Annotated in this window: 70 protein-coding genes and 3 pseudogenes (1 of these 73 running past the window's edge); 53 read left to right on the forward strand and 20 right to left on the reverse strand. The window is 63.3% G+C overall.

Going from position 1 to position 95,450, the window contains the following annotated elements:
- The 6 genes from tssK to VSR34_RS19515 all read left to right on the forward strand — a co-directional run.
- Positions 1–998, forward strand: the 3' portion of a protein-coding gene (gene tssK, locus VSR34_RS19490; protein WP_342963234.1) for a type VI secretion system baseplate subunit TssK. The gene continues 370 nt to the left of window position 1, outside the view; 998 of the gene's 1,368 nt are visible here — the last part of the coding sequence; its start codon lies beyond the left edge, outside the window; the stop codon is at positions 996–998.
- Positions 991–2,049: a DotU/TssL family secretion system protein gene (locus VSR34_RS19495; RefSeq protein WP_051381401.1), complete on the forward strand. Its 1,059-nt coding sequence runs from the start codon at positions 991–993 to the stop codon at positions 2,047–2,049. Before tssK ends, VSR34_RS19495 begins: the two co-directional genes overlap by 8 nt.
- Positions 2,046–6,095 carry a type VI secretion system protein gene (locus tag VSR34_RS19500; RefSeq protein ID WP_342963235.1) on the forward strand — a complete coding sequence of 1,350 codons (4,050 nt, stop codon included), beginning with the start codon at positions 2,046–2,048 and terminating at the stop codon, positions 6,093–6,095. The genes VSR34_RS19495 and VSR34_RS19500 overlap by 4 nt, the downstream gene beginning before the upstream one ends.
- Positions 6,092–7,210: a type VI secretion system protein TssA gene (gene tssA, locus VSR34_RS19505; RefSeq protein ID WP_342963236.1), complete on the forward strand. Its 1,119-nt coding sequence runs from the start codon at positions 6,092–6,094 to the stop codon at positions 7,208–7,210. The genes VSR34_RS19500 and tssA overlap by 4 nt, the downstream gene beginning before the upstream one ends.
- A gap of 119 nt (positions 7,211–7,329) precedes the next feature.
- The gene (locus tag VSR34_RS19510) at positions 7,330–7,614 is read left to right on the forward strand and encodes a hypothetical protein (protein WP_342963237.1); all 285 of its coding nucleotides are present in this window, start codon (positions 7,330–7,332) and stop codon (positions 7,612–7,614) included.
- Positions 7,615–8,363: 749 nt separating this feature from the next.
- Positions 8,364–8,816: a hypothetical protein gene (locus VSR34_RS19515; RefSeq protein ID WP_342963238.1), complete on the forward strand. Its 453-nt coding sequence runs from the start codon at positions 8,364–8,366 to the stop codon at positions 8,814–8,816.
- Between the two features lie 196 nt (positions 8,817–9,012).
- On the opposite strand, the gene VSR34_RS19520 is transcribed toward VSR34_RS19515, so the two are convergent.
- A complete protein-coding gene (locus tag VSR34_RS19520; protein WP_342963277.1) occupies positions 9,013–9,870 on the reverse strand; it encodes an oxidoreductase in 858 nt (285 codons plus the stop codon).
- Between the two features lie 116 nt (positions 9,871–9,986).
- Here VSR34_RS19520 and VSR34_RS19525 point away from each other — a divergent pair, with 116 nt between their 5' ends.
- The gene (locus VSR34_RS19525; RefSeq protein WP_342963239.1) at positions 9,987–10,955 is read left to right on the forward strand and encodes a LysR family transcriptional regulator; all 969 of its coding nucleotides are present in this window, start codon (positions 9,987–9,989) and stop codon (positions 10,953–10,955) included.
- A 681-nt stretch (positions 10,956–11,636) separates the two neighbouring features.
- On the opposite strand, the gene VSR34_RS19530 is transcribed toward VSR34_RS19525, so the two are convergent.
- Together VSR34_RS19530 and VSR34_RS19535 are read right to left on the reverse strand one after the other, a co-directional pair.
- A complete protein-coding gene (locus tag VSR34_RS19530; RefSeq protein WP_036019321.1) occupies positions 11,637–11,951 on the reverse strand; it encodes a hypothetical protein in 315 nt (104 codons plus the stop codon).
- A 220-nt stretch (positions 11,952–12,171) separates the two neighbouring features.
- Positions 12,172–14,712 (reverse strand): DUF3772 domain-containing protein, encoded by a 2,541-nt coding sequence (locus VSR34_RS19535; RefSeq protein ID WP_342963240.1) that lies wholly within the window; start codon positions 14,710–14,712, stop codon positions 12,172–12,174.
- Positions 14,713–15,262: 550 nt separating this feature from the next.
- On the opposite strand from VSR34_RS19535, the gene VSR34_RS19540 reads away from it, so the two are divergent.
- From VSR34_RS19540 to VSR34_RS19550, 3 genes are all read left to right on the forward strand, one after another.
- Positions 15,263–15,445, forward strand: coding sequence for a hypothetical protein (locus VSR34_RS19540; protein ID WP_028212606.1), 183 nt, complete (start codon positions 15,263–15,265; stop codon positions 15,443–15,445).
- 55 nt (positions 15,446–15,500) lie between these two features.
- Positions 15,501–15,701 carry a hypothetical protein gene (locus VSR34_RS19545; protein ID WP_036019322.1) on the forward strand — a complete coding sequence of 67 codons (201 nt, stop codon included), beginning with the start codon at positions 15,501–15,503 and terminating at the stop codon, positions 15,699–15,701.
- A gap of 392 nt (positions 15,702–16,093) precedes the next feature.
- The gene (locus VSR34_RS19550; protein WP_028212608.1) at positions 16,094–17,149 is read left to right on the forward strand and encodes an AI-2E family transporter; all 1,056 of its coding nucleotides are present in this window, start codon (positions 16,094–16,096) and stop codon (positions 17,147–17,149) included.
- Between the two features lie 78 nt (positions 17,150–17,227).
- Here the strand turns inward: VSR34_RS19550 and VSR34_RS19555 are convergent, their stop codons facing one another.
- On the reverse strand, positions 17,228–17,989 hold the full coding sequence (locus VSR34_RS19555) for a TetR/AcrR family transcriptional regulator (protein ID WP_342963241.1): 762 nt from the start codon (positions 17,987–17,989) through the stop codon (positions 17,228–17,230).
- Between the two features lie 337 nt (positions 17,990–18,326).
- Here VSR34_RS19555 and VSR34_RS19560 point away from each other — a divergent pair, with 337 nt between their 5' ends.
- From VSR34_RS19560 to VSR34_RS19585, 6 genes are all read left to right on the forward strand, one after another.
- A complete protein-coding gene (locus VSR34_RS19560) occupies positions 18,327–19,505 on the forward strand; it encodes an efflux RND transporter periplasmic adaptor subunit (protein ID WP_238327894.1) in 1,179 nt (392 codons plus the stop codon).
- Complete coding sequence (locus VSR34_RS19565; protein ID WP_342963242.1) at positions 19,502–22,675, forward strand: efflux RND transporter permease subunit; 3,174 nt, start codon at positions 19,502–19,504, stop codon at positions 22,673–22,675. The genes VSR34_RS19560 and VSR34_RS19565 overlap by 4 nt, the downstream gene beginning before the upstream one ends.
- Before the next feature lie 2 nt (positions 22,676–22,677).
- Positions 22,678–24,159, forward strand: coding sequence for an efflux transporter outer membrane subunit (locus VSR34_RS19570; protein ID WP_342963243.1), 1,482 nt, complete (start codon positions 22,678–22,680; stop codon positions 24,157–24,159).
- Positions 24,160–24,322: 163 nt separating this feature from the next.
- The gene (locus VSR34_RS19575) at positions 24,323–25,708 is read left to right on the forward strand and encodes a PqiA/YebS family transporter subunit (protein WP_342963244.1); all 1,386 of its coding nucleotides are present in this window, start codon (positions 24,323–24,325) and stop codon (positions 25,706–25,708) included.
- 8 nt (positions 25,709–25,716) lie between these two features.
- Positions 25,717–27,312: an MlaD family protein gene (locus tag VSR34_RS19580; RefSeq protein ID WP_342963245.1), complete on the forward strand. Its 1,596-nt coding sequence runs from the start codon at positions 25,717–25,719 to the stop codon at positions 27,310–27,312.
- Positions 27,309–28,049, forward strand: coding sequence for a PqiC family protein (locus VSR34_RS19585; protein WP_342963246.1), 741 nt, complete (start codon positions 27,309–27,311; stop codon positions 28,047–28,049). Before VSR34_RS19580 ends, VSR34_RS19585 begins: the two co-directional genes overlap by 4 nt.
- Positions 28,050–28,128: 79 nt before the next feature.
- On the opposite strand, the gene VSR34_RS19590 is transcribed toward VSR34_RS19585, so the two are convergent.
- Positions 28,129–28,887: a TetR/AcrR family transcriptional regulator gene (locus VSR34_RS19590; RefSeq protein ID WP_028212615.1), complete on the reverse strand. Its 759-nt coding sequence runs from the start codon at positions 28,885–28,887 to the stop codon at positions 28,129–28,131.
- Positions 28,888–29,208: 321 nt separating this feature from the next.
- Here VSR34_RS19590 and VSR34_RS19595 point away from each other — a divergent pair, with 321 nt between their 5' ends.
- The 10 genes from VSR34_RS19595 to VSR34_RS19640 all read left to right on the forward strand — a co-directional run bounded on the left by VSR34_RS19595 (position 29,209) and on the right by VSR34_RS19640 (position 44,458).
- A complete protein-coding gene (locus VSR34_RS19595) occupies positions 29,209–30,279 on the forward strand; it encodes a VOC family protein (RefSeq protein WP_342963247.1) in 1,071 nt (356 codons plus the stop codon).
- 37 nt (positions 30,280–30,316) lie between these two features.
- The gene (locus VSR34_RS19600) at positions 30,317–31,273 is read left to right on the forward strand and encodes a fumarylacetoacetate hydrolase family protein (RefSeq protein ID WP_028230819.1); all 957 of its coding nucleotides are present in this window, start codon (positions 30,317–30,319) and stop codon (positions 31,271–31,273) included.
- The gene (locus VSR34_RS19605; protein WP_342963248.1) at positions 31,270–33,276 is read left to right on the forward strand and encodes an acyl-CoA synthetase; all 2,007 of its coding nucleotides are present in this window, start codon (positions 31,270–31,272) and stop codon (positions 33,274–33,276) included. The genes VSR34_RS19600 and VSR34_RS19605 overlap by 4 nt, the downstream gene beginning before the upstream one ends.
- A 634-nt stretch (positions 33,277–33,910) precedes the next feature.
- The gene (locus VSR34_RS19610) at positions 33,911–34,615 is read left to right on the forward strand and encodes an OmpW family outer membrane protein (RefSeq protein WP_036020609.1); all 705 of its coding nucleotides are present in this window, start codon (positions 33,911–33,913) and stop codon (positions 34,613–34,615) included.
- 72 nt (positions 34,616–34,687) lie between these two features.
- A complete protein-coding gene (locus VSR34_RS19615; RefSeq protein ID WP_028214217.1) occupies positions 34,688–35,605 on the forward strand; it encodes a VOC family protein in 918 nt (305 codons plus the stop codon).
- Between the two features lie 109 nt (positions 35,606–35,714).
- On the forward strand, positions 35,715–38,693 hold the full coding sequence (locus tag VSR34_RS19620; RefSeq protein WP_342963249.1) for a molybdopterin-dependent oxidoreductase: 2,979 nt from the start codon (positions 35,715–35,717) through the stop codon (positions 38,691–38,693).
- Positions 38,694–38,703: 10 nt separating this feature from the next.
- Positions 38,704–39,567 carry a 4Fe-4S dicluster domain-containing protein gene (locus VSR34_RS19625; protein WP_028214219.1) on the forward strand — a complete coding sequence of 288 codons (864 nt, stop codon included), beginning with the start codon at positions 38,704–38,706 and terminating at the stop codon, positions 39,565–39,567.
- 239 nt (positions 39,568–39,806) lie between these two features.
- Complete coding sequence (locus VSR34_RS19630) at positions 39,807–40,469, forward strand: TetR/AcrR family transcriptional regulator (RefSeq protein ID WP_036020613.1); 663 nt, start codon at positions 39,807–39,809, stop codon at positions 40,467–40,469.
- Between the two features lie 64 nt (positions 40,470–40,533).
- Positions 40,534–41,538 carry a LysR substrate-binding domain-containing protein gene (locus VSR34_RS19635; protein ID WP_342963250.1) on the forward strand — a complete coding sequence of 335 codons (1,005 nt, stop codon included), beginning with the start codon at positions 40,534–40,536 and terminating at the stop codon, positions 41,536–41,538.
- Between the two features lie 601 nt (positions 41,539–42,139).
- On the forward strand, positions 42,140–44,458 hold the full coding sequence (locus VSR34_RS19640) for an EAL domain-containing protein (RefSeq protein ID WP_342963251.1): 2,319 nt from the start codon (positions 42,140–42,142) through the stop codon (positions 44,456–44,458).
- A gap of 35 nt (positions 44,459–44,493) precedes the next feature.
- Here VSR34_RS19640 and VSR34_RS19645 read toward each other — a convergent pair whose 3' ends face one another.
- Entirely contained in the window at positions 44,494–45,660 is a 1,167-nt protein-coding gene (locus VSR34_RS19645; protein WP_342963252.1) for a YncE family protein, read from the reverse strand.
- 92 nt (positions 45,661–45,752) lie between these two features.
- A complete protein-coding gene (locus VSR34_RS19650; RefSeq protein ID WP_028214221.1) occupies positions 45,753–46,568 on the reverse strand; it encodes a creatininase family protein in 816 nt (271 codons plus the stop codon).
- A gap of 424 nt (positions 46,569–46,992) precedes the next feature.
- Here VSR34_RS19650 and VSR34_RS19655 point away from each other — a divergent pair, with 424 nt between their 5' ends.
- The 7 genes from VSR34_RS19655 (at position 46,993) to VSR34_RS19685 (ending at position 57,685) form a co-directional block, all read left to right on the forward strand.
- A complete protein-coding gene (locus VSR34_RS19655) occupies positions 46,993–48,141 on the forward strand; it encodes a porin (RefSeq protein ID WP_342963278.1) in 1,149 nt (382 codons plus the stop codon).
- Positions 48,142–48,551: 410 nt separating this feature from the next.
- On the forward strand, positions 48,552–51,671 hold the full coding sequence (locus VSR34_RS19660) for a diguanylate cyclase (protein ID WP_342963253.1): 3,120 nt from the start codon (positions 48,552–48,554) through the stop codon (positions 51,669–51,671).
- 443 nt (positions 51,672–52,114) lie between these two features.
- Positions 52,115–54,457 carry a DUF3141 domain-containing protein gene (locus VSR34_RS19665; RefSeq protein ID WP_342963254.1) on the forward strand — a complete coding sequence of 781 codons (2,343 nt, stop codon included), beginning with the start codon at positions 52,115–52,117 and terminating at the stop codon, positions 54,455–54,457.
- A gap of 32 nt (positions 54,458–54,489) precedes the next feature.
- Positions 54,490–55,428, forward strand: coding sequence for a phosphate acetyltransferase (locus VSR34_RS19670; RefSeq protein ID WP_028214225.1), 939 nt, complete (start codon positions 54,490–54,492; stop codon positions 55,426–55,428).
- Between the two features lie 4 nt (positions 55,429–55,432).
- Positions 55,433–56,611 (forward strand): acetate/propionate family kinase, encoded by a 1,179-nt coding sequence (locus tag VSR34_RS19675; protein WP_342963255.1) that lies wholly within the window; start codon positions 55,433–55,435, stop codon positions 56,609–56,611.
- Positions 56,612–56,615: 4 nt separating this feature from the next.
- Complete coding sequence (gene fabI, locus VSR34_RS19680; RefSeq protein ID WP_342963256.1) at positions 56,616–57,407, forward strand: enoyl-ACP reductase FabI; 792 nt, start codon at positions 56,616–56,618, stop codon at positions 57,405–57,407.
- A gap of 23 nt (positions 57,408–57,430) precedes the next feature.
- Positions 57,431–57,685 (forward strand): hypothetical protein, encoded by a 255-nt coding sequence (locus tag VSR34_RS19685; RefSeq protein ID WP_028230831.1) that lies wholly within the window; start codon positions 57,431–57,433, stop codon positions 57,683–57,685.
- A 32-nt stretch (positions 57,686–57,717) separates the two neighbouring features.
- Here VSR34_RS19685 and VSR34_RS19690 read toward each other — a convergent pair whose 3' ends face one another.
- Both VSR34_RS19690 and VSR34_RS19695 read right to left on the reverse strand, forming a co-directional pair.
- Positions 57,718–58,380 (reverse strand): TetR/AcrR family transcriptional regulator, encoded by a 663-nt coding sequence (locus VSR34_RS19690; RefSeq protein ID WP_342963257.1) that lies wholly within the window; start codon positions 58,378–58,380, stop codon positions 57,718–57,720.
- Positions 58,381–58,629: 249 nt separating this feature from the next.
- The gene (locus VSR34_RS19695) at positions 58,630–59,313 is read right to left on the reverse strand and encodes a helix-turn-helix transcriptional regulator (RefSeq protein WP_342963258.1); all 684 of its coding nucleotides are present in this window, start codon (positions 59,311–59,313) and stop codon (positions 58,630–58,632) included.
- Between the two features lie 466 nt (positions 59,314–59,779).
- Between VSR34_RS19695 and VSR34_RS19700 the strand changes: the two genes are divergently transcribed.
- The 16 genes and pseudogenes from VSR34_RS19700 to VSR34_RS19775 form a co-directional block, all read left to right on the forward strand.
- Positions 59,780–61,324: a methyl-accepting chemotaxis protein gene (locus tag VSR34_RS19700; protein ID WP_342963279.1), complete on the forward strand. Its 1,545-nt coding sequence runs from the start codon at positions 59,780–59,782 to the stop codon at positions 61,322–61,324.
- A gap of 750 nt (positions 61,325–62,074) precedes the next feature.
- The gene (locus VSR34_RS19705) at positions 62,075–62,782 is read left to right on the forward strand and encodes an energy transducer TonB (protein ID WP_342963259.1); all 708 of its coding nucleotides are present in this window, start codon (positions 62,075–62,077) and stop codon (positions 62,780–62,782) included.
- Positions 62,783–62,857: 75 nt separating this feature from the next.
- A complete protein-coding gene (locus VSR34_RS19710; RefSeq protein WP_028230834.1) occupies positions 62,858–63,769 on the forward strand; it encodes a MotA/TolQ/ExbB proton channel family protein in 912 nt (303 codons plus the stop codon).
- 10 nt (positions 63,770–63,779) lie between these two features.
- Positions 63,780–64,202: a biopolymer transporter ExbD gene (locus tag VSR34_RS19715; protein ID WP_028214230.1), complete on the forward strand. Its 423-nt coding sequence runs from the start codon at positions 63,780–63,782 to the stop codon at positions 64,200–64,202.
- A 9-nt stretch (positions 64,203–64,211) separates the two neighbouring features.
- A complete protein-coding gene (locus tag VSR34_RS19720; RefSeq protein ID WP_028214231.1) occupies positions 64,212–64,643 on the forward strand; it encodes a biopolymer transporter ExbD in 432 nt (143 codons plus the stop codon).
- A gap of 14 nt (positions 64,644–64,657) precedes the next feature.
- Positions 64,658–65,863, forward strand: a complete 1,206-nt coding sequence (locus VSR34_RS19725; RefSeq protein WP_342963260.1) for a tetratricopeptide repeat protein — start codon at positions 64,658–64,660, stop codon at positions 65,861–65,863.
- Between the two features lie 284 nt (positions 65,864–66,147).
- A complete protein-coding gene (locus VSR34_RS19730) occupies positions 66,148–68,904 on the forward strand; it encodes a TonB-dependent receptor (protein ID WP_028230836.1) in 2,757 nt (918 codons plus the stop codon).
- 232 nt (positions 68,905–69,136) lie between these two features.
- The gene (locus tag VSR34_RS19735) at positions 69,137–70,966 is read left to right on the forward strand and encodes an extracellular solute-binding protein (RefSeq protein WP_342963261.1); all 1,830 of its coding nucleotides are present in this window, start codon (positions 69,137–69,139) and stop codon (positions 70,964–70,966) included.
- Positions 70,967–70,974: 8 nt separating this feature from the next.
- On the forward strand, positions 70,975–72,030 hold the full coding sequence (locus tag VSR34_RS19740) for an ABC transporter permease subunit (protein WP_028214235.1): 1,056 nt from the start codon (positions 70,975–70,977) through the stop codon (positions 72,028–72,030).
- Complete coding sequence (locus VSR34_RS19745) at positions 71,984–73,096, forward strand: ABC transporter permease (protein ID WP_342963262.1); 1,113 nt, start codon at positions 71,984–71,986, stop codon at positions 73,094–73,096. Before VSR34_RS19740 ends, VSR34_RS19745 begins: the two co-directional genes overlap by 47 nt.
- Positions 73,096–74,682: a dipeptide ABC transporter ATP-binding protein gene (locus VSR34_RS19750; RefSeq protein ID WP_342963263.1), complete on the forward strand. Its 1,587-nt coding sequence runs from the start codon at positions 73,096–73,098 to the stop codon at positions 74,680–74,682. The genes VSR34_RS19745 and VSR34_RS19750 overlap by 1 nt, the downstream gene beginning before the upstream one ends.
- Before the next feature lie 41 nt (positions 74,683–74,723).
- Positions 74,724–76,160, forward strand: coding sequence for a TldD/PmbA family protein (locus tag VSR34_RS19755; RefSeq protein ID WP_342963264.1), 1,437 nt, complete (start codon positions 74,724–74,726; stop codon positions 76,158–76,160).
- The gene (locus VSR34_RS19760) at positions 76,160–77,521 is read left to right on the forward strand and encodes a metallopeptidase TldD-related protein (RefSeq protein ID WP_342963265.1); all 1,362 of its coding nucleotides are present in this window, start codon (positions 76,160–76,162) and stop codon (positions 77,519–77,521) included. The genes VSR34_RS19755 and VSR34_RS19760 overlap by 1 nt, the downstream gene beginning before the upstream one ends.
- A gap of 44 nt (positions 77,522–77,565) precedes the next feature.
- A complete protein-coding gene (locus VSR34_RS19765; RefSeq protein ID WP_028230842.1) occupies positions 77,566–78,093 on the forward strand; it encodes a GNAT family N-acetyltransferase in 528 nt (175 codons plus the stop codon).
- A 5-nt stretch (positions 78,094–78,098) separates the two neighbouring features.
- Positions 78,099–78,656 carry a GNAT family N-acetyltransferase gene (locus VSR34_RS19770; RefSeq protein ID WP_042289382.1) on the forward strand — a complete coding sequence of 186 codons (558 nt, stop codon included), beginning with the start codon at positions 78,099–78,101 and terminating at the stop codon, positions 78,654–78,656.
- Positions 78,657–78,720: 64 nt separating this feature from the next.
- A pseudogene (locus VSR34_RS19775) lies at positions 78,721–79,809 on the forward strand (efflux RND transporter permease subunit); the annotation flags it as partial.
- A gap of 165 nt (positions 79,810–79,974) precedes the next feature.
- Here VSR34_RS19775 and VSR34_RS19780 read toward each other — a convergent pair.
- The 7 genes from VSR34_RS19780 to VSR34_RS19810 form a co-directional block, all read right to left on the reverse strand.
- The gene (locus tag VSR34_RS19780; RefSeq protein ID WP_028230844.1) at positions 79,975–80,547 is read right to left on the reverse strand and encodes a cupin domain-containing protein; all 573 of its coding nucleotides are present in this window, start codon (positions 80,545–80,547) and stop codon (positions 79,975–79,977) included.
- Positions 80,548–81,020: 473 nt separating this feature from the next.
- On the reverse strand, positions 81,021–81,668 hold the full coding sequence (locus VSR34_RS19785) for a PqiC family protein (RefSeq protein WP_342963266.1): 648 nt from the start codon (positions 81,666–81,668) through the stop codon (positions 81,021–81,023).
- Positions 81,665–82,963, reverse strand: coding sequence for an MlaD family protein (locus tag VSR34_RS19790; RefSeq protein WP_342963267.1), 1,299 nt, complete (start codon positions 82,961–82,963; stop codon positions 81,665–81,667). The genes VSR34_RS19785 and VSR34_RS19790 overlap by 4 nt, the downstream gene beginning before the upstream one ends.
- Positions 82,960–84,156 carry a paraquat-inducible protein A gene (locus tag VSR34_RS19795; RefSeq protein WP_342963268.1) on the reverse strand — a complete coding sequence of 399 codons (1,197 nt, stop codon included), beginning with the start codon at positions 84,154–84,156 and terminating at the stop codon, positions 82,960–82,962. Before VSR34_RS19795 ends, VSR34_RS19790 begins: the two co-directional genes overlap by 4 nt.
- A 224-nt stretch (positions 84,157–84,380) precedes the next feature.
- Entirely contained in the window at positions 84,381–85,022 is a 642-nt protein-coding gene (locus VSR34_RS19800; protein ID WP_342963269.1) for a response regulator, read from the reverse strand.
- Between the two features lie 125 nt (positions 85,023–85,147).
- Entirely contained in the window at positions 85,148–86,788 is a 1,641-nt protein-coding gene (locus VSR34_RS19805; protein WP_342963270.1) for a Na/Pi cotransporter family protein, read from the reverse strand.
- A gap of 57 nt (positions 86,789–86,845) precedes the next feature.
- Positions 86,846–87,244, reverse strand: coding sequence for an NUDIX domain-containing protein (locus VSR34_RS19810; RefSeq protein WP_342963271.1), 399 nt, complete (start codon positions 87,242–87,244; stop codon positions 86,846–86,848).
- A gap of 336 nt (positions 87,245–87,580) precedes the next feature.
- Here VSR34_RS19810 and VSR34_RS19815 point away from each other — a divergent pair, with 336 nt between their 5' ends.
- Positions 87,581–87,844, forward strand: a complete 264-nt coding sequence (locus tag VSR34_RS19815) for a hypothetical protein (RefSeq protein ID WP_028230849.1) — start codon at positions 87,581–87,583, stop codon at positions 87,842–87,844.
- A gap of 87 nt (positions 87,845–87,931) precedes the next feature.
- Here the strand turns inward: VSR34_RS19815 and VSR34_RS19820 are convergent, their stop codons facing one another.
- Positions 87,932–88,711 (reverse strand): hypothetical protein, encoded by a 780-nt coding sequence (locus VSR34_RS19820; protein WP_342963272.1) that lies wholly within the window; start codon positions 88,709–88,711, stop codon positions 87,932–87,934.
- A gap of 201 nt (positions 88,712–88,912) precedes the next feature.
- Positions 88,913–89,170, reverse strand: a pseudogene (locus VSR34_RS19825) (ABC transporter permease); the annotation flags it as partial.
- A gap of 83 nt (positions 89,171–89,253) precedes the next feature.
- Between VSR34_RS19825 and VSR34_RS19830 the strand changes: the two are divergent.
- Positions 89,254–89,544: a hypothetical protein gene (locus VSR34_RS19830; protein WP_342963273.1), complete on the forward strand. Its 291-nt coding sequence runs from the start codon at positions 89,254–89,256 to the stop codon at positions 89,542–89,544.
- Positions 89,545–89,707: 163 nt separating this feature from the next.
- Entirely contained in the window at positions 89,708–89,968 is a 261-nt protein-coding gene (locus tag VSR34_RS19835; protein WP_342963274.1) for a hypothetical protein, read from the forward strand.
- Positions 89,969–89,984: 16 nt separating this feature from the next.
- On the opposite strand, the gene VSR34_RS19840 is transcribed toward VSR34_RS19835, so the two are convergent.
- Positions 89,985–91,883 carry an AAA family ATPase gene (locus VSR34_RS19840; RefSeq protein ID WP_342963275.1) on the reverse strand — a complete coding sequence of 633 codons (1,899 nt, stop codon included), beginning with the start codon at positions 91,881–91,883 and terminating at the stop codon, positions 89,985–89,987.
- Between the two features lie 1,635 nt (positions 91,884–93,518).
- On the opposite strand from VSR34_RS19840, the gene VSR34_RS19845 reads away from it, so the two are divergent.
- A complete protein-coding gene (locus tag VSR34_RS19845) occupies positions 93,519–95,084 on the forward strand; it encodes a methyl-accepting chemotaxis protein (protein ID WP_342963276.1) in 1,566 nt (521 codons plus the stop codon).
- A 118-nt stretch (positions 95,085–95,202) separates the two neighbouring features.
- Here the strand turns inward: VSR34_RS19845 and VSR34_RS19850 are convergent.
- Positions 95,203–95,450 (reverse strand): annotated as a pseudogene (locus VSR34_RS19850) (hypothetical protein); the annotation flags it as partial.

Below are 95,450 nucleotides of genomic sequence, written 5' to 3' on the forward strand. Positions count from 1 at the left end.
CGCAGCGCGAAAGCCCGGACGTGCCCGATCTCGTCTCGGGCGGCGAGCCTGCCTCGATCACGACATGGTCGCCGCGCCTGCATCTGATGACCGATCTCGGACGCCACGAATTCGATCGCTTGCCGCTCCTGCGCGTGAGGCAACAAGGCGGCGGCGTGGCGATTGCGGACTATGCGCCGCCTTGTCCGTTCGTGCGCGCCGATTCGGTGCTCGGCCAGCGCGTGATGCGCCTCGTGATGCGCGTGCGCGAAAAGTGCGTTTTCCTGGCCGGGCGTCTGCAGGCGGCGCAGCGCGCCGAAGAGCGCGACGATGCCGCGCAGATCGAGCGCCAGCTTTGTGCGCTCTGGAGCCGCCTGCCGGAAGTGGAGGCGACGCTCGTCTCCGGCATCGCGCATCCTGCCGAGCTTTATCGCGTCGTCGCGGGCATGACGGGCGCGCTCGCGGCGCTGCGCCCGGCGCGCGGCGTGCCCGTATTCGCGACGTTCGATTACATGGCGCTGCTCGCGTCGTTCGATCCGCTTCTCGCGTGGGCGGACGAAGCGCTTTCGACGATACGTCAGGGCTATCGCGTGCGCGCCTTCACGGAGGAGGGCGGCAGCTTCTGGATCGCGCCGCTGTTCGAAAGCGGCGGCAGCGTGGCGCGTGAACTGGTGATCGGTTTGCGCATGCCCCCCGACGCCGGCGAGCACGACGCCAGCGTGTGGCTCGATCATGCCGTCGTCGCGTCGCGCCCCTACATGCCGACGCTCACGCGCCAGCGCATGCGCGGCCTCGCGCGCCGGCGCCTCGCGCGCGAGGAGCGCGCCGCCTACGCCACGGGCGACGACACGACGCTCTTCGCGGTGGCCGTGGAGGACGCGTGGTTCGATCGCGCGCAGCCGTTGTGCATCGAAGTCCGCACGACGGTGCCGGGGCGTGCGCCCTGGTCCGTGCAGCTTTTCACGCCGACCGGCGACGCGGCGGACGACCCTCGCAACGCGGGAGCCGACCATGCTTGACGCCGGCGACAACAGCGACGAGCGCCTGCCCCTCATGCGCGCGTTCGTCGTGGCATTCGCGTTTGCGGAGAACGCGCGCACGCGCGTGGTCGCGCAGGCCGCGAGCGCCGCGAATCCACAGACGCCCGCCGATGCGCAGCGCGAGGCCGATGCGCTCGCCACGCAGTTGCAGTCCGCCACGCGCAAGCTCGCGCGCGATGCGATGGCATGGACCGGCGCGGCCGGCGAAGCCGACGTCGCCGCGGCGCAGTACGCCTACGTCGCGCTGCTCGACGAGCTGTTGCTCTTTTCGGCGTGGACGGGCGCCAGCGCTTGGGAAACGTACCCGCTCGAAGCGCGCATCTTCAGCACGCGCGCGGCGGGCGAGCGCATTCCAGCCGCCATCGAAAGCCTGCTCGCGCGGCGCGATCCTTCGCAACGCGACCTCGCGAACGTCTACCTCGCCTGTCTCACGCTGGGGTTTCGCGGCCGCTTGCGCGGCGAGGCCGGGGCCTTGCGTCACGACCAGTTGCGTCACGCACTGTTTGCGTTCGCCATGCAGCGCGATCCCGAGCCCGACCGCCTTGGCGCTCCGCTCGAACTCGCCGCGCTCGCCCCGCGCGAGACGCGTCCGCTCACGCAGATGTTTCCGGACCGCGCGCGGCTGGCGCTGTTCGTCGGCATCGGCTTCGCCGCGCTGCTGGGGGTATCGCAACTGCTGTGGCTCTACGCGACGGCGCCCGTGCGGCCTTCGCTCACGCAGTTCGAAACGGTGTCGATGGCCGCGGGGCGTCCGGCGAACGTAGGCCATACGAGCACCTCGGGCGTCGTGCTGCCGCGCGCGCGAACGACGCGGCTGCTGCGGCCGCGGACCCCGGCCGCCGACACGCGGCCCGCAACGCAAACGTTGGATGCCGCTACGGCGCAGACCGTATCGGCAACGCCGGGCTCGAACCCGGGCGCCGCGCTCCCCGCCCGGCGCATCGTCATGGTGAGCGCGCAGGACGCCAACGAAGCCGACGCTGCCAACGAAGCCGGCGAGGCTCAGGCGCTACGCGGAGCGCGGCCATGACGACCACGCTCGTAGTTGTCCTTATCGTCCTCATCGCGCTGTTGATCGTGGGGATCGTGGCCGCGCTCGTCGTGCGCTGGGTGCGCGGGCGAGACGAACGCAGGCCGCTGCGCAATTTCACCGCCATGATCCGCACGGCGCACGCCACGATGGGCGTGCGCGATCCGTACTCGGTGCCGCGCGTGCTCGCCACGGGCACACCGGCGGCGCTCGACGCCCTGGCGAAGAGCTGGCGCCTCGCGCCCGTTGGCGAGCCCGGCTGGTTCGGCAGGATCTGGCATGACGCGGAAGGCATCCTGATTGCCGAGCCGGGCGACTCGCTCGGCGTGCGGGCCGCCGCGGAACGCCGCCGCGGCGCGACGGGCGGGCGCTTGTTGCGCGGGCTGCTGCGCAACCGGGCGGGGAGGCCGCTCGACGCACTCGTGTGGGTGATCGCGCTCGATACGCTCATCGATTATGGCGACGCTGGAGACAAGAGCGGCGGCATAAACGGCGACACAAGCGGCGGCATAAACGGCGACACAAGCGGCGGCATAAACGGCGACACAAGCGGCGACACAAGCGGTGACGTGAGCGGCGAGAAACTGCGCGCGGACATCGACACGGCGCTAGAAGCCTCGCGCACGGTGCTCGCGCTGCAACGCCAGCTGGGGCAGATGCTGCCGCTCTACATCGTGGTGACGGGCTGCGACGCGCTGCCGGGCTTCGATGCGCTCTCGGCGCGGTTGCGCCGCGAGCGCATCGAGACGCCGCTTGGCTGGGCTTCGCCGTATGCGCTGCGGCGCACGTTCGAGCCCGCATGGGTGGACGAGGCGTTCGCCGACATGAGCCGCGCGCTGGCCGCGACCGTCACCGAGATGGGCACGCTCGACGGTTCGCTGGACAGCGACGTGTTCCTGTTGCCGCGGCGCCTCGACGCCCTGCGCGAGCCGCTGCGCGAACATGTCGAGCCCACCTTGCGCGGCGGCGCCGACGGCACGGCGCCGCTCTTGCGCGGCATCTGGTGCGTGGGCGCGGTGCCGCAAGGCGGGGCGCGCGACGAGCCCGGCATGCCGCCCGCAAAAGAACCGCGCGGCGCGGCGCCGGCCTTCGCGTCGCGTCTTTGGCATGACGTGGTCATGCCGGGGCAGGGCCTTGCCATCGCGATTCCGCGCGTGCTCGCGTTGCGTATGCGGCGTTACCGCTTCGCGACCTATGCCGCCATCGCACTGGGCATTTTCTGGTGCGTGGGTCTCGGCGTGACCACCTGGCACGTGCGCAGCGATGCGCGGGTGCTCGCGGGCAGCTATGACGCGCTCGCGCTCGCGAGCGTCGCATGGCACGAAGCGGGCGCAAGCGACAACGAAGCGGCCGCGGCGCGCGCGCTGGGCAGCGCGGCCGACGCCTTCGTCCGGGTGCCGCGCTGGCAGCTCGCCACGCCGCTCATGCCGCTTTCGTATTTCGGCTTGCGGCGCAGGCTCGACGACGCGCAATACCACGTGCTGAGCGGGCTCGTGTTCACGCCGCTGCGCGCGCGCCTCGTCAGCCGTCTCGCCGATCTGAACTGCGACACGGGCCCGCAGGCATCCGCCGACGACGTCAGCCTCGCTGGGACCGCGCGGCGGCCCCAGGATCTGCCCGCGTACACGCAAGGCACGCAGCTCGTCGCGAACGCGGCGCAGACCGAGCGGCTGATCGCCAATTACAACGAGCTCGTGCTGCGCGACGCGGGCAACACCGTCATGCTGGCGCAGCTCATGCGCGGCGCGGTGGGCGTGAGCTTCTCGCCCGATCATGTGGCCGACCGCGCGGGGCTCGACGAAGCCGTGCGCGAGACGGGCGTGGAAGGCGGTCAGCTGCCGTTCGACGGCACCGAGGCACGCGCTGCGCACGCGCGCGCCAGCGTCTGCTTCGAGGAGACCTTCGACCGCTGGTTCGACGACATTTATCAGGATTCCTCGCTTACGACGAACGCTGCGCAGATCCAGGCGATGCTCGCCGATCTCAAGGCGCCCGGCGCCGTGCCGTCCACCGCGTCCCTCTCCGGGCTGGCCACGCGCATCGATACGCTCGCGACCCAGGTCGACACCGCCGACCACGGCTGGGCGGGCACCCACGGTCAGGAGCTCGTGCCCGGACTCACCGTGACTTTCGATACCGCAAAAAGCCTGCGTCTGATCGGCGCGACGCCGGTTGCCAGTGTGCTCGACCACGAGCAGAACGCGCAGAGCGCGTTCGCGGCGCGCTGGCTCGCGAGCGGCAATCTGCCGGGCGTGCTCGCATCCAGTCCCGCCACGGGGCTGCAACTCGCGCAGGATCTGCTGCCGCTGCGTGACGCGCTGCGCACGCTGCTCGGGCAGTCGTTCGTGGCGGGCGAAGGGGGCGGTAACGCGGAGATCCGCAGCGTGGACGCGGACGCGGTCCAACGCGCGCTCGCGGTTCTCCCCGCGTACAAGCAATACGCGGCCGGACCGCTCGCCCAGGCCCCCGAGGCGTGGCGTGGCGCGCTGCTGGCCGCGGCGGGCAATGCGACCGTGCACAGCATGGTGGCCGCGCTCTCGGTGCCGAATCGAGCCGCGACAACGGCGGATCCCGGCCGCGCGCGCGACATCGCGTACGCGCCGCAAACGCTGGCCGCGCCCTTCGACACGCTGCGCAAGAACGCGCTCGACCTGGTGGAAGCGTTCGATTCGCTCGGCCGGCCGGATCTCGCCCAGGCGGTCGCGCTGCGCGTGAGCGACGCCGCGCTCGACGTGCTGCGCTCGACCGATGTCCAGTTGCAATCGCTCGAACCGTTCCGGCCGATGCGCGGCGACTTCTCGGGCTGGAACGGCAGCCCGGGAGGATCGATGCGTGCGTTCGGGGCCGCAACGCCAGAGGCGCTGCAAACCTACCTCGCGGCGCAGGCGAGCGCGGTGGCGGACACCGCGGCAGGCGCGGCAAGCGCGATCGACTGGCTCACCACGCAGAACCCGCCGCTCTCGACTGCGGACGCGCGACTCGTGGCGCGCTGGAAAGCGCTCTTCGCGGATCTCGCGCAGTATCGCGCGCGCAGCCCGGCGAGCGCGCTGGTGGCCGTGCCTTCGATCATCTCCAACCAGCTCGACAAGATGGACCTCGACACGTGCAGCGCTTCGCTCGCGCAGGTAGAGGTGCCGGGATCGGGCGATATCGTCGCGAGCGCGGGTACGCGGCTCGTTTCGTCCGCGCGCGAGCGGTGCTACCGGCTCCAGATCGGCACCGGCGGCGAGGCGTACGAGCAATTGCGCAGCTATTTCGAGCGCTACCTCGCGGGGCGCTTTCCATTCTCCGCGGATGCGAACGCGCAGGCCGCCGACCTGCGGCAGACGGCGACCTTCGTCGCGCTGCTCGATGCGAAGCTTGCCGACGCGCAACGCGGCATGAGCGCCGCCGCGGCGAGCGGCGGCCCGCACGCCGGCGCGCAGCAGTTTCTCGCGAGACTCGCACGCGCGAAGCCGTGGCTCGATGCCCTGGTGGCGCGCGGCGCCGATGGTGCGCTCGTGGGCGTCGACGTGGCAGTGGACTGGCGCATCGATCGGGCCGACGAAGCCGGGGCGGACCAGGTGATCCAGTGGTCGCTCGCGAGCGGCAGCCAGACGCTTGCGTGGCCGGCGGCGGCCGGTGCGCCGCTGCGCTGGGCGCCGGGCCAGCCGGCCGCGCTGAGCTTGCGGTGGGCAAAGGACGGCCCCTGGCGGCCGATGCAGGACGCTTCGCAGCCCACGCTTTCGGTAGACGGCGAGGCGGCCACGTGGGCGGCCAACGACACATGGGCGCTGTTGCGGCTCGTGCGCTTGCATGCGGTGCCCGAAGACGGGGTGGACGGCAGCGCGGGCAACGCGCGCATGCTGCTGTCCGTGCCGGTTCGCGACCGCAATGGCGCCACGCAGACCGCGCGCATGTTCATGCGCCTCGGCATGACGGGCGCGTCTAAAACCGCGCTCTCATGGCCCGATCTGCCGTACTCGGCGCCGGGCGGCAGCCTGTATTCGCCGCCTGCAATGACCTACGGACCCTGGCCGTCGAACCCACAGGCGGGGCGCGGATGAAGCCGGCATTCGATATCGAAGCGCTCGTTCAACCGATTCCCGGTGGCGCACCGGCCGGTGTCTCGCTGCTGCACGACCCGGCATTCGACGCCATCAAGGCGGCGCGCCGCGAGGACGATCCGGCACTGCCAGCCGGCATCTGGCAAACCACGCTCAAGGTGGCCGACTGGCCCGCCGTGGAGGCAGGTTGCCGCGAACTCCTGATACGGCGCAGCAAGGATCTCACGCTGGCGGCGTGGCTGGGCGAAAGCTGGCTGCATCGATATGGATGTGCCGCGCTGCCTGCATGCTTCGAACTGCTAAGCGAGCTGTGCGAACGCTATTGGGACGACATCCACCCATTGCCTCGTGACGGCGACATGGGCTTTCGTGCCGCGCCGCTCGCATGGGTCGCGGAGCAGTTTCCCGTCCTGCTCCGCGGGCGTATCGCCTTGTGCGCGGGACCGGAAGGATCGGCGTTGACGCTCACGCGCTGGCAAGTCGCGCAGCGCGAAGCGATTGCCTTGAAGGACCGCAAGGATGTTCCGGCCGCGAAGCGGGAGGCGGCCGCGCGCGAGGAGAAGGAACTGGCGCAGGCCGCGCACGCTGCTGCGCCCGCCGAGCTGCGGGACGGGCTGCGCGCGATCGCGGCGGCCCGCGCGCCCATCGCGCAACTCGACGCCTGGTGCACGCCGCGGCTCGGCGCAGAGGCGCCGGGATTCGGCACGCTGATGGAGACGCTCGACCGGTTGGAGAGCGTGTTGCGCGAGTGGCTCACGGGGCACCCGAAGCAGGAGGAGGCGGTGATGGTTGATAGCGCAACGGTTGAGGAGCCAGCGATGATCGATCGCGCACCGCTCGAAGTGACGCCACCCGGCGACGCAGCCGAGCCGCCCGCCGCGAGGAAGCCGAACGTGCCGCAGTCGCGCGAGGAGGCGTATCGGCTGCTTGCGGTGGTCGCGGATTATCTGATGCGCTATGAACCGCACAGCCCCGTGCCGTACATGCTCAAGCGCGCGCTCGACTGGGGCGGCAAGCCGCTGCCGGAGTTGCTGGCCGAACTCATGGCGGGAGAACGCGGCAGGGCATTGGGAACGGCATTGGGTCTGCTGCCCGAGAGTGGGCCCACGCAGTAGGGGGGTGTTAAGGACCGCTGCTTCAGGCCCGCAACTTGCGCAGGCAATCCGTACTTTCCAATGGCATGTGCGAGTGGAGTCGTATGATGAATGACGAGCAGAGGACGAGGATCGGAACCGTGGCGGGCAACCTAGTCCAGGAAATCATGACAACGGGCCTCACCTGGGATGAGGCCGTTGCCGTGTTCGGCCTGGCCGCCAAGGCCACCGCACAGGCTGCCGCACGCATGGGAGCCGGCACGCCCGTACAGTGCGTCACGCTGGCGCGCGTGCGCTTTGAGGACGCCTTCGCACAGGACGTTCGGGTCGTCGTTGCGGTGACCGGCGCCCCGTCGGAAGACGACTCCGCAGACACGTCGCACCCTGCGAGCGCGAACGGACGCCACGCCGCGAACGCGCATTGATCGCCAGCGCGCTTCGATCACTGTTTGCCGGGCTGCGGATGCAGCCGACTCGCGTATCGCCGGCCCCGATAGCCTCGGCCCAGGTGGCTTGCGAGGCGACCATCGATACCGCCACGAGACAGGCCTCAACCGGTATGACGAAGCACCTGATATCTACGATTTTCTCCCTGGAAGATAAGGGGTGCTAAATGTTCTGCAACTTCGCTGCTCGTGGCGCACGCATCCGCTTTGAAGATAGGCAGGCCGAGTAGCCTTTGCAAGCCTTCACCAAAACTTGGGATCTGCTCCCGGGGCGCGAATCACCTGATCGATACCTGGCTGGCGTGATCGGAATCCGGCGTCTTTGCGACACGCTGCCGAGCACCGCGCTGGGGTGCAGAGCGACGCTGAAGGGTGCCGTTGCGCACCACAACCGTGCCGTGCCGCGCCGACGTGCAGCGATATCGACGTCGGCGGCAGGCAAAGCGCAGTGGCATGGCACTTGCGTTGTATTGCGCTAAGGCGAATCGATGGCGATTCGCTCTTCGTGCTGAGCGACCTGAATACCGAATCGCCCGGCAACGGGCCTGGGCAACGGCGCCCTGCGCAACCGGTTGAGACCGGACGCGCAGGGCGCCGTTCGAGTTTTCATGGACACCCCATGCCAATCAGGGCGACTCGCATCTTTCTCTTCGGTCGGCGCACCGCGCCAGCCGTGCGCTTGAGCGCCGATCACAACGTTCGCGAACCCGCGCGATGGAACGGACAACATGGGCAATAAGTTCACCACCTTCGACTTGAGCTGCATTTGCGCGCTAACCTTAGCTGCGCTTGCGATCGCCGCCCGGACCATGGTGCTCGTTCACCGGGAAAACGACGACGGCCCTCGCTTCCAGGAAATGCGACTTGCGCTGCACGTCGCTTTGAGCATGGTATTGGCGATGACTGTCGATGTCGGGATCGATCCGGCATTCGTGTGGCTCCAGCAAACACTCCCGCATGACGGTACGCTGGCAAATCGTGTGATTGCTGCGGTGCTTACTGGTTTGGGATGCGTTGTAGTCGTCATTGTCGTTCCATGGGGCATGGTTGCCTTCCAACGGTCGCGGCGCGATGTGTCGACAGCCCGCAGGGCCACCAGCGAATTGATCGATCGCCTCCGCGCCGGATGCAAGGAACCGGCCGTCGATGTGAGGTTCGATCGAACCTGGCATGCCGAATAGTCCGCAATAAGAAGCGGGTCGAGAATCACGGTAGCGTTGCGGTGGGCTGCCCAAAGGGCAACGTCTGCAGCGCAAGACCGAATGAGTCATAGAGCCGTCGAGGACCACACGCCGACGGGCACCGACGACGACTTCCGGGCGACAACGGCCATCGGGGGCGGCGGTCCAGCCAACGCCGGATCGCCGCCTTCTTCGCTCAGGCAGCGAAATCCGTCGACCTGGAAAGATCCTTCCACGCTTCCGTTTCCTGCGTCACATAGGCATTTTTCGCAGCGATGGCAGCCAGTGTGTCGGTACCAAGCGCAAGCCGCAACGGCGGGTTCGATGCGTCGACGAGCGTGATCAATGCGGCTGCAAGCTTCCTGGGGTCGCCGGGCTGGTTGTGGTTCATCTGCACGGCCTTGCGGCGCACTGCGCCCGAGGTCTCGTCATAATCGTCGATCGCTTCCGGCGCAACGGCCAGCGAAGACGCATCAAGAAAGTCGGTACGAAAATACCCCGGCTCGACAACGGTCGCTTGAATGCCCAGTGGTTTCAGTTCGGCATGCAACGCTTCGGTAATGCCTTCGACAGCGAACTTGGTCGACGAGTACACGCCAAATCCCGCCGCGGCCCGATATCCGCCGATCGATGAAATATTGATCACGTGGCCCGAGCGATTTGCGCGCATCGTCGGCAGTACGGCGCGCGTAACGTTTAGTAATCCGAATACATTGGTGTCGTACATCCGACGGACGTCCTTGTCGGAAGATTCTTCCACCGCACCCAGCAGACCGAAGCCCGCGTTGTTGACCAGCACGTCGATGCGTCCGAATTTTTCAACCGCCGCTTGCACCGCCGCCTTTGCCTCGGCTTCATTCGCCACGTCCAGCGCAACGGGGAGCAATGCGGATGACTCGCCGAGACGCTCGGCGATGGCGCGGACATTGCGTCCGGCGGCCACGACCGCGTTGCCGTCCGCGAGCGCTGCTTCTGCAATCAATGCGCCGATGCCTCTCGATGCGCCGGTGATGAACCATACGCGCGTGAAGCCGCCTTGTTGAATGTCAGCCATGATCTCTCTCCTGGGGTGATTAGGTGATGCCATGGTACGCATGACGATTGACGCAGAATAGCCGTATATTACTGGCGTGATAATCAACCTTTATTTGCGAATCAGGGGCCCGGAAAATGAACGGAGTTCGCGCGATCACCGTTTTCGTCCGTGCCGCGGCGCTGGGAAGCCTGCGAGCCGCGGCGGTCGATCAAGGCATCTCGCCGCAGGCCGCAAGCCATGCGGTGATGCAACTGGAAAAAGAACTAGGCGTGCGGCTTTTCCATCGGACAACCCGCAAACTGAGCCTCACCGAAGAGGGCCAACGACTGCTCGATAGCGTGGAGCCGGCGCTCGCCATGCTCTCGTCTGCGCTCGACGAGGCCCGGCGTTCGAAAGAAGACGTGGCCGGCATGCTGCGCGTCAGCGCCCCGCGCGCACTCGGGCTTCCGGTCTTGTGGCCGTACTTCGAGGAATTCCAGAAGCTTTATCAGAACGTGCAACTCGAAGTGCAATTCGACGATCAATTCACGGACCTCGTGACCGATCGCGCCGACGTCGGATTTCGCGGTGGACCGCCGCCTTCGGGCGGCTCGATCGCACGCCGGCTCGTGCCGATTCAGCTGATCGTTTGCGCATCGCCGGACTATATCGAGCGCAACGGCGCGCCGCGGACCATCGAAGATCTCGCTCGACATCGCTGCACCGGATACCGGCGGGCAAACACGGGCAAGCTCGCGCAGTGGCAGTTCCGTATCGGCGATGAGATCGTTTATCGCGACGTGCCGGCCGCCATCTGCGTGAACGATACGGAGCTGGAGACCCAAGCTGTGCTCTCGGGCCTTGGCATCGGCCAGTTGGGCAGCTTCAACGCCACGACTCATATCAGAAGCGGGCGGCTCGTTCCGCTGCTGTTGCAGCACGTCACCGAATACGGCACGATCTACATCTACTATAAGCACCGCACCGAACAATCGTTGCGCGTGAAGACGTTCATCGACTTCATGGTCGAGCGCATGGCCGGCAACCGACGCTTTTTTCTCGATCCGTCCGAGCTTCGCGCTGCACAGCACCCGCAACGCGGACGTACTTCGAGACGAGCCTGATTCTCCCGGTCTGCCCGGAAGCGAACTGCTGGACACTGCGGAATTGATCGAACGATTTGCCCGGGCCGGGCAGCGCCATCACTGTCGGGGCCATCGGCGTGGCAGCGCAACCGGCGAGCGCGACCATACAGGTTGGCATGTCATTTCGTCCCGGCCGGCTTCGCGGGCACCTCTACCCAACCGCTCGAACATCCCTTGATGTAGGGATAATATTTCTTCGTCGCCGGGCAGTACCACCACGAGCCTACCGGCGGACTCTCCTGTGCCTTTTCAACATAGGCCGTCGTCTGCGATGGCTGGATCGATTGGACGACGACGGGAGATGGCGCTGCGTAGAACATCGGCGCGGGCGCCATCATGACCGGGGGCGGTACCCCTACCAACACCCCGACGCTCGTATGCGCTCCTGCACTGCCGCACAAGCATGCGGCGATAGTTGCCGAAAAAAGGATCACTATCCTCAATCGCACAGCAGTTTTCTTTCAATGAAGCGGATATAGTCTTGATTCGGCGCAAAACGGCTAGTGCTTACACACAGGAACGCGAAGGATCCCTAACTTGATGACGTAATAGCGCCGCTGAAGTAAGCACAGCACATCGCCGATGTCCTGCACCCGCGTCGCGTTACGCAAGACGCACCAGGGCTGAAAAGTTTTCCCTATAGCGCACTTCGACGTCCAATCAACCTTCCTGATAAATCGAACGATACGAGGCGAGGCGCGACGCTTTCGTTGCGCCGGAAACCGATGAATCGAATTTCACTGCGTTCGAGCTGCTGAACGCCTGCTGTCGAGCCGCCAGGCTTGCCAAAGTCACGTGGATGTCCGCAGGACTGCGCGAATCGCCATCGATGCGTTCGTAGTCCGCCTGCTGCAGTTTCACGATGGCTTTGCGCGCCAGATCACGCACCAAAGGACCGTTGTCCTCTGCGAATTTGACAGTGGAAAGAGGGAGGACTGACACGACCGTGAAAACGGGCATGAACGCGTTCGCCATGATTAACTTCCAATTTTTGGCGTCGGAAACAATGACGCGGATTATCTGAAAACGACCTGGAGAAACTGTGAATCTCTCTGCCTATGGTCTTGAGGATCGCAATCTTCTTATCCGTGTATTTCAAACCGCTTACATGAATTCATTGTTTCCGGATACGCAACGTCCGTCGCCAGAAAGTGCAGGAGCCGACGTCGCTGTGCCCTGGCGGGAAAGACCTGCGCTACGCCTCGACGCCACCCGCGGTATCGCGGGCGTTCGCCGATACGCTCGTTGCGCCGGCTAACGAAAGACTGCGACGCGGCGGTCCGCCCGAAGCCGCGCCAAGCCCATTGGGGAGGCCACCCTGCGGTGCATGGACCAGAACCGTTCGTGGGGTCGACAAAGGGATGTCCGCGGCGCGTAGCCGCTTCAGGATGGCGAACAGGAGTTCACTTTTGGTGTCGGCGGCGATCCTGGGACTCCTCACATGCCCCGTGACCGTGAGCGTGATGCCTTCGGGCGTCAACTGACTGAACATGACGGACGGCGCCGGATGCGCGAGAACCGAGGGGTGATCCCTGTACGCATCGAGAAGAATGTCGCGGACCTGCTCCGGGTCGACGTCGAGAGCGAACGTGAGCACAAGCGAGGCGATACCCTGCGTGGTATTTCCCATCGTGACGTTGCGCACGTTCTGCGAGATGAGCTGTGAGTTCGGCACGATCACGGTCGACTTGTCTGCCAGCTGGATCTGGGTGGCACGCACACTAATGCGTCGGATGTCCCCCTCGATGCCGGCGATACTGATCATGTCGCCCACCTTCACCGGCCGCTCAGCGAGCAGGATGAGTCCGGAGATGAAGTTCTTCACGATCTCCTGCAGACCGAAACCGATTCCCACCGACAACGCACTGACTATCCATGCAAGGTTGTGCCATCTGACGCCTAGCACGGACAAGGACTGCAGCACGACGAGCACGTAACCGATGTTCGCAAACAACGTGAGCAATGACGCGCGCATGCCGGGGCTCATTTCCGTCTTGGGCAGCAACTCCCTGTCGAACCATTTGCGAACGGACCGCACCAGATAGATTCCGACGCCGGCTGTGAGCAGCGCGCTGAAGATGTGAGCGGGGACGATATTGAGCGCACGCAGCCGGTCGCCGCCCAGCACCTCGAGAATGCTGGAGATGAGGTCCGCGGGCGTGGTTCCGAGACCGCCCGTTAGCAGCGCAATGACTGCGGCGACGATGAGTGCGCTTCGGAATATCCCGGTAAGCATCGTCGAAATCTGTGCAAGATGAGCATTCTCGAGGCCAAACAGATGCTTGATCGTATTGCCGCCTGCATACGCCGGAGAAAAGAGGCTTTCGCATACATCGCGCGTAAGCATCACGAGAAAATAGAGGCTGCACAGGACGATGTCGAACCACACGAGTTCGTAGGTCAGGAAACGCGCGACGGAAATGTACCCTAAGACCAATGCCGCCAGGGCGCCCACTACGACCACGCAGACGGCCGCATGAATCAGGCCCGCAAGTGTCGACCGACCTTCAGGCGAATTTCCGGCCGCGGCCAGTGCGGTACGTACCCGGTTCGCATGAAGCAACGAAGCGCCGATGGCCAGCGCGACGATCAACGCGACGAGACCGCGAGTGAAAATCGTGAGCTGAAGGCTGGTGTCGACGGCTCGGTTGATTTGCTCTATCGCCCCCGAAAACAGCAGGAGCGCGGCCAACGTCCGTGGAAAAGACTTGAGCGCCTGCGCAACCGGATCGGCGATGGCAGGCAGGCGCCAGGTAGGATGTTCTGTACACAGGAACGCCCTGCCAAGCGCAAGGACCAACGCGCAATTGACGATGTGCTTGACAAGCTCGTCAGTGAAGGTCTGAAGGGCGGGCGACAAGCCGTGTTGACTGCCAGTGGCCACGCTGACGAGGTGTATCGCAACCATCGTGGTCGCAAGCGTCGCGAACACCGTCGATATTGCGAAGGCACTGCGCCGCAGCCGTCCTTCGGGCAGACGTCGAATGCAAACCCATCCTGTTGTTCGTTCGAGAAGGCTGGCACCAACCGTTGCGCAGGCCAGCGCGGCCAGCAGAAGGACCGTCGTGGCGAGGAAGCGTCCCGGTCGCCACATCGATTGCATCTGCTTTTCGACCTGCATCCCAAACGCTCGGAGGTTCTGATAGTCAGCCGCTTCCGGGTGAACCATGGGCGCCCAGAACGCAGCGCTCAGAATGCTGTCGGTGCGAAGCGCCAGTTGGTCTTTCAGATGTTCGTGGAGCAGTCGTCCGATCTGTGCGTCGACGTTGGCCAGATCGCCTTTGATGCCTTGCGCCTGCCTGACTTGCGCGTCAAGCCGCGTTTGCTGCGCGGTCAGGACGTCGCGTTGCTGGGCGACGGCGGGTGTTTCCGGCCTTGCGCCGGCGACGGGCGCCGCGCCGAGCACATCGAGCTGCGCGTGCGTCCTTTCGAGCTCGGGCTGCAGCGAGGTTGCGACCAGTCTGTCGACGTCGTCGACTATGCGCCGGCTCAGCGAATCCAGTTCGATCAGTTCGGCATCACCGGTTGCCGTTGACGCCCGCTGCCTGATCGCGTCTTCCCTGGCCTGAAGCGCATTGAGTGCTTCCCCGGCGTCGGAACCGACGCCGGCGATGCGCGAAGCGTAGCCACCGTCCACCCCTGCAGGCGGATTGCCCGCCGAGTATGCAACGGCCGGTACGAGGCCCCACAACGCAAGGACGATGAGGCGGAAAGTGACCAGAAGGACTTGTCGCATGGCTCGGGCAGGGGGGAGACGCGCAAAACGTCATCGCCATCCCTCATGGTGCAGCAGGCGCCATCCACCGATGTGCCTATGCGTGTAGCGGAAGAGACGTTCGCTTTCCGGTCTAGAAAAATGACGACTATATCATAAGTGATACTTAGACATAAATGTGGCAGACGCGCGACAGGTATGCGTCGACGCCGGGCGCAGTAACGGCTCGTCGGTTGATTGACGAGAGAGTCAACTGCAGGCCGCGAGTGTCGTGAGCATTCGCGCAGGACGTCGCGGCCGCGAGCAGCTTAGATCAGCTTCTATTGGGGGAGTTGCGCAAGCGGTGTCGAGGGACGTGTCGGCAGTTTAGGGAGCTGTGTCGGCAACTGTGATGGAAGCTGGGTCTGAGCTTGAGACCGTTGCGAACCTGCACGCAGCCCATCGTCTCGTTCGTTGGCAAGATGGAAACAAACAATTGCGAGCAGCCATTCAAGGTCTGCGGCGCATATACTTTCCGCCGTCACCTCATCCATCAGGTGCCGGATTCTTATTGTTCAGAGAAGGAGTACTTATGGAAAAGCAATTCATCGCGAGGATCGATAAAGCAAGACCAGAAAGCGCTCACCAGATCGTACAGGCCGCGCTTCGCAGTGCTGCTACGGCATCCACGCCCAATGGCGCCATCGACCTGCTTGGCGAGGCCCTGCTGGAACTGGAGCGCCTGCTTGCACTGAATAGCGAGCAGATGCACTGAACCTCATCGGCTGACGTGTCACCGGGAACAGATGCAACACTCCAGTGAGGGATCAATGAGGAAGTCACTTGCCGCGCTGCTCCTGCCGATCATGGTCCATGCCAATGCGGCTACCGATGCGTCAATCGAGACCATAGTCGTGGGCGCTCCGGCCACTGATTCGAACGGTGGTTTCATGGTGCTGGCGTCGGCGGATCAGAAATGTCGCTACTACGGCGACCTTTGGGAAAGGTCGCGGGAACCCCGCGGCCTTTGAGCAGATCAAGGCGATGCCGCGTGGCGGGAAGATTTACGAATGGGTGGCTGTCGTCAGGTATTCTGCATGCGTGCAGCCGGACGGTACGGAATTCAGCAAGCCCGTTTCACTGGTTTCACCGGCTGGCAAGCGCTTCCATATCGGGGATAGTGCCGTGCTGCGAGCGGCAACGCACGCCGCGGAAGCGAGTGGAACAGACCATAGTTGACGTTGTAAGCAATAGTGATGATAATATCACATATGCGGATTGCCGATGTATCGCCGCTGTCCCGATGCGGTGTCCGAAAATGCGGGGTGATGACGGCAGGATAAAGTCAGAGCATGCGAGTCAAGCCATTTTGCGGCGCCGCTCGCGTGCCAATCAGATCTTTAAACGCCGAAAGGTCATACCTATGACTGTCTACCATCGCCAATCATTGTTCTGGGGAGCCGTTGCGCTATCGGCTGGCGTCCTGCTATGGATCCTGCGTCCCGTCCTTACGCCGTTTCTGCTCGGTGCCATGATTGCGTACGTTTTGCAGCCAGGCGTCGAGTGGCTCGTACGTCATCGCGTACCCCGCGGTCTCGCGGCGTTCGTCATGATTTCCCTGTTCGCGTCGCTTGTTCTGCTGTTCATTTTGCTGGTATTCGTGGTCATCCAGAGAGAAGGGCCCGAGCTCGCAAGACAGGTACCTTCGTTGGCGACCAAACTAGACGCGACGCTGAAGCCCCGGCTGGCTTTCCTGGGAATCCACTATTCGCTCGATCTGGCGAGTGTCCGCGACGCATTGACGGCGCGACTGATCTCGGGCGAGCATGGCGCTGCCCTCGCTGTGTGGGAGTACTTGCGCACGAGCGGCAATATGATGATCAGCCTCGTGGGCAATGCGGTGCTGGTGCCGGTCGTTCTTTTCTATCTGCTGTACGACAGGCACGAGGCGCTCGAGCGCATGGAGAGCTTTGTGCCGCGGCGCTGGCTTGGAAAAACTCGCCACTTCGTTGCGGAGATCGACCAGATGCTGGCGCAATATCTCCGCGGGCAACTGCTCGTCGTCGTGATACTTGCGGTGTTTTACCCCATCGCGCTGACGATAGCCGGGCTGGACATCGCGCTGCCCGTCGGCCTTCTCACCGCACTTGCCGTGTTCGTGCCGTATATCGGATTCTCGACCGCGCTGGTTCTTGCGCTGCTCGCCGCGTTTCTGCAATTCGGGAACTGGTACGGCTTCGCAGCGGTGGCCGTCGTATATGGAATCGGACAGATACTCGAGAGTGTCGTTCTGACACCCAGGCTCGTTGGCGAGCGTATCGGCCTGCATCCGCTGGCGGTCATTTTCTCGTTGCTGGCGTTTGGGCAACTGTTCGGTTTCTTCGGCGTGCTGCTCGCGCTGCCTGTCAGCGCCATCGTTGTTTCTGCGTTGCGGGAACTACGGCGGGGCTATCTGGCAAGTGCGCTCTACCAGGACTGATCGTTTCCAGATCAGCGCGGATGAGGCCCGATTGCCTGAGCGGGCCCGTGGCGCCTGGCCCCAGGCCGCCGTATCCCTTCAGATGCGCGCCGTTTGAGCGGGCACAGGGAGTGGACGGCGCGCAATCTTTTCGGCTTCCGCGCGCTTGATGCCGAACGCCTGCAACACGATGGCCGCCGTGCTCTCGGCAAACTTTTCGTGCCTGGATCGCAGGGCCTTTCGTGCGTGAACCGCGCGCTTTGAAGAGCCGGAGAGGTGAAGCTCGGCGGCGACTCCCGCAGCGACAGTGCCGATCACGGAAAACACACACATCAGTTCGTCCGCGACGATGAAGCGTCGTTCCGAAATTCCTCTCTTCGTATCCCGCAGCAGCCGCTGCCCCAGCCCCCTGCTCAGTGCGCGCGTGGAAAGCCCTTCGCGTATCAGGAGTTGCCCCCAAACGGGCTCCCGATAGGCGCGTAAAAGCGTATGACGCACCGACACGGCAACCGCTTCGGCAGGGTCCGGCAACCCCGCGGCGAGGCGATCGAGCGTACTGGCGAATTCCTCGAACAGCCATTCGACAAGCGCGGTGAAGATCCCTTCCTTCGAGTCGAAGTAGTTGTAGAAGGACCCGAATCCCACGTCGGCGGCGTTCGTGATCTCGGTGATCGTGACGCCGTCCATTCCCTTCTGTGCCACCAGTTCGAACGCGGCATCGAGCAGCCGGAGCCGCGTTTCGAGCTTGCGTCTGGCCACGCGCGGCGATCGCGTTGCGACGGGTTCGCGGCCCGGACTCGATGGACTGGACCCCTTCAACGGTTGCCGACGGCTCGTGCGCGAACTCGGGACGTTGGGCATGTTAGCTCCTCCTTTGTATCCTCAGATTGTAGATTCAAATCTCATAGTTGACAATATCATCAGGAATGGGTCTAATGTCACCCGCGCGGCGATGGAAGCGGAAACGGGCGGGACCGAGGGGTAGAGAACGCGTCTCCGGGACGTTGTAGCTGCCCAGCGCCCAAGTCCGCAAACGTCGTGCAGATGTGCGCGCGTGCATCAGCGAATGCGCCTGTCAAATGGTGCGGATCCGCTTCGAGGCGCGTGTTGCTTACCCGATGCGATGGCCTTTCAAAGAAGCATGCGCCGCCGTTCCATCGGGTCATCCTTTTCCACCCGAATTCATCACCTGCCTTGTGTGAACATCGTGAAACATTCCGGTCTTGTCGCGCTGAAACGAGTGCGCTCCCTGTTACCTTCCTTCTTTCCATCCACACGCAAGGCGACCGTCGTCGTCGCCGCGTGCAGCGCCATCGTCCTTAGTGCATGCCACCACCGCGACGCAGCGGTCGCCGAGGTCAAGCCCGTCGTCGCGCTGGCGGTTCATCCGGATGGGCGCGTCGACAGCACCTCGCTGCCCGCGCAGGTGCAGGCGCGTTATTCCACGCCTCTGTCGTTCCGGGTGGGCGGCAAGGTCATCGAGCGGCGAGTGCGTATCGGCGATACGGTCAAGGCGGGACAGACGGTTGCGTTGCTCGACCCGACAGATCTGCAGAACAACCTCGTCAATGCGCGCGCGCAACTCGACGCCGCCGAGCATCGCCTCGTCTTCGCCAAGCAGCAGCTCGACCGCGATGAGGCGCAGGCGCGCGCAAACCTGATTGCGCCTGCGCAGCTGGAGCAAACTCAGGATGCCTACGCTTCCGCACTCGCGCAGCGCACTTCCGCGCTCGCCCAGATGGCGCTCGCGACGGATCACCTGCGCTACGCCACGCTTACCGCGGACCACGACGGCGTCATCACATCGGAGGATGCGGATACCGGCCAGAACGTTCAGGCAACCCAGGCCGTGTATCACCTCGACTGGACCGGCGACGTCGATATCGTTTGCGATGCGCCCGAAAGGACCGTGGCCTCGCTGGCCGTCGGCAGCAAGGCGCGCGTCACCTTGCCCGCGCTGCCAGGCAAGACGTTCGAAGCGCAGGTGCGCGAGGTGTCGGCCGCGGCCGACGCGCAAAGCCGCACGTGGCGTGTGAAGCTCACGCTCACTTCGCCGGGCGCCGACGTGCGTCTTGGCATGACCGCGAATGTCGCATTCAGCGCGGCCGACAATCTCGCTGCCGGCGGCCAGGTCTTTACGCTGCCGGTGACGGCGCTCTTTCACAAGGGTGAGAATCCGGCCGTGTGGGTCGTGCGTAAGGGCAGCGACACGCTCGAGTTGCGCCCCGTCACGATCGAGCGATACGACGAGCGCACGGTCTCGCTCAGTTCGGGACTGCGCGATGGCGACCGCGTGATCCTGCAGGGCGTGCATGCCGTGAGTTCCGGGCAGCAAGTGCAAGTGGTGCCTCCGCTGCATCCGGAGGGCTCGGTATGAACGCGCGCGACGAAGAAAACGCGCTCGAACGCGCGCCGGCGAACGCTTCTGGCGAGGAACGCGCGAGCGGTACGGGCTTCAACCTCTCCGCGTGGGCGCTGGCACACCAGCAGCTCGTGATTTTCCTGATCGGGCTGGCCACGCTTTTCGGCGTAATTGGCTATACGAAGCTTGCGCAGTCGGAAGACCCGCCGTTCACGTTCCGCACGATGGTCATCAAGACATACTGGCCGGGCGCGACCGCCCGCGAAGTGCAGGAACAGATCACGGACCGGATCGGCCGCCAGCTGCAGGCGGCGCCGTATGTCGACAACATCAAGAGCTACTCGCGTCCCGGCGAGTCGATGATCTTCTTCGCGATGAAGGACTCGGCGCCCGTCAAGGATGTGCCCGAGACCTGGTACCAGGTTCGCAAGAAGGTGGGCGATATCCGCGCGACGCTTCCCGTGGGCACGGCAGGACCGTTCTTCAACGATGAGTTCGGTGACGTCTACACGAACATCTACGCGCTAGAAGGCGACGGCTTCACGCCCGCGCAACTGCACGACTACGCGGACCAGCTGCGTACGGTTCTGCTGCGCGTGCCGGGCGTTGCCAAGGTCGATTACTTCGGCGACCCTGATCAGCATGTCTTCGTCGAGATTTCGAATGCGCAGCTCACGCGTCTTTCGATCACGCCTCAGCAGCTCGCCCAGGCAATCGACGCGCAGAACGCCGTCGCGCCCGTGGGCACCATCACGACGGCGGACGACCGCGTATTCGTGCGTCCGAGCGGCGCCTTCAAGGACGAGCGCGCGCTTGCGGACACGCTGATCACCGTGAACAAGCGCTCGTTCCGTCTTGGCGACATTGCCACCATCAAGCGCGGCTATGACGATCCGCCCGTGACGCAAGTGCGCGTTGGCGGCCAGGCGGTGCTTGGCATCGGCGTGACGATGCAAAAGGGCGGCGATGTCATCGATCTCGGCAAGGCGCTCGACGCGAAGACTGCCGAACTACAGGCAACGCTGCCCGCGGGTCTGAAGCTTGTCACCGTTTCGAGCATGCCGCACGCGGTCAAGCACTCGGTGGACGACTTCGTCGAGGCGGTTGGTGAAGCGGTGGCGATCGTGCTGGTCGTGAGCCTCGTTTCGCTCGGCCTGCGCACGGGCATGGTGGTTGTGATCACGATCCCGATGGTGCTCGCCGTGACCGCGCTGTGCATGCATATCTTCGGTATCGGGCTGGACAAGGTCTCCCTCGGTACGCTCGTGCTGGCGCTCGGCCTGCTCGTCGACGACGCGATCATTGCCGTCGAGATGATGGCGGTGAAGCTGGAGCAGGGTTGGAGCCGCATGCGCGCGGCGGCGTTTGCGTATTCGAGCACGGCATTTCCGATGCTGACCGGAACGCTCGTGACCGTCTCGGGCTTCCTGCCCATCGCGCTGGCGAAATCGAGCACGGGGGAGTACACGCGCTCGATCTTCGAGGTGTCGGCCATCGCGCTGATCGTCTCGTGGTTCGCGGCGGTCGTACTGGTGCCGCTGCTCGGCTTTCACCTGCTGCCCGAGCGGAAGGTTCACGCTGGAGCCGGACACGACCATGAGCATGCGGTGTACAACACGGGCTTCTACCGACGCCTGTCGGGCTGGGTCACGTGGTGCATCGAGCGGCGCTGGGTGGTGCTCGGCGTGACTTGCGGGCTGTTCGCGCTCGCCATGGTTGCGTTCACGCGCGTGCCGCAGCAGTTCTTCCCGAACTCCGAACGTCCCGAACTGCTGGTCGACATCAGGCTGCCGGAAGGCGCCTCGTTCGAGGCGACGCTGCGTGAATCGAAGCGGCTCGAGAAGGTCCTCGACGGCAAGGCCGGCATCGACCACTACGTCGACTTCGTCGGCACGGGTGCGCCGCGCTTCTATCTCCCGCTCGATCAGCAGCTCCAGCAGCCCAATTTCGCGCAGTTCGTGATCACGGCGAAAGACGTCGAAACGCGCGAGGAACTGATGCACTGGCTCGACGCGAAACTGGAGAAGGACTTTTCCGGGGCCCGCACACGGGTGGCGCGACTCGAAAACGGTCCGCCCGTGGGCTTTCCGATCAAGTTCCGCGTGAGCGGCGACGATATCGCGACGGTGCGATCGATCGCGGATACGGTCGCGGAGAAAGTGCGTGCCGATTCTCGCACGCGCAACGTCCAGTTCGACTGGGACGAGCCGGCCGAACGCTCGATCTCGTTCGAGATCGACCAGAACCGCGCGCGCCAGCTTGGCGTCACCTCAGCGGACGTGTCGAGCTTCCTCGCCATGACGCTGTCCGGCTACACCGTCACGCAGTACCGCGAGCGCGACAAGCTGATCAACGTCGATCTGCGTGCGCCGAAGAGCGAGCGCGTCGATCCCGCCAAGCTCACGAGCCTCGCGATGCCGACACCGAACGGCCCCGTTCCGCTCGGCTCGCTCGGACACGTGCGCGACACGCTCGAGTACGGCGTGATCTGGGAGCGCGATCGCCAGCCGACCATCACCGTGCAGGCCGACGTGCGCGGCGACGCGCAGGGCATCGACGTGACGCACGACATCGAGAACGCACTCACGGCGGTGCGCGCGAAGCTGCCTGTGGGCTACCGGATCGAGGTGGGCGGCGCGGTCGAGGAGAGCGTGAAGGGCCAGACGTCGATCAACGCCGAAATGCCGCTGATGATCATTGCGGTGCTGACGCTGCTGATGATCCAGCTGAAGAACTTCGCGCGCACCTTCATCGTGGTGCTCACCGCACCGCTGGGTCTGATCGGCGTGGTGACGGCGCTCCTGCTGTTCGGCAAGCCGTTTGGCTTCGTCGCGTTGCTTGGTGTGATCGCGATGTTCGGCATCATCATGCGCAATTCCGTGATCCTGGTGGACCAGATCGACCAGGACATCGCGGCGGGGCACGCGCGCTTCGACGCCATCATCGGCGCCACGGTGCGGCGCTTCAGGCCGATCATGCTGACGGCCGCCGCCGCCGTGCTCGCGCTGATTCCGCTGCTGCGCTCGGGCTTCTTCGGGCCGATGGCGACTGCGCTGATGGGCGGCATCACCGTCGCCACCTTGTTGACGGTGTTCTTCCTGCCGGCGCTCTACGCGACCTGCTTCAGGGTCCGCAGTGACGAGCGCGGCGAGCAACCGGTCATCGTCGAGCATACGGAGGGTTGATCATGAGTTTTCCTTACAAAATATCCATGCTTGCGGTGGCTGCGGCGCTCACCATGGCGGCGTGCTCGTTCGGGCCCAGCGGCGAGCCGCCTGCGATGCCGTCTCCCGAGCATTACGGTGCGCAGGCGCAGCCCGCGAAGACGGTGGCAGCGGGTGGCGTGGCGCAGACCTTCGATGTCGGCGCCACGGTGGGGCCGCAATGGTGGCAGCTCTACCACTGCGCCGCGCTGGACGCACTCGTCGACGAAGGACTGCGCAACAGCCCGACGCTCGCGGCTACCCAGCGTACGCTCGCCTCGGCGCAGGAGCAGTTGCGCGCGCAGATCGGCTCATCGACGCTGCCATCGATCGATGGCACCGCGCAGGTCCAGCGCGCCCGCTCACCGGTCGCGCCCCAGCTCGGTCTCCCCGAGCAGGTGCAATACAACTTCTTTGCCGGGCAGCTGCAAGCGCATTACACGTTCGACCTGTTCGGTCAGACGCGCTATGCGAACTCCGCGAGCGCGGCCCGTGTGAATGTGCAGGCGTTCGAGCTGGAAGCGTCGCGCCGTGCGCTCGCTGCAAACATCGTGGCCGCCACGATCAATGTGGCGGCCCTCGACCGGGAGATCGCGCTCACCGAGCGGCTCGTCGCCGTGTCGAACGATGCGGCGAACGAAGACGCGCAGCGCTACGCGCTCGGCGCGGTCTCGCGCGCCCAGGCGTTCGAGTCGAAACAGGACGCGGCTTCCATCGCGGCGACGTTGCCCGCGCTGCGTCAGCAACGCGCGACTGCGGTTCATGCACTCGCGGTGCTGATCGGCCGTACACCGGACAATGCCCCGAGCGTGCCGGATCTGGACAGCCTGTCGCTGCCCGAGCACGTGCCCGTCGCCGTGCCTTCGGACCTGTTGCGCTCGCGCCCGGACATCCAGGCAGCGGACGCCGCCGTCAAGGCCGCAGCCGCCGACGTGGGCGAGGCTACGGCGCAGCTCTTCCCGAGCCTGTCGCTGACGGGCGCGATGGGTCGCGGCGGCTTCAGCTGGCCGGCGCTGGTATCGGGTGCGGGCGGGCTGTGGGCCATCGGGGCCAGCCTCTCGCAGCCGATCTTCCATGGCGGCGCGCTGTTCGCGCAGCGCCGCGCGTCGATCGACGCGTACGACGCCGCCGTGCTGCACTACAAGGCGACCGTGCTGTCCGCGTTCCAGGACGTGGCGAATTCGCTCGCCGCGCTGGATAACGACGCACAGACTCTCGCGTCGAGCGAAGTCGCCGCCGATGCCGCGCGCACGGCTTTCGACGACACCGCGTCGCGCCATCGCCTGGGCTCGCTGCCTTCGGCGGCGACGCACGCCAGCGAGTCGCGCTATCTGAACGCACAGATCGCTGCAGCGCGCGCCGCTGGTCAGCGCATGGGCGATACGGCGGCGCTCTTCCAGGCGATGGGAGAACTGCCCGAGGCTCAGCAAGCGAGCGCATCGACCGCAAAAACCGGGCGCTCGTAAAACGCGAGGGCGATCCGGCAGGACCGCCCTCGCCGTTCAGCAGTGGTTAGAGCCACGTCGATAGCCGTTGGATCTACTTCGATTGCCGGCCCGGTCCGCGCTCGCACGCGGATCCGGGCCTGCTGCGAGTGTGCATGCCTCCGGATTTTCGCTTCATTTCCGTATGGACTACCAAAGACTTATTGTCTGTCACGAATGCGATCTGCTGTTTCGCAAGCCTGCTGCCGTGAAAGGTGGCCGTGCAGCCTGCTCGCGATGCGGTGCGGGCTTCGCAGCGCTACCGCGGTCAGCATCGTCGCTTGACTGGATCTGCGCGGTGACGCTGGCCGCGTTGATCGTCTTTTGCATCGCGCAGAGTTTCCCGGTGATCGAGATGCGCGCGAACGGCATGACATCCGAGGCGACGCTGTTTGGCGCCGTGCGCTCGCTCTGGTCTGGTGACATGCGTGTCGTCGCGGTGATGGTGTTTTGCTCGGCGGTACTGTTTCCGTTGATCGAAATGCTCGCATTGCTCTATGTGCTGGTGCCGGTGCGGCTAGGCAAACTGCCACCCCGATTCAATGCGATGGTGCGTCTCGTACAGCTCGTTCGGCCATGGGGCATGGTCGAGGTGTTCATGCTCGGCGTGCTGGTGACGATCGTGAAAATGGTCAGCATCGCGCAAGTGATCCCGGGACCGGGATTGTTCGCACTGGGCACGCTGACCGTTTTGCTGGGCGTGGTCGCTTCATTCGACGCGAGCGGGCTTTGGGCAATCAGTGACGAAATCAGGCACTCGCGAAGGGCAGACGTTCGCTGGTCGAGGGTGAGCACTGGGCGAGGGCGGTTCATGCGGCCCTCTGGGGGGCGCAAAGCCGGTTCGTCGCCAGCCATCACGGCACGGCGCGCGGGACTTGTCGGCTGTCACGCATGCGGGCTCGTTCAGACGCGTATCGAACGGGAAGCCCACCAGCGCTGCTCCCGATGCCAGCATGTCCTGCACGAACGCAGGCCCGACAGCCTCACGCGAACGGCCAGTCTGCTGCTTGCCGCCGCGATTGCCTATATTCCGGCGAACCTGCTGCCGATCATGCACGCCTCATCGGTAGGCGGCTCGGAAGACGACACGATCCTGGGCGGTGTCGCGTATTTCTGGACCTCGGGAGACTGGCCCCTTGCTGTCGTGGTTTTTGTCGCCAGCGTTCTGGTGCCGGTTCTCAAGCTCGTAGTGCTCACGCTTCTCACGGTAGCCGCCCGTCGCGGTTCGGGCTGGCGGGCCCGTGAGCGAGCAACGCTGTACCGGATCGTCGAGCGCATTGGCCGATGGTCGATGCTCGACGTATTCGTCGTCGCGCTGACGGTCACGCTCGTGCATTTCGGCTCGCTCGCCGTCATCACAGCGGGACCGGCCGCCCTCGCATTCGGAGCGGTTGTGATCCTGACCATGCTCGCATCGCATCAATTCGATCCTAGGCTCATTTGGGACAACGTGGATGCGAGGCGGCGCCGCGCGCCAGCTGCGACCGATGAAGCCCTGGCTGATCCTCTCTCCCCCAACCGCATTTCCTGAAGAAGACGATGCATCTTTCCAATCTATCCAGACCTGACATCAAGCCGCGCAAGCGTTGGCTGCCATCCCTCATCTGGTTAGTACCACTCATTTCGGCATTGATCGGCGTCGCGCTGGTGGTCAAATCCGTTGCAGAGAAGGGGCCCGTCGTGACGGTCACCTTCAATAACGCAGAGGGCATTGAAGCTGGCAAGACGAAGGTCAAGTACAAGGACGTCGAAATCGGTGTCGTGCAAACCATTGCGCTGACCACGGACTTGCGGCATGTCATCGCGAGTATCCAGTTGAGCAAGGACGCCGGGAAATTTGCGACGCAAGGCACGCGGTTCTGGGTGGTACGCCCGCGCGTCGGCGCCAATGGCATCTCCGGCCTCAGTACGCTGCTCTCGGGCGCCTATATCGGCGTGGACATCGGGCGCTCGACCGAGAGGCAAACCGCCTTCCTCGGTCTTGAAAGTCCGCCCATCGTCACCACGGGACAGCCGGGGCATCAGTACACCTTACGAGGCGACTCGCTGGGCTCGATCGATATCGGCGCCCCCATCTTCTACCACCGTATCCAGGCGGGTCAGGTCATTGGCTACTCGCTCGATCCTCACGGCGCGGGCGTCGTCGTGAATGTCTTCGTGAATGCACCGTACGACCAGTACGTCGGCACCAATACGCGGTGGTGGCATGCAAGCGGCGTCGATCTGCGTCTCGATTCCAACGGGCTGAAGCTCAATACGCAATCGCTCGCGACGGTCGTCGTCGGAGGGCTCGCATTCCAGTCTCCGGCCGGGCAGGATGCTGGACGAGCGGCAGCGGACAGGGCGGAATTCCGGCTCGCCGCGGACGAATCGGACGCCATGCGCGAGCCCGACGGCCAGCCGCTCAATGTGGTCATGCGGTTCAATCAGTCTTTGCGTGGCTTGTCCGTTGGCGCACCCGTCGATCTTCGCGGGATCGCGCTGGGGCAGGTGACCGAGATCGGCATCGAGTACGACGAAAAGCAGAAGAGCTTCAGCATGAAGGTGGCGATGGCGCTTTACCCTGACCGCCTTAGCCGGCGCTCCAGCGAGGCGCTGCCGGCGCCGGACACGCCGGGCGGGCACGACATGCTGCAGCACCTTGTGACGGAAGGGCTGCGCGGGCAACTGCGGACCGGCAATCTCCTGACGGGGCAATTGTATGTCGCGCTGGACATGTTCCCGAAAGCGCCGCGCGCGACGGTGGACGTGCACAGCAACCCGATCGAACTGCCGACCGTGCCGAATACGCTCGACGAACTCCAGGTGCAGATCGCGGACATCGCAAGGAAGCTGAACCAGGTGCCGTTCGACCGGATCGGCGCGAATCTCGACGGCGCGCTGGCGAACGCGAGCAAGCTGTTTGGACATATGGACACCGAGGTCGTGCCTCAGGCACGCGACACGCTCGTCGCCGCGCAAAAGACGTTCGCGACCGCCGAATCGACGCTACGGCAGACCGCGCCGATGCAATCGGACGTCCAGGACGCCATGCAGCAGCTCACGCGTACGCTGCAGTCGCTCAATGCGCTATCCGAGTACCTGGAGCGCCATCCGCAGGCGCTGCTGTTTGGCAAGAAGGGAGACCAGCAATGATCGCAATGCAAATCCGCTCGTCCCGCGCCATGGTGCGGACGCTAGCGACTGTCGCCGGGCTGGCGCTTCTGACGGCGTGCGCCACGCCCGAGACACGCTTCTATACGCTCGGAGCCGACGCACAGCCGGCCGTCGCGAAGACTACGACAAGCCCCGCTTTGCGGATCGATGTGCGCCCGGTGCAAGTGCCGGCCGCCGTCGCCAGAAGCCAGCTCGTGGTGCAGGTCAATGCGGCCCAGGTGAAGGTGCTGGAAGACGACCGCTGGTCGTCGGCGCTTCCTGACGAGATTCGCTACGCACTCGCGGCTCGCGTGAGCCAGCAGGCCGGCGCATTCGCTGCCAGCGCGGCTGGCCGGGGCGAGGCGGTTCCCGTCTATCAGGTCGGCGTCGATGTTCAGCGCTTCGAATCGTGGCCCGGTTCACACGTGCTGGTCGACGCCGTGTGGAGTGTAAGCGGGTCTGCGGGGGAGGAGACCCTGACCTGCCACAGCGCAGTGAGCGAGCCCGTGTCCGGCGGCTATCAGGCGATCGTCGATGGCCATCGTCGTGCGATCAACGCGATTGCTGCCCAGATAGCCGAGGTCGTGCGCGCCTTCGCGGCGAGCGCGGCCGATCGGACGTCTCGCCCTGCGGGTGCGTCCAGCGGAAGGGGAATCAAGACGCTGTCGTGCCCGCCAATTTCAGGCGGTGCGCAAACCGAGGTTGAAAGGGCGGCGGCGCCGCGATCCGGCGCATAAATTTGCGGCTCATTGTGGCCCGTTGCCAGTCGGGACAGGGACCGATCGCCAGATGCGGTCCCTTCACGACTGGCCGGCCTCAAGCTGCTTCGTCGGCTGCCTCGACGATGGGCAGTGGGCGCGCGGCAATCTTCTCCGCTTCCGCGCGCTTCAGGCCGAGTATTTGCAGCAGCATGGCTGCCGTGCGCTCCGGAAAGTGCTCGCCGCTGAAACCCAGCTCCTTCAGCATACCCGCGCCGCTCGCGCCCGGCGCGACATAGTTCAACTCCGCCGCGATGGCAGAGAGAACGGTGCCACCCACCGCAAGATAGCCGATAAACGGGTCGGCAACGACAAATCGCTTTGCCGCAATGCCATTTCGAATGTCGCGCAGGAGCCGCTGGGCCAGCCCGCGGCTCAGCGCAGGCGCCGAAAACCCTTCGCGGATCAAAAAGCGTCCCCACACGGGGTCCTGCCGGGCACGCAGGACAGTGTGGCGCACCGAGATGGCCACCACTTCGGCGGGGTCGGAAATGCCCACTGCGAGGCGATCCAGCACTTTCGCAAATTCTTCGAAAACGTTATCGACAAGCGTCGCGTAGATCGCTTCCTTCGACTCGAAGTGGTTGTAGAACGAGCCAAAGCCGACATCGGCGGCCTCCGTGATTTCATTGATCGCCACGCCCTCCATACCCCTTTCGGCCATCAGCTTGAGGGCGGCGTCTAGCAGCCGGGCGCGCGTCTCGCGCTTGCGGCGCGCACCGCGAGGCTCTTTTTCTTCGATGACGGGAGCCGGAGAGGCGGCCGCCGCAGGCGAGGAGCGCCTGGCCGCGGCGCGCTTTGTCGGGGTTGTTGTCATGGTCGATCCAGTTCTGGTCATAACCGCAGTATAGATTCGAATGTCTTTATTGACAAAACGATCAGCGATGAGTTTAATGTCATCATCGGCGTCAGGAGCCGGTCTTACTAGAACAGACGGAGTGACTGTGGAGACAGCAATCGCAACCGGCATCGCGCCCAGCGGCCGGCATCACCCTACCCACCCGATCATCCGGGCGTTACGGCCCGCTAGCGATCTCGCGCCGGCAAATTGCCCGTCCGCCGAGGCTGCTTGCGCACGCGTGCTCGCGAGCCGCGGCGCGCCGCATCGCCATTCCTAACTGCCTGATTACCGCCCACCATGAAACTGACTACTGCACAGCCGGCTCGTCACCCGAATCCCACGGCAAAAGCGACCGCATTGGCCTACCTCATGTTCGATCGGCCGGATCTCGGGCAAGCCGAACGGTTTCTCAACGACTTCGGGCTTCAAACGGTCACGCGTGGCGAAGAGCTGCTGCTTCTGCGCGGTACAGGCGCGTCGCACTTCTGTTACGTCGTACGAAAGGCGCCCAAAGCGCAATTTGTCGGGTTCGGCCTGGAGGTGGGCAGCGAAGACGAACTGAACGCGCTGGCCAGGCTGCCGGGCGCATCGGAGGCGAAACCGTCCGCGCTGCCGGGCGGCGGCTACGTGGTGCAGTTGGAGGATCCGTCGGGGTTTCGTGTCGATGCGATCTGGGGCCAGGCGCCCGCCACTGCGTTGCCGCACCGGCTGCCATTGGCGTTCAATTCCGTCGATGCCGCGGTTCGCATCAACGGCACGCAGCGTCCGCCCGAGAGCGCCCCCGAGATCATCAGGCTCGGGCACGTGGTGCTGGAGCTCGCCGATTATCAGGACACCTGTGCATGGTACACGCGCCATTTCGGTTTCATCCCCAGCGACGTGCAGGTGCTGCCCGACGGGTCGCCGGCTGTCGCGTTCATGCGCCTGGATCTCGGCGACAAGCCCGCCGATCATCACACGCTCGCGCTTGCACAGACGTTTGCGCCGAAGTACAGCCATAGCGCCTACGAGCTCGTCGATGCGGACGCGGTCGGCATGGGCCAGCGCGTTCTGCGCAAGAACGGATGGACGCATGCGTGGGGCATCGGCCGACATATCCTCGGGAGCCAGATTTTCGACTACTGGCAAGACCCGTGGGGGGACAAGCACGAGCACTACTGCGACGGTGATCTGTTCACCAGCGAAGCGCCCACGGGAATCCATGCCGTGAGCCGCGAGGCGATGGCCCAGTGGGGGCCGACGATGCCGAGCAGCTTCACCAAGCCCAAATTGACGCTCGCGAGCATCGCGGCGCTCATCGCAAACCTGCGCCGAAGCCCCGACGTCACGCTGGCGCGGCTTCGGGCACTGCTGAAGATTTTTGCCTGACGCAACACCCCCTTTACCGAATCCGGAGACAGCCAAAATGGCAATTCACGTTCTGCATTATCTGCACGATGGTCGCGCCCAGTGGGGCGTGGTGGCTAATAACGCAATCACGCCGATCCCCGGTGAGTTCAAGACGACCGCGGAGTTTATCCATGCCAATCCGGTCGAACAGTTATTGACGCTGGACGGCCCCACGATTCCCGAAGCGGACGTGCAATGGCTCTCGCCCGTGACTGCCAATCAGCAGTTCATCTGCCAGGGCGCGAATTACCGCCAGCACATGATCGAATCCGGCATGGATCCGGATGCGAAGAAGTTCAACATGATCTTCACGAAGGCCACGAGCTGCATCGTTCCTGCGGACTCGAAGCTCGTGAAGCCCAACTCGGTGCGGTTCCTCGACTACGAAATCGAACTCGGTCTCGTCCTCAAGCGCGACGTCACCTCACGCGCGACGATTACCGACGAGAACCTGCACGACTACGTCGCCGGCGCCGTGATCGTGAACGACTATTCGGCGCGCGACGTGCAGATTCCACAGATGCAGTTCTACAAGGGCAAGAGCTTCCGTACGTTCGGGCCGGTCGGCCCGTATCTCTGCCTGCTCGAAAAGCAAGACATGCCGAAGCTCAAGGAGCTCGTGCTGACGCTGACTGTCAACGGAACGGTTCGACAGAACGATTCGACTTCGGGTCTTGTCTACGGTCCGGCAGAGACGTTGACCGAACTGTCCGGCGTTCAGGACCTGCACGTCGGCGACCTGCTTGCGACGGGTACGCCGTCCGGTTGCGCGCTGACCATTCCGTCGCCGGAAAAGCAACGCGCCGCGGCACAACTGCCCGAAGCCGAGAAATGGCGTCTTTTCTTCGCGCTGCAAGCCGAGCGACCGCAGTACCTTCAGGACGGGGATGTGGTCGAAGCCCGTATCGTTAGCCAGGATGGCTCCATCGATCTCGGCACTCAGCGCAACGTCGTCGTCGCAGAGGCCGCATGAAAGCCGTCGCCAACGAGCAGGATGTCCTCGCCATCGAATCGCAGGGGCAACCGGCGGATCTTCCGTCGAGCACCTACGAAATGATCTGCCGGGGCGCTGCGATCGATCCATCGGCACCCGCGCTCTCGTTCTTCGCCACCGCGGACGACTACGCGAGCCCGGAGCGCTGGACTTACAGCGAGCTCGTGCGCGACATCACGCGCACGGCGAACATGTTGTCGCGACTGGGCGTGCAGCGCGATACGGTCGTCGCCTATGTGTTGCCGAATCTGCCTGAAACGCACTTCGTGGTCTGGGGCGGCGAGGCGGTCGGCATTGTCTGCGCGATCAATCCACTGCTCGAAGGCGACGCGATAGGCGAGTTGCTCAATGCTTCTGGCGCCACTGTGCTTGTCACTTTGGCGCCGTTTCCGGGCACGGACCTGTGGCCGAAAGTGCAGGCGGTCTTGCACAAGGTTGCGTCGCTCGAGCACCTCGTGCTCATCAATCTTGCCGACCATGCACCGGACGAACAGCGATTTGCGGCGCGCATGCTTCAGCGCGGCGAATGCTCGAGGTTGCATGGCGAGGAAGGTGTGCGAGGCGCGGTTCCTGCGCAGATCAGCATCCACGATTTCGCAGAAGCCATTGCGCGCGAGCCGGGCGTAGCGCTCACCGCTCCGCACCCGATGAACCGCGACGACGTATCGTCCTGGTTCTGCACGGGCGGCACCACGGGCCTGCCGAAGATTGCGATGCGCCGGCACGGCAACGAAGTGGCCAATGCATGGAGCGCCGGACAATTCCTCGGTGAAAGCGTGGGTCCGGGCAAGACGATCTTCTGCGGATTGCCGCTGTTCCACGTCAACGCCGTCATGGTGACGGGACTGCTGCCGTTCTCGCGCGGCGCGCATGTCGTGATGGGCACCCCGCAAGGCTATCGCGGAGAAGGCGTTGTCCAACGCTTCTGGGATATCGTCGCGCATTACCGCATCAATTTTTTCAGCGGCGTGCCGACGCTCTATGGCTCGCTGCTGGACGTTCCCGTTGGCGAGCGCGATATCGGTTCGCTCGAATACGGGTTGTGCGGCGCGGCGCCGATGCCCGTGGAGTTGCTGCGTGCGTTCCAGGCGCGCACCGGCATCCGGATCCTCGAAGGCTATGGCCTCACGGAAGGTACCTGCATCAGCAGCGTCAATCCGCCGCTCGGCGAACGGCGGGCCGGCTCGATCGGCCTTCGTGTTCCGGGCCAGGCCATGAAAGCCGTGGTGGTCGATGAAGCGGGCCGTTATGTGCGGGATTGCGTTGCTGACGAGGTCGGTCAACTGGTGATCTCGGGTCCGAATGTTTTCATCGGCTATATGCGGCCGGAGCAGAACAACGGCATCTGGCTGGACCTGGCCGATGGCGGCAGATGGCTCAATACAGGCGATCTCGGTCGCCGCGACGCAGACGGTTACTTCTGGCTCACGGGCCGAAAGAAGGAACTGATCATTCGTGGCGGACACAACATCGATCCCGCAGCGATCGAAGAAGCGCTGCATCGTCATCCGGCAGTCCAGATCGCCGCGGCGGTGGGGCGCCCCGACGTGCACGCAGGCGAACTGCCGATCGCCTACGTCCAGCTCAAGCCGGGCACATCGGCGAATGAAGCCGAAATGGCCGCGTTCCTGCGTGACGAGATCAGCGAGCGAGCGGCGTTCCCCAAGGGCATCCGGATCGTCGAAGCCATGCCCCTCACCGGTGTCGGCAAGATATTCAAGCCCGCGCTGAAGCGGCTGGAAACGGTGGACGCCCTGCGCTCGGCGCTCGTGGAGGCTGGCGTCCAGGGGGCAACCGTTAGCATCGCTGACGATGCCTTGCGTGGGATTTCCGTTCACGTCGAACTTCCCGACACGGAACTCGAATCGTTGGCGGCTTCCGCGCTCGGGCGCTTTCCGTTCGCGTTTTCGATTGCGTCCGCGCAGGGTTCGGGGAGCAGCGGTGACGGCGATGGAGCGTCAGAGACACACAGCGTTTCGTAGTGACAAGGTTTCTCGCAACGACGCAGATGTCTGGTCACTCGCACGCGCGGTGATGGCATGGCGGAATTGCGAATGCCACAGGTTTTTGGTTGGGGAAGAAGATGGGTATGGCATCGGAAAGATCTTTGCGTTCGGTTGTTGAAAAGTGGCTTGCGCCAACCTCCGGCACTCCGGTGCGCGTTACCCGATTAGGCCGTCCGCAGGCGCAGGGGAACTGTGTCCATATTGAGCTGCTTTCTCCGGCAAGGACGGTCGGGCTGTTTTTCTTCCGGCACCGCGACGGTTCATGGAGTGTGTGCCCGCCGCAGGCCGAGCGCCTCGCGATGCGTATTCACTGACATGCCGCGCCACTGGTGAGCAAACAGAAGTAACAGACGTTCGCAGTCCGGGATTCAATACGACAAAAAGGTGGGAAGCGACGCCGGCGTCGAGATCGATCCTTTCACTGTATTTAGTATGCCTATCTAATGGGGGGGAGTTTCATGGATCCGGTCCGAACATACGAGGGCCAATCCAAACGCTACGGACCAATGGGCGGATCGTTGAATCCGCGTGTACGACAAAAAAGATATTTAGCCGACGAGGCAGGAGAAGACGCGTGAGGAATTTCAGGAAAACTGTTCGGCCTGCCGTGATGGCGGGTGTTATCTGCTCGGCTGCACTCGCTGGAAATGCGCATGCGCAATCGGCCGGTAGCTTTACGCTGGCGACAGGGTGGCTTTACGTAGCGCCACAGGGTCATGCCACGCCGCTTACCGTGGAAAGCGTGGGCGGTATGCCGGTCAACCAGCAATTGACAGGGACGGGTGCACACGCGTCGTCGACGAATACGCTCGGCATCACGACCGAGTACTACGTGACCGACCACATCGGCATCGCCACGCTCTTTGGCCTGCCACTGACGGTGAATCTGGATGGCGAAGGGACGCTCGGGAAGTACGGCACCCTGGGCACGACGAGGCCGATGCCGCCCGCCGTCGAAGTTCGATATCACCTGTTCGACGCCCAGGCGAAATTTCGTCCTTACGTCGGTTTGGGTGTGAACTACACGTGGTTCACGCAGGTCCGCGCAACCAACCACCAGTTCATTACGGATAGTGTCGGTCCGGGCGGATCGATACACGCGACCCTCAGTGCATCGTGGAACCCCGTGTTCGAGGTCGGGGCAAGTTACACGTTCGCCAAACACTGGTCGGTCGGAGCGTCGGTTGGCTACATGCCGCTCCAGACGCACATGACCATATACGGACAGACGGCAAACGGAACGCAGATCGTCTCGAAGTCGACGCTCCGGATCGAACCCATCAACGTTTTTGTGAACGTCGCGTACACGTTCTAGCGGGACGTCCAGCGGTCCCTTACATCAATCGTGGCGGCTCGTGCCGCCAACGCTTCAATCGCGAGATTTGCCATGCTCATCGAAGACATCGAATACGTCATTTTCCGCCATCCGGACCTCGCTGCCGTCCGCGACTTCATGGTCGATTACGGCTTGCTGGACCTGCAGCAGGGCGGCGGCGACGCGCTTTATCTGCGCAGCTACGGCGACGCGCCTTTCTCCTACGTTTCGACGCAAGGCGAGGCGGCGTTTGTCGGTGTCGGGTTCCGCGTGGGCTCGCGCGAGGCGCTCGATACGTTGGCGGCCCGCTTCGACTCGCCCGTGACCGATTGCCCGCATCCGGGCGGAGGCCTGTACACGGTGGGCGCCGATCCCGATGGCCGTCGGCTGGAGTTCGTGTTCGGTGCGGAACGTTCGCCGGTGATTCCGTCGGGCGGCGCGCCGATCGTGTGGAATGACGCGCACGCCAAAAACCGGCGGGGCCACTTCCAGCGCCCGGCCTTCGGCCCGTCTCACGTTCAGCGGCTCGGCCATGTGGCCGTCTTCTCGCCGGACCCGCAGGGAACGATCGCATGGTACGGCGAAACGCTCGGCATGAAGGCGTCGGAACTCATTTACCAGGGCGACGAGAAAAACGTCGTGGCCGCCTTCATGCACCTGGAGACTGGCGCGGCATGGACCGATCATCATACGTTGGCCATTGTCGGCGGCAAGGCGGCGGGCCTCGACCACGCCTCTTTCGAATGCCGCGATATCGACGATGTGGGCATCGGCCACATGATCATGGCCGATAAGGGCTACAAGCACCGCTGGGGCATCGGCCGCCATTTCCACGGCAGCCAGATTTTCGACTACTGGACCGATCCCGCCGGCTTCCACGTCGAACATTACGTGGACGGCGACCTCGTCAACAGCGACTCGCCGACGCTGAGCTATCCGTTCGGACGCGAGACATTGTTGCAATGGGGCCCGGCTTTCCCGGGTCTTTGAACCACCACGAAACATGACCGGACCCGCCTGAGCGGCTTGCCCGCTCGGCGGAGCCGGTCCGTCATTCCCTGATGATTGCACCTGCGCAGCCTTCCCATTGGATCAAAAAGTGAAACGACAGATCCTCAAAACCATTCTCTTTGCCCTGCCCAAGGTCCTCGACCTGACGGCACGCCGCTTTCCTGCCTATCGCGATCGGCTGAAGGAACGTGATCTCGTTGCGTGGATCGGGCTCATGGATCAAAGCGTCGGTCGCGTCATCAAGATCAAGAACGGCCGCATCCGGTCGTGTGCGGGCACGCATCCGCAGCCCGACGTCCGCATGATGTTCAAGGACGTGGCCACTGCCCTGAAATTTCTCTCCCCCAGTCCGGACTACCTGGAAATCATCCACGCGGCGAAAAATTTCAAGGTTGTGACCGAAGGCGAAGATGAACTGTTGGTGTGGTTCATGCAAACGCTCAGCATGATGCAAACCATCAGCCTGCCGATGGGTACGCCCATGCGTGACGGCACGCAGCGCTACACCACGTGCACCAACGGCGGCCCTCTGTTCGTGTACGTGAAGGATGGACGCATCGTTCGCGTGACGCCGGTCGATTTCGACAGCAAGGATGCACCGAGTTGGGAAATCGAAGCGCGCGGCCGCCGTTTCACCCCCCCACGACGCGGCCTCGTCGCGCCGCACGCGTTGTCGATCAAGTCGCTCGTCTATTCCGAGAAGCGCATCCTTCACCCGATGAAGCGCGTCGATTTCGACCCTGATGGCGAACGTAATCCGCAAAACCGTGGCAAGTCCGGCTACGTGCCGATCAGCTGGGACGAGGCGCTGGATATCGTCGCGAAGGAGATCAACCGGCAAAAGCGTGTTCACGGCCCGGGCTCCATCACGTTCCCCATGTCGTCGCATCATCAGTGGGGCAATATCGGCTATTACCTCAGTGCGCTCACGCGTTTTGCCAACCTGATCGGCTTCACACGGGTGGCCGCGAATCCGGATAGCTGGGAGGGTTGGTACTGGGGCGCCATGCATCACTTCGGCAACTCGATGCGCGTTGGCGTGCCCTCCGGCTATGGCGGAATCGAGGACTGTCTTAAGGATGCCGAAATGATCGTTTTCTGGTCGAGCGACCCGGAAAGCACGAATGGCGCCTATGCAGGTTTCGAAGGTACGCCGCGGCGTCTGTGGGCAAAGGAACTGGGGATCGAGTTCGTTCATATCGACCCGCACTGCAATCCGACTGCCCAGCTGCTGGGCGGGCGATGGATTCCGGTCCGGCCGCAAACGGACGCGGCCCTCGCCACCGCCATCATGTATGTGTGGCTCAAGGAAGGGCTGTACGACAAGGATTACGTTGCCGACCGGACGACTGGGTTCGACGAATGGCGGGCCTACCTCATGGGCGAGACGGATGGCGTGCCCAAGACGCCCGAATGGCAGGAACGGGAAACCGGCGTGCCCGCCAAAGACGTTCGCGCCCTCGCCCGGCGGTGGGGGACGAAGAAGGTGTATCTCGCCGTCGGAATGACGGGTGCGGGATTCGGCGGCGCTGGACGCGGTGCGACGGGCGCTCAATGGGCGCGTTGCATGATCATGATGATGGCGATGCAAGGATGGGGCAAGCCGGGCGTGAATTTCGGCTGCCTCCAGATCGGGGCTCCGCACGACCTCAACTTCTACTTTCCCGGCTACGCGGATGGTGGGATGTCGGGCGAGCTCGCGTGGACCGCGAACGCCGTGAACAACTATCAACGCATGCCGCACATCCTGACCATGAATCCGGTCAAGCAGATGGTGCCGCGGCAGCAGTTGCCCGATGCGATCATCAACGGCCATGCCACAGGCTATCTCTGGGACGGCATGTCCCAGGAAGCGCAATTCGCGCCGTTCACTTACCCGATGCCTGGCTATTCGCCGATTCACATGATCTACCGCTATGGTGGCTCATCCTTCAGCACGGTCACGAAATCGGGGCGCTGGGCCGACGCGTACCGTCACGAGAGCATCGAGTTCGTGGTCAATCAGTCGATCTGGATGGAAGGCGAGGCGCAGTTCGCCGACATCATTCTGCCCGCATGCACATCGCTGGAGCGATGGGACATCGGCGAATGGTCGAATTCCGGCGGCTATGCGCATCACGGCTACAACACGGTCAATCACCGTATGATCACCCTGCAGCACAAGTGCATCGAGCCGCTGGGCGAGTCCCGCTCCGACTATGACATCTTCACCGCTATTCTGAGCCGTCTTGGACTCGGCAGCGTGTTCACCGAGGGCTGCAGCGAGCTGGATTGGGTCAAGCGGGTTTTCGAGTCGTCGGATCTGCCCGATCACATTTCGTGGCGCGATTTCTGCCGCAAGGGCTATTTCGTCGTTCCGACCGAAAAGCCGGAGTTGCGCTCCCCGGTGGATATGCGCTGGTTCGCGGAAGGCCGCCGCAAGGATTTGCCGGAACCGCATCCGATGCCGTCGCAGTACGCCGAAAAATTCGGCATGGGCCTGCAGACGCCTAGCGGCAAGCTAGAGTTCGTTCCCGAGTTGCTGAAACGGCATACGGCGGACAACCCCGAGCGACCGGCAGTCAACCGGTACATCCCGTCGTGGGAGGGCCTGCGTTCCACACTGGCCCAGCGCTATCCGCTGCAGCTGATCGCCACGCATAGCCGTTACAGTTTCCACACCCATTGCGACGGCAAGAACTCGTCGGTCAACAGCATCGAAGATCATCGCGCGTTGATCGGCGGACATCGCTTCTGGCTGCTGCGACTCGGTGCCGCCGACGCAGCGGCCCGCGGCATTGCGCATCGCGATCTCGTCAAGGTCTACAACGACCGGGGCGCGGTGATCTGCGCGGCCGATGTATCGCCCCTGGTCGCTGCCGGCGTGGTCAAGTCTTACGAAGCGAGCGCCGAATTCCAGTTGATCGAAATAGATGGCGAGCAAGTCGAAATCGGCGGCTGCATGAACCTGCTGACCCCGGATCGTCCCCAGACAACGGGCACGAGCAGCATGAGTCCGAATTCATGTCTCGTGCAGGTGGAAAAGTGGAAAAGCGCGGAGGCTTTCATGATCCGTCGCGCGGCCTGAGGAGCAGACGATGAGCAAATGGAATCTGATTATCAAGGTTGGGCAATGCGAGAATTGCCAGAACTGCGTCATCGCTGCGCGCGATGAGCACGTCGGCAATGACTTTCCTGGCTACGCCGCGCCTGCCGCGGCCAGTGCCGAAAGCCCCATTCGCATCCTGCGCCGCGTGCAGGGCGACTCGCACATGGTCGAAACGACGTATTTGCCGGTGATGTGTAATCACTGCGGCGACGCCCCCTGCATGCGCGTCGCCGGCGATGCGATCCGCAGGCGTTCCGACGGCATCGTCATCATCGATCCGGAAAAGGCGCGAGGGCGCAAGGACATCGTCAAGTCCTGCCCGTACAAGGCGATCGTCTGGAACGAGGAACTGCAACTGCCGCAGACGTGGATCTTCGACGCCCATCTGCTCGACCAGGGCTGGCAGCATCCGCGTTGCGAGCAGGCGTGCCCCACTGGCGTCTTCGAGACCGTCAAGCTCGACGACGCCGCCATGGCGGAAAAGGCACGACGCGAAGGGCTCGAGGTTTTGCGGCCGAATCTCGAAACGAAGCCTCGCGTATGGTATAGCGGCTTGAAACGCTGGCAAAGCTGCTTCATAGGCGGAAGCGTCAGTGCGACGGTCGAGGGCGTAGTTGAATGCGTCGCTGGCGCAGCGATTGTCCTGTACGCCGGCGATCAACGCGTCGCTGACACTGTCTCCGACGCATTCGGCGATTTTCGCTTCGACGGTCTCGAGAAAAATAGCGGCATGTACCGGGTCGAGATTCGTCATGCGCTAGGCAATGCATCGCGCGAGTGTGCGGTCGGCGAAAGTGTGTATCTGGGCGAAATCGGCCTCGCGCTCACGGCCAGCGAGGTCGAGGCCAACTGACGCCAACCGACGCGCCCGTCTCACGGCAGTACTTGGCTCGGCGGCGTGGTTCAACCGCCGAGGGGCTCGCTCGCGCCCTCAATTTTGATATTGACTAAATAATCAGTTATGATTCTAATGTTGACTATCCGCTGGGCGGCCTGAGCCGGTTTCAGCGGAGTCATCGAGAAACGGCGATTTCACCGGTTCGTTTCTTTGCGCAGACGACCACGTACGGTGAGATCGCCTTTAGCTACGCCATGAAGCCCGAACGCCTGAGCCACGCGCGCAGAAAAGAGCAGACCCGGGAGCGCCTGTACGGCGCCGCAAGGACCATGTTCCTCGGGAAGGGTTTCGCGGCGACGAGCGTCGAGGACATCGTTGAGGCCGCCGGGTACACGAGGGGCGCCTTCTACTCCAATTTCCGGAGCAAACAGGAACTGCTGACCGAACTGCTGCGGCGCGACGCCGAAGCCGCGCATGCGGATCTGCGGGCGATCTTTGAAGAGGCCGGCACGCCAGAGCAAGCGACGGCGCGCGTGATTGCCAGGTTCGTCCGTTCCTGGCGGGAGCGCGAATGCTTTCCGCTCTGGGTCGAGGCGTACCTGCTCGCACGCCACGACAGCGCCTTTCAGGAGCGGATTCACGCATTGCGGCGCGAGAAGCTTTTGCAGGTCGGCGCCCATATTCAAACGCTCCTGACGCAAAACGACAACGCATTGCCGCTGCGGTCGGACGCGCTCGCGCTCGGCTTCGTGAGCCTGTGCGAAGGCATGCAGCTCCTTAGTCTATGCAATTCGCAGAGCGCCAGCGACCACACGAATCAAACAGTGCTAGCGGAATTTGCCTCGTCTGTACTGTGTCGGCAGCCAATGGAAAAAAGCACCGCCGACGCATGTCGCACGAGTGCCGCATGGTGGTGAGTCGCTGAGCGAGGCCGCAATGTATTGCGATAGCAATATATCCAGACACTCGAACACGTAGACCATGGAATATATAGAAAGCTTGCGTCTCTTCCGCACGATCGTCGAAGTGAGAAACTTCCGGCGCGCGGGCGAAATGTTGGACCTGTCACCGTCAGTTGTTTCCCGCTCGATAGCCTCGCTGGAAGAGCGTCTTGGAACACGACTGTTTCACCGCTCGACACGCCAGTTCTCGCTCACCGAAGCCGCGGAGCATTTTTACGAGGGATGCTGTCGCGTTCTCGACGATCTGGACTGTCTGGAGGCGAGCGCCGCAGGTCAAGGACGAATACCGGCGGGTGTATTACGCGTGGTCGCGCACACTACAACTGCGTTGACATGGCTTGCACCGTTGATTGCCTCGTTCAAGCGAAAACATCCGAATATCACTCTGGATATCACCTTGACCGAGCGCTCTGTCGACCTGACGGCCGACGGATACGACCTGGGCATCGTGCTGCCGTTCATGCTGGCGACGGATCTGGCTGTGACGCGCCTTCTCCAGCGGTTGCCACTGGTCGTCGTCACAACGCAGGCATACCTGGCGAGGCGCGCGCCGCCGCGGCATCCAGCCGACCTGGCCGATCATGTGTTTGTCACGGTGCCCCCCTCGATGCACAAGCCGGCGCTTACCTTCCGGATTGAGCGCGAAAACGTCGCAGTGCCAATCAAGTACGAAATTGCCTCGAATAACCCGCTATTCAACCGCGACATCATCCTCGAGGGATTCGGCGTGGGCTTGCTTCCCTTCGCGATCGTGGAACAGGACATCAAGGCTGGCCGGCTCGTGCGTCTGCTGGAAAACTTCGAGATCGTCGACACGGCGGCGGAAGTCCGACTGGCCTATATCGGGCGTGCGCTGTTGCCCGCAAAGGTCCGGGCATTCATCGACCATACCGCGGAGTTTTTCGAACTGGGCATGGGAGCTGCCCCCCGCCCGACGACGACTCACGCCGCGTCGGCTGCAGAATCGGCCGGGACGGAAGATGCCGGGGCCAGCTGCGAGGAAGGGGGTTGGTCTTGTTTATGACCCATGTGCTGCCTCCGTTGTCCGGACGTGGGTTAGGGTAAGACCGACGAAGTCTACGGCTTTCGAGAACGGCACGCAGTCGTAGATAGAGCGGTCAAGCGTATGGCGGCACAGCCTGAGTCGGCTCATGCGGACTTGCGGCGGCACACCGGGCAAGTTTCGAGATCGGCCTTCCCCCTGTGTCAGTCCGGCATCATCGATGAATCATGAGATCGCCGTGGCGCCGGCCAATTCGCGGAAAGCCGAAATCACGGCGCTGTTCGACCGGTGCAACGCGGCGTTGGCAACCGGCGACGCCGACACCGTCGCAAAGCGATACCCCCAATGCCGTGGTCGAACCCACGGTCTCAAATCAGCTCCACAGAACGTCTGCCAAATCAAGAGACGGTGCCTTCCGATGAGGGTAAAGTTTCTGACCCGTCTGGCCGATATATCGACGGACGCGTCTTCCAGGTGAGTTGGGTCAAGGCATGTCATTCGCGTGTTCTGCCGTACATCTTCCGGCTTGTCCGGTCTCGTACAATCAAGCGGGCCCGCGCAGACCGAGGCAATAAAGGCCCTGGTCTTTCGCGCCGGGATTTTCCAGGCATTTCGAAGGACCATGATTCGCTTTCTAAGCTCGCTTTTTGCCAGGCCGAAGCCGTTTGTCTATGCCGGGATTGGAATCACGCTCGCGACCACGGGAGTGACGGTCGCCTCGCTTTACGAAATGCGGCTCGACGCGATGGCGCAGGCGCGCGATGCTGCCCAGAACCTCGTGATTTCGCTGCAAAAGGAGATCGAGCGCAATCTCGACATGTATCAGCTTGCCATGCGCGACGTTGCGACAAGCACCGAGACCCCTGGCATCGTCCGGCTTCCCCCTGAGGTCCGCCAGCTCGTCGCGTTCAGCTCTTTCACCGATTCGAGGGAATTGGGTGCCATGTTTGCGACGGACGCAACGGGCAATCTCGTACTCGACTCGCGTTCGATTTCGCCGCGAAAGATCAATGTCAGCGCCCGCGATTACTTCCGGATTCAGCGGCAGCAGACGGATGCCGGCCTTTACGTCAGTGCGCCTTTCGTGCCTTACAGCGCGGATTCCGAACAGCCGGTGATCGCGATGAGCCGGCGGCTCGAAGACAAGGACGGCCAATTTTCGGGTATCGTCGCTGGCACGCTGCGACTGAGCTTTTTCCGGCAGCTTTTCGAAGACTCGATCCTTGGTCGGCACGACACGATTACGTTACTGCGTACGGACGGCACGGTCCTCATGCGCCAACCGTTTCACGAGAGTGACATCGGCAAGTCCCTCGCGAGCGGCCACTCGTTCCAGCCGCTCGTGCAATCCGATCACGGTACCTACGTCGATATAGCCGTGCTTGACCATGTCGAGCGCCTCTACACTTTCCGGCGGGTTGGAAGCTATCCGCTCATCGTCGTCGTGGGCCTTGCGACAGACGACATCTTCGCTGGATGGCGCAAACGTGCGATCGCAATCGGTATCGCGAGCATCGTTCTCGATGCGCTTCTCATCCTGCTCTCGCTGATGTTCGGCACACAATTGCGCAAGAGATTGGCCGTGGAGCGCCGCTTGCAGCGACTTGCGTGGTTCGATTCGCTGACGGGCCTGCCCAACCGGGCTCAGCTTCAAAGAGAGGCGCTCCGGATTTTGACGGACACCAGCCGGAACGGATCGACGCTCGCGGTACTATTCATCGATCTTGACCGGTTCAAGCGCGTCAACGACACGCAGGGCCATGCAGTCGGCGATGAGGTATTGAGTGAAATTGCACGGCGCCTGCGAAAGGAGATCCAGCCCGACGATCTGATCGGCCGCCTTGGCGGAGACGAGTTTCTCGCCGTTGTGCAGGACTGCGACGTGCTGAAGGCCAAACATGTTGCGGCGCGAATTCTGCACGCCGTCTCCCAACCCATACTCATCAACTCCGGGCAGGACACCCGCATCACGATCAGCGCCAGCATCGGGATTGCGCTCTGCCCGCACGACGGGGAAGAACCCGATACCCTGCTGCGTAACGCGGACCTGGCGATGTATCAGGCCAAGCGCGCGGGTCGCAACCAGGTGCGGTTCTATGCGCCCGACTACGAGCGTCAGGCGAAGGAGCAACTCGAGCTCGAAATTGCGTTGCAGCAGGCATTGCGAAGCAACGCCCTGAGCGTGGCGTATCAGCCCAAGACCGATGCCATAGGGGCGCTATGTGGTGTCGAGGCGCTCGTGCGGTGGGACAACGACGGGCAGGGCGTCATTGCGCCGGATCGCTTCATCGTCATCGCGGAGGAAAGCGGACTGATCGCGGAGATGGATGCCTGGGTGATGGGTGAGGCCTGCAGGCAACTTGCGCAGTGGCGAGCCGAGGGTCTAGACGTACCCAACATCTCGGTGAACGTTTGCGCCGCCGACTTCAAGCGTCCGGACTACCCGGGCTTGGTCAACGATACGCTTCGGTCTCATGGTCTGGTTGCTTCGGACCTGACGCTCGAAATGACCGAGCGCGTCCTGTTCGATGAATCAGTCGCCGACATTCGCAAATCGCTCGATGCCCTCCATGCCATGGGCATCGCGCTGTCGATCGACGATTTCGGCACCGGCTACTCGTCTCTGAGCTACCTTCACCGGTTCCCTTTGAAAGAACTGAAAATCGACAAAAGCTTCGTTCAAGGCATCGGGCGGGACGCAATGGCGGAATCGCTGGCGCAAACGCTGATCCACATCGGCAAGATCCTGAAGCTGACTGTGACTGCGGAAGGGGTTGAAACACATGCGCAGCGCGACTTTCTGGCCGCGCACGGCTGCCATCTTTATCAAGGGTTTCTGTTCTCGCGGGCGCTCGCGCCTCGCGACTTCGCGCGCTGGGTGCGAGCGCATCGGTCATGCGCATCGGCAGGCGATCCGGAAGCTCGAGCCAAACCACTCTGAGCTTCCCCAACCCGGAAGATGACACCAGACAACGACTACCGGGTGTTTCCGGTGTGGCCGAGCGAATAGCGGCCGGGCTGCGGCCACACGGTCAGTCCGTGCGGCTCCATCCCCACGGGAATCGATTTGACGGCACCCGTCGTCGTATCGATCGCATAAACGGCGTCGTCGAAGCGCCCTGACAGCCACAGCGTTTTCCCGTCGGCGCTCACGTTGCCCATGTCGGGACTGCCGCCGCCCGGGATCGGCCAGGTGACGAGCACCTTGCGCGTCGCGAAGTCGATCACCGACACGCTGCCCTTGCCATGGCGCGCCCCATGAATTTCGTTCGAGCCGCGATTGGCGACATATAGCTTCGTGCCGTCGCGGCTCGTATAGAGCCCGTGCGCGCCGACGCCCGTAGGGATGAACCCGATCTTCTGGAAGCTATCGCCGTCGACGAGAAATACACCGTCGGCCATCATGTCGGCCACATAGAACACCTTACCGTCCGGCGAGATGCGGATGTCCTGCGGCATGCCTTTCTTGTTGAGTTCCAGATAGCCGGCCACCTTGCGATTGACCAGGTCGATCTTGGCGAGCTGGCCGCCGAATTCGCAGGTGAAGATCGCGTACTTGCCGTCGATCGAAAAATCGGCGTGATTGATGCCCTTGCATTGCGGTACATCGAGGCTGGATTTCAGCGCCATCGTGTGCGCATCGCGGAAGTCCAGCCGCGCATGGGCTTCGGCCACCACGATGGCTTCCTTGCCGTCGGGCGTGAAGTACATGTTGTACGGATCGTCCACCATGACTTCCTTACCCGGCTTGCCGGTTTTCGGGTCGATCGGCGTCAGGCTGCCGTTGGTGCGGCCCTCCGCATTGTTCGCGACCCATAGCGTCTGGAGATCCCAGGACGGCACGATGTGTTGTGGACTGTACCCAACGGGGAAACGGTCGACGACTTTGTAGGTGGTCGGGTCGATCACATAGACATCCTTCGAACGCAGGTTCGGCACGTACACACGCGAAAGCGCGCCCGAGACCGCGGGACTCATGTGGCCGGCCGTTGCTTCGCTATACAGATTATCCGGATTGACCACGGGCGGCATGCCCTGCACGGTGGTCACGGCCGGAGCCGCCGACGCGCTTGCGGAGTGACCACCAAGTGCGACGAATATGGCGGACGCGATGCCCGCGAAGTGCCGCAAATTCAATTGCATGACAAGGTTCCCTTATTGGATGCTGGATGGCTCGAATGAGCTGATCGGTAGCGGTGGTGATTGCGCTCTCGCTCAATTGGCGGCCAATGGTGCTAATGGACGCCGGTTTCCTTCCTGATGCTCTCGATGGTGCGCGACACGATTGCATCGGTGCCGAGCTTGCCCAGCTCGACGCTCGAATGCCGCGGATCGCCGCCATACACACCGTCCGCGGCGCCCGGCTGTGGCGCGTTGCGCAAGCTTTCGCTCCTCACCATCTGAGGTGCGACGGCAAGAAGAAGAGACGTATCCGCAAGGCCGGCGTGCGTGCCGATTTCGTTGTCCGGCACGCCGTGCTGTCGAAGGATTTGCGCGTAGCCATCCGAGCTCGTGCCGTAGTACTCCGACGGCACGAATGCGCGCGCGCCCGAGCCTGCCCATGCCGAATTCAACTGGGCGACGACATGACGGATGTCCTTCTCGTAGCCGCCGTGATCGCCGAGAAAGACGATGTTCTTGAAGCCATGAATCTTGAAGCTGTTGGCCGCCGACATCAGCGTCTTCTCGAACACATCGTCGGTCACGGTGATCGTGCCGGGGAATCGCATATGCGAGGTGGGCGGCGCGTAGCTGCCCTCGGGCACATAGGCGATGACGGGCGCGACGATCGCATTGCCGAGCCCTTGCGCAACGCGCTCAGAGAGAACCTTAACGCGGACGTTGTGCTTCCCGAGCGCGACATAGGGTCCACTCTGCTCGGTGCCGCCGATCGGGATGATGATCGTGGTCTTGCCCGCGTGAATCTGGTCGCGCAGTTCCGTCCATGTCAGATTCTCCAACTCCACCGTTGCCGGTGCTTGCGCGAAAGCAGCGTGACCAAGAGCAAAAAACACAGCTGCTGCGGCAGCTTGTCGCACCATAAGTTTCATCGCAAATCCTCAACGGATATATTGTTACGCCCACGCGAACGGGGCAGAGGCGCTTTCGCGTTGCCGAAAGCAACGGTCATGCGCCGTTCAGGGTTGACAGGGAATCTCGTGCATACCTGCGGCATTTTGATTCACCATAAGCCCAGTTTTTCTTTCGATGATACGCCCAGCAGCAATCGGCAACGCTCTGTTCAAAGTGCGAATCGTCAATGACGAATCGATGTTTCGCGACCAATTGCCTCGGCATCTCAAAAAGATAATTGCGTTTGCTCAATACAAAACGGATTTGAGGCGATGAGTTGTGTGATTACAACTATGGGTGCAGCGAAGTGGGGATATATTTCGTGCCGTCAGAGCTAGCGCGCTTTAGCTTGCTTTTTGCGCTCTGTAAATGAGTGGATGCCCCAGAAAAGGAACGTGCATGATGAAAGTAAATCTCAACAAGGCCTTGATTGCGGTTGCTGCACTTGGCGCATTCAGCGCCGCGGCACATGCCCAGAGCAGCGTTACCCTCTATGGGTCGCTGGATGCCGGTATCGCGTATGTCAATAACGCTGGCGGCCACAGCGCCTGGCTTCAGTCGAGCAGCCTGATCTCGAACACCTATTTCGGTTTGAGGGGCGCTGAAGACCTCGGCGGCGGCCTGAAGGCGATCTTCAAGCTGGAATCCGGTTTCGATATGTCGAACGGCAAATTCAACAGCACCGGCTCGATGTTCAACCGTCAGGCTTATGTCGGCGTCCAGAGCGACAAATACGGTACGGTTACCCTCGGCAAGCAATATGATTCCGTAGTTGATTACCTCTCGCCGCTTTCGCTGGCTGGTCAGGCAGGGGTGGTCAATCTCGCAGCTCACCCGCTGAACAACGACAATATCGGCGCGCAATACTCGATCAACAATACGGTCAAGTATGAAAGCGCGAACTATGCCGGCTTCCACTTCGGCGGCCTGTACGGCTTCAGCAACGCGCCGGGGCAGTTCGCCAATGGCCGTGCCTGGAGCGTTGGCGCCGGCTACGCGGCGGGACCGCTGACGGTCGCCGCGGCCTATGACCAGACGAATACCGACACCAACGCCGCTGCAAATGCAAGCGCCGCGGCCACGGTGCCGTTGGGCGGCAACGTCAAGCGTACGTTCGGCGTCGGCGCGAACTACGCGTTCGGTCCGGGCACCGCAGGCGTGCTCTGGACGCATACCCGCATTCAGGGCGCCACGGAGGGCGGCATTAACGGCCTGAACGCGCGCTTCGACAACATCGAAGTCAATGGCACGTATGGCCTCACGCCGGCGCTGGCTGTCATCGGCACCTATACCTACACCTACGGCAAGACGACGGGCGCGGGAACGTCTTCGAGCGATCCGAAGTGGCACTCGGCGGTCCTCGCAGCGGACTACTCGCTTAGCAAGCGATCGGACGTCTACCTGGCAGGGGCCTATCAGCACGCTTCGGGCGATGTCTTCAATAACGGTACTGTCGCCATTGCAAACACGGCCAGTATCGCTGGGCTGCTGCCCGCATCGACAACGCAGAGCCAGGTCGCTGTAACGGTCGGCATGCGCCATCGGTTCTAAGGTCGTTTCCGGAGGGGCGGAAAATACGAATCAAGACAGACGTCCACTGGCGTCGACGTGATTTTCCAAACCTCCCGTGTGCTTGCAGGGTGGCCTTATCGAGCGCGCCGGTTTATCCACCGGCGCGCTTTTTTTGTTTGCTCGAAAAGTGCGCCACTTCCGCGGGAAGGCATAACCGCAACCTGCTAAAGAAACCCAGGCAGCGGCCGTTAAATACGGAATGTCGACCCTCTGGTTCGCGGGTCGGCGAGGCGCCGTCACTGGCATTATCGGCCGGATAGAAGGCGGTTCCTCACGAACCGAACCGGGACCAGCGATCCGAAAAAGATCGGCAAAGCGATTGACGATCCCGTTGATCCAGACAGTTTGCGCGGCATGATGAGCGGCAAAGATCCAGGGAGACCGGCGAAGTGGAGTTGACGCTGCTGGCGTTGCAGGACGTCATGCTGACTGCCATGACGGGCAACCTACCGCTCGCCGACACGATGTACGCGCTGTGCAGCGAAGTGCAGCGCATCGCGCCTGAGCTTGTCGTCTCCGCACTGAGGCTGGACGGCACGCGGTGCCGTCCGCTGGCGGCGCCGGGCTTGCCGCTCAGCTACGACGAAGCCGTAAACGGCGTGCCGATCGGACCCGACGTCGGAAGCTGCGGGTCGGCCATGTTCTATGGCGACGCGGTCCTGACACGCGACATTGAAGAGGACCCGAAGTGGCGCACCCTGAAGCACCTGGTGAAACCACTGGGTTTGCGGGCATGCTGGTCCCACCCGATCAAACATCGAAACGGACGCGTACTCGGTAGCCTCGCATTCTATTTCCGCGAGCCCTGCGAGCCGAACGGCTTCCATGCGAAGCTCGCTGAAGTGTGTCTGCGCCTGTGTACGCTGGCGTTCGAATACGAGGAAACCCACGACAGCCTGCAACGTCTCGCTTATTTCGACACGCTGACCACGCTGCCGAACCGTGGCATGCTCGAACGCGAGGCGTCGCGCATCGTCGCCGAGGCCAGGATGGCGGGTTCGAGCGTCGCCGTTCTGATGCTCGACGTCGACCACTTCAAACAGTACAACGACACCCACGGACATCCGGTCGGCGACCGGGCGTTGCGCCTGATCGCGAGCCGCATAGCCGAGGGCGTGGCGAGGCCCGGAGATATTGCCGGTCGCTATGGCGGCGAGGAATTCTGCGTGGTGCTCCAGGGGGCCGGTCACGTGGAGGCCGCCGAGGTCGCGGAATCGATCCGGCGGGCCGTCGAAAGCGGGTATTCCGACGATCTTGCGCACCCGTGGGATGGCTTGACCATCAGTGTCGGCATAGCGGTCTTCGACGGGCATCCCGACGATTCTTTCGAGAAGCTGATCGAGCGGGCGGATCGGTGCCTCTATGAGGCCAAGCGCACGGGACGAAACCGGGTGGTAGGCCCGCGGCAGACCGATGGTCCACAGGGGTCACCGGCCTCGACACCGCGAACCGTGAATCCGGAAGTCGCTGGCGCCGGCGAACCCGAGGACGTCTCCCATCTCTATGGCGACGACCTGGCGCCGCTCATGACGGCGCTCACCGTTGCGCTGAAGCCCGGCATTGGCACGCTCGTCGAGGCATTCCACGAGCATCTCGCTACGCTCGCCGACGCGGGCGAGACGATGCGAAGTCTGTCCGGGCAGGAACGGTCTCGCCTGAAGCAGCAGCACATCGGGAACCTGATGATGCTGGCTTCGCCGAATCTGCGTCTCGCCCGGCATCGCGCCGCCTGCCTGAAGCTGGGGCGCATCCACGCCATCTTCGGGCTGAGCCGACGGGATCTGTCGCACAGTCACGAAGTGCTGCATTCGCTGCTCATGCGGCATGTCGACGCGGCTGCGCATCAAGTGTCGCTGGCGACGCTCTCCAGACGGTTGAGCCGCGATCTGACCTGGCAGATCGAAGCGTCGCGCATCGTGTGGGAAACCTTGCAGGACGTGCTGCGCCGTATTACCGAGCTGGCGTGGAGCGCCAGGAGCCACGCCGAACTGATCGGCAAGGCCGCGTCCATCATCGGTGCGCTGGATGGCTGCGTCGGCTGTTCGTTTGGACGTCCGGACATCGGCGGCCACTTCCGCTTCGAAGCCGTTTGCGGCGTGCCGCTGCAGGCCTATCTCGCGGATCTGGAGGCTTCGGCTTCCAGCCAGATCACGAACGGCGGCATCGCGCTCGGCCAGGGACCGACGGGGCGGGCGTGGACGACCGGGCGGGTCGAACGCTGCATCAACTTCGAAACGGATCAGCGCGTGGACCCTTGGCGTGCTGTCGCGAGGCGCTACTCGATCCGTTCGAGCGTGGCGATTCCGCTGTGTCCGCCGAATCAAACGCCGGGCACGATTCTGACCTTGTACAGCGAATTGCCCGGCGGCTATTCATCGCCCGAGCAGACCGCCTTCGTCAGGCAGCTTCAGGCATTGCTGACATTTGCCGTCGTGCGCCTGGAAGGCTGGCGGCCGCGCGTCGAACAGGCGCTTCCCTGGTCGACGCGCCAGCGCTGGGCGAGCCTGATCGGGACGTCTGCGCTCGAAATGCATTATCAGCCGATCAGGGATCTGGTTTCGGGCAGCGTCGCTCGGGCCGAAGCGCTGGTCCGCTTGCGCGACGGGGGCGAACTCCTTGCCCCGGGCAGTTTTTTTCCGAGCCTTTCGCGGGAAGATTTCGTTGTGGTCTACGCTCAGGGGCTGCATCAGGTCCTGGACCAGCAGAATCGCTGGTTGCGCGAAGGGATCGACGTTCAGGTGTCCGTCAACCTGCCGGCCGATGCGCTCAGCGATTCGCGCTATTACGAAATTACCCGCGAGGCGCTGCGCCAACAGGGTTGCCACCCGCAGCGCCTGATGCTGGAGGTGCTGGAGACATCGGATGCCGTTCCGGACGATGGAGGCCAGCGGGGCCTGGAGAAGTTCCGCGCGCTGGGCGTCAGACTTGCCGAAGACGATCTGGGGTCGGGCCACAGCGGGCTGGACCGTCTGTGCAAGTTGCCGTTCGATGTGATCAAGCTTGACCGCAGTCTGTTGCTGGGCATCGAGCGAACGCCCGTCGACGTGCTGAGTTCGATCTATCAGTTGACCAACCTGTGTCATGCGCTCGGCAAGAGCGTGGTGGTGGAAGGCGTCGAATCGGCGGACCTGATCGATGCCGTTGCACTGCTGGGGGCCGACGCCGTTCAGGGCTATGCGATTGCACGCCCGATGCCGGCGGCACAGTTCACGGACTGGATGCGAATCCATGCCGATGCCTACCGGCCGGCCGGCCCGGCAGATCCCTCAGGGCGTTTCGCGAGGCTGGCGAAGCTGCTGATCTGGGATTCCCATTTGCATTTGCTGTTTGGGCCCGCTCAATCGCGTGTCTATGAATTTGCGACGACTCGCCGGCCGGTTTTGCCATTCACTTCAATCAGTGCAGCGTTGCAGACATCGCTTCTGGACGCGGCAATGCGCCACGGTATAAGCGGACCGGAATATCGGGCCGCACGAGAGAGGCTGATCGCCGCGTTGAGCGGTGAGTGATTGATGGCGGCCCGCATGCTCGCCACGCCTGACCTCCACAGGCAGCGAAGTCCGCACCCTGTCGACTGCACGACATCGCAGATCCGATACCGAATCCAGCTTGCGCGCACCTTTCTATAATTTGCATACCGAAATATCACCAGCCGGAGCGAGCGCTGCGAGACGGACGCCGCGCTGATATCTCCTGCGTGCGTGCCCCATTTTCCTGCTCATTAGAACGGGCTCGCATTTCCCATACTGCGTCGAAGCGACGCGGGTGCGGTAGTTAATCTTTTTTTCATCGTCATCGCCATATAATTCCTTCACGGTCATAATGACTAAATAGTCGGAATGACATGCGGCACTTGGCATGGTGCCGCGGCATCAGGCGTTCCTTCCTGCGCTTCACGCAATGGCGAGCGCACGGCCCCAGGTTACATCGCTTCCTTTAAGGAGATCCGCAGATGGATCCGGTGACAGAGCTGACCCGAAACAACGAGATTGCGTTGAAGATTTTCGAACTGCTTCGAAAGCGCCTGAGCGAGGGGCAGGAACGTTTCGGGGCGAGAGCGCGCGAAGCGATAAGCGGTGACAGTGGACCCGTTCTGCACCCTGAGCAGTTCGATGCCCCGACTGCGTGGCGCTACGCAGTCGATGTCGCGCAGCGCTCGGTCTTGTTCTGGGACACCTTGCGCCAACGCGGCAACGAGTTCATCGAGCGCAGCGGCCAGGGATTCAAGCCGGCATTGCACTTCGACTACGACGTGGTGCTCGACGCGAGGCAGTTCGAGCGTCCGGTCAATTACGTGCTGTTGGCGATCAAGGCACCGGAAGGTGTCGAGATCGACGTGAAGAAGCGCCCTTATCTGATCATCGATCCGCGCGCCGGGCACGGTCCGGGCATCGGCGGCTTCAAGGACGATTCGCAGGTCGGCGTTGCGCTGCGCGGAGGACACCCCGTCTATTTCGTCGCGTTCTTCCGCGAGCCCGAACCCGGGCAGACGCTGCTCGACGTGTGCGCAGCCGAGCAGCAGTTCGTGCGCAAGGTGCGCGAACTGCATCCGGACAGCCCGAAGCCCGCGGTGGTCGGCAACTGCCAGGGCGGCTGGGCCGCGATGATGCTCGCCAGTTCCTCCCCCGAAGATACCGGCCCCGTCGTCGTCAACGGCGCTCCGATGTCTTACTGGAGCGGGGCATGGAACGAGGGCGAGGCGCCCAATCCGATGCGTTACGCGGGGGGGATGCTGGGCGGCACCTGGCTTTCCTCTTTAGCTGCGGATCTCGGCAACGGCAAGTTCGATGGCGCGAACCTCGTCAGCAACTTCGAGTATCTGAACCCCGCGAACACGTGGTGGGACAAGTACTATCACGTGTTCGCCAATATCGAAACGGAGCCGGCGCGTTTTATCGAGTTCGAGCGGTGGTGGGGCAGCTACTACCTGATGAACCGGGAAGAGATCGAGTGGATCACCCATAACCTCTTCGTCGGCAACCGGTTGTGGTCGGGGCAGGTGCGAGGTCCGTCGGGCAAGTCGTTCGACCTGCGCGACATCCGCGTCCCCATCATCCTGTTTGCTTCGATGGGCGACAACATCACGCCGGTACAGCAGGCGTTCAACTGGGTCGCCGATCTCTACGGCAGCACGGAAGAGATCAAGGCGCGCGGTCAGGTGATCGTCGCGTTGACGCACGGCGATGTCGGCCATCTCGGCGTCTTTGTTTCGGGCAAGGTGGCGAAGAAGGAATACACGCAGATATTCAACGTGCTGGAGACGATCGAGACGCTCGCGCCGGGCCTCTACGGCATGTCCATCAAGGACGTGAAGGGCCCGGACGGCAAGATCGAATACGACGTCTCGCTCAAGGAGTATCGGCTCGAGGAAGCCGTCGAGCAATTGAATCCGTCTTTTCAACGCCAGGACGAAAAGCCGTTCGAGGCCGTGGCCGCGGTGTCGGAGTTCAATCAGCGGGCCTATGAACTGTTCGCGCAACCGTTTGTTCAGTGGGCCTCGAACGAGGCGACCGCACGGCTGCTGCGCGATTTCCATCCGCTGCGCTTCGAGCGCTGGGCATTCTCGGACCTGAATCCGTGGCTCGCCGCGCTGGCCCCTGTCGCCGACGCGGTCAGGACAAGCCGTGCGCAAGCGGACGACATCGAACCGTGGCGCGAGGTCGAGCGGCGCGGCTCCGAACTGCTCAGTGCTTCGCTCGATCACTACCGCGCGGTACGCGATGCGGGCGTCGAGGCGCTGTTTTTCTCGGTGTACGCGAATCTTCTCGGACTGCACCACTTCGGTCATCCGCAGGAGCACGGCGAAGCTGCCGCGACGAGCGCCGACCCGCGCAGCCTGCCGTTCGTTCGTGAAGCGCTGGCCACGATCAGTCAGGGCGGCTACGACGAGGCAGTCGCACGCACCGCGTTTCTGCTTGCGCCCAAGGGGCAGCCGCTGCCGCTCTCGCGCATCGAGACGGTTCGCGAACTGGCAGAGGAATATGCCGATTACCTGCCCGCGCTGCCGCCCGCGGAGTGGCGCCGCATTCGCGGCGAGCAGGAGCTCATTGCGACGTTCGAGCCGCAGCGCGCAATGGAAACGCTCCCCGACCTGCTCGCGATTCCCGAAGACCGCAACCGGTTGCTGACCTTGCTCGACAAGCTGCTGGCCGACCGGCGCGTGCTTGCCATCGAGCCGACCGAGCAGCAGCAACAGGCGATGCAGGCGATCCGTGCGGTGCTCGGCGCGCCTGCGGCGGTGGCAACGCCCGCCCGCAAGCCGCGCACGCCGCGCGTCAAGGCCTCGGCGGCCTGAGCGCCTACCCACCGTTCGCGAGCAGAGCTTCCATGGAATCCACCCACATCAAATACCGCCGCCTCATCGCTGAATGCCAGGCGCTGCCACCGCTGCCCGTCGCGGTGGCCCACCCCTGCGATGCCAGTTCGCTAGAGAGCGCGATAGACGCTGCGCGGCAGGGGCTCATCGCGCCCACGCTCGTCGGTCCGCGCGAGCGCATCCTGTCGGTCGCATCGGAATGCGGCCTCTCCATCGCCGACTATCCGATCGTCGATGCGCCGTTCAGTGAAGCATCTGCGGCCCAGGCCGTTCAGCTCGTGCGCGAAGGCAAGGCGCAGGCGCTCATGAAGGGCAGCCTCCATACGGACGAACTGATGGCAGCGGTCGTGCGCCGCGACGCCGGGCTGCGTACCGCCCGCCGTATCAGTCACTGCTTCGTGATGGACGTGCCGTCCCACGCCGATCCGCTCATCATCACCGACGCGGCCGTCAACATCGCGCCGACGCTCGAAGAGAAGATCGACATCCTACAGAACGCGATCGATCTGGGTCATGCGCTCGGGTTTCCGGAGGTGCGGGTGGCCATCCTTTCGGCCATGGAGACCGTGAACCCGAAAGTGCCCTCGACGCTCGAAGCCGCTGCGCTGTGCAAGATGGTGGATCGCAGGCAGGTGACGGGCGCGCTCGTCGATGGTCCGCTCGCGCTCGATAACGCCATCGATCCCGAGGCCGCACGCATCAAGCACATCGATTCGCCGGTGGCGGGCCGCGCCAACGTGCTCATGGTCCCCGACCTCGAGGCGGGCAACATGCTGGCCAAAAGCCTGTCGTTCCTCGCGGGCGCCGACGCGGCGGGCATCGTGCTGGGCGCACGCGTGCCCGTGATCCTCACGAGCCGGGCCGATTCGGTCATGACCCGCCTCGCCTCGTGCGCGGTGGCGATGCTCGTCGCGCGTGCGCGGCTGGCGGCCGGACATATCGAGGGTTGATGCCATGGCAGACGTGATTCTCGTCGTGAATGCCGGTTCATCGAGTATCAAGTTCTCCACGTTCGAAGAGCGTGGGGCGGCGCTTGATCTCGTCGTACACGGTCAGGTGGATGGGTTGTATACCGACCATGCCCGGTTCGAGGCACTGGACCAGCACGGCGTGCGCCACGCGAGGGAATGGACCGCGAGCGAGGAACTGGACCATCGCCACGGGCTGGAGCAGATCGCCGTATTCCTGAGCGAGCACCGCGAAGGGCACACGCTCGCGGCCGTCGGTCACCGTGTGGTCCACGGCGGGCAGCGTTTCGACGGTCCCGTCCTCGTGACGCCCGGTGTCATCGACGAACTGGAAAAGCTGGCACCGCTAGCGCCGTTGCATCAGCCGCACAATCTCAAGCCGGTACGCCTGATCGAACAGATGCATCCGGAAGTGCCGCAGGTCGTCTGCTTCGACACGGCGTTTCATCGTACCCAGCCCGACGTGGCGCAGGCATTTGCACTGCCGGCCGCCATTACGGACCTGGGCGTGCGCCGCTATGGCTTCCACGGGCTGTCGTACGAATACATCGCGAGCGTGCTGCCCGACGTTGCGCCGGCGGCAGCGGCCGGGCGCACCGTGGTGGCGCACCTCGGCAACGGCGCGAGCATGTGCGCGCTCGTGGCGGGCAAGAGCGTGGCCAGCACGATGGGCTTCACGGCCGTCGACGGACTGCCCATGGGCACGCGCTGCGGCAATCTCGATCCCGGTGTCCTGCTGTACCTGATGGAAGAGCGCGGCATGGATGCGCGCGCCGTCGAAGACCTTCTTTATCACCATTCCGGACTGCTCGGCGTATCGGGCATTTCCGGGGACATGCGCACGCTGCTGCAAAGCGCCGATCCTCGGGCCCGCTTCGCGATCGACCTCTACGTGTACCGAATCTGCCGCGAACTCGGCTCCCTTGCTGCGGCAATGGAAGGGCTGGACGCGGTGGTCTTTACCGGTGGCATCGGTGAGCACGCAGCGGCCATCCGCGAGGGCGTGGTGCGGCGCGCGCAGTGGCTTGGCGTCGAGCTGAATGCGACCGCGAATCTCGACGGTGGTCCGCTCGTGAGCGCCGCATCGAGCCGCGTGCCGGTGTGGGTCATTCCGACCAATGAAGAACTGATGATCGCGCGCCATACGCGCGCTGTCCTGGAGTAAGCCGATGTCAACCGAACAGAGCGGACACAGCGGCCCTGTGCTCAAGGGCATGAAGGCGCTGATCACCGGCATTGCCAACGAGCATTCGATCGCGTATGGCTGCGCGAAGGCGTTCCGCGAACTCGGCGCGGACCTCGCTATCACGTACGCCACGGAGAAGAGCCGGTCGTGGGTCGAGCCGCTCGCGCAGGAATTGCAGGCCGAACTCTTGCTGCCGCTGGACGTCGCCGATGCGAACCAGCTGGAGAGCGTGTTCTCGCGCATAGGGCAGCAGTGGGGACGTCTTGACATCGTCCTGCACTCCATTGCGTGGGCGCCGAAAGACGATCTTCAGGGCGGCCTGCTGCGCTGCTCCAGCGAGGGATTTTCGCGGGCCATGGATATTTCGTGCCACTCGTTCGTGCGTATGGCGGCGCTGGCCGCGCCCCTCATGGACAAGGGCGGCACGCTGCTCACCATGAGTTATCACGGCGCGAGCAAGGTGGTGCCGAACTACAGCGTCATGGGGCCGGTCAAGGCGGCGCTCGAGGCATGTGCGCGCTACCTCGCCTACGAACTGGGCCCGCAAGGTATTCGCGTACACGCCATATCGCCGGGTCCGCTGATGACGCGCGCCGCTTCCGGGCTCAAGGACTTCGGGCTGCTGCTCAACGAGGCGGCGCACCGCGCACCGCTTGGCGAACTCGTCGACATCATGGACGTCGGCTATACCTGCGCGTTCCTCGCCACGCCGTATGCACACAGGGTGTCGGGCGAGACGCTGTATGTCGACGGCGGCGTGAACATCATGGCCTGACGTTGTACGGGAGAAGTGACATCGTGACTCAGCTTTTGCTGCAACCCATCGAGGATGCGGTATCCGACGAAGATATCGCGGGCTTTTTGAGCCACTATGGCTTTCCGCCATTTGCGGCAATCGAGCGAATTGCAGGGACGGGAGCCCGGCCGGCTGTGCTGCTCGCGTTCAATGACCTTCAGCCCGAAGCACTGCGAATCCTGCAGGCGAGGATCCATCGAGTTTTCTGGAACGAACGCACCGTCGAAGCCGTCATCATGACGGCCCGTACAGAATGAGCGGCATGGCCCGGCGCGACGCGGAACAACGATCACTCGGCGGCGCGGTCCGGACCCGGTTGTAAAGGGTCGCGCGCCAAGGCGCTGCCTTTTGCGCGGGCCAGCAGCGAATCCGGCGGAACGCTCAATTGGGGCAGGGGGAAAGCCATCAATCTGGCGGCGTCCTGCGGCGTCACGCCGAGCGCACACATGACTAGTCCGACCACTTGCTCCGGGTAACGACGAGACGTTCCGCCCGCGACCATGCGATGAACCGCCATCAAGCCGGCGCCGGTAACGACATCGATCATCGTCCCCACCGCGCCGCCATTGAACTGACCTCGTTTTTGCCCCGCCCTGAGGTGGCGAGGGAGGTAGTCGTACAACCCGCTGTCGCGGTTCACCAACTGCAAGCCCGCACCGGCGACGAACTGCGCAACCAGCGCGTGAGACCGTATCAGGTGCAGATAGCATCGGAATGCGGTGGCGACCTTGAGACTGGGATCGTCCTCGATGTTGGATATCGCCGCTTCTATCATCTTCACGATGTCCCGGCTCAACTCGGCAGCAAGGGCTTGAAAGAGCGCCTCGTTGGTGCGGAAGTAGTTGTAGAACGACCCCTTGGATACCTCGGCTGCTGCGACGACGTCGGCGATGACGCTTGCACCCACGCCTTTCTGTGCAAACACGATCATGGCGCTTTCGAGCAACCGCATGCGCATGCGCCGGCGACGCTCGGCCGCTACCCGGGGGCGATGATCATCGTGCGATCCTGGCATACGCAATCCTGACGAGAAGTGGCGTTTTGGCTATCGATTTTACGCGTGCTCTCGTATGAAGACGTATGCCGCGCGAACGACTCGAGTTTCGCACGCGAATTCTGCCATGGCCTACCCGCGTGAGAGAAACGGCTTGACGCCGCATGCCTGTCAGCGCATCGCGGTGAAACTTCCGTCGCGAGCAGGTCAGTTGCCGATCTGCAACCGCACATGCGCGGGGTTAGCGAGAAACGAAGGCGTGAGGCCGAAGTAACGCTTGAATGTCCGGCTCAAGTGCGCGAGATCGGAGAAGCCGGTGTCATGGGCTATTTCGGTGAGTGTCGACCCTGCGCAGAAGCGCTCTGCCGCTTTGCGCATTTTCACCCAGAGCAGATATTCGCGAATCGAACTCCCTGTCGCAGACGCGAACAGATGCGCCAGGCGGCTCTCCGACAATCCGCAGTCGCGGGCCAGTTGCGGCGGATTCGTGCGCACCGGAACGTGCGTCGAAAGCCAGGAGGCGACCGCGTCGACGCGCGCATCGATCGCGTGCGTTCTTGCGGCCAGAGGAAACAGCGCGCTCAGAATCTGCTCCGAGCCGGCGCGCATGCGTTCGCAGTCTTGTGGCTGACCCAGCGCCGCTTCGGCGGTTCCGATCACGAGATCGTCGGCCAGCCCCGATAAATCGACGACTTGCCTTCCCTTCAATACGTGCTTGAGCAGGTGGTGGGAAAAAGCGTTCGTCAATTCCAGCTGAATAGTGTAAAGCCCTGCATTGCTTGCATCGATCGAGCGACTGACGTTAGGTGCAACGAGGAGGATCCGTCCCGTATGGCACTCCTGCGCCGTCGCAAGCCGCAGCGCGTCCCGGGTACACACTGCCAGAACCATGACAGGGCGCGACGTCGCCTTTGCCGCGAAGTCGGGTGAAGCGTAAATGATGCGATCCGACAAGATCGAAAGAGACGCAACTGTATTGTCCATAAACCGATTCGCTCAATCCGCCGACGCCCGACGCCGGACACGCGGCATGGAGTGCGTCGTTAGTATTTCGAAAGAGTTTTTCGAGCTTGCCGAACCCGCGTGGCCGAGTCGTTCATGCATTTTGCACCGCGCGGGCGCGGAATTCTATCAGGCCATCGCAGAAATAAAAAAGCAATACCTCGCTTTCGAGAAAGAAGGGTTTCCCCTATGTGAAAGCAGCAGTTTCGTTCAAGTTGTTTCGTCCTTCGGGCACCCACAATGCAGGCGAGCCGCCGGAGATGCGACTCGTTCTGGCGGCCGGGCTCACACCGGAGAATGGTTGGATATCACTCGCGTCACATCCGCGATAGCAGGGAGAGAGAAGAACTCGATCATGCGTGACAACGGTCTGGTTACACAGCGCGAGTACGCACTCGCGGAGGATATGACGCTGATGTCGGTTACCGACATTCAGAGCCACATTCGCTATGCCAATGCAAGTTTCATTGCCGTCAGCGGCTTCGAAAAAAGCGAATTGATCGGCGAGCCGCACAACATCCTGCGGCATCCCGACATGCCGCCCGAAGCGTTTGCGGACATGTGGGCGACGCTGCGCGCGGGGATGTCGTGGAGCGCGCTGGTCAAGAACCGGCGCAAGGACGGCGACCATTACTGGGTGCGCGCCAACGCCACGCCGGTCGTGCGCCACGGCAAGCTCGCCGGGTACCTGTCTGTTCGCACGCCGCCGGATCGCAAGGATGTCGAAGTCGCGGACCACTGGTACAGGCGTTTTCGTGAGGGGAAAGCCGGAAGCCGCAAATTCTATCGCGGCCTCATCGTGCGAAGCGGGCTGTGCGGCTGGGCATCGGCACTGCAAACGGTGCAGTTGCGTTCGCGAATGAATATCGCATTGCTCGCTGCGGGGTCGATGCTCGCGTTGAGCGGCTATGGGCTCGGGCTTCGCGGCGGCGCGCTCGCCGGCCTGGGCGCGTCAACCTTGGTCATTCTGTCGCTCGCAGCGTGGTGGCTGGAGGCGCAGGTGTCGCGCCCAATCGAAAAGGTGCTGCGACAGGCACTTAGAGTCGCAGCGGGGCAGCCCAGCGAGGACTTGAGACTCAATCGTGTCGACGAGATCGGGATGTTGGCCCGCGCCGTCGCGCAAGCGGGTTTGAACCTGCGTTCTCTCACCGATGACATCGGCGAGCAGATAGCGGGCTTGCAGACGACGAGCGACGAAATGGTGCAAGGCAGCCTCGATTTGAGCGCACGCAGCGAGAAGGCCGCCGCGAGTCTTCAGCAGACGGCGGCGGCGATGGAGCAGATGACGGCCACAGTCGACAACAACGCGCAAACGGCCAGTCAAGCAAGCACGATCGCCGGCGCGACGAGTCATTCGGCGACGCGCGGCGGGGAGACGATGCGTCACGTCATCGACACCATGGCGACGATCATGTCGTCGGGGCGCAGAATCGGCGAGATCGTGGGCGTGATCGACACCATCGCCTTTCAGACCAACATCCTCGCCTTGAATGCAGCAGTCGAGGCTGCCCGCGCCGGTGAGGCCGGTCGTGGCTTCGCGGTGGTCGCCGGCGAGGTCCGCACGCTCGCTCAGCGCTGCGCCCAGTCCGCGAAGGAGATCAAGGCGTTGATCGGCGAAAGCGTCGAGAAAATCGAAGCAGGCAGCGGGCTGGTCGATCGCGCGGGTGTTGCGATCGACGGAATCACTGCCGACGTTGCGCGTGTTGCGTCGATGATCGACGAAATCAGCTCCGCTACCCGCGAGCAGTCCAGTTCGATCGGCGAGGTCAATCTCGCCATAGCGCAGCTCGACCAGACGACGCAGCACAATGCGGCGCTGGTCGGGCAATCGGCCGCCGCCGCAGAGAGCCTGCGGGACCGCGCTCAGCGCTTGCGTGAGGCGATGGCTGCGTTCGTATAGTCGCTCGCCTGTCGCGTCGCTCGCGGACCGGCGTCCGGGGCGATGTGAGGATCCATGGCCGACATCTGGCCGCTTATCTGAAAGCTGGTGCTTCGTGCCGCAGCAGGCATTGCTGGTGCGCACGCCAATCTCCCTTCTTTCGATGCGTGCCCGCAAGCGTGCGGGCACGCATCGACGCTCTGCACACTCTCACGAAACGTTCGCATGTGCCGCCATCAGAGCCGCCTGAATTAACGCTGTAAACGTGAAATCATTAAATAATGATTTTGTAATTAATGGATATTTGCACCATTACGATGATCGACCGGGAAGCGCTTGAACCACGTTGGTGCCGGCATTCTCAATAAGAGAGCGAATACCTAAACATAATATTGCTCCATCAAAAAAAGTTTTCTCACCGGCATTTTTTTTTGCTATCTTCGATCCGCTTCAACAAAACTGACACATAGATCTGGCGGTCCGAGACCCCTGATGGCGTCCAGGCGGAAGGCAAATGACGGATAGTCGGCCGTGTTGGTGCCGAAGCGAAATGTATCGAGTTAGTACAACTATCGATTAACGATAAGCAAAGAAGCATTGCGGGTTATTGAACGGCCAGGAAATTGCCGCGTGGGCTACATTTTGTAATTCGTAGTGCGAATGTAATTTCGCATCAAGTCGGTTTCTGTCATGCGGGACTTGGTGTCATGTCGTGACCAGGGTTTTTTGCGGCAGGATTGGGCGTACTGCGCCGAGGGAGCGAAGGTGGTGATGAAAGTGCAAGTGGGAGCGCCAGTTCAAGGCGCGCGGTCGGGCGGTCCAGGCCGCCCGCGCGAATTCGGGCGTACGCAGCAGAATCCTGTGCGCCGCTACGGCGGAATTGGCGCAGTAATCGTTTTGCACATCGTGCTCATCTACGCGTTGGTCAATGGTCTTGCGAACAAGGTCGTGCAGGTCATCCAGCATCCGATCGAAACGAAGATCATCCAGCCCGTCGCACCGCCGCCGCCGCCCCCGCTGCCTACCGTGCAACTGCCGCCGCCGAAGTTCGCGCCGCCGCCGCCGCCTTTCGTGCCGCCTCCCGAAGTGCCGGTGCAGGCGCCGCCGCAGCAAGCGATCGCGCATACGGCCGCACCCGTGGTGAGCGCGCCTGTCACCGCGCCGCCCGCACCGCCTGCGCCGCCCGCACCCGCGCAGAAGCCGGTGAGCCACGAAGTGGGCGTCGTGTGTCCCAACTCGGATGAGATCCGTTCGTCGATCCGCTATCCGAAGGAGGCACAGGACAACGGCGTGACCGGCGACGTGCTCATTGAATTCGTGGTGGATCCGCAAGGTCACGTTACGAACGAGCGAGTGGTGCAGTCGGCCAACGACGACAGCCTGGATGCCGCTGCATTCAACGCGGTCAAGAAGTTCAACTGTATTTCGCAAGGCCAGCCGGTACGCGTTCAGGTTCCGTTCTCGTTCAGTCTCAACTGACGCGCGGACTGCAGTCATCGGGTGGCGAGTCAATACCCGGATTTTTAGTTGTTCAACGGATGATTTGGAGCAGGCATGAAAAAGCGTTCCTACGCCGCACTCGCGGCAAGCATGTTGATCGCCGTAGCCACGGTCGATACCTTTGTCGCCCCGCGGCTTGCCAACGCGCAGGCTAGCGCCCCCGTGGCCGCTGCGTCGGCGCCCGCCACTGCGGCAGTCGCCGCGCCGGCACCGGCTGCGAGCGCGGACCAGCCGGCGCCGCCCCCGGCACCTGCCACCTCGGAGACGGTCACGAACCCGTACGGTCTCGGCGCGCTCTGGAAGAACGGCGACTTCGTCGCGCGCTTCGTGCTGTTGCTGCTCGTGGTGATGTCGATGGGCAGCTGGTACATCATGATCACCAAGTTCTTCGAGCAGTTCCGCGCCAACCGCCGCGCGAAGAGCGCCGACGAGCAGCTCTGGAGCGCGCCGTCGCTCGCTGAAGGCGCAAAGCAGCTCGAGGAGTCCTCGCCGTTCCGTTTCATCGCGGAAACCGCGATCGAGGCCGGCGAGCATCACGACGAAGCGCTGCTCGAAGCCGTCGACCGCAACACGTGGATCGACGTTTCGGTCGAGCGCGCGATCACCAACGTGTCCAACCGCCTGCAGGACGGTCTGGCCTTCCTCGGCACCGTGGGCTCGACCGCGCCGTTCGTCGGCCTGTTCGGTACGGTGTGGGGCATCTATCACGCGCTGACCGCCATCGGCATTGCAGGTCAGGCTTCGATCGACAAGGTCGCGGGCCCCGTCGGTGAGGCGCTCATCATGACCGCCATCGGTCTGGGCGTGGCTGTGCCGGCGGTGCTCGGCTACAACTTCCTCGTGCGACGCAACAAGGCGGTGATGGAGCGTGTCCGCGGCTTCGGCGCGCAACTGCATACGGTGCTGCTGGCTGGCGGCAAGCGCGTCGCGCGCAGCGCGCCGCGCGCCGCCGTCATGGCCGACTGAGGAGCACGCCATGGCCATGAGCGTGGGAGGCGAGGGCGACGACGAGGTCATCTCGGCGATCAACACGACGCCGCTCGTCGATGTGATGCTGGTGTTGCTGATCATCTTTCTGATCACGATTCCGGTGGTGACGCATACGGTGCAGCTCCAGTTGCCGAAGCAGACGGTCACGCCGCTGCAGACGCAGCCGAAGAGCATCGAGATCGCGGTGAATCGCGATGGTGACTTCTTCTGGTACGAGCAACACGTCGATGCACCGACGCTGCTGGCACGTCTGAAGACAGCGTCCGTCCAGACGCCGCAGCCGGAAGTGCATATCCGCGGCGACCAGGCGACGCGCTATGAGGCCATCGGGCGCGTGATCACTTCGTGCGAGCGGGCGGGAATCGCGAAAGTGTCATTCATTACGGAGCCGCCGGCGCGCGGCGGTTAAGGGGCGGTTATGGGCATGAACGTATCGTCGGGCGGCGGCAGCAGCGAACCCGAAGTGATGGTGGACATCAACACCACGCCGCTGATCGACGTGATGCTGGTGTTGCTGATCATGCTGATCATCACCATTCCGATCCAGATGCACGCGGTGAAGATGAACCTGCCGGTGGGCAATCCGCCGCCGCCGGCCGTGCAGCCGCAGGTGGTGCAGATCGACATCGACTTCGACGGCACCCTGACCTGGAACGGCACCCCGGTGCCCGATCAGGCGACGCTGGAGCGCAAGTTCGCGCAGGTCGCGGCCGAACCGGAGCAGGCGGAGATTCACCTGCGTCCGAACCGGCTGGCGCCGTACAAGGACGTGGCGGAAGTGATGGCGGCGGCGCAGCGCGAAGGCGCGACAAAGATCGGCTTGATCGGCAACGAACAGTACATGCAGTGAGGCATTCGAGAGCCATGAGCATTCCTTATCGATTCAGGCAGGCGGCGCTTGCGCTCGCAGTGAGCGGCTTGTCGACGCTAAGCATGGTTCCGACAGCGGCGCGGGCCGCTGACACGCTGCGTCCCGATGTGGCGAAGCCGCTGAACGACGCGCAGAACCTGTACCGCGCGCACCACTACGAGGACGCGCTCAACAAGATTGCGCAGGCCGCGGCCGTACCTAACAAGTCGCCGTACGAAACGTACATGGTCGAAGAGATGCGCGGCGCAGCGGCCATGGCGGCGGGCCAGAACGGCGTGGCTGCCCAGGCGTACGAATCGCTGCTCGCGAACGGGCAGCTCAAGGGCGAGGACGCACAGCGCACCACTGCGGCGCTCGCGGGCATTTACTTCCAGCAGAAGAACTATGCCCAGGCGATCAAGGTCGCGCAGCGCTACCAGAAGGCGGGCGGCGGCGACCCGCAGATGGCCACGCTGCTGATCGAGTCGTACTATCTCTCGGGCGACTACGCCAGCGCGACGCGCCTGCTCAATGCGAGCGTCGAAGCCCAGGTACGCAGCGGTCATGCGCCGGATGAGGCGCAGCTGCAACTGCTAGGCACCTGTGCTCAGCATGCGAACGACCAGGAAGCTTATCGCGGCGCGCTCGAAAAGCTCGTGGCTTACCACCCGAAACAGTCGTACTGGGATGACCTGCTGCACGCGATTCGCAGCAAGCCCGGCTATCTCGGCGCACTCGATCTCGACACGTATCGCCTGCGTCGCGCGACGGGTTCGCTTACGAGCGCCGACGACTACATGGAGATGACGCAACTGGCGATCGTTGCGGGCTCCACGGCCGAAGGCAAGCAGATCATCGATCAGGGTTTCGCCTCCGGCGTGCTCGGCCGCGATGCCGGGGCCGATCGCGAACGTCGCCTGCAGGCACTGGCCGCGAAGCGCGCCAATGCCGCGCCCGACCCGGCCAATCCCGTCGCACCGTTCGATGCGGCGTTCAATCAGGTGTATGCGGGGCAGGCGAAGCAAGGTCTCGCGACCATGGAATCGCTCATAGCGAAGGGCGGCCTTGGTCACCAGGATTTGGCACGGCTGCGCCTTGGCGAGGCTTACTTTGCCTCGGGGCAGAAGGCGCGAGCCGTGCAGGCTTTCAAGGCGGTACAAGGCAACGATGGCAGCGCTGATCTGGCGCAGCTCTGGGTGGTGGTGGCGTCGAAGCCGTGAGCGCGTGAGTGAACCTCGAAAACGCGTAAAAGTTCGACAGGTGCTTAGGTATGCGTATTAAAAAGTGGCGCGGTCTGGCTCGACAGGGGTGGATGTAACGGAAGTGAAGCAGCATGAAGTTGTGGGGGCAAGTGGTCGGCTGTAAATGGAATAGCCCTGGGGAGGGCGAATCCAGGTAAAAAAGTGGCGCGATGCGACAGCGTCGTCAAATCTAATGCGGGGGTTCACGAGACCTTGCTTCGCATAACGAAGTAGACGTGACCGACGAGAGAGAAGGGGAAACTGTGAAACAAAGAGCATTGGCGGTTGCCATTCGAAGAATAATCTGGGCGGAACTGGCGTTTTCAGCGGCGTTTGCGGTACCGGCGTTCGCGCAGAGCCAGCCCGTGACCAACGGCGGCGCGGCGATCGCAGCGGATAATGCAACGGCGCCAGCGTCCGCGCAGCAGTCGGGCGCGAGCGCGCAGACGGGTGCGGACAGCACGGGCGGCGCAGCCGCCACGACGGGTGACAAAGCCACCGTCAAGCAGCTGAAGAAGTTCGAAGTGACCGGTTCGCTGATCCGGCAATCGGACAAGACGGGCTTCCAGCAGGTGCAAACGATCACCACGAAAGACATTCAGAATAGCGGCGCGACGACCGTGGCCGACTATCTGCGCACAGTCTCGGCCAACTCCGCCAATAGCTGGAGCGAAGGCCAGGCGGGCAACTTCGCAGCCGGCGCGGCGGGTATCGCGCTGCGCGGCTTGAGCGAGAAGTACACCCTCGTGCTCGTCGACGGTCAGCGCGTTGCGCCGTTCGCCTTCTATTCGAACAGCACCGACAGCTTCTTCGACCTCAATACCATCCCGCTCAACGCCATCGATCGTATCGAGATCGTGAAAACCGGCGCCGTCTCGCAGTACGGCTCGGACGCCATTGCGGGCGTGGTCAACATCATCACGAAGCATGATTTCCGCGGCCTTCAACTCGACGGCAGCTACGGCAGTTCGGTGAGCGACGGTGGCGGCAACGGCACCACGAAGTTCGGCGTTCTGGCGGGCTTCGGCGACCTCAATGCGGACCGCTTCAACGTCACGGCATCGGCGAGCGTCTATCACTCGGCGGGCTCGACGCTGGCCGACCGCGATTCCACGGCGGCGCAGGACTTCACGAACAAGCCGGGCGGCCTCTCGCTGCTCGCGCCGTCCTATTGGCAAACGGGGCCCAACACCGCACAGGCGTTGAGCGGGTGCCCATACGGCGGCTCCGTCCATCCGGCCGGCAGCAATTTCCTGGGCGCGGCTGCTGGGCTGGGCGGCACGGTGTGCGCGTTCAACACCGCCAACGGCATGTCGATCGCGCCGGAGACGACGCGCGCGAGCGCAAAGGTCCACGCCGACTTCAAAGTCGACGACACGACCACTGCCTTTGCCGATCTGTGGGAAAGCTACACCCAGACGACCACGAACGACGGTCTCTGGAACAACATCGTCGGCAGCCCGCAAACCCCGACGCTCACCTATACTCCGGGCGTCGGTCTGACGCCGTTCAACAACGTCGTTCCCGCAAGCAACCCGTACAATCCGTATGGCGTGGACACGCCGCTCACCTATTCGTTCCCGCGTACCGTGGCAGAAGAGACGTACGCGAACTTCTGGCGGGCGTCCACGGGCATTCGCGGTTCGTTCACGGTGCCGAAGTATGGGGACTGGGACTGGTCGACTGCTTATAGCCACTCGCAGAGCAACGTTTCGAACACCTACACGAACCAGCTCAATGCTGCGACGCTCAATAACATCTACCAGAACGGCACGTTCAACTTCGCCAATCCGTCGTCGACGCCGAACGGCCTGAACGGCCTGTACATGGATGCGAACAACCAGGGCATCTCGAAGCTCGATACGGTTGACGCAACGCTCGCCACGCCGAATCTGTACCATCTGCCAACGGGCGATATCGGTGTCGGCTTCGGCGCCCAGTTCCTGCACCAGAGCGAAGTCATCAACCCGGGCGCGGAGTTTTCCCAGGGCCTCGTGGCGAACCCGATGCTGCAGACCGTCAACGGCCAGCGCAACGTCGCGGCGGTGTACTACCAGATCGACGTGCCCATCATCCACAACCTGACGTTCAGTCAGTCGGGCCGGTACGACCACTACAGCGACTTCGGGGGTGCGTTCTCGCCGCGCTTCGCCCTGCGCTATCAGCCCGTCAAGGAGCTGACGATGTACGGCTCGTATAACCGCGGCTTCCGCGCGCCGACGTTCGTCGAGAACAGCACCTCGCAGACGCTCGGTATCCAGCAGTCGGCCACCGGCACGGTCACCACGATCACCGAGGGCAATCCGAACCTGCAGCCGGAACGCACGCGCAACATCAACCTCGGCTTCCAGACGTCGCCGACGCGCACGACCGATTTCGGCTTCGACTGGTACAAGATCCGTGTCGATCACGTCATCGGCGAGGCGGCTTCGCCGTCGCAGGTCGTGACGAATGCGCAAGGTCAGGTGGTTTATGAAGTGTTCCCGTACGAGAACCTCGGCTACCTCGACACGAACGGCTTCGAAGGCACCTTCCGCCAGGCGTTACCGACGAAGGCGGGCACGTTCACGCTGACGGCCGACTGGGCGTACGTGAAGGACTTCACGCTCGGACAGTCGACGGGTCCCATCAACGGTGCGGGCAACAACTTCACGATCACGCAGCCGTTCGGCGGCAGCTTCCCGCGCTGGAAGGGCAATACGACGCTCGACTGGGCATACCACGGCTGGAATGCGGCGCTCACGTGGATGTTCACGGGCCCGTACGCGCAAACGCTTTCGGTGGCGGCGCCCACGCCGGTTGCCGACAAGGTAGGTTCGTATAGCCAGTTCAACCTGATGGTCACCTACACGGGCATCAAGCACTGGACGATCTACGGCGGCATCAACAACATCTTCAACCGCACGCCTCCGTTCGATCCGATCTTTGCCAGCAGCGCGCTCGACCAGACGGGCTACGACACGTCGCTGTACAACTATATCGGCCGTTTCGCGCAGATCGGAGCGACGTACAAGTTCTGAGCGATCGGTGCAACGTAGTGAGTAGTTGATGAGGCAGGCGGCCAAGGCCGCCTGCCTCGAATGTTTCCTGTAGTGGCGAGCGACGGCGGCAAACCCCTGCCACGTCGGACAAACGAACCGTGCATCGGCCATACGCCGGTGTACGTCCTCATGCAGACAGACGATGAGATTGAAGAAGTTGAGCTTGTCACGATTGTCGCCGCATTGGTCGGGTGCGGCTTGCGCACTGGTCATGGCAGTGGGTATGGGTGCGCTTGCTGGGGTGCCGGCACGAGCGGCTACGGCGCTCGCGCAGTACGACCAGCCGAAGTATCCCGCCGGCTTCACCCATTTCGACTACGCGGAGCCCGATGCGCCCTCGAACGGTGTCTTGAGTTTCGAAAACTACAATGAGTTCCAAAGTTACGATTCGCTGAATCCTTTCCTCGTGCGAGGCGCACCCGCGCCGGACATCCAGAATCTGATGTTCGACACGCTGATGCAGCGCAGCTGGGACGAACTGGCGTCCGAATATCCGCTGATCGCCGATAGCGTTGACGTCGCCCCCGACCTGGCTTCGGCGACGTTCCATATCAACCCGGCTGCGCGCTTCTCGAACGGCGATCCGATAACGGCCACCGACGTCAAATATTCGTTCGATACGCTCACGAGCCCTCAGGCTTCGCCGCTCTTCAATGCGCAGTTTTCGGTGATCAAGAACGCGGTCGTGGTGAACGCCTCGACAATCCGGTTCGAGTTCCGTCGCGCGGAGCGTGACGCGCCGCTCATTGCAGGCGACTTGCCCATCTTCTCGCCGAAGTGGGGGATGAAACCCGACGGCACGCGCGTTCCGTTCGACCAGCTTTCGAACGAGCCGCCCATTGCGAGCGGCGCGTATCTGATCGCCGAACGCAAGAACGACAAGCAGATTGCGTATCGCCGCAATCCCGCGTACTGGGCGGTCAATCTGCCCACGCGCCGCGGCATGTACCACTTCGAGCGCATCACGTTCAAGCTCTACCTCGACCTCTACACGCAACTCGAGGCGTTCAAGGCCGGCGATGCCGACGTGCACGTGGAAGACAGCGCGACCCAATGGGCGCGCAAGTACGTGGGCAAGAACTTCCGTAACGGCATGCTCAAGCAGACCAATTTCCCGGACGGTCCGGCACAGATGCAGGGCATGCTCTTCAATCTGCGCAAGCCGATGTTCCAGGACGTGCGCGTGCGCCACGCGCTTTCTCTCGCGTTCGATTACGACTGGATGAACCGCATGATGTTCTACGGTCAGTACCTGCGCCTGCACAGCTATTTCGAGGCGAGCCCGTTCGGCGCGACCGGCATGCCGGGCGAGAAAGAGTTGAAGCTGCTCGAACCGTGGCGCGCGAGCCTGCCGCCGGAAGTGTTCGGGCCGATGATCAAGCAGCCTACGACGCTGCCGCCCGATTCGCTGCGCGGCAATCTGCGGGAGGCGCGTGATCTGCTTGCGCAGGCCGGTTGGCATTACCGTGACGGCGCGCTGCGCAATGCCGCGGGCGAGCCCATGAACATCGAGATCCTCGACGACCAGCCGGGCATGGACCGCGTGATCCTCCCTTATACGCAGGCCCTCGCGACGCTCGGCATCAGCGCGCATCTGCGTGAAATCGACAGCGCGCTGTACCAGAAGCGCCTGGACAACTTCGATTACGACATGACTACCTGGCTCTACAGCCCCGTGACGATCCCCGGCGCGGAGCTTGCACGCCGCTTTGGCAGCGCGGCCGCCTCGGAGGTCGGCTCGGAAAACTATCCGGGCGTGCGCTCGCCGGCCGTCGACGCGCTTGTGAAAGCGGTGCAGGCCGCGAACACGCTCGACGATCTCGAGGCGGCCACACGCGCTCTGGATCGTGTGCTGATGAACGAGTACTACCTCGTGACGGAGTACTACGCGCCCAACGCACGCATCGCATACAAGACGTCGCTCGGCTATCCGTCCGTCGTGCCCGTATCGTTCGGAGCCCAGGACTGGATCGTCGACTACTGGTATCGCAAGCCGAAAAATGCGCAAGTCGCCCAGACCGCGCAAGCGGCTGCCCACTGAGGATCACCATGTTCGCCTACATTTTTCGACGTTTATTGCTGATGGTGCCGACACTGATCGGCGTCGTCACGCTCACGTTCGTCGTCACGCAGTTCGTGCCCGGCGGCCCGGTCGAACAGATCATGGCGCAACTGCGCCATGGCAATGCGACGCGCGGCGGCGAGACCGGCGCAGGCGGTGGCGGCTATCACGGCAGCCAGGGCGTGGATCCGCAACAGATCGAGCAGATCAAGAAGGAATTCGGCTTCGACAAGCCTCCGCTCACGCGCTATTTCCTCATGCTCAAGAACTACGCAACGTTCGATCTTGGTCAGTCGTATTACCAGCACGACAGCGTCTGGAACGTGATCCGCTCGAAGCTGCCGGTTTCCATCACGCTCGGCTTGTGGACAGTGCTGCTAACTTATGTGATATCCGTGCCGCTCGGCATCGCCAAGGCGGTGCGCAACGGGTCGCGATTCGACACGGTGACGAGCGTGCTCGTGCTCACTGGCTATGCGGTGCCGGGCTTCGTGCTCGGCGTGCTCCTGCTGATGCTGTTCGGTGGCGGCTCGTTCTGGCAGGTGTTCCCCATGCGGGGCCTCACGTCCGATGATTTCGCGGACCTGAGCCTCGCGGGTAAGGTGCTCGACTACTTGTGGCACATCGTCCTGCCGGTGACGGCCTCGGTGGTCGGGAACTTCGCGATCGTCACGATCCTCACGAAGAATACCTTCCTCGAAGAGATCGGCCGCCAGTACGTGCTAACCGCGCGGGCAAAAGGCGCGCCCGAGCGCGACGTGCTGTGGAAGCACGTACTGCGCAACGCGGCCATTCCGCTCGTCACGGGCCTTCCCGCCGCGTTCATTGGCGCTTTCCTGAACGGCAACCTCCTGATCGAAACGCTGTTCTCACTGGACGGCATGGGCCAGCTCTCATACGACTCGGTTATCCGCCGCGATTACCCCGTCGTGCTGGGCTCGCTGTTTCTTTTCACGCTGATTGGCCTCGTAACCAAACTCATTGCTGACGTCTGCTATGTCCTCGTCGACCCCCGCATCCAGTTCCACCGCCTGGACCGCTGAAACTGCCGCCGTTGCGCACGCGCCGTCGGTCTCGCCCTGGCGCCGTACGTGGCAGCGCTTTCGCGCACAGCCGCTCGGCTATTGGAGCCTTGTCATCTTCGTCACGCTGTTTGCGATCAGCATGCTCGGCGAGGTGCTCGCCAATGACCGGCCGCTCGTCGTGCGTTACGACGGTCAATACTACTTCCCGATCGTGAAGGATTATCCGGAGACGATCTTCGGTGGCGACTTTCCGGCGAGGACCAACTACCTCGACCCGTATATCCGGCAGCGCCTCGAATCGAACGGCAATTTCGCGATCTATCCGCCCAATCATTTTCATTACGACACAATCGACTCCTTCGCGGCTCGACCGTATCCGTCCGCACCCTCGGCCACGAACTGGCTCGGCACCGATCAGTTCGGCCGCGACGTGCTTTCGCGGTTGCTCTACGGTTTCCGGCTTTCGGTGCTGATGGCCCTGGCGCTGACGGTGTCCGGCGTCGCATTGGGCGTGTTGACGGGCGCGGTGCAGGGTTTCTATGGAGGACGCACCGATCTCATCGGGCAGCGGCTCATCGAGATCTGGAGTTCGATGCCCGACCTCTACCTGCTCATCATCTTCGCCTCGATTTTCGAGCCTACGCTTTGGCTGCTGTTTATCCTGCTTTCGATGTTTGGATGGCTGGTGCTTTCCGATTACGTGCGCGCTGAGTTCCTGCGCAACCGGTCGCTCGACTACGTGAAGGCGGCGCGAACGATGGGTCTCTCGAACTGGCAGATCATGTGGCGCCACGTGTTGCCCAACAGCCTGACGCCGGTCATCACGTTCCTGCCTTTTCGGATGAGTGCGGCCATTCTCTCGCTCACCAGTCTGGACTTCCTCGGGCTCGGTGTGCCGCCGCCTACCCCAAGCCTTGGAGAACTGCTGCAAGAGGGCAAGAACAATCTCGAGGCATGGTGGATCTCGCTCTCGGCTTTCGCGGCGCTCGTCATTACGCTGCTGCTGCTCACGTTCATGGGCGATGCACTGCGTAACGCACTCGATACGCGCAGGCGTGGATCGGCATTCGGCGGAGGTAAATAATGAATCGTCCTTTGCTGGAAATCGAGCGTTTCAGCGTGCGCTTCGGCGAGAAACAGGCAGTGCGCGAGCTGAATCTCTCTATTGCACGCGGTGAACGCGTGGCGCTAGTCGGCGAATCAGGCTCGGGCAAGAGCGTGACGGCGCTGTCGATCCTCGGCCTTGTCGAGCACGCAAGGTTCACTGGGCGGATGCTGTTCGACGGCGAGGATCTGCTGCAGAAAACCGAGCAGGAGATGCGCGGCATTCGCGGAGCCGATATCGCCATGGTCTTTCAGGAGCCGATGACCGCCCTGAATCCGCTGTATACGATCGGCAAGCAAATTGCCGAAAGCCTGCGCCTGCACGAGGGGCTGAGCGCCGACGCGGCGCGTGAGCGTGGTATCGAGTTGCTGCGGCGGACCGGCATTCCCGAACCGGAGCGCCGCATCGACAGCTTTCCCCACCAGTTGTCCGGCGGACAGCGTCAGCGTGCGATGATCGCGATGGCGCTCGCGTGCCGCCCGCGCCTGTTGCTCGCCGACGAGCCCACGACTGCGCTGGACGTGACCGTGCGCCAGCAGATCGTCGATTTGCTGATCGACCTGCAGGAGCAGGAGGCCGCGACGCGTGGCATGGCCATATTGCTCATCACGCATGACCTGAACCTCGTGCGGCGCTTTGCGCAGCGCGTCGCGGTAATGGAAAAGGGCGTCCTCGTCGAGACGAACACGACCGCAGCGCTTTTCTCCAACCCGCAGCATCCCTACACGCAGCGCCTGCTCGACAGCGAACCGCGTCGCGAGGTGGCGCCGGTCGCGGTGGATGCACCGCCCATTCTCGAAGTGAAGGGCCTTGCCGTGGACTACCGCACGGCGGCGAAGGGCTGGCGCTCGCTGTTCGGCAGCTCGACGTTCCGTGCCTTGCACGAAGCGGATCTGTGTCTGCGGCGCGGCGAAACGCTCGGCATCGTCGGTGAGTCGGGCTCCGGAAAATCGACGCTTGCGGCCACCGTGCTCGGGCTGAAGGGCGCGGCGGCGGGCGAGATCCGCATCGACGGCATCGCGCTTTCGGAGCAACGCAAGGCGGGCGCGCGCCGCGCGCTGTACTCGCGTATGCAGGTGGTGTTTCAGGATCCGTTCGGCTCGCTTTCTCCGCGCATGACGATCGAGCAGATCGTTGGGGAGGGGCTGGCCGTGCACAGGCCGGCGATCGACGGCGCGGCTCGGCGCATGCGTATTGCATCACTTCTCGAGGAAGTGGGCCTGCCCGCCGATTCGATGCAGCGCTACCCCCACGAGTTTTCGGGCGGCCAGCGCCAGCGTATCGCCATTGCGCGCGCACTGGCGGTCGAGCCGGAGCTGATCGTGCTCGACGAGCCGACCAGCGCGCTCGACGTCTCGATTCAAAAACAGGTGCTTGCGCTGCTGACGAACTTGCAGAAGAAGTACAAGCTGAGTTATTTGTTCATCACGCATGATCTGGCCGTCATGCGCGCAATGGCGCATCGCGTGATCGTGATGAAAGCGGGCCGTATCGTCGAGCAGGGTGACACACACGACGTGCTGCACGCCCCGTTTCATCCTTACACGCAATCGCTGCTGGCTTAGTCGATGCTGGACGAGCCGGCGGCGCTACAGGAGAAGTTCGCATGATCGAAGAGCGTTGGGTGCAGGGCGCGCGCACGCTGAAGAGCAGCGCCGATTTCTGGTCGCTGCGCATGGTGGACGAAGTCATCGAGGACCACGTGGTGCGCAACGACATCGCGCAGCCGCTGCGTGTGGTGCGCGAGCGCGGCGCCATGCTGACGGCCTGGGCCGGTGCGGGCGCCGGCTATGCGGCTACCGCCGACCTCAGTGCCGAGGGGCTCCAGCGTGCGCTCGACATCGCCACGGCGCGGGCGTTCGCCTGTGCGCAAGTTTCGTTGATCGATCATCGCCGCCTTGCGCGCCCCGTGGCGAGCGGCAGCTATGCTTCGCCGAACGTCGACGCGCCGCTTCCCACCCGCCGCGAGTGGCTCGGCCAGCTCGCGCACGAATGCGCGTCGGCGAACCTCGACGCGCGCATCGTCGAGCGCGTGGCGAGCATGCATGTTGCGCACACCGATCAGCTCTATCTCACGAGCGACGGCGTGCGTATCGAGCAGCGCTTTCGCTACCTCATGCCAGGACTGAGCGTGGCCGCGCATGCCAACGGCGACACCCAGGTGCGAACGCTGGCCGGCGACCACGGCGCGCTCGGGCAGGGAGGCATCGAGATACTCGCACGGCACGGCTTCGATGGCGCCGGCGCCCGTGTGGCCGACGAGGCGCTGCAACTGCTCGCGGCGCCGAATTGCCCCTCGGGCAGGCGCGACCTGCTGCTGATGCCGGACCAGATGATGCTGCAGATTCACGAGTCGATCGGTCACCCACTCGAACTGGACCGGATTCTCGGCGATGAGCGCAACTTCGCTGGCTGGAGCTTTGTGAAGCCGGAGATGTTCGGCAGCTATCAGTACGGTTCCCCGTTGCTGAACGTGACGTTCGACCCGGAACTGCAGGAAGAAGCCGCTAGCTATGCCTTCGACGACGAAGGCAGTTCGGCCAGCAAACAATACCTGATCCGTAACGGCGTGCTGGAGCGGCCGCTCGGCGGCGCGCTCTCGCAGCAGCGCGCCGGGCTGCCAGGGGTCGCGAACTCGCGTGCGGCCAACTGGAATCGCCCGCCTATCGACCGCATGGCGAACCTGAACATCGAGCCCGGCACAGAGACATTCGCCGAGATGATCGCAAACATCGAAAACGGCATTCTGATGACTTCGAATACGTCATGGTCCATCGACGACCATCGCAACAAGTTCCAGTTTGGTTGCGAATACGGCCGGCTCATCGAGAACGGCAAGCTCACGCAGGTCGTCAAGCATCCTAATTATCGCGGCATCTCGGCGAGCTTCTGGCGCAGTCTCGTTGCCGTAGGCGACGCGAGCACCCGCGAGGTTTACGGCACGCCGTATTGCGGCAAGGGGGAACCCGCGCAGGTGATTCGTGTGGGGCACGCGTCACCCGCGTGCGTCTTCAGCAACGTAGACGTATTCGGAGGCGCCTGATGAGCGGCACACTCATTGCAAGCGAGCGTGTGGCGGTGGATTGGCACTCGCATTTCATGATGCTCGCCGATGCGATCGACGGGTTGTTGCTGGCTGGTGAAACGGCGCTCACTTCCTTTGCGGCAGAGCAATCGGACTTCATTCGTTTCAACGGCGGCAAAGTCCGGCAGATGGGTCTCGTCTCGCAGGGCAAGCTCACGCTCCGGCTGATCGACGGCGCGCGCCAGGCGTATTCCACGCTCGACATCTGCGGCAATGCCGATCAGGATCTGCGTGACGTTGGCGCTGCATTGCAGACGCTTCGCTCGGGCCTGCGCGATGCCCCTGATGATCCGCATCTGCTCTACGACACGACAGCGTGGCAGCGTTCGACGCGGCGCACGGGAAGGCTGCGCGATCCGCATGCGCTCATCCATGTGGTGGCCGAATGCGCGCGAGGGCTCGATTTCGTGGGCTTCTACGCGGGCGGCATGCTCGCGCGCGGTTTCGCCTCCAGTTGCGGCAGCCGTGGCTGGCACGAAGTCGAGAACTTCTGCTTCAGCTGGTCGCTCTATCATCCTGGCGGCCGCGCCATCAAGACGACTTATGCGGGCGAGAACTGGGACGACGCGAAGTTCGCCAGCAAGGTGCAGGAAGCGGCGGCACGCCTGCCCGTGCTGGCGCTCGCACCGCGAGCGCTGGGGCCGGGCCGGTACCGTGCCTGGCTCGCGCCGGCGGCGCTCGAAGAGCTGCTGGGCGTTGCTGCGTGGGGCGGCTTTTCGTCGCGCGCGCAGGCGACGTCGCAGAGCCCGCTTTACCGGCTGCATGGCGGCGAGCTTTCACTCGACGCGCGCGTTTCGCTCACTGAAGACCTCGGCCTCGGTATTACCCCTGCCTTCAACGACGACGGCTATTTGCGCGAAAGCGTGCCGCTCGTGCGTGAGGGAAGGAGCGTCGCGCAATTGACGAACGCACGGACGGCGCGAGAGTACGGCCTCGTACCCAACGGTGCGCTGGCGAGCGAGGCGCCGTCGTCGCTTTCGATGCCGGGCGGCGACCTCGCCGATGCGGACGTACTCGCCGCGCTCGGCACGGGGCTCTACGTGGGCAACCTGTGGTATGTGAACTTCTCGGACCGCATGAGCTGCCGCCTGACCGGCATGACGCGTTTTGCGACGTTCTGGGTGGAGGAGGGGCGTGTCGTTGCACCGGTAGACGCCATGCGCTTCGACGACAATCTGTACGGCCTGCTGGGCGAGCGCCTCGAACGTCTCGGCGCGCAGCCCGAGCTGCGCTTGTCCGAAGACACATGGGGCCAACGTGCGACGGGCGGCATGCAACTGCCGGGGGTGCTGGTGAAGTCGTTTGAACTGACACTGTAGCGTGCCTGGCCGTACCTGACGACTCGAACACGAAGGAAACAACAATGCAGTCGAGCTTACCCGAGGGGATCGTCGTGCGCGCGTTACGCCCCGGCGATGCAGAAGCGCTGCATGCGCTGCGGCACTGCCCTTCAATCGTGCGGGGCAATGCGGACGCACCGTATGATTCCGTCGCACAGACGCGCGAGTGGATCGCGAGCGTGGTATCGCCCGCTGTCATCATTGGCGCGTGGGTGGGCGACACCATCGTGGGCGAGGCTGGACTGCATCCGCAGAAGCTGCGCCGCGCGCACGTCGGCGAGATCGGCATCAGCGTCCACGACGAATGGCAGCGCCGTGGCGTCGGGACGTTCCTCATGGGGCAGATCCTGGACTTCGCCGATAACTGGCTCGGCCTGCGGCGGCTCGAACTTCACGCTTACACCAACAATGCGGCCGCGTTAGCGCTCTACCGAAAATGCGGCTTCGAAATCGAGGCACGTTTGCGCGGCGCCGTATTGCGAGACGGAGTGCTCGCCGACTTCTTCTTGATGGCGCGCCTGCACGATCCGCTGCCTCTCGCCCCGGAGTAATGCCCATGCATGTCCCGACGCCATCGCCCGCGTTCACATCACCCGGTACGATTCGCGTGCGTACCTGCGAGCCCGCAGACTTCGACGCGATCGCCGACTTGATGAATCAGCCAGGTGTGCGCCACGGCACGCTATTGAGCGGCTGGCGCACTCCGGAAGCTTTGCGTGCGTGGTATGAGAGCCGGCCAGCCGGCTGCATCACGATTTGCGCCGAAATCGACGGACGCGTGGTCGGGCAATCGCATCTCGAAGTTGCGAAGCCGCGCCGCTCACACTGCGCTTCGGTGGGTTTCGGCGTGCACGATGCCTGGCAGGGCCGCGGCGTAGGCAGCGCGCTGATGGCGGCGATCATCGCCTGCGCCGACCAGTCGCTGGGCCTGCGCAGGCTCGAACTCCAGGTATTCGCCGACAACGAGGCCGCCATCGCGCTCTATCGCAAGTTCGGCTTCGTCGTAGAGGGCCGCTCGCGCGGCGCCGCGATGCGCGACGGCGTGCTTGCCGATACGCTTCACATGGCGCGCTACGCCGAAGCACCATCGTTCGCTTCCCCCTTGACCTCGTAACCGGATCTACGCGCGCGTGCCCTTTTTCTTCATCGACAGGCCGGTCTTCGCATGGGTCAACATGCTGCCTTCGGCGGTGCCGGGCATCGGCCACTCCGAGGGCTTTACGTACCGGCTGGAGGATCGCGGCGGCATCGGCATGGGCGGGTTGAAGGCCGCGCGCGACCAACTGATCGAGGCGGCCGGCAACAGCCGTGTGGTGGCGCAGATCCACTCGGAGGACCTGCCCGATGCGCCGCGCGTGGAACTCGACGTCGACCGCGACAAGGCCTACGCGTATGGCGTATCGTTCGACCGCATCTCCGACGTGCTGGGCAGCACGTTCGGCTCCAGCTACGTCGACGACTTTCCGGCGGGCGGGCGCATGCGCCGCGTGATCGTCGCAGCCGACGCACCCACGCGCATGAACGACAGCCAGTTGCTCGACCTCCCTGTGCGGAACACGTTCGGCGCAACCGTGGCAATGTCGTCGATTGCGGCGACGCACTGGACGCTCGGCCCCGTGATGCTGAGCCGCTACAACGGTTATCCGTCACTCGACGTGACGGGGCGCGCGGCGCCGGGCCATAGCTCGGGCGAAGCGATGGCCGAAATGGCGCGGCTCGCGCTCGCTCTGCCCGAAGGCGTGTATGGCGAATGGACCGACGCCGCGTTCGAAGAAGTAGAGGCCACGCGCCAGACGCCGCTCCTCATCGGCCTCTCGCTGCTGGCGGTGTTCATGGTGCTGGCGGCGCTCTACGAGAGCTGGATCACGCCGCTTTCCGTGCTGCTGGTCGTTCCGCTCGGCGCGCTCGGCGCAGTGAGCGCGATGCTCCTGCGCGGGCTGCCCAACGACATCTATTTCAAGGTGGGAATGGTGACCGTGATCGGCCTTGCGGCGAAGAACGCCATCCTGATCGTGCAGGCCGCGAGCGTGCGCCGCACGGGCGGGTTGCCGCTGCGCGCCGCGGTTTTGGGCGCGAGCGTCGAACGGCTGCGGCCTATCGTGATGACTTCTGCGGCGTTCGTGCTCGGCGTGCTGCCGCTCGCGTTCTCGCAGGGCGGCGGCGCGCAAAGCCGGCACGCCATCGGGACGGGAGTGCTCGGCGGCGTGATCGCGGCGACGCTGCTTGGACTCGTGTTCACGCCAGTGCTCTACTACGCGGTGGTATCGCGCGTGGCGGCGCGACCTGTGGATCGCGTACCGCCGCGCCGAAGCGAGCACACAGCGCAACAGACGAAAGAGGCCGAAACGGAGGCGCCCTGACTTCCCCATGCGCCTATGGCTGATTGGTCGCCGCGCAGCAGGCGGATAACTCAATGCGCGGGTAGGCGGAAATCAGAACAGACGCGGCGTGCCCACCCAGAGCAGTACGGTTTCCTGATCGGAAGTATTGCTCCAGGCGTGTGGCACTGTCGATTCGTAGTGCGCGCTGTCGCCCGCGCGGACCACGAACGTCTGTCCTTCCAGCGTGAGGGTCACTTCACCGGAGAGCACATGCAGGAACTCTTCACCTGCGTGCGTGGTGACTTCGCTGGAGCGCTCGCCGGGCGGCATGCGCACGAGAATGGCTTCGAGCTGGCGGCCGCCGGACGGATTGGTCAGGCGTGCGTAAAGGTCGGCAGAATTGGCAAAGCCGAAAAATTTCAGATCCTGGCCACGGCACACGCAGCCCGCTTCGGTGGGCGCATCGACGAAATAGCTTACCGGCACGCCCAGCGCCTTCGCGATGCTCACGAGCGAGGTGATCGAGGGGGTGGCGCGATCGCGTTCAACCTGCGAGAGAAACGGCTTTGAGAGCTGCGCCGCGCTGGCGATGTCATCGAGCGTACGGCCTTGTCTCTGGCGCAGTCCGCGAATCTTGCTCCCTACGGAAACGACGTTCAGTGATTCAACGGGTTTCGAAACCATGACGGAATATTGTTGTCTGTTGAATATGTTTTAATCCGAAACCCGGATTGGGCGAAAGCCCGATCTTGTCGTACACTTTGGGTCTCCATTCATTTCCATTGCTCCGGCACGGTCTATATCTGGCGATTTCAGAGACAAACCGGCCGACAAGTAATGGAATATGCCGATTACCGCCGGGATTGCAATTCGAATTCCCCCTGCGTACGTCGGCGATCATGCCTTGACGCCAGTTGACGGAAGCGCCGTTGCCCCGGCGTGCCGTCTGCGGCCCATAAACGATAGCATGAAAGCCGCAGCGTACCACCGTTTTGCAGCGTGCTAAAAACAATCCGTCATTTCAAGCATCCTTTCGAGTTTCGGATTACGGAGGAATGCTGAGAGAGTGGCGCTCGGAAAAAACACTTGGTTCGCTTGCGGTTAATCGCAAGCCATGAGATGGCGGATCACGAGCACCGGATCGGCGATGCGCAGGCTCAGCGTCCGTTGATCGACGCCGCGATGCGGTCGGAGAGCTCCCCCAGTACGCGGCTGAGCGCTGCGGCCTGCGCCGCCGCGTCCTGCCCTGTGACTTCTGCATTGAGCGTCGCCTGTTGCGTGAGGCTGGTCTGGACGGGCTGCCCCGAGAGCAGCGCCCAGCTCGCTTGCAGCGTCAACGTCGCACTCGCGGTGGTTTCGCAGTCCAGCACCGTGACGACCAGCGTACGCGTGCCAGCGGGCGCCGGCGCATCGGGGAAGACGAAGGCGCCCGCGGGCAGGCGCTTCTCGAGGTTTTGCGCAAGCGCGGAGCGCATCATCTGCGCGAGGGGGGCGCCCCAGCGGGCGGTATCGTCGATTTTCAGGCGGTTCGGCCCGGTCTGCGTGACGACTTCGGGGCGGTCGAGCACGGCGGGAATGTGCACGGCGCTCAGTTGCACCGGTGCCATTGGCCTGGTCGAAAGTGGCATGCCGGCGCCGGCGCCGGCGCCGGTGGCGTCGAGCGTGAGGTAGTGCGTGGGCGCGCTGTGGCCGCAGCCCGCGAAGCTCATCGGGGCCGCCAGCAATGCAGCGCCGAGGGTGCGCGCCAGGCTTCGCCACGCAATCGGCAAGGCGCGATGGGGAGGCTTGGCGAGGTGGTGCGTCATGGGTTCGTTTCCGGTGCTTTGCCGCGCAGCAGCGCTTCTGGGTGGCGGTCGAGATAATCGGCCAGGGCGCGAACCGAGCGGGCCGTATCGGTCAGCTCGCGCAGCGCGGCGGGTAGATCGTTCTGGCTGGTGGCATCAGCGCCCAGCGTGCGATTGGCGGCGGCAACGGTGCGGTCGGCCGCGTTCGCGGTTTCGCGCAGCTGCGCGACGAGCGGCCCGATCTGCGGCGACACCTGCCCGAGTGTCTGATCGATCTGCGCCACGGAACGGTCGATATGGCTCAGGCTGTCGCGGATCTGCGGCGAACTGCTGAGCGCGTTGACGTGCGCCGCGATACTGCGGACCTGATCGCCCGTTTCCTTGATCGGCAGGGCATCGAATTTCTTGATGACGTCGTTTGCGCGAGACGCCATGGTGTCGAAATCGGCGGGCGCTACGCTGGGTATCACGGGCAGGCCGTTATCGGATGTCAGCGTCGCGCTCGCCGCGAGCGGCACGAAGTCGAGGTTGACCTTGCGCGCCCCGACGAGCGGCGGGTCTTGCGACAGGCGCGCACGCAGGCCTTGCGCGATGAGGCGCTTCATCATGCCGTCGACGGGCGGCCGCCAGTCGCCGTTCTGGGGCGGCGGCGCGCCCACGATACCAAGCATCGCAGGGTCGATCGCGATCTGCACAGGCGTGCTGAGTGCGCCGGTGCGCGCGTCGTAGCTCAGGCGCACGTTCGTGACGGTCCCGACATGAAAGCCGCGCAATTGCACGTCGGCGCCCGCGTCGAGGTCACCCGCCGCGCCGTCGAACCGCACGATATAGCGCACCATGGGGCCATGCTGCGGGGCGAGCGCGGGCCGGCGGTCGGCGCCGTCGAATCGGGTAGCCGGCTGACCGGGGCCCGGCTCCATGACGATTTCGGGCCCCGCAAGCAGTGCCTTCAATGATGAAGGATCGCTCATGTCCAGCTTCGCGCCGCGCAGAAAGAAGCGTGTGCCGCTGCGCAAATATCGATCTTCGGCGCGTTCGATCCTGAGTTTTACCTCGACATGCTGCCCGTCGGGTGCGAGCGAGAGGTCCGACACCGCGCCCACTTTCACGCCGCGAAGGGTGACGATGGTGTCGTCGGGCTTCATGCCGAAGGCGTTATCGAACGTCACCGTGACGGTTTGGCCGTCTTGCACCAGCGCACGAATGCCGAGCCAGCCGGTCACGGTGATTGCCGCGATTGGCACGGCCCAGATCCAGCCCGGCCACGCGCTGTGCCGCACCTGCGCCTGTGTGCGATGAGAACGCCCGCCGCTCATGATCGTTTCCGCGCGTCCCATAGCAGACGCGGATCGAATGCGCGTGAAGCCGCCATCGTGAAGAAAACGACGAGGGCGAACGCCGTTGCACCTATGGCGGGCCGCGTTGTCGCAATACCCTCGAAATGGATGAGCGGCACGAACGCGGCGATCGTGAACACATCGACATTGGACCAGCGTCCAAGCTCGTCGATCCAGCGATAAAGATGCGCCTTCGCACGCAGATGCCTGCGCGAGCCGCGAACCACGGAGGCTATGAACCATGCCATGCCGGCGACCTTGGCAATGGGTATCACGACGCTCGTGCAGATGATGAGGATACCGAACGGCCAAAGGCCGGCGTGAAAGAGCTGATAGACACCATCGACGATACGGTGCGAATCATGCTTGCCGAGATGCTGCGACTCGGTCATCGGGTAAAAATTGGCCGGCGCCGTTAGCACCAGCGCCGCCAGCGACAGCGCCGCTGCGCGCACCACGGCGTCGCGTTTGCGTGCCCGTAGTTTCAGGCCGCAGCGGGGGCAGGGCTGTCCTTCCTGCGAAATGGGGACGACGAGATCGCACACAGGGCACGATAGCGCGGGTTCGCCTGCATTCTGTCGCTCCGGAGCGATCGCGCGCCAGACGGTCCGGCGATCGAGCGAGGCGCGCGTGAGCATCGACATGAGCGCGGCGACAATGAAGCAATAGCCGCCCGGTCCTATCGTGGCGGTGAGATCTTGCGTGATGCGCGCATAGCCGACGAAGCAGCCCACGAGATACACGTCGGGCATCGTCCAGACGTCGAGTTGGGTGGTCCAGCGAAAGAGCCTGCCGATACCGGCGAAAGGCCGGTCGATGCTCACGGCGGCGAGCACGACCATGAGCGCGCCAAAGCGCACGAACGGCAGCACGATGCCGAAGATGCCGAGCAAGAGCGCGAGAATGATCCAGTCGTCTCGCCAGATCGCTAGTATTCCTGATGAAAGAACGGACGAGCGCTCCACGCCCAACAGGTGAACCGTCATGAGCGGGGCGAGATTGGCGGGGAGTAGCAGCGCGAATGTCGTCGTCGCGCAGGCGAGCGCCGCGCTGACGCTGCGGCCGCTGCGCCGCTCCAGCGGATAGTGGCAGACCCGGCAGCGCGCGAACGAGCGCGGTTCGAGCGGCGGAATCTGCTCGAGTGTGCCGCATTCCGGACAGCCGATCGTCATGCGAATCCGTCCGCTGGCTGTTGGCCCGCGCGCGGCGGCTGTGATGCGAACAGGTTGCTGCTGCTCATGTGCGCCGCTCCATTGACGCCTCGTGATCGCTACCTCGCGCGTTCGCGAGGCGAGTTCCAGCGCGCGCGCATGGGCCGTTCCTGGTGCCGCGAGAGAGTTCTTGGGGCAGGGCGCGGGGCGTGCTTCGCGCCTGGCGGGGCCTGCAAGGTGAACAACTAATCGGGGATCGGTGCGGTCGACGTGGTACGCGACGACGGACACATGGTTGAAGTTCGCCGGTAGCCCTCGAGCAAGCACGCGCTGTCCTTCAGCGCGTCGTACAGTTCGGACGCCAAAGCTGCGTTCTCGCCGCGGCACTGCAAGAGGGCAACGCGGCTTTCCTGCTCCGCCACCAGCGTCATAGCCCTGGCGATACGCCCGTCCTGCAGCTCGGCTTCGCTTGGCTGCCGCGCGGATGCGGCCGGGCTCGCAGGAGGCCCGCGACTATTGCGCTGCTCGAGGGCATCCAGCAGGAGATGGGGATCGAACGGCTTGCGCAGAAACGTTTCAGTGGATATTCGTGAATCCGGCTCGTCGCCTGAGATCAAAATTACCAAAATGCTGGAAAAACGCGGTATCGCCCTGAGCATGGAGACAGCGTCCGGGCCGTCCAGGATCGGCATTTCAACGTCGGAGACGATCACGTCTGGTGTATCGGACAACGCCGCCTGAACCGCTTCGAGTCCATTGCGCGCCGTGGTTACGACATGCCCCGCCTCGTGAAGGAAGATCCGAAGCGTTTCGCATACCGCTGTGTCATCGTCCGCCAGAAGCACCCGACTCATACGTGGGTTCACCTCCCTGTTGCTTTGCAGCATCGCGCGTTCCCAGCTCCGCCATCCCGCTCGCCCACCGACGCCGCTCGATGAAACGCACGCCGGGTGCGCATTGCATGAAACGAAAATGTAATTACAGAAAGTAAATTGACGGCTCACGGGAGCCATCAAACTCGCGCCGTCGTTCCAGCCGCCTTTTCGCGCTCCAGCAGCGGGTAGGCGAGCGCGCAAATGTGCGACTGAATGCGCACGAGATCGCGCAGTACGTCGAGGTGCAGCGAACTCGAGGCCAGGCTGTCCGGCTGTCCTTCGCGGAGCCGTTCGAGGTGGCGTTCGCGCGCCGAACGTTCGAGGCGTCGCAGCGCCTGCTTGTCGGCGATGAGCTGCGCCGCGGTCTGCTGCCGTCCCGACACGAGCAGCGCCTGCGCGCGGTGAAAACTCCCGGTCTCCGAGCGGTGCAACATGAGCAGTTCCTCGGTCCCTTCTGCCGAAAAACTCAGTTGCATCTTGATCTTCTTTTGCGCGATTTCCAGCAGATTTTTTTCGATGATATCGCCAATATGCTCGAGATTGATGACGGCCGTCATGATCTCCGATGCCCAGCGACGGTCCTCTTCGGTCAGCGGCTCGCGCGTCACCTGGGTGACGTAGCGCTTGATCGCATCGTGGAGCACGTCAACGGCGTCGTCGCGGCTCGCGACATGAGTCACCGCGCGCCGGTCATTGGCAAGCAGGACAGGCACGCTCTCGCATAGCATCGTCTCGACGATCTCGCTCATTCTGATCACTTCGCGCGCCGCACACGCAAGTGCCAGCGTCGGCGTCGGCAGTGCGCTTTCATCGAGGTAGCGCGGCGAGCCCGTGTCGCCGGGTGCAGCAGGCGCGGGCATCATCCGCTCCAGCAGACGGGCGACCGGGTCGAGCAGTCCGATGAACACGACTGCAATGGCGATGTTCAGTCCAGTGTGGAAATCGGCAATTGCGCGGCTTGCGTCGCCGGGCAGGCCGTCGAGCAGGCGCGCGAGCGGCGAGCAGAGGGTGACCAACACCACGCACACGCCGCCGCGCAGCAGCAGGTTGCCGGCAGGCAATCTGCGGCGACTGCGGTCGTCGCCTTTCGCCGCCTCGAAATACGGGTTGAGCGCACTGCCGACGTTCGCACCCAGCACCAGCGCGATCGCAATATCCAGCGGGACTGTATGCAGTTTCGCGAGCGACATCACGAACAACACGACCGGAATGCTCGAATGTGCGGCCCACGTTAGCATGCAAGCGAGCACCGCGTTGAGCGCCGGCTCGCCAGACAGCGCTCCGAGTACCGTACGCACTGCGGGCGCGGTCTCGGCAGGCTGCACAGTCGAAATAAGGAGGGAAAGGGCAAGCAGCATCAGGCCGAGCCCGATCGATGCACGGCCGACGTCCCGGAGGCGCGAAGCCTTGCCCCTTTCGAAGAGCACCACGCCCGTCAGCAGGCAAGCAGGCGACATCCAGCTGAGATCGAGCGAAAACGCCTGCACGATGAGCGTCGAGCCCACATTCGCGCCAAGCATCACGGCGAGCCCCGTTACCGATCCCATCAGCCCGCGCGCCGCGAAGGAGGACGCGATCATGCCGGTTGCGGTACTGCTCTGCAGTGCGCCGGTGATAGCAAGGCCCGCGCAAAACGCGTTGAAGCGGTTGCCGAGACTTCTCGCCATGACGCGCCTGAGCGAGGCGCCGAACGCGCGCATGAGCCCGGACTCGACCATGTGCAGGCCCCAGGTGAGCAGTGCAATGCCGCCTGCGAGATGAAGCACGACAGCGACCACCTGCGCCTCCTTGTTGCGCCTGCAACCGGCTCTGTTTTCTCCGGCACCGGCGGGCAATCAGACCGTTGTAACGCGGCGTTTGCGAAGCTGGGTATAGAAGAGATTGACGATCTCTCGCGTCGGGACGCTTGTCGTGACAGCGGCAATTCTCGACGGCTGAATCCAGCAGCAGCGCACGATCTCGTTTGCAGGTCGCGGAACAGCACACGCGGGCAGGTCGAAAACAAACACATGGTGCAGCTTGTTTAGTCCTCCGAACGCAAACAGATAGCTCATCGAGCCGGCGGACCCGGACGTGAATATCGTCGTTTCCTCGTACATCTCCCGTTGGGCGGCTTGCAACGCAAGCTCGTTGCGCTTGATCGTCCCGCCGGGGAGCGTCCAGCGCCCGCGCCCGCGCGTGACCAGAAGGATCCGGCCGTCTTTGCTGCACAAAATGGTTGCGCGGTTTTTCATACACCGAACTCGTGATTCTCACTGAGCTACTTGACGAGCGAGCGAATCCCTCGCATTTTCGGAACATCAGCCGTTGTTGATCCCCGATACCCCGGCTTCGTGCTTAGCTCAGCATTTTATGGGCCTGAGGTCGGATGCACGCCAACAAGGTAGGCTGTCCGCCCCCCGGCCGGCCGCTGGCCTGCCTGTTCATAAGGAATGGTTTACGTACAGGCGTCAGACATTGTTTCTGGTGGTGGAGCGGATATGCTGATATGTGCCATGCACAAGTCCTTTCCAGCCAGAATGGCGGGGTCATGGCAACCCGAAGATCTCAAGAAAGAGAACGAGTGAAACATGTATCGAAGCTACGAATACGGCGGATTTACGCTGGAAGTTTCAGTCGATGTGGACGCTGTCAGGATCGGGCCCGTCAGGGAAGCGCAGGCTGTTCCTGTCTATGTCGCCGTTGTCCGCATTTCCAGAGATGGGCATGCAATGGCGATCTTCTCCCCGTTGAGCTTTGGAGTTCCCCGTGGCAGTCCGTTCTCAAGCGAGATCGACGCGCTCATGGGCGGCTATAGTGCAGGGCGCAAGATCGTCGACGACTTCTTTCACTGAATTCGCCCGGGTTGGGGAAGTGTTGCGCGGGCCTGCCCACTGACGACTACATCCAGTGTCGCCCCGCGACGGCACCGTTGCAGAATCCTATTCGAGTGCGCTTATCCTGTATCTATTGCCGTTAATGATTTTATAGACAATGGAGAATGGAAATTTCCTGCTTATGAGATCTATCAGAGGATCGTTGTTGCAATAGATCTCTTCCGGCCCGAGGATTTCAATGGCCTTCAAACTCAAATGATAGTCGCCCTCCAGTACAAGGTAATAGTCCACCGTCCACTCATCTTTCAGTTTCAAGGGGAAGACGGGATCGTTGATAGCCAATACCTTCTTATAACGTTGATCCTCCAGCAGCGCCTCGCCCGATCTCAGGAAATCATCCAGGCACCGGCGACCCGTGACGTACCTCTCCCAGGGCAAAATCGCACGCACAGTGGAGCAATCCTTGCTGTAGTCGGGTTTCGCCCGGCTATTTCCGTGGCGTACCAAGGCCAATACCTTGATTAAAGACGCATCTTTTACAAGAGACAGCAAGTAGTCGCGACAATTGATCAGCGTGTATCCGACTCCTGCAATATCCTCCACCAACAAGATTTTCCTTCCGTTATCGACGCAGGACTCGATCAGGTCGAAAACTTCGAAATTCCTGATTTCAGCCCTTGCTTGTGGGCGGTTATAATAAAGAAAATCCGCGGGAATACCCAGCATCTGGGATAGCATCAGGGCAGGTATCGCGCCTCCGCGCAAGACGCCTAATATCAACCCTACGTCGTCCTGAACAAGTTGCTCCCTCTGTGACAGACAAAATGTTTCTATTTCATTGTAGTCATAGAAATAAACGGGATACCCGGCGAATTCGGTGTCCATCTGTCTCCCCTTTATTTGCGGGACGCAAATTAGTCGACTAGATCACCGGCCAAAGGCGCCACATCCCGTTCAGCGCCATGGTGGTGTACCGCAAAGAAGTGCTGCTATCGCCGGACCTCTTCCGCGAGCTGTGAAATTGGCAAGTTCGCAGATCTGGCGCCCCAAATGCAGCTTTCATTTCACTCCTTCGACGTTCCCGCGTCACTGGAAATTATTCCACGGTTGACAGGCGGAGTGGGCGGCGGACTCAGGCCATCTGACGAGGGTCTTGCGAAAGCGCATGAGCGAGAACACGAATAGCGCACTGCCGATCACGGCGAACCACAGGAACGGCCGCCAGACCACGGCAATGCCCGCGCCGCGAAAGAGCATGGCTTGGCCCAACTCGACGAAGCGCGTGGTGGGTGCGACGAGCATGATGTTCTGCACGAACTGGGGCATGGACTCGCGCGGCGTGCTTCGCGCATGCGTTGACGGGATATGGCATAGCGAGTGCCCGTGCTGCGAGCGGATGACATCTATAGCGAGTCAAAGTCATCTGCATGAAGCTTGAGCTGCGTCGCGGCAGGCTGCGCGGTGTTGCGGCCGGGGTGCGCAGCGCGTCGCCGCATGGCGCAACGCTGACGCCGTGCGCGGGCATCCAGTACTTTCGCAGGGACGGCCTGCGCGTCAGAAGTACGAGTGCAGCTCGCCGCTTCAAGGCCCACATATGCTCGGTATTGTCGCGTCGTTTGCGATCTCCCTTTGCATTGGAGGCCGATCGAGGCGCTGATCTTGCGGTCGGGCAGATCACGCTATCAATCGGCATCAGCATCGGCCTGCCCGTCACTTGACGCGCTCGGCGGGACCGAACCGGCCAAACGATGGAAGAACAGGATACGCGCGGAGCTTTCTAGATATGCGCTCTGACGCGGACAACGCTTCAGACGATCGCCACGGGACCGAGGCACGCGCATTGCTTCCCCGTGGCTACTGTTCCCGCAAGTGGAGAGCATTGTGTCAAACACGGCGAACTTCCCGCACGAGCCTGATCGCCCGGAGGACGAGGATCCCGGCGGCCCACCCGCCGAGGTCTCGAAGCCCATCGGCGATGCCATCCCTACTCCGGTCGAACCGGGCCTCGACCAGCCTCTGCCGAAAAAAGGCGAAACTCCCGCACCAGAGCCAGACAAACCCGGCGAGGGAAGCAGCGACACGTTGGGCGATACGGACGCGCCGCCCGGCGTACCCGATCCTGGACCGTCCGGCTTCGCGTAACACGCGCAAACGTCCGTCAAGCGGCGGCGGGCTCGTGCACGATGTTCAGCGTGCTCTTGTGCTCGGCGATGAGCCGATAGACCGTGTCCCCGGGTACGGTCTCATGCTCGAGCAACTGGTCTGAAATGTCGCGCAGTACCGGCTCGTACGCGCGCAGCAAGCCGTAGCAAAGTTCGTTGAGTTCCCTGAGCAGCACGTTCGCATGCTCGATTGCGCTCTTCATTTGCAGGCCCGCGTACTGCGACGGCAGCGCCGCAAGACTGAACAGATCGCCGTCGTTATTGAAGCCGAACTTCGACACCATGTCGAGGCTGATACGCGAGGCCTCCTGCAAGTCCGACGCGGCACCGCTCGACGCTTCGGAGAACATCAGGATCTCCGCGTTGCGTCCGCCGAGCAGCACCTGGATTTCGTTGCGGATTTCCGTCTCGCGGTACAGGTGCTTGTCCTGCGCCTTCGTGATCAGCGCGACGCCAAGCGCGCCGCCACGCGGCAGGATCGTCACTTCCTCGAGCACGCCGGTGCCAAGCAGCGCGGCGACCAGACCGTGACCCGCCTCATGCACCGCGACGCGCTGGCGCTCGTCTTCGGTTAGCGCACGCTCGGCGCCGCTCACGTCGCCGATGCGCGCGATCTTGATCGCTTCCATAAAGTGCTTCGCGGCGATTTCGTTGTCGCCCGCCCTGCGCGCGATCAAACCCGCCTGATTGACGACCATCGCGACCGTCGCGGGCGACAGTCCAGTCGTCAAGCGCGAGAGTTGGTCGTAGTCAATATCCGCCGCTTTCGATTTGAGGCGCTGCGCGTAGAAACGGAAGATCTTCGCGCGGTCTTCGCGATCCGGCAGACGCACCTGCACCGTGCGATCGAAACGGCCGGGGCGGCGCAATGCTTCGTCGAGATTGTCGGGATGGTTGGTCGCAGCCACGACAATCACGCCCTCGTTCGATTCGAAGCCGTCCATCTCCGCGAGCAGCTGGTTGATGATGCGGTTGCTCTCGGCCTCGACCGGGCCAGCGCCGGTGTCCGTCCGTTTCGCGAGACCGTCCGCTTCGTCGATGAAGATGACAGTCGGCGCGTTCTTGCGTGCGAGCTCGAACAGGTGCCGCACCTTCTGGATACCGACGCCGTAGTATTTTGCGCTGAAATAGCTGCCCGTGATCGAAATGAAGTTCGCGCCGCATTCTCCGGCCAGCGCCTGAGCGAGCCGCGTCTTGCCGACGCCGGGCGCGCCGACCATCAGGATGCCGCACGGCGCGCGCACGCCCAGCGAAGAGAACTGCTTCGGATCGGACAGGTAAGCGCGAATATCGGCGAGCGCGGCCTTGGCTTCGTTCGCGCCGATCACGTCATCGAAGCGCAGCGTCGGCGTTTCGCTGAGCAGCGTCGCGCTGCCTTTCATCTCGCGCCGCATGAACCACGCCATCCCGCCGATCAGCGCGAGCGGCAGCAGCACGCTCAGCGCGTCGTGGAACTGGTCGAACAGTCGGGTCCAGCGCGCGCCGTCGCTGTGGATGTCGACATTGGGCAGCCACACGAGCTGATATGCGGCGGCGTCGGAGCGCTCGCCCAACAGCAGCGCGTGCGAGAAGGTCGCGTTGTGGTCGGTCACGAAGTACTTCGAGCCGTCGCGCAGCGACACAAGAATGGCGTTGGGACTCACGCCGATCGCCACGACCTTGGTGTCGTGAATGTCGCGCAGCATCATCGACGCGTCTTTCTCCGCATGCGTCCAGGGGGATGCGTCTTCACGCATCTCGCTCGCAATGCCGCTCAGCGCCGGCGCCTGCTGGACGGCGCGATGCTGAAAACACCAGACGCCCCAACCGACTAGCACCGCGATCAGCCCCGCGACAGCCGCCATAGCAAGTTTGCGGACGCGCTTCTTCTCAAGCGAATTATTCCCCGGTTTCATGAATCATTTCCAGATGTGGACTTAACAAGCCCTTGCTTAATCAACCTGTCTTTCAAAATCACCTTCGTACCCTGAAGGCTGAGTCTGCCGAAAATGGGCGGAGGCGAAAGTCGCACGGGACATCGCTTAAGGGACAGTCCAGAAGGACGACGATGCGCGTCCCGGTGAGCCGCGTTCGCCAAAGGCAGTATGCCCGGCATAAGCGTCTTTCAATTCGCGGACAGGCCTGTTTGTACCGTCTATCGGGCGGTCGACACGCTGGAAGGGGGACGCAGGCGAATGCGCGAAAAGGCGTCGCCGCCTTAGCTCCGGGGCACAGTTTATCAGCGTAAAAAGCCGCGCGGGTTTTTTGAACGCGATATCTACCGCACCCTAATTAAATCAGTCGGAATTACTGAAAAATCGGGATTTAGACAGACATAAATGATTCAGGCAGGAGGGCGGCAGGCATTGGGGCCTCAACACGAATGATCGAGCCACAGAGGGCGTCACATCCAGATAGGCACCGCAATCACGACGGGGAACCGATTGACGGCGGATTCGCTCAACTCGCGCAGGCGGGTTACAACCCCAAACGAATCCGTGGTGTGCCCTTTCATCTCATGGCGGGCCGGCCGGGCCGACTTGATGGCCGAAACGCGACTAACAGTCTTCTGCCACTTCATCCCCGGACAAGGGCGCGGGAGCGCGGGACCCGTCTTCAAGCACGCGGCTAGCATGCCTGAAGACCGGTCGGTCGGAGTCGTCCTGTCTGAGCGGCTTCGACCTCCTGCGATGATTCACGCAGCAGTTTTGCCCGTCCTTTCTGCGCGCGAAGCCACGCTGCCGCCTTGCAGTGAATGGGGGACGTTGTGCAGGACGACGAAGATAAAGAGGCAGCGATGCATGAAGTGACGGGGCAGGAAGCTCCGTGCGAAAGCACAGCCCTAATGCCAGTGCTATTGGCGACGACGGGGCAGCACCTTACATCGAGTTCAGCAAGCGCTGGCGTTGGCCAGCGAGGAGCGAAGCCGGAAGCGCTTCACGACCCCCAAACAGCCGTTGCTACCTGGAAGAGCGGATCTTCGTGCAACGGAGCGCGCGTCCGCGCTTGTACCCTTCAAATCGCACATCACGACACAGCTTTTCTTGGAGGCGCCCCGGAGGCTGCAACTTCCCTGAAATGAAAACCGTCGCTTTAGCTCAACTATGCGGGCTTGAGCGAGAAGTCATGCCGCGCGTAAATGATAGACCGACCTTTGCGTTTGTGAGCGAGCGGGTTCCATGGGCGGGTGATCGCCTCGTACGCGGGCAACCGCGCCTGGCTACCCAGCGACGTCAAGTCTCACAAGCGCAAGCACCGGCTTCAGACCATCGTGGCTGACTGCAGCAGTCACCATTTCATTCTGCGATGCAGCGGAAGAACCTCTACATCAGTCGAGAGAATCGCCCAATAAGGGCTTGACAGGCTTTATATAGGGCGTCGCAATTTGTCGCTTCGATGTCGCGTTAGCGAAAAACTTCCTGTTTATCGCGCCGTTATTCCGTCCATCGCTCCCACGTTTGCTGCGTTCATCGACGAGGCAATCGTATTTCGTGACCTGAAAGACACATCCGCCGCCGATCGCGTGCCGGTCGTCGGTTCGAGGCAGCCTCATGCTCAAACAGCTTTCAATCCGCGGCGGCCTCGCCGCGACGATCGCCGGCTACACCGTGCTGCTCGTCATGGTCGTCGGGTCGTGCATCGCCGGCCTCTACGTGGGCGATGCGGCGCTTGAATCGATGTACCGCGACGACACCGCATCGCTGCTGCATCTCAAGACGAGCTCGGAGCGCATGCTCGTCGCGCGCGAGCGCTTTGGTGACGTTGCGCAAATCATCGCCGCCGGTCAGCCCGCCAAGATTGAGATCGCGCAGCTCCACACGTTTCTCAAGCAAAGCAACGACGAACTGGACGCCTACGTGCATCTGCATGATCGCGATGCGCGGGAGCAGGCGCTCTTCGATGCGCTCCAAAATAGCCGCCAGGCCGTGCTTGATCAGGTCTTCTTGAAGGCGCTGTCTCAGCTTGACCACGAAGACGCATTCAATTTCCTCGACACGCAGCGCTCCGCGCGGCCCGCGCTCTTCACCGCGTACCAGGAGGCGATCGAGGCGCTCGAAGGCTTTCAGGTCGACCGCGAGCGGGCCCGCTACGAAGCTGCCGCCATGCGATTCCACAAGATTGTCTGGGCGTTGGGCGCGGTCGCCGCGCTCGCTCTCTTCGTCGGCTTCTTTGCGCAGCGCGCGCTCGCGAAGTCGATCGTCGAACCGATCGACCTCGCCGTCGATCACTTCGAGAAGATCGCCAAGGGCGACCTGACGGGCACCGTCGTGGTTGCTCGCAAGAACGAGATGGCCTATCTGCTGACCGCGTTGAAGCAAATGCAGGCGGGCCTCACCGCAACGGTGCAGCAGGTTCGCGCGAGCGCGGGGACGATCGTCAGCGACGTCAGCGCCATCGCTAGCGGCAACGTCGATCTGTCATCGCGCACCGAGCAGCAGGCCGTGTCGCTGCAGCAGGCCGCGGCGAGCGTCGAGGAGCTGACGGCGGCCGTGCGGCAAAACGCGGACAACGCGCGCGACGCGCGCCGCCATGTGGAGGGCGCCGCCGACATCGCGGCGCGCAGCGGGCAGGCGATGGAGCGCGTCGTCGCGACGATGTCGGCGATTTCCGAGAGCTCCTCACGGATCACGGGCATTGTCGGCGTGATCGAAAGCATCGCGTTCCAGACCAACATCCTCGCGCTGAACGCGGCCGTCGAGGCCGCGCGCGCGGGGGAGCAGGGGCGTGGCTTCGCGGTCGTCGCGACCGAGGTCCGCGGGCTCGCCCAGCGCAGCGCATCGGCGGCGAAGGAGATCAAGGAGCTGATTGGCGCTTCGACGCGCCGCGTCGAGGAGGGCGGCGGCCTCGTCGCGCAGGCGGGCTCGACGATGTCCGAGCTCGTCGACGCCGTCGAGCGCGTCAACGCGATCATGGGCGAGATCAGCATCGCCTCCGACGAGCAGTCGGTCGGCATCGAGCAGGTCAACGTGACCGTGACGAAAATGGAGCAGACGATGCAACAAAACGCGGCGCTCGTGGAGGAGGCGTCGGCCATCGCGCTCTCACTCGAAGAGCAGAGCGTGCGGCTCAACGATGCGGTTGCGCAGTTCCGTCTGCGGGACGAGGGGAGTCTCTGACCGAAAGCGGCGAGCCGCCTGCCAAAGCCGCGCCCGTGGTGAACGGAGGCGCCGAGACGAAGCAGTTTGCGGTGGGCTTCGGGAAGAGCCGCCGCGAGATCGTCTGCGGTCTGGAGCTTCAGGTGCTTGCCGCCGGTATAGATGTCATATGGATTTGCTGAGGGCGACGTATCAGTACATCTCGACGGTGGATCACATTTCTATGAGCGAGAGCGCCCTCCGCTGAAGATCCAGCAGAAAGGACCTCGTTGCGACGCACATGGTCCAGCCGCCGCATCAACTGCGCACGCCGATGCTCCCGGCGATAGTGGTCGACCACGAAGCCGGCTGCGAACAGCAGCACCGCCGACCCCATCACCATGGTTA

It is taken from the genome of Paraburkholderia sp. JHI2823 (assembly GCF_038900695.1).
Lineage (GTDB): Bacteria > Pseudomonadota > Gammaproteobacteria > Burkholderiales > Burkholderiaceae > Paraburkholderia > Paraburkholderia mimosarum.

Coding starts and splice junctions, on each gene's coding strand:
- VSR34_RS19495 (WP_051381401.1), top strand. CDS start 991: ATGCTTGACGCCGGCGACAACAGCGACGAGCGCCTGCCCCTCATGCGC.
- VSR34_RS19500 (WP_342963235.1), top strand. CDS start 2,046: ATGACGACCACGCTCGTAGTTGTCCTTATCGTCCTCATCGCGCTGTTG.
- tssA (WP_342963236.1), top strand. CDS start 6,092: ATGAAGCCGGCATTCGATATCGAAGCGCTCGTTCAACCGATTCCCGGT.
- VSR34_RS19515 (WP_342963238.1), top strand. CDS start 8,364: ATGGGCAATAAGTTCACCACCTTCGACTTGAGCTGCATTTGCGCGCTA.
- VSR34_RS19520 (WP_342963277.1), bottom strand. CDS start 9,870: ATGGCTGACATTCAACAAGGCGGCTTCACGCGCGTATGGTTCATCACC.
- VSR34_RS19525 (WP_342963239.1), top strand. CDS start 9,987: ATGAACGGAGTTCGCGCGATCACCGTTTTCGTCCGTGCCGCGGCGCTG.
- VSR34_RS19530 (WP_036019321.1), bottom strand. CDS start 11,951: ATGGCGAACGCGTTCATGCCCGTTTTCACGGTCGTGTCAGTCCTCCCT.
- VSR34_RS19535 (WP_342963240.1), bottom strand. CDS start 14,712: ATGCGACAAGTCCTTCTGGTCACTTTCCGCCTCATCGTCCTTGCGTTG.
- VSR34_RS19540 (WP_028212606.1), top strand. CDS start 15,263: ATGGAAAAGCAATTCATCGCGAGGATCGATAAAGCAAGACCAGAAAGC.
- VSR34_RS19545 (WP_036019322.1), top strand. CDS start 15,501: ATGAGGAAGTCACTTGCCGCGCTGCTCCTGCCGATCATGGTCCATGCC.
- VSR34_RS19550 (WP_028212608.1), top strand. CDS start 16,094: ATGACTGTCTACCATCGCCAATCATTGTTCTGGGGAGCCGTTGCGCTA.
- VSR34_RS19555 (WP_342963241.1), bottom strand. CDS start 17,989: ATGCCCAACGTCCCGAGTTCGCGCACGAGCCGTCGGCAACCGTTGAAG.
- VSR34_RS19565 (WP_342963242.1), top strand. CDS start 19,502: ATGAACGCGCGCGACGAAGAAAACGCGCTCGAACGCGCGCCGGCGAAC.
- VSR34_RS19570 (WP_342963243.1), top strand. CDS start 22,678: ATGAGTTTTCCTTACAAAATATCCATGCTTGCGGTGGCTGCGGCGCTC.
- VSR34_RS19575 (WP_342963244.1), top strand. CDS start 24,323: ATGGACTACCAAAGACTTATTGTCTGTCACGAATGCGATCTGCTGTTT.
- VSR34_RS19580 (WP_342963245.1), top strand. CDS start 25,717: ATGCATCTTTCCAATCTATCCAGACCTGACATCAAGCCGCGCAAGCGT.
- VSR34_RS19585 (WP_342963246.1), top strand. CDS start 27,309: ATGATCGCAATGCAAATCCGCTCGTCCCGCGCCATGGTGCGGACGCTA.
- VSR34_RS19590 (WP_028212615.1), bottom strand. CDS start 28,887: ATGACAACAACCCCGACAAAGCGCGCCGCGGCCAGGCGCTCCTCGCCT.
- VSR34_RS19595 (WP_342963247.1), top strand. CDS start 29,209: ATGAAACTGACTACTGCACAGCCGGCTCGTCACCCGAATCCCACGGCA.
- VSR34_RS19600 (WP_028230819.1), top strand. CDS start 30,317: ATGGCAATTCACGTTCTGCATTATCTGCACGATGGTCGCGCCCAGTGG.
- VSR34_RS19605 (WP_342963248.1), top strand. CDS start 31,270: ATGAAAGCCGTCGCCAACGAGCAGGATGTCCTCGCCATCGAATCGCAG.
- VSR34_RS19610 (WP_036020609.1), top strand. CDS start 33,911: ATGGCGGGTGTTATCTGCTCGGCTGCACTCGCTGGAAATGCGCATGCG.
- VSR34_RS19615 (WP_028214217.1), top strand. CDS start 34,688: ATGCTCATCGAAGACATCGAATACGTCATTTTCCGCCATCCGGACCTC.
- VSR34_RS19625 (WP_028214219.1), top strand. CDS start 38,704: ATGAGCAAATGGAATCTGATTATCAAGGTTGGGCAATGCGAGAATTGC.
- VSR34_RS19630 (WP_036020613.1), top strand. CDS start 39,807: ATGAAGCCCGAACGCCTGAGCCACGCGCGCAGAAAAGAGCAGACCCGG.
- VSR34_RS19635 (WP_342963250.1), top strand. CDS start 40,534: ATGGAATATATAGAAAGCTTGCGTCTCTTCCGCACGATCGTCGAAGTG.
- VSR34_RS19640 (WP_342963251.1), top strand. CDS start 42,140: ATGATTCGCTTTCTAAGCTCGCTTTTTGCCAGGCCGAAGCCGTTTGTC.
- VSR34_RS19645 (WP_342963252.1), bottom strand. CDS start 45,660: ATGCAATTGAATTTGCGGCACTTCGCGGGCATCGCGTCCGCCATATTC.
- VSR34_RS19650 (WP_028214221.1), bottom strand. CDS start 46,568: ATGAAACTTATGGTGCGACAAGCTGCCGCAGCAGCTGTGTTTTTTGCT.
- VSR34_RS19655 (WP_342963278.1), top strand. CDS start 46,993: ATGAAAGTAAATCTCAACAAGGCCTTGATTGCGGTTGCTGCACTTGGC.
- VSR34_RS19665 (WP_342963254.1), top strand. CDS start 52,115: ATGGATCCGGTGACAGAGCTGACCCGAAACAACGAGATTGCGTTGAAG.
- VSR34_RS19670 (WP_028214225.1), top strand. CDS start 54,490: ATGGAATCCACCCACATCAAATACCGCCGCCTCATCGCTGAATGCCAG.
- VSR34_RS19675 (WP_342963255.1), top strand. CDS start 55,433: ATGGCAGACGTGATTCTCGTCGTGAATGCCGGTTCATCGAGTATCAAG.
- fabI (WP_342963256.1), top strand. CDS start 56,616: ATGTCAACCGAACAGAGCGGACACAGCGGCCCTGTGCTCAAGGGCATG.
- VSR34_RS19690 (WP_342963257.1), bottom strand. CDS start 58,380: ATGCGGTTGCTCGAAAGCGCCATGATCGTGTTTGCACAGAAAGGCGTG.
- VSR34_RS19695 (WP_342963258.1), bottom strand. CDS start 59,313: ATGGTTCTGGCAGTGTGTACCCGGGACGCGCTGCGGCTTGCGACGGCG.
- VSR34_RS19700 (WP_342963279.1), top strand. CDS start 59,780: ATGCGTGACAACGGTCTGGTTACACAGCGCGAGTACGCACTCGCGGAG.
- VSR34_RS19705 (WP_342963259.1), top strand. CDS start 62,075: ATGAAAGTGCAAGTGGGAGCGCCAGTTCAAGGCGCGCGGTCGGGCGGT.
- VSR34_RS19710 (WP_028230834.1), top strand. CDS start 62,858: ATGAAAAAGCGTTCCTACGCCGCACTCGCGGCAAGCATGTTGATCGCC.
- VSR34_RS19715 (WP_028214230.1), top strand. CDS start 63,780: ATGGCCATGAGCGTGGGAGGCGAGGGCGACGACGAGGTCATCTCGGCG.
- VSR34_RS19720 (WP_028214231.1), top strand. CDS start 64,212: ATGGGCATGAACGTATCGTCGGGCGGCGGCAGCAGCGAACCCGAAGTG.
- VSR34_RS19725 (WP_342963260.1), top strand. CDS start 64,658: ATGAGCATTCCTTATCGATTCAGGCAGGCGGCGCTTGCGCTCGCAGTG.
- VSR34_RS19735 (WP_342963261.1), top strand. CDS start 69,137: ATGGCAGTGGGTATGGGTGCGCTTGCTGGGGTGCCGGCACGAGCGGCT.
- VSR34_RS19740 (WP_028214235.1), top strand. CDS start 70,975: ATGTTCGCCTACATTTTTCGACGTTTATTGCTGATGGTGCCGACACTG.
- VSR34_RS19745 (WP_342963262.1), top strand. CDS start 71,984: ATGTCCTCGTCGACCCCCGCATCCAGTTCCACCGCCTGGACCGCTGAA.
- VSR34_RS19750 (WP_342963263.1), top strand. CDS start 73,096: ATGAATCGTCCTTTGCTGGAAATCGAGCGTTTCAGCGTGCGCTTCGGC.
- VSR34_RS19755 (WP_342963264.1), top strand. CDS start 74,724: ATGATCGAAGAGCGTTGGGTGCAGGGCGCGCGCACGCTGAAGAGCAGC.
- VSR34_RS19760 (WP_342963265.1), top strand. CDS start 76,160: ATGAGCGGCACACTCATTGCAAGCGAGCGTGTGGCGGTGGATTGGCAC.
- VSR34_RS19765 (WP_028230842.1), top strand. CDS start 77,566: ATGCAGTCGAGCTTACCCGAGGGGATCGTCGTGCGCGCGTTACGCCCC.
- VSR34_RS19770 (WP_042289382.1), top strand. CDS start 78,099: ATGCATGTCCCGACGCCATCGCCCGCGTTCACATCACCCGGTACGATT.
- VSR34_RS19780 (WP_028230844.1), bottom strand. CDS start 80,547: ATGGTTTCGAAACCCGTTGAATCACTGAACGTCGTTTCCGTAGGGAGC.
- VSR34_RS19785 (WP_342963266.1), bottom strand. CDS start 81,668: ATGACGCACCACCTCGCCAAGCCTCCCCATCGCGCCTTGCCGATTGCG.
- VSR34_RS19790 (WP_342963267.1), bottom strand. CDS start 82,963: ATGAGCGGCGGGCGTTCTCATCGCACACAGGCGCAGGTGCGGCACAGC.
- VSR34_RS19795 (WP_342963268.1), bottom strand. CDS start 84,156: ATGACGATCGGCTGTCCGGAATGCGGCACACTCGAGCAGATTCCGCCG.
- VSR34_RS19800 (WP_342963269.1), bottom strand. CDS start 85,022: ATGCTGCAAAGCAACAGGGAGGTGAACCCACGTATGAGTCGGGTGCTT.
- VSR34_RS19810 (WP_342963271.1), bottom strand. CDS start 87,244: ATGAAAAACCGCGCAACCATTTTGTGCAGCAAAGACGGCCGGATCCTT.
- VSR34_RS19815 (WP_028230849.1), top strand. CDS start 87,581: ATGTATCGAAGCTACGAATACGGCGGATTTACGCTGGAAGTTTCAGTC.
- VSR34_RS19820 (WP_342963272.1), bottom strand. CDS start 88,711: ATGGACACCGAATTCGCCGGGTATCCCGTTTATTTCTATGACTACAAT.
- VSR34_RS19830 (WP_342963273.1), top strand. CDS start 89,254: ATGAAGCTTGAGCTGCGTCGCGGCAGGCTGCGCGGTGTTGCGGCCGGG.
- VSR34_RS19840 (WP_342963275.1), bottom strand. CDS start 91,883: ATGAAACCGGGGAATAATTCGCTTGAGAAGAAGCGCGTCCGCAAACTT.
- VSR34_RS19845 (WP_342963276.1), top strand. CDS start 93,519: ATGCTCAAACAGCTTTCAATCCGCGGCGGCCTCGCCGCGACGATCGCC.